Annotated in this window: 109 protein-coding genes and 2 pseudogenes (1 of these 111 running past the window's edge); 58 read left to right on the forward strand and 53 right to left on the reverse strand. The window is 50.5% G+C overall.

The genetic code is table 11. From position 1 onward, the window contains the following. Positions 1-116 precede the first annotated feature (116 nt). The 4 genes from dbpB (QEH52_RS05000) to QEH52_RS05015 are packed head-to-tail and all read right to left on the reverse strand — an operon-like array spanning position 117 to position 4,593. On the reverse strand, positions 117-1,256 hold the full coding sequence (gene dbpB / locus QEH52_RS05000; protein WP_308948982.1) for a DGQHR domain-containing protein DpdB: 1,140 nt from the start codon (positions 1,254-1,256) through the stop codon (positions 117-119). After that, the gene (gene dpdA / locus QEH52_RS05005) at positions 1,249-2,511 is read right to left on the reverse strand and encodes a tRNA-guanine transglycosylase DpdA (RefSeq protein WP_308948984.1); all 1,263 of its coding nucleotides are present in this window, start codon (positions 2,509-2,511) and stop codon (positions 1,249-1,251) included. The genes dbpB (QEH52_RS05000) and dpdA overlap by 8 nt, the downstream gene beginning before the upstream one ends. Continuing rightward, positions 2,508-3,656, reverse strand: a complete 1,149-nt coding sequence (dbpB, locus tag QEH52_RS05010) for a DGQHR domain-containing protein DpdB (RefSeq protein ID WP_308948985.1) — start codon at positions 3,654-3,656, stop codon at positions 2,508-2,510. Before dbpB (QEH52_RS05010) ends, dpdA begins: the two co-directional genes overlap by 4 nt. Then, positions 3,649-4,593, reverse strand: coding sequence for a hypothetical protein (locus tag QEH52_RS05015; RefSeq protein ID WP_308948987.1), 945 nt, complete (start codon positions 4,591-4,593; stop codon positions 3,649-3,651). The genes dbpB (QEH52_RS05010) and QEH52_RS05015 overlap by 8 nt, the downstream gene beginning before the upstream one ends. A gap of 319 nt (positions 4,594-4,912) precedes the next feature. Here QEH52_RS05015 and QEH52_RS05020 point away from each other — a divergent pair, with 319 nt between their 5' ends. After that, positions 4,913-6,688 carry an SUMF1/EgtB/PvdO family nonheme iron enzyme gene (locus QEH52_RS05020; protein ID WP_308948989.1) on the forward strand — a complete coding sequence of 592 codons (1,776 nt, stop codon included), beginning with the start codon at positions 4,913-4,915 and terminating at the stop codon, positions 6,686-6,688. 467 nt (positions 6,689-7,155) lie between these two features. On the opposite strand, the pseudogene QEH52_RS20510 reads toward QEH52_RS05020, so the two are convergent. The 3 genes and pseudogenes from QEH52_RS20510 to QEH52_RS05030 all read right to left on the reverse strand — a co-directional run. Next, positions 7,156-7,329: pseudogene (locus QEH52_RS20510) on the reverse strand (type I restriction endonuclease); the annotation flags it as partial. 148 nt (positions 7,330-7,477) lie between these two features. Further along, entirely contained in the window at positions 7,478-7,828 is a 351-nt protein-coding gene (locus QEH52_RS05025; protein WP_308948990.1) for a hypothetical protein, read from the reverse strand. Next, positions 7,794-8,063, reverse strand: a complete 270-nt coding sequence (locus QEH52_RS05030; RefSeq protein ID WP_308948991.1) for a hypothetical protein — start codon at positions 8,061-8,063, stop codon at positions 7,794-7,796. Before QEH52_RS05030 ends, QEH52_RS05025 begins: the two co-directional genes overlap by 35 nt. Before the next feature lie 493 nt (positions 8,064-8,556). On the opposite strand from QEH52_RS05030, the gene QEH52_RS05035 reads away from it, so the two are divergent. Then, positions 8,557-9,402, forward strand: coding sequence for a metallophosphoesterase family protein (locus QEH52_RS05035; protein ID WP_308948993.1), 846 nt, complete (start codon positions 8,557-8,559; stop codon positions 9,400-9,402). 158 nt (positions 9,403-9,560) lie between these two features. After that, entirely contained in the window at positions 9,561-10,340 is a 780-nt protein-coding gene (yaaA, locus tag QEH52_RS05040; RefSeq protein WP_308948995.1) for a peroxide stress protein YaaA, read from the forward strand. A 1-nt stretch (position 10,341) separates the two neighbouring features. Here yaaA and QEH52_RS05045 read toward each other — a convergent pair whose 3' ends face one another. The 4 genes from QEH52_RS05045 to serS form a co-directional block, all read right to left on the reverse strand. Further along, positions 10,342-11,706, reverse strand: coding sequence for a glutamate--tRNA ligase (locus tag QEH52_RS05045; RefSeq protein ID WP_308948996.1), 1,365 nt, complete (start codon positions 11,704-11,706; stop codon positions 10,342-10,344). A gap of 50 nt (positions 11,707-11,756) precedes the next feature. Then, positions 11,757-13,268 carry a proline--tRNA ligase gene (proS, locus tag QEH52_RS05050; protein WP_308948998.1) on the reverse strand — a complete coding sequence of 504 codons (1,512 nt, stop codon included), beginning with the start codon at positions 13,266-13,268 and terminating at the stop codon, positions 11,757-11,759. A 137-nt stretch (positions 13,269-13,405) separates the two neighbouring features. Continuing rightward, positions 13,406-13,645 (reverse strand): hypothetical protein, encoded by a 240-nt coding sequence (locus QEH52_RS05055; RefSeq protein WP_308948999.1) that lies wholly within the window; start codon positions 13,643-13,645, stop codon positions 13,406-13,408. 84 nt (positions 13,646-13,729) lie between these two features. After that, a complete protein-coding gene (gene serS, locus QEH52_RS05060; RefSeq protein WP_308949000.1) occupies positions 13,730-15,001 on the reverse strand; it encodes a serine--tRNA ligase in 1,272 nt (423 codons plus the stop codon). Positions 15,002-15,185: 184 nt separating this feature from the next. On the opposite strand from serS, the gene moaA reads away from it, so the two are divergent. Beyond that, on the forward strand, positions 15,186-16,190 hold the full coding sequence (moaA, locus tag QEH52_RS05065) for a GTP 3',8-cyclase MoaA (RefSeq protein WP_308949002.1): 1,005 nt from the start codon (positions 15,186-15,188) through the stop codon (positions 16,188-16,190). Positions 16,191-16,390: 200 nt separating this feature from the next. Here moaA and QEH52_RS05070 read toward each other — a convergent pair whose 3' ends face one another. After that, complete coding sequence (locus tag QEH52_RS05070; protein ID WP_308949003.1) at positions 16,391-16,702, reverse strand: hypothetical protein; 312 nt, start codon at positions 16,700-16,702, stop codon at positions 16,391-16,393. A gap of 240 nt (positions 16,703-16,942) precedes the next feature. Here QEH52_RS05070 and QEH52_RS20685 point away from each other — a divergent pair, with 240 nt between their 5' ends. Together QEH52_RS20685 and QEH52_RS20690 are read left to right on the forward strand one after the other, a co-directional pair. Beyond that, positions 16,943-17,167: a hypothetical protein gene (locus QEH52_RS20685; protein WP_425609277.1), complete on the forward strand. Its 225-nt coding sequence runs from the start codon at positions 16,943-16,945 to the stop codon at positions 17,165-17,167. Beyond that, positions 17,149-17,352: pseudogene (locus QEH52_RS20690) on the forward strand (hypothetical protein); the annotation flags it as partial. The gene QEH52_RS20685 and the pseudogene QEH52_RS20690, both read left to right, overlap by 19 nt. 163 nt (positions 17,353-17,515) lie before the next feature. Here QEH52_RS20690 and QEH52_RS05075 read toward each other — a convergent pair. The 5 genes from QEH52_RS05075 to QEH52_RS05095 form a co-directional block, all read right to left on the reverse strand. Next, positions 17,516-18,007 carry a hypothetical protein gene (locus QEH52_RS05075; RefSeq protein ID WP_308949004.1) on the reverse strand — a complete coding sequence of 164 codons (492 nt, stop codon included), beginning with the start codon at positions 18,005-18,007 and terminating at the stop codon, positions 17,516-17,518. A gap of 52 nt (positions 18,008-18,059) precedes the next feature. Then, entirely contained in the window at positions 18,060-18,584 is a 525-nt protein-coding gene (locus tag QEH52_RS05080) for a hypothetical protein (protein WP_308949005.1), read from the reverse strand. A gap of 21 nt (positions 18,585-18,605) precedes the next feature. Continuing rightward, positions 18,606-19,343: a hypothetical protein gene (locus QEH52_RS05085; RefSeq protein WP_308949006.1), complete on the reverse strand. Its 738-nt coding sequence runs from the start codon at positions 19,341-19,343 to the stop codon at positions 18,606-18,608. Between the two features lie 68 nt (positions 19,344-19,411). Next, positions 19,412-20,839, reverse strand: coding sequence for a BaiN/RdsA family NAD(P)/FAD-dependent oxidoreductase (locus QEH52_RS05090; protein WP_308949007.1), 1,428 nt, complete (start codon positions 20,837-20,839; stop codon positions 19,412-19,414). Between the two features lie 65 nt (positions 20,840-20,904). Continuing rightward, complete coding sequence (locus QEH52_RS05095; protein ID WP_308949008.1) at positions 20,905-21,609, reverse strand: cytidylate kinase-like family protein; 705 nt, start codon at positions 21,607-21,609, stop codon at positions 20,905-20,907. 180 nt (positions 21,610-21,789) lie between these two features. Between QEH52_RS05095 and QEH52_RS05100 the strand changes: the two genes are divergently transcribed. Together QEH52_RS05100 and QEH52_RS05105 are read left to right on the forward strand one after the other, a co-directional pair. Then, positions 21,790-23,691 carry a sensor histidine kinase gene (locus tag QEH52_RS05100; RefSeq protein WP_308949010.1) on the forward strand — a complete coding sequence of 634 codons (1,902 nt, stop codon included), beginning with the start codon at positions 21,790-21,792 and terminating at the stop codon, positions 23,689-23,691. Next, positions 23,682-24,107, forward strand: coding sequence for a response regulator (locus QEH52_RS05105; protein WP_308949011.1), 426 nt, complete (start codon positions 23,682-23,684; stop codon positions 24,105-24,107). Before QEH52_RS05100 ends, QEH52_RS05105 begins: the two co-directional genes overlap by 10 nt. A 28-nt stretch (positions 24,108-24,135) precedes the next feature. Here the strand turns inward: QEH52_RS05105 and QEH52_RS05110 are convergent, their stop codons facing one another. The 3 genes from QEH52_RS05110 to pyrF are packed head-to-tail and all read right to left on the reverse strand — an operon-like array spanning position 24,136 to position 27,520. Further along, positions 24,136-26,025 carry an ATP-binding cassette domain-containing protein gene (locus tag QEH52_RS05110; RefSeq protein WP_308949013.1) on the reverse strand — a complete coding sequence of 630 codons (1,890 nt, stop codon included), beginning with the start codon at positions 26,023-26,025 and terminating at the stop codon, positions 24,136-24,138. A gap of 28 nt (positions 26,026-26,053) precedes the next feature. Continuing rightward, the gene (ispD, locus tag QEH52_RS05115) at positions 26,054-26,758 is read right to left on the reverse strand and encodes a 2-C-methyl-D-erythritol 4-phosphate cytidylyltransferase (protein ID WP_308949014.1); all 705 of its coding nucleotides are present in this window, start codon (positions 26,756-26,758) and stop codon (positions 26,054-26,056) included. Positions 26,759-26,818: 60 nt separating this feature from the next. Further along, positions 26,819-27,520, reverse strand: coding sequence for an orotidine-5'-phosphate decarboxylase (gene pyrF / locus QEH52_RS05120; protein ID WP_308949015.1), 702 nt, complete (start codon positions 27,518-27,520; stop codon positions 26,819-26,821). 29 nt (positions 27,521-27,549) lie between these two features. Here pyrF and ispE point away from each other — a divergent pair, with 29 nt between their 5' ends. Further along, positions 27,550-28,497, forward strand: a complete 948-nt coding sequence (ispE, locus tag QEH52_RS05125; RefSeq protein WP_308949016.1) for a 4-(cytidine 5'-diphospho)-2-C-methyl-D-erythritol kinase — start codon at positions 27,550-27,552, stop codon at positions 28,495-28,497. 53 nt (positions 28,498-28,550) lie between these two features. Continuing rightward, positions 28,551-30,311: a phosphoenolpyruvate--protein phosphotransferase gene (ptsP, locus tag QEH52_RS05130; RefSeq protein WP_308949017.1), complete on the forward strand. Its 1,761-nt coding sequence runs from the start codon at positions 28,551-28,553 to the stop codon at positions 30,309-30,311. A 93-nt stretch (positions 30,312-30,404) separates the two neighbouring features. Here the strand turns inward: ptsP and QEH52_RS05135 are convergent, their stop codons facing one another. After that, positions 30,405-31,073 carry an exopolysaccharide biosynthesis protein gene (locus QEH52_RS05135; RefSeq protein ID WP_308949019.1) on the reverse strand — a complete coding sequence of 223 codons (669 nt, stop codon included), beginning with the start codon at positions 31,071-31,073 and terminating at the stop codon, positions 30,405-30,407. A 68-nt stretch (positions 31,074-31,141) separates the two neighbouring features. On the opposite strand from QEH52_RS05135, the gene nadD reads away from it, so the two are divergent. Genes nadD through QEH52_RS05155 form a run of 4 tightly spaced genes read left to right on the forward strand, consistent with a single transcriptional unit; the run spans position 31,142 to position 34,349 of the window. Further along, complete coding sequence (nadD, locus tag QEH52_RS05140) at positions 31,142-31,750, forward strand: nicotinate (nicotinamide) nucleotide adenylyltransferase (RefSeq protein ID WP_308949020.1); 609 nt, start codon at positions 31,142-31,144, stop codon at positions 31,748-31,750. Positions 31,751-31,768: 18 nt separating this feature from the next. Next, positions 31,769-32,134 carry a ribosome silencing factor gene (gene rsfS, locus QEH52_RS05145; RefSeq protein WP_308949021.1) on the forward strand — a complete coding sequence of 122 codons (366 nt, stop codon included), beginning with the start codon at positions 31,769-31,771 and terminating at the stop codon, positions 32,132-32,134. Positions 32,135-32,143: 9 nt separating this feature from the next. Continuing rightward, positions 32,144-33,397, forward strand: a complete 1,254-nt coding sequence (locus QEH52_RS05150) for a M48 family metallopeptidase (RefSeq protein WP_308949022.1) — start codon at positions 32,144-32,146, stop codon at positions 33,395-33,397. Positions 33,398-33,428: 31 nt separating this feature from the next. Next, positions 33,429-34,349 (forward strand): endonuclease/exonuclease/phosphatase family protein, encoded by a 921-nt coding sequence (locus QEH52_RS05155; RefSeq protein ID WP_308949023.1) that lies wholly within the window; start codon positions 33,429-33,431, stop codon positions 34,347-34,349. A gap of 11 nt (positions 34,350-34,360) precedes the next feature. On the opposite strand, the gene QEH52_RS05160 is transcribed toward QEH52_RS05155, so the two are convergent. After that, positions 34,361-35,173, reverse strand: a complete 813-nt coding sequence (locus QEH52_RS05160) for a TrmH family RNA methyltransferase (protein WP_308949024.1) — start codon at positions 35,171-35,173, stop codon at positions 34,361-34,363. A 61-nt stretch (positions 35,174-35,234) separates the two neighbouring features. On the opposite strand from QEH52_RS05160, the gene QEH52_RS05165 reads away from it, so the two are divergent. Both QEH52_RS05165 and QEH52_RS05170 read left to right on the forward strand, forming a co-directional pair. Further along, on the forward strand, positions 35,235-36,455 hold the full coding sequence (locus QEH52_RS05165; RefSeq protein WP_308949025.1) for a class I SAM-dependent RNA methyltransferase: 1,221 nt from the start codon (positions 35,235-35,237) through the stop codon (positions 36,453-36,455). A 57-nt stretch (positions 36,456-36,512) separates the two neighbouring features. Continuing rightward, a complete protein-coding gene (locus QEH52_RS05170) occupies positions 36,513-37,058 on the forward strand; it encodes a shikimate kinase (RefSeq protein ID WP_308949026.1) in 546 nt (181 codons plus the stop codon). A gap of 316 nt (positions 37,059-37,374) precedes the next feature. On the opposite strand, the gene QEH52_RS05175 is transcribed toward QEH52_RS05170, so the two are convergent. The 3 genes from QEH52_RS05175 to QEH52_RS05185 all read right to left on the reverse strand — a co-directional run bounded on the left by QEH52_RS05175 (position 37,375) and on the right by QEH52_RS05185 (position 39,209). After that, positions 37,375-37,779, reverse strand: coding sequence for an acyl-CoA thioesterase (locus tag QEH52_RS05175; protein ID WP_308949027.1), 405 nt, complete (start codon positions 37,777-37,779; stop codon positions 37,375-37,377). Positions 37,780-37,863: 84 nt separating this feature from the next. Further along, a complete protein-coding gene (locus QEH52_RS05180) occupies positions 37,864-38,541 on the reverse strand; it encodes an HAD family hydrolase (protein ID WP_308949028.1) in 678 nt (225 codons plus the stop codon). Further along, positions 38,541-39,209, reverse strand: coding sequence for an HAD family hydrolase (locus QEH52_RS05185; protein ID WP_308949029.1), 669 nt, complete (start codon positions 39,207-39,209; stop codon positions 38,541-38,543). Before QEH52_RS05185 ends, QEH52_RS05180 begins: the two co-directional genes overlap by 1 nt. Before the next feature lie 113 nt (positions 39,210-39,322). Here QEH52_RS05185 and QEH52_RS05190 point away from each other — a divergent pair, with 113 nt between their 5' ends. Genes QEH52_RS05190 through QEH52_RS05210 form a run of 5 tightly spaced genes read left to right on the forward strand, consistent with a single transcriptional unit; the run spans position 39,323 to position 44,109 of the window. Continuing rightward, entirely contained in the window at positions 39,323-40,450 is a 1,128-nt protein-coding gene (locus tag QEH52_RS05190; protein ID WP_308949030.1) for an MlaE family ABC transporter permease, read from the forward strand. A gap of 2 nt (positions 40,451-40,452) precedes the next feature. Continuing rightward, complete coding sequence (locus QEH52_RS05195) at positions 40,453-41,217, forward strand: ABC transporter ATP-binding protein (protein WP_425609279.1); 765 nt, start codon at positions 40,453-40,455, stop codon at positions 41,215-41,217. Between the two features lie 34 nt (positions 41,218-41,251). Next, positions 41,252-42,271: an MlaD family protein gene (locus QEH52_RS05200; protein ID WP_308949032.1), complete on the forward strand. Its 1,020-nt coding sequence runs from the start codon at positions 41,252-41,254 to the stop codon at positions 42,269-42,271. Positions 42,272-42,279: 8 nt separating this feature from the next. Then, positions 42,280-42,855, forward strand: a complete 576-nt coding sequence (locus QEH52_RS05205; RefSeq protein ID WP_308949033.1) for a PqiC family protein — start codon at positions 42,280-42,282, stop codon at positions 42,853-42,855. A gap of 6 nt (positions 42,856-42,861) precedes the next feature. Then, entirely contained in the window at positions 42,862-44,109 is a 1,248-nt protein-coding gene (locus tag QEH52_RS05210; RefSeq protein ID WP_308949034.1) for an Nramp family divalent metal transporter, read from the forward strand. Here QEH52_RS05210 and QEH52_RS05215 read toward each other — a convergent pair. From QEH52_RS05215 to hflX, 3 genes are all read right to left on the reverse strand, one after another. Next, positions 44,106-44,759, reverse strand: coding sequence for an ATPase (locus QEH52_RS05215; protein ID WP_308949035.1), 654 nt, complete (start codon positions 44,757-44,759; stop codon positions 44,106-44,108). The two genes, QEH52_RS05210 and QEH52_RS05215, sit on opposite strands and share 4 nt — an antisense overlap. A gap of 2 nt (positions 44,760-44,761) precedes the next feature. Further along, positions 44,762-45,112 carry a type II toxin-antitoxin system Phd/YefM family antitoxin gene (locus QEH52_RS05220; protein ID WP_308949036.1) on the reverse strand — a complete coding sequence of 117 codons (351 nt, stop codon included), beginning with the start codon at positions 45,110-45,112 and terminating at the stop codon, positions 44,762-44,764. A gap of 69 nt (positions 45,113-45,181) precedes the next feature. Then, entirely contained in the window at positions 45,182-46,480 is a 1,299-nt protein-coding gene (gene hflX, locus QEH52_RS05225; protein ID WP_308949037.1) for a GTPase HflX, read from the reverse strand. 176 nt (positions 46,481-46,656) lie between these two features. Between hflX and QEH52_RS05230 the strand changes: the two genes are divergently transcribed. From QEH52_RS05230 to QEH52_RS05370, 29 genes are all read left to right on the forward strand, one after another. After that, positions 46,657-47,352 carry an acyltransferase gene (locus QEH52_RS05230; RefSeq protein ID WP_308949038.1) on the forward strand — a complete coding sequence of 232 codons (696 nt, stop codon included), beginning with the start codon at positions 46,657-46,659 and terminating at the stop codon, positions 47,350-47,352. Between the two features lie 4 nt (positions 47,353-47,356). Further along, positions 47,357-48,028, forward strand: coding sequence for a 5-oxoprolinase subunit B family protein (locus QEH52_RS05235; RefSeq protein WP_308949039.1), 672 nt, complete (start codon positions 47,357-47,359; stop codon positions 48,026-48,028). Then, positions 48,025-48,873 carry a 5-oxoprolinase subunit C family protein gene (locus QEH52_RS05240; protein ID WP_308949040.1) on the forward strand — a complete coding sequence of 283 codons (849 nt, stop codon included), beginning with the start codon at positions 48,025-48,027 and terminating at the stop codon, positions 48,871-48,873. The genes QEH52_RS05235 and QEH52_RS05240 overlap by 4 nt, the downstream gene beginning before the upstream one ends. After that, positions 48,861-49,607, forward strand: coding sequence for a 5-oxoprolinase subunit PxpA (locus QEH52_RS05245; protein WP_308949041.1), 747 nt, complete (start codon positions 48,861-48,863; stop codon positions 49,605-49,607). The genes QEH52_RS05240 and QEH52_RS05245 overlap by 13 nt, the downstream gene beginning before the upstream one ends. Positions 49,608-49,641: 34 nt before the next feature. Further along, on the forward strand, positions 49,642-50,895 hold the full coding sequence (gene lepB, locus QEH52_RS05250; protein WP_308949042.1) for a signal peptidase I: 1,254 nt from the start codon (positions 49,642-49,644) through the stop codon (positions 50,893-50,895). A 397-nt stretch (positions 50,896-51,292) separates the two neighbouring features. After that, positions 51,293-51,682 (forward strand): hypothetical protein, encoded by a 390-nt coding sequence (locus QEH52_RS05255; RefSeq protein WP_308949043.1) that lies wholly within the window; start codon positions 51,293-51,295, stop codon positions 51,680-51,682. Positions 51,683-51,878: 196 nt separating this feature from the next. Beyond that, entirely contained in the window at positions 51,879-52,256 is a 378-nt protein-coding gene (locus tag QEH52_RS05260) for a helix-turn-helix domain-containing protein (RefSeq protein ID WP_308949044.1), read from the forward strand. A gap of 4 nt (positions 52,257-52,260) precedes the next feature. Next, positions 52,261-52,863 carry an ImmA/IrrE family metallo-endopeptidase gene (locus QEH52_RS05265; RefSeq protein WP_308949045.1) on the forward strand — a complete coding sequence of 201 codons (603 nt, stop codon included), beginning with the start codon at positions 52,261-52,263 and terminating at the stop codon, positions 52,861-52,863. A gap of 222 nt (positions 52,864-53,085) precedes the next feature. Continuing rightward, positions 53,086-54,000, forward strand: a complete 915-nt coding sequence (locus QEH52_RS05270; RefSeq protein WP_308949046.1) for a DUF488 domain-containing protein — start codon at positions 53,086-53,088, stop codon at positions 53,998-54,000. After that, a complete protein-coding gene (locus QEH52_RS05275) occupies positions 53,997-54,833 on the forward strand; it encodes a hypothetical protein (protein ID WP_308949047.1) in 837 nt (278 codons plus the stop codon). Before QEH52_RS05270 ends, QEH52_RS05275 begins: the two co-directional genes overlap by 4 nt. A gap of 188 nt (positions 54,834-55,021) precedes the next feature. Beyond that, the gene (locus QEH52_RS05280) at positions 55,022-55,576 is read left to right on the forward strand and encodes an AlbA family DNA-binding domain-containing protein (protein WP_308949048.1); all 555 of its coding nucleotides are present in this window, start codon (positions 55,022-55,024) and stop codon (positions 55,574-55,576) included. Then, positions 55,577-56,185: a Fic family protein gene (locus tag QEH52_RS05285; RefSeq protein WP_308949049.1), complete on the forward strand. Its 609-nt coding sequence runs from the start codon at positions 55,577-55,579 to the stop codon at positions 56,183-56,185. 213 nt (positions 56,186-56,398) lie between these two features. Next, positions 56,399-57,925 carry a 4-alpha-glucanotransferase gene (gene malQ, locus QEH52_RS05290; RefSeq protein ID WP_308949050.1) on the forward strand — a complete coding sequence of 509 codons (1,527 nt, stop codon included), beginning with the start codon at positions 56,399-56,401 and terminating at the stop codon, positions 57,923-57,925. Between the two features lie 192 nt (positions 57,926-58,117). Then, complete coding sequence (locus tag QEH52_RS05295) at positions 58,118-58,831, forward strand: sugar transferase (RefSeq protein WP_308949051.1); 714 nt, start codon at positions 58,118-58,120, stop codon at positions 58,829-58,831. A gap of 3 nt (positions 58,832-58,834) precedes the next feature. After that, entirely contained in the window at positions 58,835-60,010 is a 1,176-nt protein-coding gene (locus QEH52_RS05300; RefSeq protein ID WP_308949052.1) for a hypothetical protein, read from the forward strand. A 30-nt stretch (positions 60,011-60,040) separates the two neighbouring features. Then, positions 60,041-60,583 (forward strand): heme NO-binding domain-containing protein, encoded by a 543-nt coding sequence (locus QEH52_RS05305; protein WP_308949053.1) that lies wholly within the window; start codon positions 60,041-60,043, stop codon positions 60,581-60,583. Beyond that, complete coding sequence (locus QEH52_RS05310; protein ID WP_308949054.1) at positions 60,583-62,649, forward strand: ATP-binding protein; 2,067 nt, start codon at positions 60,583-60,585, stop codon at positions 62,647-62,649. Before QEH52_RS05305 ends, QEH52_RS05310 begins: the two co-directional genes overlap by 1 nt. Next, positions 62,642-63,754 (forward strand): ATP-binding response regulator, encoded by a 1,113-nt coding sequence (locus QEH52_RS05315; protein ID WP_308949055.1) that lies wholly within the window; start codon positions 62,642-62,644, stop codon positions 63,752-63,754. The genes QEH52_RS05310 and QEH52_RS05315 overlap by 8 nt, the downstream gene beginning before the upstream one ends. Then, positions 63,744-65,465: a SpoIIE family protein phosphatase gene (locus QEH52_RS05320; protein WP_308949056.1), complete on the forward strand. Its 1,722-nt coding sequence runs from the start codon at positions 63,744-63,746 to the stop codon at positions 65,463-65,465. The genes QEH52_RS05315 and QEH52_RS05320 overlap by 11 nt, the downstream gene beginning before the upstream one ends. A 1-nt stretch (position 65,466) precedes the next feature. Beyond that, positions 65,467-65,835 carry a response regulator gene (locus QEH52_RS05325; protein WP_308949057.1) on the forward strand — a complete coding sequence of 123 codons (369 nt, stop codon included), beginning with the start codon at positions 65,467-65,469 and terminating at the stop codon, positions 65,833-65,835. Then, complete coding sequence (locus tag QEH52_RS05330) at positions 65,832-66,983, forward strand: alkaline phosphatase family protein (protein ID WP_308949058.1); 1,152 nt, start codon at positions 65,832-65,834, stop codon at positions 66,981-66,983. Before QEH52_RS05325 ends, QEH52_RS05330 begins: the two co-directional genes overlap by 4 nt. Continuing rightward, positions 66,984-68,624, forward strand: coding sequence for a DHHA2 domain-containing protein (locus QEH52_RS05335; RefSeq protein WP_308949059.1), 1,641 nt, complete (start codon positions 66,984-66,986; stop codon positions 68,622-68,624). A gap of 9 nt (positions 68,625-68,633) precedes the next feature. After that, a complete protein-coding gene (locus tag QEH52_RS05340) occupies positions 68,634-69,893 on the forward strand; it encodes a glycosyltransferase family 4 protein (protein WP_308949060.1) in 1,260 nt (419 codons plus the stop codon). Next, a complete protein-coding gene (locus tag QEH52_RS05345; RefSeq protein ID WP_308949061.1) occupies positions 69,890-70,762 on the forward strand; it encodes a glycosyltransferase family 2 protein in 873 nt (290 codons plus the stop codon). Before QEH52_RS05340 ends, QEH52_RS05345 begins: the two co-directional genes overlap by 4 nt. Further along, positions 70,731-71,558 (forward strand): glycosyltransferase family 2 protein, encoded by an 828-nt coding sequence (locus tag QEH52_RS05350; RefSeq protein WP_308949062.1) that lies wholly within the window; start codon positions 70,731-70,733, stop codon positions 71,556-71,558. Before QEH52_RS05345 ends, QEH52_RS05350 begins: the two co-directional genes overlap by 32 nt. A gap of 9 nt (positions 71,559-71,567) precedes the next feature. Further along, positions 71,568-72,809 carry a glycosyltransferase family 4 protein gene (locus QEH52_RS05355; protein WP_308949063.1) on the forward strand — a complete coding sequence of 414 codons (1,242 nt, stop codon included), beginning with the start codon at positions 71,568-71,570 and terminating at the stop codon, positions 72,807-72,809. Further along, positions 72,802-74,181, forward strand: coding sequence for an O-antigen ligase family protein (locus QEH52_RS05360; RefSeq protein WP_308949064.1), 1,380 nt, complete (start codon positions 72,802-72,804; stop codon positions 74,179-74,181). The genes QEH52_RS05355 and QEH52_RS05360 overlap by 8 nt, the downstream gene beginning before the upstream one ends. Then, positions 74,178-74,792 carry a uridine kinase gene (gene udk / locus QEH52_RS05365; protein WP_308949065.1) on the forward strand — a complete coding sequence of 205 codons (615 nt, stop codon included), beginning with the start codon at positions 74,178-74,180 and terminating at the stop codon, positions 74,790-74,792. Before QEH52_RS05360 ends, udk begins: the two co-directional genes overlap by 4 nt. 230 nt (positions 74,793-75,022) lie before the next feature. Further along, positions 75,023-75,910, forward strand: coding sequence for a hypothetical protein (locus QEH52_RS05370; protein ID WP_308949066.1), 888 nt, complete (start codon positions 75,023-75,025; stop codon positions 75,908-75,910). Between the two features lie 31 nt (positions 75,911-75,941). Here QEH52_RS05370 and QEH52_RS05375 read toward each other — a convergent pair whose 3' ends face one another. From QEH52_RS05375 to QEH52_RS05450, 16 genes are all read right to left on the reverse strand, one after another. Continuing rightward, positions 75,942-77,087: a glycosyltransferase family 4 protein gene (locus tag QEH52_RS05375; RefSeq protein WP_308949067.1), complete on the reverse strand. Its 1,146-nt coding sequence runs from the start codon at positions 77,085-77,087 to the stop codon at positions 75,942-75,944. Then, a complete protein-coding gene (locus tag QEH52_RS05380; RefSeq protein ID WP_308949068.1) occupies positions 77,084-78,028 on the reverse strand; it encodes a sigma-54 interaction domain-containing protein in 945 nt (314 codons plus the stop codon). Before QEH52_RS05380 ends, QEH52_RS05375 begins: the two co-directional genes overlap by 4 nt. A 20-nt stretch (positions 78,029-78,048) precedes the next feature. After that, positions 78,049-78,666 (reverse strand): exosortase-associated EpsI family protein, encoded by a 618-nt coding sequence (locus QEH52_RS05385; protein WP_308949069.1) that lies wholly within the window; start codon positions 78,664-78,666, stop codon positions 78,049-78,051. Then, positions 78,635-79,105: a hypothetical protein gene (locus QEH52_RS05390; protein WP_308949070.1), complete on the reverse strand. Its 471-nt coding sequence runs from the start codon at positions 79,103-79,105 to the stop codon at positions 78,635-78,637. Before QEH52_RS05390 ends, QEH52_RS05385 begins: the two co-directional genes overlap by 32 nt. A 34-nt stretch (positions 79,106-79,139) precedes the next feature. Then, positions 79,140-79,955: an archaeosortase/exosortase family protein gene (locus QEH52_RS05395; RefSeq protein ID WP_308949071.1), complete on the reverse strand. Its 816-nt coding sequence runs from the start codon at positions 79,953-79,955 to the stop codon at positions 79,140-79,142. Continuing rightward, entirely contained in the window at positions 79,948-81,900 is a 1,953-nt protein-coding gene (locus QEH52_RS05400) for a tetratricopeptide repeat protein (protein ID WP_308949072.1), read from the reverse strand. Before QEH52_RS05400 ends, QEH52_RS05395 begins: the two co-directional genes overlap by 8 nt. Next, positions 81,894-82,748: a DUF4114 domain-containing protein gene (locus QEH52_RS05405; protein WP_308949073.1), complete on the reverse strand. Its 855-nt coding sequence runs from the start codon at positions 82,746-82,748 to the stop codon at positions 81,894-81,896. Before QEH52_RS05405 ends, QEH52_RS05400 begins: the two co-directional genes overlap by 7 nt. A gap of 145 nt (positions 82,749-82,893) precedes the next feature. Then, entirely contained in the window at positions 82,894-84,405 is a 1,512-nt protein-coding gene (locus tag QEH52_RS05410) for an oligosaccharide flippase family protein (RefSeq protein ID WP_308949074.1), read from the reverse strand. Next, the gene (locus QEH52_RS05415; RefSeq protein ID WP_308949075.1) at positions 84,402-85,478 is read right to left on the reverse strand and encodes a polysaccharide biosynthesis/export family protein; all 1,077 of its coding nucleotides are present in this window, start codon (positions 85,476-85,478) and stop codon (positions 84,402-84,404) included. The genes QEH52_RS05410 and QEH52_RS05415 overlap by 4 nt, the downstream gene beginning before the upstream one ends. Next, positions 85,475-86,485 carry a polysaccharide biosynthesis/export family protein gene (locus tag QEH52_RS05420; protein ID WP_308949076.1) on the reverse strand — a complete coding sequence of 337 codons (1,011 nt, stop codon included), beginning with the start codon at positions 86,483-86,485 and terminating at the stop codon, positions 85,475-85,477. Before QEH52_RS05420 ends, QEH52_RS05415 begins: the two co-directional genes overlap by 4 nt. Positions 86,486-86,490: 5 nt before the next feature. Further along, positions 86,491-88,482: a GumC family protein gene (locus tag QEH52_RS05425; protein WP_308949077.1), complete on the reverse strand. Its 1,992-nt coding sequence runs from the start codon at positions 88,480-88,482 to the stop codon at positions 86,491-86,493. A 28-nt stretch (positions 88,483-88,510) separates the two neighbouring features. After that, on the reverse strand, positions 88,511-89,668 hold the full coding sequence (locus QEH52_RS05430) for a glycosyltransferase family 4 protein (RefSeq protein WP_308949078.1): 1,158 nt from the start codon (positions 89,666-89,668) through the stop codon (positions 88,511-88,513). Beyond that, the gene (locus QEH52_RS05435) at positions 89,665-90,825 is read right to left on the reverse strand and encodes a WecB/TagA/CpsF family glycosyltransferase (protein WP_308949079.1); all 1,161 of its coding nucleotides are present in this window, start codon (positions 90,823-90,825) and stop codon (positions 89,665-89,667) included. The genes QEH52_RS05430 and QEH52_RS05435 overlap by 4 nt, the downstream gene beginning before the upstream one ends. After that, positions 90,822-92,027, reverse strand: a complete 1,206-nt coding sequence (locus QEH52_RS05440) for a glycosyltransferase family 4 protein (RefSeq protein WP_308949080.1) — start codon at positions 92,025-92,027, stop codon at positions 90,822-90,824. The genes QEH52_RS05435 and QEH52_RS05440 overlap by 4 nt, the downstream gene beginning before the upstream one ends. Before the next feature lie 15 nt (positions 92,028-92,042). Further along, entirely contained in the window at positions 92,043-93,140 is a 1,098-nt protein-coding gene (locus QEH52_RS05445) for a hypothetical protein (RefSeq protein WP_308949081.1), read from the reverse strand. Between the two features lie 37 nt (positions 93,141-93,177). Beyond that, complete coding sequence (locus QEH52_RS05450; protein WP_308949082.1) at positions 93,178-93,483, reverse strand: STAS domain-containing protein; 306 nt, start codon at positions 93,481-93,483, stop codon at positions 93,178-93,180. Between the two features lie 337 nt (positions 93,484-93,820). Here QEH52_RS05450 and QEH52_RS05455 point away from each other — a divergent pair, with 337 nt between their 5' ends. Genes QEH52_RS05455 through QEH52_RS05465 form a run of 3 tightly spaced genes read left to right on the forward strand, consistent with a single transcriptional unit; the run spans position 93,821 to position 98,176 of the window. Next, entirely contained in the window at positions 93,821-96,139 is a 2,319-nt protein-coding gene (locus tag QEH52_RS05455) for a hypothetical protein (RefSeq protein WP_308949083.1), read from the forward strand. Between the two features lie 9 nt (positions 96,140-96,148). Continuing rightward, positions 96,149-97,057 (forward strand): exosortase/archaeosortase family protein, encoded by a 909-nt coding sequence (locus tag QEH52_RS05460; RefSeq protein ID WP_308949084.1) that lies wholly within the window; start codon positions 96,149-96,151, stop codon positions 97,055-97,057. A 3-nt stretch (positions 97,058-97,060) separates the two neighbouring features. Beyond that, on the forward strand, positions 97,061-98,176 hold the full coding sequence (locus tag QEH52_RS05465; protein WP_308949085.1) for an exosortase-associated EpsI family protein: 1,116 nt from the start codon (positions 97,061-97,063) through the stop codon (positions 98,174-98,176). A 43-nt stretch (positions 98,177-98,219) separates the two neighbouring features. Here the strand turns inward: QEH52_RS05465 and QEH52_RS05470 are convergent, their stop codons facing one another. The 7 genes from QEH52_RS05470 to QEH52_RS05500 form a co-directional block, all read right to left on the reverse strand. Then, positions 98,220-99,644, reverse strand: a complete 1,425-nt coding sequence (locus tag QEH52_RS05470) for an NAD(P)H-binding protein (RefSeq protein WP_308949086.1) — start codon at positions 99,642-99,644, stop codon at positions 98,220-98,222. Between the two features lie 30 nt (positions 99,645-99,674). Beyond that, a complete protein-coding gene (locus QEH52_RS05475) occupies positions 99,675-100,157 on the reverse strand; it encodes a Dps family protein (RefSeq protein WP_308949087.1) in 483 nt (160 codons plus the stop codon). A gap of 51 nt (positions 100,158-100,208) precedes the next feature. Continuing rightward, positions 100,209-100,574, reverse strand: a complete 366-nt coding sequence (locus QEH52_RS05480; RefSeq protein ID WP_308949088.1) for a nucleotide pyrophosphohydrolase — start codon at positions 100,572-100,574, stop codon at positions 100,209-100,211. Positions 100,575-100,592: 18 nt separating this feature from the next. Further along, positions 100,593-102,131 (reverse strand): methionine--tRNA ligase, encoded by a 1,539-nt coding sequence (metG, locus tag QEH52_RS05485; RefSeq protein ID WP_308949089.1) that lies wholly within the window; start codon positions 102,129-102,131, stop codon positions 100,593-100,595. A gap of 72 nt (positions 102,132-102,203) precedes the next feature. Beyond that, the gene (locus QEH52_RS05490; RefSeq protein ID WP_308949090.1) at positions 102,204-103,769 is read right to left on the reverse strand and encodes an endonuclease/exonuclease/phosphatase family protein; all 1,566 of its coding nucleotides are present in this window, start codon (positions 103,767-103,769) and stop codon (positions 102,204-102,206) included. Continuing rightward, entirely contained in the window at positions 103,757-104,590 is an 834-nt protein-coding gene (menB, locus tag QEH52_RS05495; protein ID WP_308949091.1) for a 1,4-dihydroxy-2-naphthoyl-CoA synthase, read from the reverse strand. Before menB ends, QEH52_RS05490 begins: the two co-directional genes overlap by 13 nt. A 58-nt stretch (positions 104,591-104,648) precedes the next feature. After that, positions 104,649-104,864, reverse strand: a complete 216-nt coding sequence (locus tag QEH52_RS05500; protein ID WP_308949092.1) for a SlyX family protein — start codon at positions 104,862-104,864, stop codon at positions 104,649-104,651. A 149-nt stretch (positions 104,865-105,013) separates the two neighbouring features. On the opposite strand from QEH52_RS05500, the gene QEH52_RS05505 reads away from it, so the two are divergent. Together QEH52_RS05505 and QEH52_RS05510 are read left to right on the forward strand one after the other, a co-directional pair. Continuing rightward, entirely contained in the window at positions 105,014-106,405 is a 1,392-nt protein-coding gene (locus QEH52_RS05505) for a type IV pilus twitching motility protein PilT (RefSeq protein WP_308949093.1), read from the forward strand. Positions 106,406-106,412: 7 nt separating this feature from the next. Next, entirely contained in the window at positions 106,413-107,513 is a 1,101-nt protein-coding gene (locus tag QEH52_RS05510) for a type IV pilus twitching motility protein PilT (RefSeq protein ID WP_308949094.1), read from the forward strand. A gap of 38 nt (positions 107,514-107,551) precedes the next feature. Here QEH52_RS05510 and QEH52_RS05515 read toward each other — a convergent pair whose 3' ends face one another. Beyond that, positions 107,552-108,331 (reverse strand): response regulator, encoded by a 780-nt coding sequence (locus QEH52_RS05515; RefSeq protein ID WP_308949095.1) that lies wholly within the window; start codon positions 108,329-108,331, stop codon positions 107,552-107,554. A 140-nt stretch (positions 108,332-108,471) separates the two neighbouring features. After that, positions 108,472-110,679, reverse strand: coding sequence for a 1,4-alpha-glucan branching protein GlgB (gene glgB, locus QEH52_RS05520; RefSeq protein WP_425609278.1), 2,208 nt, complete (start codon positions 110,677-110,679; stop codon positions 108,472-108,474). Positions 110,680-110,880: 201 nt separating this feature from the next. On the opposite strand from glgB, the gene QEH52_RS05525 reads away from it, so the two are divergent. The 3 genes from QEH52_RS05525 to QEH52_RS05535 all read left to right on the forward strand — a co-directional run. Continuing rightward, a complete protein-coding gene (locus QEH52_RS05525) occupies positions 110,881-113,391 on the forward strand; it encodes a type I restriction-modification system subunit M (protein WP_308949097.1) in 2,511 nt (836 codons plus the stop codon). Between the two features lie 5 nt (positions 113,392-113,396). Continuing rightward, positions 113,397-114,548, forward strand: coding sequence for a PDDEXK nuclease domain-containing protein (locus tag QEH52_RS05530; protein ID WP_308949098.1), 1,152 nt, complete (start codon positions 113,397-113,399; stop codon positions 114,546-114,548). Between the two features lie 626 nt (positions 114,549-115,174). Beyond that, on the forward strand, positions 115,175-115,343 hold the beginning of the coding sequence (locus tag QEH52_RS05535; protein ID WP_308949099.1) for a restriction endonuclease subunit S. It continues 1,061 nt past the right edge of the window; the window shows 169 of its 1,230 coding nt (coding positions 1-169); the start codon lies at positions 115,175-115,177; its stop codon lies beyond the right edge, outside the window.

The raw sequence follows: 115,343 nt of genomic DNA on the forward strand, positions 1-115,343 counted from the left end.
CGAGCTTAAAACAGCTCAGCTTGCCAAAGTACAGATTCATCTGCAATTAACTGAATTCAACTCACAACATATTCCCCGCACTTTTAATCACACCCGCTTTCGACAGATGACTAACTTTATTTATTGCTGCTGACAGTGTGCTTGGACAAATATTCTTTTAGCAAATAATTCGCCAATGCCTCAATGTCCTTAGGCAGGTTCTGAATGTCATTCCAGGCTCTTGGGCCATCGCTGAAGTTCCACGAGCCTTCAATCCATTTGCATTGGCCCGAGATTCGCTCGATCTCGTCCCGGAATGCCGCCTTGCTCAAGTCAGCATGGTCATCTGCGCGTTCTGTTATCGCGTCCATCAGGAAGCCCATCGAAACCATGCCAGCACCATGGGTTAGGCGGGATTTTGTCGGAGGGAGTTTCCAGGCAGTCGGGAAAGTGTCTGCTACTGCGCCCCAATACTTATTCAGTATCGTAACGATTCCATCGACATCAGGTTCGCCCGACTCGGTGTAGGTATAGTGCATTAGCGTTCCGTCGCTGAGAGAGTGCTCTAGTAGCTTTAATACGGAGTTGTAGGAGATATTGGCATCGGGGTTCCGATTCGTGGGGGTCTTGATGCGGCCAGCGAAAGGAGAAGGCCCATCGCTATCGACGGGGTAGTTGAGACGTGTGACAATCTGTGCTGGCAGTTTGCGTTTTTCCAACGGGAGAGCGAGGCGAGTATTAGTCGAAGGTAGGAGTTCGTAGATGAGATCCTTCGGCAATGGCTTGGTCGAGTTCACCAATATGAACTGTTCACGTTGCTCTTCTTGGTTGGCAACAAATGCAACGACGGAAACCGGGAAGGACTCTACTGATGAGTCGCGAATCGCAGCTGTGCGTTGCTGTCCGTCTACGATCCAACCAATTTTCATGGCTGCGTCGTCTGAGCAGGGGAGGTTCAGCACGCCTGCCGATGATGCACTATTGTCGGCACCTTTCATTGTAAACTCGTCGAAGTCGACTGTCCGATCAAATGCGATCACGAGCGCATTTGGCATCAGTGGGTTTTCAGATTCAAGGTAGCGGCGAATTTCTTTGATGTGAGCAAAAACTTCTGGGCGCTGATAGCCAAAGAGTTCGTTCTGGTTTTCTTGATCTCGCCCGATACGCACGATGTTGGCAAACTTTGGAATTATTTTTCCATCGACGACGAACGAGTAGAGTTCGCGGTTGTTACCTTGGCTAAACTTGATTGCAGGAATTTGAATTGTTTCAGACATGATGTGTTGTTGCGGTGCGTTTTCCTTTTAAAATTGAGTAGTAGTTGTAAAGATTGTGAAAGCCGCGGCGCCGATTGCGTTCGGCTCCTCTGAATATGACTACGTGGATGCCGAGTTCTTTACAGATCGGACAATCGCAGTTCCTCCAAGGCTTTTCTTTCAGCGTGCGGACATAAAGTGGCCGATTTTTAATTTTGGGCTTCTGGGTGATGAGTGCTTCAAGTTGGCAGAGCGCCTCGGTCACTTCTTCGACGGAGGCTGTGCCTTGGTCGAATCCCTTTAATAACCGCATGCAATCAAGTTCCAATTTACGTGCTTCGTCTTGAGATATGGCACCAGAAAGAACTAATTTCTTCACTTTGTTGTTCTCTCCGACTTGTTGCACCCTCAGCGCGATGAAACTGTCTCCGTTCAGTTGAAAGTTGTCTCGGTCGCTTTTGAACGCCTGCAATAGTGGTGCTGTGCTATCTGCGCTGACGACTCCGAATTTTTCAAACTCTCTTAATTCGTCGATACGGGAGATGCCAAGTAGGTGAAACTTGGTGTCTTTTTTTCGGATTTTTTCGATCTTACGTAGGCAGCTTTCAATCTCATCGGTTTTTAGAGGAACCATGCCTCCGAGAGCAATATAATCGTAACCGATCTCCTGGAGCTTTTCGACCGCATCAGCATATGAACTCGGACTCCAACCTTGAGCAACGCCCAGAGGTTTGAATTTCACTTTTCGAGAGATACAGCTCTCTAAGAACTCTTTGGCTAGACGTAGGGTTGTATCTTGACGTCGCTTGAACTCAGCTAGTTCTTCTAGTTTTTTACTATCAGGATAGATTTTATATTCTGATTCGTCTTCATCCTCAAATCCGAGGATCACGTGGTCCAAGCTGATCCCGAGGTCGAAGCCTAGGTCATCATAGAAGTCGATGACTTCGTCCACGCTATAGGGGGGCTCTGGATCGTTTCGATAAGTGAAGGCTCCACAATCGCCAATGACCTTAATGTGCTCACGCTCCGGGGTATCTAGTCGTAAGAACTTTCGAATGCCCTGTCGCATCAGGCGCTGTCTCTGAGCCATTGAATAGCGAGTCTTGACGACTGCTTTAGAAATGAGCATTCCGTCATACGGTGGTTGTTCGTAGACTTCATGAGGGTAGGCCTCGGAGACGATACGCTTACGCTTGCGGTCATGCTCTTCTTCGTCGAAGCAATAACCGGGGTTGATTACGTCGACGCTGTCTGGGAAATAAAACTGGATCACTTGGTCTGCCTTTCCCGCACATATGTTCGTATTAGGAAGTTTGATAGTGCTTTTACATGGCGTGGCACATTTTGCACCTCGTTCCAGTCAATTCGAAGCTCTTCCCAAGTTCCTCCTGTCCATCTGCATACGTCCTTTACGTAAGCGAGTTCTTGGGCCACTGCTTTAGCTGCATTGGGATGGGAGATGTCAATGCGGGGGATAATTCGATCCATTAGCCGACCTGCAGCCCATAGCCCAGCGCCATGCATCAGTCGACTGCGGGTTGCTGGCAGTCCCCAAGCTTCGGGAAAAGTCATTTTGACGCCATTCCAGTATACGAGTAGCATCTTGCATATGGTGTCTGTCTCGGTCTCTCCTGTGGCAACATCTCGATAAGGGAATAAGCACCCGGATGGTTGCGTCAGGCTTTCTTTAATTACTTTGATTAATGGACCATCCGAAACAACTGCATTTCTCTTCTGTTCTACGGTCATCGAGGTGCGTTTTATCATCTCAAAGAAGGGGGACGTAGGTTCCTGATTTAGGTAGTTTACCAGTGATGACGGAATCTTGCTTGCCGCGAGTCGCGATGAAATAGACATCGAGACTTCCGGAAGCAGTTCCTCGACTAGTCCTTTGGGAAGCGGGCGTGAATTATTGATTCGCAGGAATTGGTCGCGCTGGGTTTCGATGTCATCCGTAATGAATGCGGAGACCGGAATTGGGACATCTTGATTCTTAGCTTTAGAGATCGCCATGAGGCGCTGCTGTCCGTCGACAACCCAGGCGGTTTTTCTGCCGCTAGTCCCGGTGTCGGTGGGGATTTGAAGTTCACCTGCATGAGAGACTCCATCAAACGATTTAGGGCCACGCTGCTTGACGAAGCGAACTCGGCTTGAGAATGCTAAAATGATCGGGTGGGGGAATAGGACCTTCCCCTCGTCGAGATATTTGACGATGTCCTGGACGTGTTTTCGGACTTCAGGTCTTTGATAACCGATTAGCTTACCAGAATTATCTCGGGATATTCGGGAAATGTCAGCAATATCGAGTAACTCTTTACCTGTTAAGCTGAACTGGTAGACAGCATTGTCTTTAGATTGAGACAACATTGTAGCCCGTCGCTTAATCACTGGCGTGGTCTTTTTCTTAGCTTTAGGCATGATTGGTTACCTCCTTAAATAGTCCTCGGAAGCGTTTCATCTCGCATGCAAAACCTGCATCACGAAAAGCGCGTAGGGTTGGTGAGTAGCTGGTTGCTCCGTTTTCTATCTCTTTTATTATGAATTTTTTAGCTTGATCGTCTGTGGCTGGTTTTCGGTCGAAAGTTATTTTTGAGCCGTGCTGTTGGCACCTCTTTTGGAAAAAAGATCGACAATCTGAAGTCGTAATCGATGCAGTCGAGCGTTTAGAGCGTAAATATTCTAATGCCATTCGAGCGCTTAAACTGACGCGACTCCCTCCGAGTTTTTGAAGTAGATCTGATTCTATCGGAATCCAGCCCTTTAAGTTCCGACGGGCGGGATCTTTATCGGTTGTGAAAATTAGGAATTGGATATCCGGTCGTAGTTTTTGGATCGATTGGATTTCTCCCTTTAGAGCCTCTAGGTAGAGGCTGGATAGGAGGCACACTACAGTGCGAGTTTCACTTGTGATTGCTTGGTTGAGGAAGGTTAAACGCTTTTTCGCTGATAAGTTTTGGTTTATCTGTTTCCACCAATTTCGAACAATGCCTCTACGTTTCAACGGGAGGGTTAAGGGCGAGCAGATGTCGTCGGTCGCACCAGATTGAAATGTGGCCGCGTAGTTAGGTATTTTGTCGTCGTGGGATAGTAAGCCCAAGCCAGCAGATGCTATTAATAATTGGTGTCTGGCCCCTTTTTGACCTAGTGCAATTATTATTTCTCTGATTACGCTCCAGTATTGGCCAAGATACATTTCATCTGCTGGAGTTTCCCAATCGCTACTTTGGACCAATTTCGTCCATGCATTGAGACGTCCCTCCCCAGTTGTAGCTTTAATTGTATGCATCATGACGCACTTCCCTTCGGTGCGTTTCTTCTGCTGGCTGCAGGATGCAATTATAACTATTTCAGACATGATGTGCAGTTAATGTGTTTCATTTGAAAAAATAACTGCAGTTATGGTGCTCAAATATTCAAGTGGAAACAACATTAAACTTGTTAAATTTGCGTCTGTCGGAGTGTGGGTGCGTTTATGTTGTCGGAGTTAGCGCAGGATGTCTTAAGAGGAATTATGTAAAAACAACTTGATTTTAATAATGTTCTTCTCATCTTGATAATTGGTTTTGATACGACCAGTGGATGCTTCCCCGCAAAGCATACAAACGGTATCGCAGCTTTGCTGTTTCCGATTGAAGTTCTGTCTATCAGTGCGGGGTTTATAACAGGACCTCATTATGCAACAATCTGACAAAGTATGTGTAGCTTCGCGCTACATTCCATTTAAGAAATATCACATCGCTGAGTTAAGCGATCTTTCACCGGAGGCGATTAAAAGCGCTGCACGGACGGCAAGAAAAAAGTATAACGATCGAGAGGAGTTGAAGCAGAGCACTGCACTCAATTTCATCTCCAAAAAACTTGGAGCGACGGGAGGCTTTGCTGGGTATTCGAAATTATACCAATCTGAGATTAAGCCATTCATGGATCAATACGGACTCAAACACCGTGAGGATCTCATCAAGCCGCGATGTGAATGGTGCCCTTCGGTTAACATCAGCCCTGCGCAAATCGCAGATCAGTTGTTTCTAGGGCATGGCAAACAGGTCACTCGTCTTTTTACTGGTTATGATGTCGATTGGGCTGGAATTGATGCTGCGTTTTATAAGAAACAACAGCGTTCATCATTCATGAACATCAGCAATCCGATTCATCGATTTGATCTTGTTGAGCAGTGTAACTCATTGATTCGTGAGCATCCTTTTGAAGAAGATTGGTATCCTGAGCATCCTGCAAACGAGGTTATCCAAATGATTCGAGTTCACCTCATCTCCGATTCTAGGTCGACCCTTGCTGGGACTTATTTTCCTGAGAATGAGTTCACCTCAGAGCGTGTGTTAGCTCTGTATTGCGATAATACTTATGCCCTTGAGCTTCACCGGGAAGATAGGGATAGGTTGCTGAGGAACCTGGAGGTCTTCCGGAAGTGGATGGCTGCGGTACCGATGGGATGGGTAGATGTGCTGCGCTTCAACGATAATCTGATCTTCTTACGTGGAGCGGATGGGGCTTATGATTTTCTTATTCGAAAGGCTAAGGATCGTCCGTTTGTCCATCAAGTGGGGGAGAACCTTAAACAAAAGCATACCCCGAAGTCCAATGATGCCTATCATTACAATCGATGGCTCTATTTCGAGTATGATGGCTGGAAGGAAATGGATGCGCATAAAGCAGAAGAGTTGCACTACGCGAAAGGTGGGACGGCTAAAGACTACCCTCAGGATGCGCTTAAACAGTATCTAATTGACCAAGGTGTGTATACTTCACCTGAGAAGACGGCAAGTCCATCGGATGCCTATCAGCAACCTACAGAAGACTTTCATCGGTTAACGTTGGGTGGTCGTGGAGTATATGTGTCCGACTTGATATCTATTGACCAGTTCTCGGAATTCATGAAGGACCCTCAGTGCGATTATCGTCTCGAACGAGAAGAGGTGAAAAACGTCGAATGCTGGAAGAGTCCAAATCAGAATTCATCTGATTTACCGGCTTCTGTTACGTGGTGTGATGCCAATGCATATGCTGCTTGGGTGAGTCAGAAGTGTGGCTTGCCAGTGCGATTATTGAAGGAATCTGAGTATTATGAAATGTATAAGCAGGCAGCGAATCCTTATCAATTTAAAGGGTGGTTGTATGCTCCTCACTGCGATATCGGTCCGGGGTTAGAGGGGTGGATTGCTGAGAATTCCCATTTGTCTGAATATGAGTTAACATGGAATTCCACATTTCGTTGTGAGCAGGTTCAGCATCCGGGCGGAGTGACTATCTGTCGAAATTACCGATTTGGTGAATGGATCAATGAGCGTGGTTGTGTGGTGAATACTGCCTTTCTTGGTTCATTGGTATATCCCGAACTGTCAGCACAGAGGGCTTATTGGAGTGAAACGCTGACTGGTGAGTATAAGCTCATGCGCATCGGCTTTAGGCTCTGTTACTTGGCTGACGCTGAGTAACCCTCCGCTTTTTCGTTTCCCGGGAAAACAAACTGAAAAGTCATCCTGAATATTAGGAAGGAGGTAAATATGAGTCAGGATAATCCAAACTATCCCAGCACTACGGGCAATCCGTCAGGTGGTGGTCGTGGAAATCAGTCGAAGTAATCAACCTTAGGAATAACAAGAGGCGTCCTTGATAGGGTCGCCTCTTTTTTATGGAATGTAGGTGTCCTAGTCGGACGTTTAGTGCTGATGTTTAAGCCAGAACGGGTAGGGCTTGGGTGAAGAACCGTGTGCTTGCTCTGCGGATGCGGTAGAGGGAGGGAGTTTGGTGGTGGGCATGCTCGGTGGCTGTGGAATGTCTCTAACTGTGGGGTCGGGACCTCCCTGCTCAACGGACTCGGGGGCAAAGGCACCATCGGTCGAAGGATTCGGGTATCTAAACTCTGCAGTCGGTAGGCTTGATTAATTGACGAGATTGTAGTAAAAGAGGAGGCATTGCCTTCGCCCCTCGCGCCGCGTTGCTCACTGTAGCGCAGCATCTGATCAATCGTTCCCGGGATGGCATCTTTCACCTTGGGCGACTTACATTCGATCAGCGCCACCGGTAGGCCATTTAGAAACAAGACCACATCCGGGATGATGTGATGCTCCGTCCCACGGAGGCACTGAGGCACGGAGAGTGCCCTGCGGGCTGAGTCTTGGAGTCGTGATTGGCGTTTTTGGTAGCGTTTCTGTTGGCGTCTTTAGGGTAGTTTTTGGGGTAGCGATCTGGGTAGTCTCTCTTGTATTTGTTCGTAGGCTTCTTCATTTTAACACCTCCCACTTGCCGTTCTTTTTGGGGCCTACGTGGCGGAGCTTGCCTTCTTTGACTAGCTTCGCTGTGGTTTTCTCAACGAGGCTAATTGATTTTTCGATTTCAACAGCAACTTGTCTAAGTGTGAATTTTGGGTTTTCCTCCAAGAGTCGAAGTATTTGAACAGGCGTTTCTACCTTACTTTCTACCTCATTTTCTACCTTAACCCTCTCCGACGTTTCTGGTAGCTTTTCTAGTGGCGTTTTCTCTGAACGACCCAGATCCACCCGGTCCGTCCCGGAGTTTTTCGCCACCTTGATCGAAGTGTTATTCGTATCCGCCAGCAGATAGGCCGGCCGCATAGTTGTAGGCTCCCTCTGCCGTCTTGAGCTCCAAGTTCGTGGCAAACTTCCCATTCAACGGACGCCCAATCGCTTCGTAATAAATCTTCAACTGCGCGAAACTCAGTTCCTGCCGGGGCGCAGTAATCCGCCCGATAGAGTTGCGGGTGCGCGTCGCGAACAGCTGCTTGATCATCCGCTCCGACATCGGCTCAGCCGCACTGCCGATCCGAATCAAACAGCCACGCGGACTCATTCCCTGCTTGCGCAAATAGTAAGGTTTCTCGGAGCCACTCTTTCAGTCTTCAACATTTAGTATAAGCAACGGTGTCGGATATAGTCAGCACTACGGGCTGAGATCCAGAAAAATACAGAGATAAAATGAGTAATTTGCGTTAGGACGAGTTTTGTAAGACCTTTTACTTAGGTCATTGTTGTGGTATTGATGCAATATGAATAAACCAGCAAGCTTGGGAGGTTAAAGAGTCACGCAGGTTGATCGGCTTTTTCATCGTTGAAGGTGACGACGATAAAGCGCTCACGGACCACTGGCGTAAAGAGTGGGCCAGGCATTTCAAATCGATTGAGAGGATATCAAGACGCTGACTGTGATGGAATCAGGTGAGGTTTGTCATTAGCCTTCGAAGTTTCGGAATAATTTGGACTGCTTGCGTGTCTACTTGCATACGCTCAATTATACGCTGCAACACACGCACTAGTTTTATTTAATAATGTCGGTCCATGAAATTATGAAGACGCTCGATCTTGGCAGGATTGAGGCGAATGCTTTGCTCGTTTTTGGTGGGCCCTACGGGAATTTGGAGGCGACTGAGGCGCTGCTGGCTCATGCGCAGGATTTGGGCATTCCTGCAGAACATATGATCTGCACTGGAGATCTGGCCGCTTATTGCGCAGACCCTGTGGCGACTTCCCACACGCTACGCCGCGCTGGGATCCCTGTGATTCAGGGGAATTGTGAGCAATCACTAGCTGCAGGTGCGGATGACTGTGGTTGTGGCTTCGATAGTGGAAGTCAATGCGCGGCACTTTCAAGGTCTTGGTTTGATTTCTGCCAACGGCAAATCGATTCGGATACTTTGTCATGGTTTAATGAATTGCCTCAGCAATTGAGTTTTCAGTTTGGTGGTCAGCGCTTTCTGGTTGTGCATGGCAGTCCGAATACGATGAGCCGCTTCGTCTTTGGCTCAAGCTCGGCGGATTATTTCAAGGCAGCGATCGAATCTGCCAAGGTTGATTGCGTGATTGGCGGGCATTCTGGTCTGCCGTTTACTCGAGTCTTCGACACTTGCTGTTGGCATAATTCGGGAGTGCTTGGCATGCCAGCCAATGATGGCACCGCACGTGTTTGGTACAGTCTGATCAAAACTGGTGACTCGGGAATTACTTTTGAGCACCGGGCGCTGCATTATGCTGCTGAGGTGGCTCAACAGAAAATGCATGCTGCAGGGCTGTCGGCTGAGTATGCAGAATCTTTGACTTCGGGATTGTGGCCGTCCTTGGATGTTCTCCCCGCGTATGAAGCGAGCCAGGCGGGGATTCGCCTACGGGAGCACCCAGTGCAATGGCCTTTGTAATATGTGTGCGAGGCATCACGGCAGGGCGGCAGGGCTTTAGATGCGCCGCAGTCAACATTCTAGCTCAGTTTACCGGTGAGCTGTGTGACCGCTCTAATTTTTGAGTTTTTCCGTTCACCTGGGTTGCAGCGGAGCATCGGATCGCTTTAGCTTTTGCGATGCTTACATTACTTTCGCCTGCGAAGTCTTTGGACTATGACTCTCCTTTACCGATTACACGTGCGACCCAGCCGCGCTTGAAAACGGAGACGGCTGCGTTGATTGAACAGTTGCAGCAGCTGTCTGCGCAGCAGATCGGGACGCTTATGAAGGTGAGCGATAAGCTGGCAAAGCTGAATTATGAGCGTTTTCAGGGCTTTGATGCTGCCTATACTAAAGACAATAGTCGCCCGGCGATTTTTGCCTTTGTGGGGGACGTGTACCAAGGCATGGCACTTTCGGATTGGTCGGCTGACGACTTCGCGATGGCGCAAGATAAGATCCGTATCTTGTCGGGGCTTTATGGGGTTTTGCGCCCGTTGGACCGCATGCAACCGTATCGGCTGGAGATGGGCACGCGCTTTGAAAATTCGCGTGGCAAGAACCTTTACCAGTTTTGGGGCGACCGCATTACTGAACTGTTAAACGCAGATCTAAAGAAGTCTGAATCAGATGTGGTTTTGAACTTAGCCTCGAATGAGTATTTCTCTGCGGTCAATCCTTCGAAGCTTCAGGGCAATTTGATCAGCCCGGTGTTTAAAGACGAAAAGAACGGGAAATATAAAATCATCTCGTTCTACGCGAAGAAAGCACGGGGCATGATGGCTGATTACGTCATTAAAAATGACGTCACACAGCTTGGCGATCTACTTGAATTCTCGTCTGCAGGCTACCGCTACGACGCAGAAAGCTCCACCGAGGCGAAGCCTGTCTTTCTGCGCGCAGAGGGAGCTCAATAGTTTATCCGATGAAGCGTTTGATGCGTGTCACGACACGCTCACGCCCCATTACGGCTAGCATCGGAAGTAGGTCGGGGCCGCCAGCTTGCCCGCTGGTTGCATAACGCAGCGCGGGGAAGTATGCGAAGACTTTCTTCCCTTGCGCTTCGGCCTGTGCCTCCAGGGCGCTCTTGAGGCTGTCGGCATCGAAAGGTTCCAGGGCTTCGAGGATGGGGAGCACTTCGGCCAGCAGTTCTTTGGGATCTGCTTTTTTGGCGATTTTGACGCCGGTCTTTTCATCCATGGCGTAGTCATCGAGGAAGAAGTAGCCGCAGAGCTCGGCGAGTGTGTCGAGTGAGCGTGCCTTCGGCTGACAGAGTGTGAGCACGGCCTGCAAATAGTCTTCGTCGACATCTTCGCTAACTGCACCGGCTTCGTTGAGGAGTGGGCGCGCGAGGAAGGTGAAGCTCTCGATATTGAGCTCACGTAAATACTCGGCGTTGAGCGCGGAGAGCTTCTTTTCGTCGAAGCGCGAGTTGCCCTTGTTGATGCCGGGGAAGTCGAACAGTTCGATGATTTCATCGATGTCCATTTTCTCGCGTTCATCTTTGGGATTCCAGCCGAGCAGGGAAATATAGTTGCGCACTGCGGACGCGAGGAAACCGCGTGACTCATACTCTTCGATCAGGGCGCCCTTGTCGCGCTTGCTCATCTTGCCGGAGCCTTCTTCTTTGAGGATCAGTGGGATGTGCGCGAACTTAGGAGGCTCGACGCCGAAGGCTTTGAAGAGTTCCACGTGCTTGCTGGTGTTGGACAGGTGATCTTCGCCGCGGATTACGTGCGTGATGCCCATCGCGATGTCGTCCACCACGTTGACGAAGTGGAAGACGGGGCTGCCATCTTTACGCACCAGCACGAAGTCTTTTTCTTCGCCGCGCTCGACACGGCCGCGCACGGCGTCGTCGATGATGACAGGCGCGGCTTTGACCTTTTCGATCTCGGCTTTCAGATAGTCGTCGTAGGCGGTGTAACGTTCGCCTTCGAGTTTAAACCAGATCGCGCCATCTTTCTCGTAGGTGCGGCCAGCATCTTGGAGCTTTTTGAGATACTCGTCGTAGATTGCCTGACGCTGGCTTTGGAAGTAGGGGCCGTAGGGGCCGCCGACATCGGGGCCTTCATCCCAGTCCATGCCCATCCACTTCATGCCGTCGAGTAGCACGCGCAGTGCTTCGTCGGTGTTGCGCTCTTTGTCGGTGTCTTCTATGCGCAGCACAAATGTGCCGCCGGTGTGGCGGGCATACAGCCAGTTGAAGAGGGCGGTGCGGGCACTGCCGATGTGGAAGAAGCCAGTTGGACTGGGAGCGAAACGAACGCGAACCTGGGACATGAGTGAAGTGGTGTTAATTGTATAAAATCGAGGTGAGCTCTAGGAGCAGCCTAGTAGCTTTTGGCGAAGATGACTCGTTTGCCTGGCTTGCCGGTAAAGACACAGGGCACGACTTCGTCGACTGTGGCATTGGGGATGCAGCGGACGGTCACTTTGTATTGCTTGGCAATCTTCTCTTCGAGTTCCGCATCGCAGCAGAAGCCCATCGAGGCGAAGCCGCCGTGAATCTCGTTTCCTTTGGGCGTGAAGAACTCGATGAAATCAGCCTCGGTGGTGATCTCGCGTGTGTGTGCCTTGCGGAAGGCTTTGGCCTTGGCCAGTAGGCCTGCTTGCATCTCGTCCAGCAGGTCGGCGACGCCGGCCACGAATTGATCGCGCGGGATGCTTTGCTTGTCCTTGGGCGCGCGGTCGCGGCGGCCGACAAATACATTGCCCGCTTCCATGTCGCGTGGGCCGACTTCGACGCGTAGAGGAATGCCCTTTTTAATCCAGCCCCAAGACTTTTCACCCCCGCGGATGTCGCGATCGTCGAACTCGACACGCACTGGCGCGCCCATGTAATTCTGCGCGATCAGTTGCTGCTTGAGTTCGTGGCAGTAGTCCAGCACTTGCTGGCGGGTCGCTTCCTTGGGCGTGACAGGAATGATCACGATGTGGGAGGGCGCAATGCGCGGAGGCAAGACCAGGCCATCATCGTCCGAATGAGTCATGATCAGGCCGCCCACCAAGCGAGTGGAGACGCCCCAGGAAGTCGTCCAAGCAAACTCCTCTTTGCCTTCGGCGCTGAGGTATTTAATGTTGCTGGACTTGGCAAAGTTCTGGCCGAGGAAGTGAGAGGTGCCCGCTTGCAATGCTTTGCGGTCCTGCATCATGGCTTCGATGGCAAAGGTCGCATCGGCACCGGGGAAGCGCTCGGCTTCGGTCTTTTCGCCGGTGATGACTGGCATGGCCATGAAGTTTTCGGCAAAGTCGGCATAGACTTCCAGCATTTGGCGTGTCTCTGCCATCGCCTCCTCTGAAGTGGCGTGCACGGTGTGGCCTTCTTGCCAGAGGAATTCTGCGGTGCGCAAAAACAGACGGGTGCGCATCTCCCAGCGAACCACGTTGGCCCACTGGTTAATCAGCAGTGGCAGGTCGCGATAGGATTGCACCCATTTGGAAAAGAGTTCTCCGATGATCGTTTCGGAGGTCGGGCGCACGATCAGAGGCTCTTCCAGCGGGCCCGCCGGCTGCAGTTTGCCATCCTCATCGGCTTCCAAGCGTGAATGGGTGACGACGGCGCATTCCTTGGCAAAGCCTTCCACGTGGTCGGCCTCTTTTTGCAAGAAGCTCATCGGGATGAAGAGCGGGAAGTAGGCGTTTTTATGGCCCGTCTCTTTGAAGCGACGGTCCAGATCTTGTTGAATATTTTCCCAAATGGCGTAGCCCCAGGGCTTAATCACCATGCAGCCGCGCACGGGAGAATTCTCCGCGAGATCGGCGGCCTTGACGACCTGTTGATACCATTCGGGATAGTCCTCGTTACGAGTAGGAGTGATTGCGGTTTGTGCCTGCTTTGCCATAAGGGGAGCTAGCAAATGCGCCTCGCGCTCGCCTGCAATGCCAAATTAGCAAGAAGATGCACTCTGCACTGCTTTTTTCAAAGTCGAGTGGGCTGTTTACCGCAGCATGGGGGCGACTTGCCACAGGCGCATGCGGCTTACCAAGTCTGATCTTCAGCGCTAGTGCCCAGCCAACCGCCTTGTATGAAATCAACCATAGGGCTCATTAGATTGGGAAATAATTTTGCCAGAATAAACACCACGGCCAGGCCGATTAGCAGCATCACCAGCCCCTTGCCAGCTGCCTTGAGTAGCTTAATGATGAGAAGCAGCAATACCACTAGGATCACCCAGACCACGATATTGCGTGATGCGATAGCTTCTTGTAGGAATTCCATGGGCTCTTAGGCTGACAGCACGGGCGAATTTGGCAAGTCTGCGAAATTCGCCCGTTACAATTCTAAATGGGCGAGTGGTGAGTCTTACTTGACTTCGCCGATGTATTCTTGGCCCATCCAATATTGCAGGCAGGCAGGAATTTTCACCCGACCATCAGGCTGGAGGTGGTTTTCCAAGATCGCAGCTAGCACGCGCGGCACTGCCAAGCCTGAGCCGTTGAGTGTGTGCGCGGTCACTGGCTTGCCATCGGCGCCACGATAGCGGATGCCAGCACGGCGCGCCTGGAAGTCTGTGAAGTTCGAGCAACTCGAAACTTCCAACCAGCGCTTTTGGCCCGCAGCGAACACTTCGAGGTCGTATTGTTTCGCATGTGGGAAGCCAATATCGCCAGTGCACATGCGCAGCACGCGGTAGGGCAGTTCCAACTTTTGTAGAGTCGATTCGACGTTTTCACGCAGCTTTTCCAGCTCTTCCATCGAGCTTTCTGCATCGGTCCACTTTACCAGCTCGACTTTGTCAAACTGATGCAGGCGGTTCAGCCCACGTACGTGCGCCCCCCAGCTGCCAGCCTCACGGCGGAAGCAGGGCGTATAAGCACAGCGTTGAATGGGCAATTGATCGCTATCCAAAATCTCGTCGCGATAGAAATTAGTCACTGGCACTTCAGCCGTCGGAATCAAATACAAGCCTTCTTTCTCGTCGACATACATCTGGCCTTCTTTGTCGGGCAACTGACCGGTGGCTGTCGCGCTTTCAGCATTCACCACGATCGGGGGCAAGACCTCTTCGTAGCCATTCAGGCGTGCCTCTTCCAGGAAGTAATTCACCAAGGCACGCACTAGACGTGCCATTTCCCCAACGTAGAAGGGGAAGCCCGCACCGGCGGTTTTGACTCCACGAGAGAAATCAATGCGCGACTCAAACCAAGGAATGTCAAAATGCGGCAGTGCGTGGGGGAACTCTGCCTCCGCATCGCCCCATGTGGAGGCGACTACATTCTCGTCTTCGCCCTTGCCGACGGGCACCGAAGGATCGGGCAAGTTGGGAATCGAGAGGAAGGCCTCCTGAAAAGCTTCATCGGCTGCCTTCGCTTCGGCTTCCAACTCCTTTGCGCGATTGGCGGTGGCTTTCATGCCTTTGACCGCCTCCATAAACTCAGGGGAGCCCTTGGCCAGCGCGGCCATCTCTTTGTTGGCTGCTTTTTGCGCCGCACGGGCTTGTTCCGCCTCGGTGATTTTACTGCGGCGGGCAGCATCGAGTTCAAGCACCGCGTCGATGTCGGTCTTGAATTTCTTGTTAGCAATGGCAGCGCGGACGAAGTCCGGTTGCTCGCGGAGTAGCTTAATGTCGATCATGAGAAAAGTTGTCTGAAAAAGCAGACAGGACTGCGCATACAGTCAAGCCAGCAAAACAGCGATTCTCAGAGCCGTAGCACTAAGAACCTTCTTAAATGTCTCTCTAAGTATAGGTCTTTCCCTGCAAAACCGCCATTTTGAGCTTTAAATGCACCGATTTCTAGCGCTTCGTCTACGCCACACCATGATTAAAGACCAACAAGGACGCGGGCTCACCGATTTACGTATATCACTGACGGATCGCTGCAATCTGCGCTGCACCTATTGCATGCCAAAAGAGGTCTTTGGGGCGGATTATGTATTTCTGCGTAAAAACGAATGGCTGCGTTTTTCAGAGCTCGACGAGCTCGTAGCGGCCTTCGTGCAGCTGGGTGTGCGCAAGATACGATTGACCGGTGGCGAACCCCTGCTGCGCCCCGGACTCGCAAAATACATTCATGGTCTGAAACATATACATAAAGTCGAAGACATTGCGATGACGACCAATGGGCTACGCCTCGCCGAGCGAGTGGGGGAGTTAAAAGAGGCTGGTCTTGATCGAGTGACCGTCAGTCTCGATGCCCTTGATCCGGAAATTGCTGGCAAAATGAATGGTCGAGGCGTCGCGCCCAGGGCCGTGTTGGCGGGCATCGCGGCGGCGCAGCACGAAGGCTTTCAAGTCAAAGTCAACATGGTGGTCGAGCGAGGCGTCAATGATGGCGAGATCTTGCCGATGGCGCGCTACTTTAAGCAACGCGGCATTAGTCTGCGCTTTATCGAGTTTATGGATGTCGGCAACCACAACGGTTGGAAAATGGAACGAGTTGTGAGCGGGCGCGAGATATTAGAAACGATTCAGCGCGAGTTTCCAGTAGAGCCCGTTGATATCAGCTCCAGCCAAGAGGTGGCCAAGCGCTATCGTTATCGTGATGGCTCCGCCGAGTTTGGCTTGATCACCTCCGTGACGCAGCCCTTCTGCGGCGGCTGCACACGCGCTCGCATTTCAGCCGATGGAAAACTTTACACCTGTCTATTTGCCAGCACCGGGCTTGATTTAAAGCAAATAATGCGCGCCCCCAACTACGACAAAGCGCAGCTTTACGATCAATTGGCAGGGCACTGGGGCGCGCGCAAAGACCGCTATTCAGAGCAGCGAACACAAGGCATCCAGTCCAAGGACAAAGTAGAGATGTCCTACATCGGTGGCTAATCAGTAATGATATGAGCCATAATGGAAGTCGGCTCTGTCTAGAGTGAGCAGCGCATCTGGTTTGCAGGCCAGTGCGCTGATCAAGACAGGGCGATCCTTAGCTTTTCATATTATCCGCAAAAGGCTTAAAATGTGCGTTTTTTGTCGAAAGTAGGCGCAAAAAAGCCCGTTGATGTTATCGCGGGGCTATGAAGCTTAAATTATTTTTCTTCTAATATAACTTCAATAACCTGTTCATCATCAGGATCGATGCTTACTAATATTTCACGATTCACATATGGAGGTGAGGTGATTTTAAAATAGATGCACGGCCTGCTGTCATATTGATCCTGAATTTCTGAAATAAGTTCTATTTCTAATCGCGTGAAATCTGTGCTTATTACTGGTTCATTAGGTTGCTTTACTGATCTAGCTTTAAAACCACTTACTTCTATGGATTTATATATATCCTGAATCATACCATTTCTTATTTTAAATAGATTTTGCTCTGCTTCTGTCAGTTGATAGCTCATATTTGTCCTTTCGATTGATTACTTTTACCCCGTTGTTGGGATGACTGCCTTTTGCCTGTGACATTCGGCATGAGCAAACGTTATTTAAATTATAATTGGATTTTTCGGATTTAAATTTAATTAAGAAAAGAAATCAGGGTTAATCGTTGAATATCAATGACTTGCGATATTAATGCTAAGAATCAGATATACTAATAAGTGAAAAGATTGAAAGATTAAATCCCGATCCCGATACTTGTTATGGGAGATTGCGGACATTGGGACATTACAAGAGTGGGGCAGTTTGATCCTACCGACTATGACGGCTTCATCTATCGCATTACAGATGCACAGGGCCGCCATTACATAGGCAAGAAGTCATTTACGAGTAATGTGACGCTACGCCACTTAAAGGCACGAAACGGAAGCGTAAGGTCACGAAGGAATCCAACTAGAGAGCGTATGCCAGTTCTAGCAAGGCGGTGAAGCAATTGGACCGATCAGGCCTTACCTTTGAAATTCTCAGCCTAGCTAAGACTAAGCGCGAACTCACTTACCTTGAGACCAAAGTGCTGCTTGTCGGTGATGTGCTACGAGATCCCCAAAGTTTGAATGATAATATCCCAGGGCGATTTTTCCGAGGGAATCTCGTTTCGAATAATTCCCAGTAAGAATTCGCAGCATTATTACCTTTGGGGCAATTAATAAGCAAGGGTAAGAAGTCTAGGATTTCTGATGCTGAAACTTGAGTTAGTTCGGTGATATTAGAGATGATTTGATCTTCATCTCTAAAATATATAATAGCTGGCTTCATACTCCTATTCTTTACTCTCGCTATAGTGAGTTTATTGCATCCTGTTTCTCATGAGTGTATACAATCGACAATTTCTTGTTATCAACTTGATCTAAGAATGCGATCCTGACGGTTCGAGGGGCATCATACCATTCTCTGGTATGTAGTTTGATGTTCACTAAATCTCTTATCGACACTGGTTTTCCGTATTTCAATCGAAGTAGCTTTTCTAAGGCAATAAAAGTGCTATTATTAGGTTTTTGGGGTTCTAATTTTACTAAGTAAAGCCCACGTAATCCGATAAAGAAATGAACTTCACATTCATGTATACCTACTTTCAAATCTGATATGATCACTATTCCATCATCTGAATTACTATTGTTGGGATTCATGGTGGCGTCGGGGAACGCCTCAAGGACTTGTTCGATTGTCATTCCGTAGTCTGACTTTCCCCATAATGCCTGATCATTACTGCTTGCGTGTCCTAGCACGCCCAACATTAGGCTAGTTAATACAATCGCAATGTATTTCATTTTTAGATTTATGTGCTGCTATTCCCCATGATTGGTAAAAAAAAAATCCGTTTTATCGCCCAGATTGCTTGTCGTATAATGCTTTTATTTCTTCTACCATAAATAAAGCTGTATCTTCAAGTATGTCAGGGTAAAGGCTTTTCTCGGAACTTCCATTCCCGTCTCTAGGGTAAGTATAGCGAAATTTTGTAAAGACGTTACCATTACAAATTAAATCATCACGTAGACTTCGGTTAAATTTTATTTCGTAGGCATTTGATAGGAATCGTTTCATCTTATCTGAGTGCCTATCGAAGATTTCATCCAATCTATGGCCATTAATATGGTTAATTTTTGAGCTGAGGGTCTCTTCTCTAGAATCGTCTATTTCAATGACGGAAGTGACATGGATACATTTTAGTAACAGCTCTATGCTGAAGGATAACATTACATAGTAAGGATATTTTTCATAATACATTGAGCTGTCGCCAATGCTATCCTTAATAACCTTGGCTGATTCATAAAAGCTAATCGCCTCCAGATACATTTGTATACTAACTGTTTGATGAAATTCTATTTTTCTCATTTCAATCTTCATTTGTAATTATCATTGTAGCATTTAGTCCAAAGGGTCTAAATCTTCGTCTGCGGGACGGTAATATTTATCGGCGATACCATCTAACAAGAGTTGCTCATATTTATTTATACACTCTAAAGAAAAATGCAGGAATCCTCCTTTAATTCCGTGAAACTCAATGTCTTTATACCCGTGTTGCTTTATCCAGTCCTGTTCAGCCTTGTTGAGGTTGTATGAATCACCTGTGTGTGCAATTTTGTGTCGAATGTGGAAGAGGTGATTAATATTTTGCCAACGTTCATCATTTGTTGATTTACCCGCGTTAATCCCAACAACTTTCTCTAAATATTTTGCAACCCTATCAGCGTACGACTTACCTTTGATGTCGCTCAAGCTAAGTTTTATTTCATCTTGGTCATGGCACTTGATCGAGTTACAGAGGTCATTTAGACGCTTTTCAAAACTTGCGATCAATATCACTAAACTTGAACCACGGGTAATTGTTGAAAAATGATCAATGTATAATGTCTGGATTGTTTCTCTCGGCAGAATCCAATCATTTATATTTTGATCAATATCATCAGTAAAACGATAAGCATCGTCAGGATCATGACTCCAATCTGACGGAAGCTCGCTTGGTTTAACTTTAACCGCGTTTGCCCAAATATGTTCGTGATGCTTCACTATAGACCGTTCAGTATTCGCTACATACTCCTCGTGCCATTCTAAAAATGTGATACGAAGTAAATCATCCAACTTATTAATTTTAGTGATGCTCATAGTATTATATTTTTTGGGGGCGATAAAATCATGATGACTTAGAGTCATGTTCTATAGTACATTAATTATTAGCCTTCAGCCATTGATTCCCCCGCAATCCGTCCAGTAGTCCAAGCAGCTTGGAAGTTGAAGCCGCCAGTGATGCCGTCGATATCGATGCATTCGCCAGCAAAGTGCAGGTTGGGGACAATCTTGCTTTCCATCGTCCTGAAGTCGATTTCCTTCCTGCAAATGCCCCCTGCTGTAACAAATTCAGCAGGCACCTCTTTTTTCATGCCTTTTGCTACAAGTGAATCCTTGACCTTAAGCTTGTTGGTGGTCTTGCCTTGGACGCTGAAGCGTCCGGCTATGAGCTCCTGGATGAGGGCGGTCTCTTTATCCTTGGGGAGTTGGGCCCATTTCTGCTCGTCGGCGATGCCGACGGTCTCGACCAGACGCTCCCAGAAGCGGCGGGGGATTTGTTCGAAGATTTTTGTTTTTACTTGGGTCTTGCCTTTGCGTAGGCGCTTGAATTGCTCGCGGACTTGGTTTTCGGTCATGTCGCCGAGCCAGTTGATTTCAATTTCAAAATGGTAGTTCTCCTCTTGCAAGACGCGGGCTTGCCAAGCGGAGAGGCGCAGGATGGCGGGGCCGCTGAGGCCGCGGTGGGTGATGAGGATGGGGCCGGTTTGAGGTGTGGGCTTTGCTGGGCGTGATTTGGAGGACGCGGGCTGGGAGGACGCTAGCTGGGAGGACGCTAGCTGGGACGACGCGGGCGTGACAAGTCGCGCCCCTACGTTTGTGAGTTTGGCGCGATTTGAAGCGTTTGGGACGTAGGTGACACGGGCGTTTTGCACGGCTAGGCCGGATAGGCCGTGGGTGCGCTTGTCAGCTAAATTAAAGGCGAAGAGTGACGGGGCTAGGGGAGCGATGCTGTGACCTAGACTTTCGAGGGCGCGTGTGAGTGGGGAGGCCTTGAGAGAACCGGTCGCGATGAGCACTCTTTCAGCTTCGATTGTTTCCCCGTTTTTTAGCTGTAAACTGAAAGAGTGAGTGGAGCGTGAAGCGTGGTGAGTCGAGAGTGACTTGACTGCGCATTCTTTGCGCAGTTTGACGCCTGCGGTTTGGGCGGCTTGGTGAAAGCAGTCGATGATGGTCTGTGAGTCATCGGTGGTGGGGAACATGCGTCCATCGGGCTCCGCTTTGAGTTGAACGCCGCGCTCGGAAAACCATTGAATGGTATCTTGTGGTTGCCAGCGGTGGAAGGCTCCGCGTAACTCGCGCGCCCCGCGCGGGTAACGGCTGGCGAGTTCTTTAGGATCGAAACAGTTATGGGTGACATTGCAACGCCCGCCACCGGAGATTTTAACCTTGGCGAGTGTGCGCTTGCTGGCTTCGTAGATGGTAACGTTGGCGGAGGGATTGAGCTCGGCTGCGGTAATGGCAGCGAAATAGCCAGCGGCGCCACCGCCGATGATGGCGATGTTAGGGGCGGAATTCTGCGCGTGTGATGTCATACTCGGCTGGTTTTGTCATGAATTGAACCGAGATGAAAGGCAGAATGTTTGACTTCATAGAGCTTTCATTGGCCTCGTTGCTCAACGCTTGCAATTAGCAGGCGGACGATGCTGTCGTCGTTAAGATGGTCGGTATTTATCACCAGATCGTAGCGGGTGGGCGCATCGATGTCGGCATCGAAATGTTGTTTGATATAGCGGCGACGCGCTGCGTCTTCTTCTTTTATATATTTTTGCGCAGCTGTGGCTGACATGCCGTGACCTTGTGTCATCTGACGCATACGTTGCTCCATCGAGCCAATTAGGCGTACCCGAATGACGTTCGGGAAGCCTCGTGTGATCTCATGACCACCGCGCCCGACGATGATGCAATGGCCCATGCGACTTAAGCGAGTAATGGTGCTAACTGATTTTTCAAATAGCGTCCAGAGTGAGGGGTGGCGACCGAGGAGTTCATTGATGGAACTTTGAAGTTCGCTGATCGCATCATCGGGCATAAATTTCTCTAAGTCAGCGGGCAGTTGATGGTCCTCAAGTACTTGCTGAACAAGATTGTCGTCGAAGAGCGTCCATGGGATAGGAGCTTTCGGGGCCATTGCACGAAGCTCATTTTGAAGTTTTAGTCCGATGGTGCGCCCCCGGGCACCGGCCTGACGAGAGATTGTGATTGCGGGCGGTCGCTCTGTTGCTTTGACAGGAAATTCAGGCTTATGATGTAAATGAGCGGCAATATAACCGCGACATTCTTGGTAACTGGGGTGTAGTTCCATGGGGTGCCTTGGGTTGAGTTAATAACGGTGTTATTTCTTGTTTCATAATAAGCCAGAACCGCCAGCTGGCAAGCATCTTCATTTAATTTCCCTTCCTTTTGAAACTAATGTTTGCATAGCTAGTATTATACGCTCTAGTATGGGGTGGATACCTTATTTTAGTCTTCTTTATTTTCCCGTATGCGTATATCGTCTCAGCTTCGTTGGTTTATTTTTGCGCTGGTCGTTTCAACCTCCTTCAGCATCGCGCTGGTAGGCTATTTGGGGCATTCGATCACTATATCAGACTTTCAAGCGGAAACTTTAAAAAAGCGTTCCCTGCTGGAGATGGACCGTTTGCAACTGGCATTCGAGGAACTCAACCATGACATTCGTTTTATTGCGAACCTACCTGCGGTACGAAAAATTGCAGATATTAAAGAGTATGCTGCGCAGAAGCAGACTGCACGTAAGGATTTAGGTGATATTTTTGAGCAGATGCTAAGGGCTAAGCCGACCTATTCGCAGATCAGATACATCAGTAGCGATGGTCAAGGCATGGAGTATGTGCGCGTAGATCGGCGTGATGGCAGGGTCTTGCAAGTTCTAGAGAAGCAATTACAAGCTAAGGCAAATCGTGATTATTTCATTGAAGCGAGTCAGAAGCGATCGGGGGAAATTTATTACTCGAAAATTAATTTGAATCGTGAAAATGGAGTGGTGGAATATCCCAGCCGTCCTGTTTTCCGGGTGGCAATGCCAATCTATGACAGTGATGCTGTGTTCGCGGGCATCGTCATAATTAATCTAAATTTCAAGTTATTCATCGAGCAAGTATTGCGCGGTGGCTTGGATCGTAGCCGATACGAATATTATCTGACGAATGAGGATGGTTATTTTCTACTACATTCAGACCCTAGTTATACATTTGGTTTTGATTTAGGAGTTGAGATGAAAGCTGAGCATGCTTTTCCAGAGCTTGCAGGGTTTCGGGAACAGGATGTGGATTCGTTGACATTTCGCACTGATTCTGAGCTTGGAGCTTCCAAGCGCTTAGTGCACTTTGCGAAATTTCGAGTATTCGATCCACCGCGACAATTGGCATTTGGAGTTGTGGGATCTTATGATGATATCGGGCGGGCGTCGATGTATACCAGCTCTGCAGTGATTGTAGCAATGTGCGTATTGACTGTGTTGGCGTCGCTATTGGCGATCGCGTTCTCCTCACGCCTGACTAAGCCGCTAGAGCGCATTACAGCGGTTGCGCGAAGCCTGTCCTTGAATGAATCGACTACTGTAATATTACCCACCGATCGAGCTGACGAAATTGGTATTTTAGCCAATACATTTTTAGAAATGAAGCAGTCGATTGAGCGTCATCAAGCTCGCTTGCAGCAGGCGAACCAACGTCTGTTTGAAATGAATCGCGACTTGGAGCATTTCGCTCGTGTGGCTTCGCATGATTTACGCGAGCCGATCCAGCGGATTGCTGGCTTGGCGAGCCTCTATCAGTCAGAGTGTGCGGATGGCACAGTCGAAGATGCCGAATCGATTCTCGAGCAATTACATTTGGAGTGTAAAAAAGCCTTGGGGCAGTTAGCTGATTTTCGAGAGTTTACAGACATTACTTGTGATAGTTCGCTAGTTCGCGAGGAGTGTTTACTAGAACACTTGGTTGCTGAGGTATTAGATGAATTTTCCACACCTTTGCAGGCACGCGGGGTTCAGGTGCAAATTGATTCCTTACCGCAAATGAGCATCTATGTAAGCTTAGTGCGCGTATTGTATCGCAACCTGCTAGATAACGCAGTCAAGCACGCGAAAAACGAGGGTTTTAAGCTACATTTTACGGCAGAGCATGACGAGAACGGAAACACGGTGCTGGGAGTGTTTAATTCCGGGTCGTCGATTGATGCGGATGAGGCCGCTAAGGTTTTCGATGTCTTTCGACAACTTGAAAATAATACAACTGGTCACGGTATGGGCTTGGCGATCTGCAAGCGAATCGTGAATTTCCATTCTGGTAGGATTTGGGTTGAATCGCCAGGGAATCACTTTCACATTAAATTTTATTTATTAGATCCCGTAACAGAATGCAATTAGTTCAAAATAAGTGTTTAAATGCCAACGACCCTGTGGTGGTCGTTGATGATAGCGTCATCGATCTAACGATTACAAAGCGTGTGTATGCTCGCTCCGAATTAAAGAATCCTTTACTCACATTTACCAGTGGAGGCGCATTTCTGAAGCATATGGAAGCGGTTCAGAACGGAGTAGAGCCTGTGCCTGCTCTAGTATTGATGGATATCAATATGCCTGAGTTAAACGGGTTTGAGACAATTCGTGAATTACGCAGCGTATCTGATTTTAGTAAAATCCCTGTGATCGTAATGCTGACAAACTCCGACAGTGACCAAGACTTGGAGCGATCCCTGGAGGTGGGTGCAAATGGCTTCCAGACTAAGGATTTCGATATAGCGCGCTATACAGAGTTTTTTAACTCATTGGCGGCTGAATAATCCTTCGATTGATTACTCGCTCACGCGCTCACTCGCTAAGAGATTCGAGTTGTTCGTAGGCCTCCAATATGTCGAGTTCCAGTTTTTCCAGGCGCTTTGCGTCATCAGCTAGCTGACTTGCGGGATCTTGGTAGTATTCTGGAGTCGCCATCAATTCGGCCAAAGCAGCGTGTTCGGCTTCGAGCTTTTCGATCTTCCCGGGTAATGTTTTGAGAGCTTCGCGCTCCTTATTGCTTAGTTTGCGCTGAGCAGGTTCAGGGCTGGCTGTCACTGCTGCTGCTGCTGCCGTGGTGACCTTGGGCTTTTTTGCGGCCGCTTTGTTGGCTTCTTGTTTTTGCAGCCATTCTTCACAGCCGCCGGTATATTCTTCGATCACACCATCGCCCTCGAGCGCAATGGTGCTAGTGACGACGTTATCTAAGAAGCTGCGGTCGTGACTGACGAGAAGTAGGGTGCCGGTGTATTCGAGTAGGCGCTCTTCGAGTAATTCGACTGTTTCGATGTCGAGGTCATTGGTAGGCTCATCCAATACCAGCACGTTGGCGGGTTGTACGAAAAGCTTGGCTAAGAGTAAGCGTGCGCGTTCACCCCCAGATAGCTTGGTAATGGGAGAGCGTGAGGTCTGCGGGGTGAAGAGGAAGTCCTGCAGATAGGAGAGGATGTGTCGTGGCTTGCCGTTAATATTGACCATTTCGCCCGCGGGATGGACGTTTTCCGCTACGCTGAGCTTGTTGTCGAGCTGATCTCGATGCTGGTCGAAGTAGGCGACTTCGAGCTTAGTGCCGTGCGTGACGCTGCCGCTGTTTGGTTCCAGCTTATTGAGTAGTAGATTGAGCAAAGTGGTTTTGCCGGAGCCGTTGAGTCCAACAATTCCAATCTTGTCGCCCCGCCAAATGGTAGTTGAGAAATTCTCAATCAATGGCACTTGATCCCATTTGTAGCTGATGTCGTCAACCGTGATCACCTTGCGGCCAGAAAGTTGTGCATCGCTCAAATCGAGCTTGGTTTTACCTTGGATGTTTCGTCGCTCAGCCCGTTCTTCCCGCATTTTTTTTAGCGATCGAACGCGGCCTTCGTTGCGAGTGCGACGGGCTTGAATACCTTTACGAATCCAGACCTCTTCTTCGGCTAACTTCTTATCGAAGACTGCTTGTTGCTTCGCCTCACCTGCGAGTAGTTCCGCTTTACGGGTCAAATAGGTGTCGTAGTCACACTCCCAGCGTGTGAGTTGTCCACGGTCGAGATCTAAAATCTTATTAGCGACACGCTGGATAAAGGCGCGGTCGTGCGAGACGAAGAGCAGGGCGATGTCGGCCTTACGCAGGAACTCTTCCAGCCAGCGAATGCCGGGTATGTCCAGGTGATTGGTGGGCTCATCCAGCAGCAGGATGTGTGGCTGCTTGATTAATGCGCGGGCCAACAGGGCGCGTCGCTTGTTGCCGCCCGAGAGTGAGGAAAACTCTTGATCCCCCTCGAGCTCGACGCGTTGAAGGATATTCTCGACTTTGTGTTCCAGCGCCCAGCCATCGGTTTGGTCGAGCTGATGCTGGATTTCATCAAGCTGCTCACCGATGCTCTCATCGTCAGGGTGCTCCCCAAGCTCGTGCAAGAGATGGTGATATTGGGCGATAGTCTGTGCAGCCTCACCCAGTCCTTGCGCCACGATTTCGAATACAGTGCCCTCTAGCGCCGCTGGCACTTCCTGATCCAGTTTACCAATCCGGAGCCCGGGGATGGCTTCAATTTCGCCGCGGTCTTGCTCGATTTCCGAATTGAGAATGCGCAGCAAGGTGGATTTGCCCTCGCCATTGCGCCCCAGCAGGCAGATGCGTTCGCGTTTGTCGATGGTAAGGCCTGCATTGTCTAGCAGCTTGGGTCCACCAAAGGAAACGGTTAGATTGCGGTAGCTTAAAAGCATAAAAATGACTCTTGGATTTAAAAGTGCCTCATCGTGAGTGTTTGAGTAAGAACTCAATGTATGCGATGTCGGCGGGTGTGGTGAGTTTCGGGTTCGGAGAAGTGTTGCTTACGAGCGTGGTGTGTAAGCCAATGCTTGCTGCTGCGGCAGTGTCGTCGGTGATGGCTCGCTTCTGTTTAATTACATTTTGGTAAGCTTTGAGTATGCTCTGAAAGTGAAAGGCTTGTGGTGTTTCCATCGCCCAGAGGCGATTTCGGTCGAGATCCTCGAGTTCGACTTGTTGCGTCTGATTGGCTTGCGGTATGCGTTTGATGGTGTCGACGACGGGATGCGCGAGGCAAGCCGCTTTATCGCTGACGACGGCTTGATGCAGCGATTGTATTGCGGAGGCAGTGATGCAAGGGCGAGCGCAATCGTGAATAAAGACAAATTCACAGCGCTCGTTGACGATGTTTAACGCATGGATCACCGAATCTTGTCGCTCTTGGCCACCAGGCGCGCCGCTAATTTTGAGCTCTTGCAGGCCATGATCCTGAACCAAGGCGCTCAACTGCGCTTTTTGAGCTTCATCGCGGTAGACCACAATATACTCGTCGACCAAGCTGGAGTCTACGAAGGCCTGCAAGCTGTAGATAAAGGCAGGTTTGCCATGCAAGGGGGTCAAGATCTTATCCCGGACCTGTCCTTGCATTCGATTGCCGCTGCCAGCGGCGAGAAGTATTGCTGTGACCATATCAGTATTGGCAGCCGGTGGCTGCGGTGGGGCATCGTAGAGCTAAGCCCCTGCTACGACTTAGCTCAAATCGGCTTGGATGCTGCGAGCAGCTGCAGCCGGATCGGCGGCTTTAAGGATCGGGCGCCCGACCACGATGTAACTGGAGCCCGCCGCGGCCGCGGCTGCAGGCGTCATTATGCGCTTTTGTTCGTCGGCCGCACTGCCTGCGGGACGTATGCCTGGAGTCACGATGATCGGCTCCTGACCGAAGCGTTCGCGCAGTGGGGCCAGTTCCAGTGAGGAGCATACGAGCCCCTGAACGCCCGATTTAAGTGTAATGTCTGCCAAATGGAGGACTTGCGCTTCCGGCGTGCTGGCAACGTTGAGTGAGCGCAGCTGCGCCTCGTTCATGGAAGTCAGCACAGTGACCGCGAGTAAATTTAGATTGGGTGCATAGTCTGCACGCGCTTTGTTCGCCCATTCTAGCATTTCACCCCCGCCGCAGGCATGTAGTGTGAGTAAATCCACTGGCAGTGTAGAGATGCTCTGCACTGCTTTGGCGACGGTATTAGGAATGTCGTGCAATTTGAGGTCGAGAAAGACCTTATAGCCACGGTCTGCAATTTCGCGCACGAAGTCGGGGCCATAGGCAGTGAACAGCTGAAGGCCGATCTTGACCCACTTGAGCGAATCACCGAGGCGATCGAGCATGGCGAGGGCTTCTTCGCGAGTTTCGAGATCAAGAGCTAAAATAAGTTGGCAAGGCGCTGATTTAGACATGCGTGCAGACTAGGGGACGAATTTCACGAATGGCAAAGTGCAAAAATAGAAATTTTCATGGCACTTGGCAGATCGACTGCTCTTACTGGCGCCGTAATATGAATTCCGTAAGTCTAGATTCGCCCGCGAAGATCAATCTAATGCTGTCCGTCCATGGACCGCGTGAGGATGGCTTTCATGCGCTCACATCGCTGGTGGTTGCGTTATCCTTTGGCGATCGCTTAGTGGTAACGCGCAACCAGCTTGAGCAGGATCGCTTGCAATGCCAGGATACTGCGGTCCCTACGGGCGAGGGGAATTTAATTATACGAGCTGCGGCGGCCTTTCGCGCGCATGTCGGGAAGGATGTCTTTTTTGATTTTGAACTGGATAAGCGCATACCGATGGGAGCGGGTTTGGGTGGGGGGAGTAGCAATGCCGCAGTCGCACTCACTGCGATGAATCAACTGCTCGGTTTACCCTTGAAGCGAGAGCGCTTACTGATCCTGGCCGCGAGCCTAGGCTCCGACTGTCCATTCTTTATCGATTCAGTGCCCACTGTGATGTCCGGGAGGGGAGAGGTATTAGAACCGCTGTCCACAGAGTTGGCTTCCAGCTTGCGGGGGCAACGCGTCCTATTATTCAAACCAGATTTCGGTGTTAACACCGCTTGGGCCTACCGTCAGCTGATTGAGGCGAGTCCCACCGCGTACGAACCCGAAGCTTTGGCGCATGCGCGCTTGGAGCGATTTGCGAGCACAGAGGCTATGGAACACTTGCTCATGAACAGCTTCGAAGCTCCAATTGGTGCTAAATACTTAGCGATCCAGTGCTTACTCGAAGAGCTGCGCGAGCGTGGCATTCGTTGCCTGATGAGCGGGAGCGGAAGTTGTTGCTTTGCATTGCCTAAGGACGACTCAGAGATGTCTACCGCTCAGAGTATTTGTCAAAATGCTTTAGGCTCAGGTGTATTTTTGATTGAAACTTCAATCCGCTGACTGGATGATGCTAGCAAAGCAACCCAAGCACTCATATTTGACACACTCTATTTGTGGCCGACCCTCATACTAAAGAAGAGATTATTCTCGAAGGCATTGCTGCGTCACCAGGCGTTGCGCATGGCCGTGCTGTCGTTTATCTGCAGAAGCAGTTAGATGTGCCGTGCTATGATATTACGGAAGAGAAAGTAGACTCAGAGCTCGAGCGCTTTGATAAAGCTATTTTAGAGACGCGCGCTGAGATTACTGAAGTGCGCGATCAAATTGCAGAATCCTTAGGGGAGGGCGAAGCACGTATCTTCGACGCCCACTTACTCGTGTTAGAGGACACTGCGCTACTGGATGAAGTAACGTCCGAGCTGCAAAACAGTCGTAAGAACATTGAGTTCTGCTATAATAATGTGGCGCAGCGTTACATCTCCTTCTTCCGATCGATGGAAGATGAATATTTACGTGAACGCGTTTCCGATATCGGCGATGTTTCGCGTCGACTACTGCACAACTTGATCGGGATGCAGAAGGTCAATCTGGGGCAACTGGCTGCCGAGAGCGTCATTGTTTCCGAGGATATTTCACCCTCGGACGCAGCAGACCTCGATCGTAATAAACTGTTAGGCTTCGTCACTGACGGGGGAGGCAAGACCAGCCACTCGGTAATCATGGCTCGTTCGCTGCGCATCCCCGCAGTCGTGGGCACGCATGATGCGACTAAGCGCATTGTGAGCGGCGATCATATTCTGGTCGATGGGCATGAGGGAGTGATTGTGATCAATCCCTCGGAAGATCGCCTTTACCGCTACGGGAAGCTGGCCTTTGAACGGCAAAAGCGCGACGACACCTTTAATTCTTTCATTGCAGAGCCTGCGGTGACGCTTGATGGCGCCTCGATCTCGTTGATGGCCAATGTTGAAGGGGCACAAGAGATGGACCAGGCCAATGCGATGCATGCCGAAGGTGTCGGACTCTTTCGCACTGAGGGCATCTTTTTAAGGCATCATGGTTACCCACCCGAGTCGGTGCAATATGATGCCTACCGAGCAGTGGTCGAGGCCGCTGGAGAAGAGCCTGTAATTATCCGCACACTGGATGTCGGTGGCGATAAGACCATAGGTGATGATAAAGTGAAGGATGATAATTCCTTTATGGGCTTTCGGGCGATTCGTTTTTGCTTAGGTAATGAGGCCATATTTAAAACTCAGCTTCGCGCCATCCTACGTGCCAGTGCGCATGGTAATGTAAAGATCATGTACCCCATGATCAGCGGAATCAGTGAGTTGCGGATGGCGAATCAACTGCTGAGCTCGACCAAGCAAGAGTTACGTGAATCAGGCGAAGCCTTTGATGAGAATATCCAGGTAGGCGCGATGGTCGAAGTCCCCAGCGCCGCCGTAATCATCGACCTCCTCGCAGCCGAAACAGATTTCTTAAGTATCGGCACCAACGATTTGATCCAGTATCTAATTGCGGTGGACCGACTTAATGATCAAGTCGCTCACCTCTATGACCCCGCACATCCTGCGGTTTTGCGCACGCTGAAAGCCATCATTGACGGCGCTAATGATGCGAAGACTCCGATCAGTGTTTGCGGTGAAATCGCTGGCGATCCTATTTACGCAGGGCTGTTATTAGGTATGGGGGCCGATTCCCTAAGCCTGACCTCAAGCTTGCTGCCAGAGGTCAAGTATTTCATCCGTCATATCAAAAAGTCAGATGCTCAGGAATTGGTGGCCGAAGTCATGCAATTGTCAGATTCTAACGAAATCATACAAAGACTCGAAGCCTTTCGGCGGGAAGCATTGGGAGATCTGGCTTAAATCAGCTCAGTTGACTCAACGGCGACAAGCTTGGCTCTACTTGTGCTCTCCAGATACTTGCGTTCGTAGCCTGTTTTCATCTAGAGCTAGACTTTATTTTGCATCGCCTAGGCCGATGAGCGATTTGATGCCCACTTTAATATGTTCGATCGCCTCCGGTCCCTGGGTGATCACCACATAGATGACGCCCAGGTAGAGCAATACAGCGCAACAACCGACTGCAAAGGCCGCCATGGCCAGCAAACCGTCTTCCTCCGCTAGACCAACGCCGATCATGAAGATCACCATGGCTGGAAAGGTATTAGTCAGTGGGATCGGTAGCATCATGAGGCAAGCCATGATAAAAATCACAATCGCCAGCCCACTTTGTCCTGCGCGACCACGGATCCATTTTTGACGGGGGCGTATAAAGCGCTCGATCATTTTTAGGAATTTCGAAGCGCTGCCTAGCATAGTATTCGCAAGCTTAGGTTGAATGCGTATGTCTGCGAGTTTCTGAGGTAACCACACGGCTTCGCGTCCGCTGATCATTTGCAGTGCCATTAAGGCAATTACGATCCCAAAGGGGGTGCTATAGCCCGGCGCTGGCACGGGGAGGGCGCTGGGCAGCGATAAGATGATCAGCACGAGTCCAAAGCCCTTTTCGGCGACGGCGCTAGTGATCTCGCTGATAGACAGACCGCGCGTATCGTCGGTGGCTAAAAGTTGGCTTAAAGTATCTCCTAGAGACAGGTGTGGCGGGACTTCGTCAGCTGTTTGCATTTGCGGTTGGTCAGATAGGTAAGAAACTGGATTGATTTTTAATGCCGACTTCCGATGACTGCGCAATCATGAAACAGACTGAATTATCGTCTCCCCGCAAATCTGTCGCCCTCTACGGGGGCAGTTTCGACCCAGTGCATTGTGCCCACCTGGCGGTGGCGCGTGTCACACAGGCGCAACTCGACTTAGACCAAGTGATCTTTATTCCGGCGGCACAATCTCCACTCAAGGCGCACACAACTATAGCCAGCGATGAAGCACGCATCGAAATGCTGCGCTTAGCGACCGCGGAGCAACCGCGCTTTGCGGTGGATTGCAGTGAGATCGAGCGTGGCGGCATCAGCTACACTGTTGACACCATTCAGGCCTTTCGCGCTAAAAATACTGCCAGCCAGCTCTATTGGATCATCGGCGCGGATCAGTTTGAGCGATTGCCCCAATGGCATCGCATCGAAGATATCGCTCGCTTAGTCACTTTTGCCGTATTACGCCGTCCGGGGCATACGATTGCAAAATCAGTCGTTCCAGGCTTGAAGTATGTCGGGATTGAGGCTCCCTTGATGTCGCACAGTTCGAGTGCTATCAGAGCCGCACTCGAACAGGGGCTCTCGGTGCAAGACTTGGTGCCCCCCTCAGTTGAGGCTTTCATTTCCTCTCATGGCCTCTATACCCAGTAGTATTTATCAACGATCCATATGACCAAAGACTCCAGTAAACAAGAAAACCGCACCCTCGAAGAGATCCGCTGCGCCGTCGCCGCGATCGAAGACAAGAAGGGCGAATCCATTCGCATACTTGATGTGCGGGGGAAATCCTCGATCACAGATTATATCATTATTGCCACAGGGACCTCAGATCCACACGTCAAAGCACTCAAGAGCGGGCTCGATATGGCCTTAAAAGGTGCAGGAGTGCAACTGCTGGGCCAAGATCGTGAGCTAGGTAGTGGCTGGTTGGTCGTGGATGCGTTTGATTTTATGATCCACTTGCAGACGACTGAGATGCGTGATTTTTATCGTCTCGACCAGCTGTGGAAAGATGCCAGCGAAGTGACTTTGTAAGAAATTACTATGAATACAGTTTTAGTTGTTTTCGTCGTACTGCTGGTCTTGAAACTGGGCACTGGGATTGTGCTCGACTTACTCAATCTTCGCTACGCTCAGGCACGAGCAGGCGAAGTGCCCGAAAGCTTCCGCGATTTCATCGACCTGCCAACCTATCAGAAGTCGATTGAATACACTGCCGCGAAGACGCGCTTCGGGATCGTCAGCGATCTTTACGATGCCGGCGTGCTCGCATTGGTCTTATTGCTAGGTATCTTGCCATGGTTTTACGAGCTGTTTAGTGGCTGGTTTGGCTATGGCGTCTGGGGCCAAGCTTTGGCGCTATTTCTGGTAGGCTTAGTGCTCGGAATTCCTTCGATGCCTTTTGATTATTGGAGCACCTTCAAACTTGAGGAGCGCTTCGGCTTTAATAAAAGCACCAAGAAGCTTTGGGCCATCGACAAAATCAAAGGTACACTCCTCGGCTTTGCGATCGGTTACCCACTATTGGCTTTATTGATCTATTTGGTGAGTAGCGCAGGTGCACTCTGGTGGGTATGGGGCTTCGCTGTATTCTTCCTATTCCAACTGGTGATGGTGGTGGCGTATCCCATGTTTATCATGCCGCTCTTCAATAAATTGGAACCAATGGAAGAGGGGGAATTGAAGACCCGCCTCTTTGCACTGGCAGACCGCACCGGGTTTAAGGCGCAGACGATTCTGGTATTGGATGGTAGCAAGCGCTCAGGGCACTCCAACGCGTTTTTCTCGGGCTTCGGACGCTTTCGCCGAATTGTTTTATACGACACCTTAATTGAGCAAATGGAGCCAGCAGAACTCGAAGCCGTCTTGGCGCACGAGATCGGACACTACAAGCTTGGGCACATTCCTAAAATGATGGCGATGGCGGCATTTTCCTCCTTGGGCATGTTTGCAGTGCTCGGATGGCTTGCGAATGCAGATTGGTTTGTGCAAGCCTTTCACTTCAGTGCACCTGTCGAAGGGCAAATTGGCATCGTGCCAGTATTGCTGCTATTTATGTTATTGAGTGGATTGGTCACTTTCTGGCTGTCGCCGCTCTCGAGTCGCTTGTCACGTAAACACGAGTATGAGGCCGACGCATTTGCTCGTGATGCGATGGGCAGTTACGCGCCACTCTCCAGCGCTTTGCGCAAACTGCATAAAGAGAATTTAAGTAATTTGACGCCCCATCCACTCTACAGCAGTTTTCACTATTCGCATCCCACCTTAGTCGAGCGCGAGGATTCCTTGCGCAGTTAATATCGTTCTTATATCACTTTTTCTCAATTCTATGCGCCCCCCCCTCCGCTTCTATGTTCTCGGCCTAGTCTTTTTAAGTCTCGGTTCGGTACTAGTGGCAGAGGATTTACGCATCGCGAGCTACAATCTAAGAAACTACTTAGTGATGGATCGTCATGTGGGCGCGCGGTGGCGGCCTTCGTATCCGAAACCAGAAAGTGAGAAGGCGATCGTGCGGGAGATCATCAAGGAGGTGTCAGCCGACATCTTGGTCGTGCAAGAAATGGGGCCACTTGATTTCTTGGAAGAGTTGCGTGCAGATCTAGCGCGTGAAGGCATGCATTACGATTATGCCGTGCACATGCAAGGCGCGGACCCCGATCGTCATGTTGCAGTGCTTTCGCGTGTCGCACCGCAGTCTGTAGTCAAACATCGGGATTTAGACTTTAAATACATCGAAAGCCGTGAACTCGTAAAACGCGGCATGCTGGAGCTCAGTTTTGATCTCGGCGATGGTGAGAGTTTCCAGCTCTTTGCAGTGCATTTAAAGAGTCGCTACACAGATGTAAAAGCAGATGAGAACTCTGAATTACGCCGAGTGCGCGAAGCGGAGGCTTGCCGCAACCGTGTGATCGAGCGGACGCATGAGCGAAATAAGCTCAACTATATGATCGTCGGGGATTTCAATGACCACCCAGCTAGCGCTCCGATGCGGCGTTTCTACCGCAGGGGGAACCTAGAGCTGGGCAGCCTCGTGCCCGCAGCTGACAGCCGCGGTGAGGAATGGACCTATTACTACGACAAGGAGGCACGTTATGAGTCCGTCGATGGCTTCATTGCCTCGCCGGATATGATGCCTCGTATCAAGGCCGGTCGCGCCCAAATCGTCGATAGCCCCGGAGCTCTCACCGGCAGTGATCATCGCATGGTGTATCTCGAGCTAGCGAAGCCATTCGCTGCCCCCGAAATGTGAGCTACGGTGGCTTAAGTCGCTCGTTCGCGCTGTCTGCGGGCTTCATAGAGGCAGACGGCTGCGGCGGCGGCTACGTTGAGCGAGTCGGCTTGGCCTGCCATGGGGATGCGGATCTTGTGGGCGGCTTTATCCAGCCAATAAGGCTGTAGGCCATCGCTTTCGCTGCCCATAAAGATGGCGATGCCTTGACGATAGTTAATATCCCAGTGCAATTCTTCGGTGTCGGGAGTGGTGGCACAACAAATTATCTGATTATCGTCGAGCCATTGCGCCAGCGACTCACGATTCGTCGAGACGATCGGCAAAGCGAAAAGCAGGCCTTGAGAGGAGCGAATGGCATTGGGATTGTAAAGGTCGAGTACGCAGTCGACCAAGACTACTGCATCCACGCCAGCGCCGTCTGCACTGCGTAGTATGGCTCCTAAGTTGCCAGGCTTCTCAATGCCCTCTAGCACTAGCAAAAGGGGCGGGGTGCTCATCTTAAAGTCCGATAGCACATTATTTTGCTGCACCGCAATTGCCATCAAACCATCGGGACCTTCGCGATGTGAGGCTTTGGTAAATGCATCCGGGCTCATGCCGATCAAAGGAAACCGGGCCGCGGCTTTTTGTTCGCTAATAAACGTGGCGTGTCCTTCGCTGGGAAAAAAGTCTGTGCAGTAGTAAAGGTGAGTGATTTCAAAGCCGGCAGTGAGCGCATGCCCGATCTCACGTAGGCCCTCGACCAAGAAGCGTGATTGGCGGTCTCGGTGCTTGCGCTCGCGTAATTTTACTAGGTTTTTGACCTGATCGTTCTGTCGACTTTGAATATATAAATCTTCCATGTATGTGATGTCCTGAAATTTTAGTATTGCAGGATGCCTAAGCATACGGGAGGGCATGTAGATGCAAGTGCCAAAAAATTTCGTCGCAGAGCCTTTTGAATATCACCAAGAACTTGAGTTTACGGTAGAAAGCCTGACCAACTTAGGGTCCGGAGTCGGTCGTGTGGACGGTTGGGTCGTGATGGTGCCCTTCGTGATCCCGGGCGAGCGGGTCAAAGTGCGCGTGTTTCGTAACTTCCAAAATTACTCCGACGCGGACTTAGTGGAGATCGTAGAAGCCTCCCCTGATCGCGTAGAGCCGAAGTGTCCGCTCTACACACGTTGTGGTGGCTGCCAGTATCAGCACATGACTTATGAGCGCCAGCTCCAGGAAAAGACCCAGCACGTAAAGGAACTGATGCTCAAGTTGGGAGAGATCGAGTATCCTGTCGATTTGGCGCATGGCTCTCCGCAGGTGTTTAATTATCGATCAAAAATCACACCTCACTACAATCGCCCCGAGCGTGATGGTTCGCAGCCGATCGGGTTTCTGCAATATGGCCGTCGCAATCAAATTATCGATGTGGAGCATTGCCCCATCGCGACGGAGGCAATTAATGCAGCCTTGCCCGAGGCTCGGGAAGAAGCACGCCGTTCGGGCGGCAAGAAACGCCGTCAGCGCGGCGGCACGCTGCTTATGCGCGATGTTTTGGAAGGCGTTGTCAACAACCCACAAGAGATCGTCTCAGAGCGCGTAGGTAAGGTCACCTTCCAGTTTAAAGCGGGCGAATTCTTCCAGAACAACCCGTTCATTCTGCCCGAACTGGTCGAATACGTGGCCACTGAGGCCTCAGCCGAAGGTGCGCGATACTTGGTGGACGCCTATTGTGGCGTCGGGCTCTTCGCGCTCTCTACGGCCAATTCCTTCGAGCAAGTCGCAGGGGTTGAAATCAGCGAGCCAGCGGTACGCTGGGCACAAGCGAACTGTAAAATCAGCAATATTAAGAACGCACGCTTCGTGATCGGTAAGGCAGAAGCGATCTTCAACGGCCTGAAATTCCCCGCCGATGAGACTGCAATGGTGATTGATCCACCGCGCAAGGGCTGCGATGAAAGCTTTCGCCAGCAGTTACTGCAGTATCGCCCGCAGCGCTTGGTCTACGTCTCCTGTGATCCTGCGACTCAGGCACGTGACTTGAAGGAGTTTATTGCAGGCGGCTATAAAATTACACGCATTCAGCCATTTGATTTATTTCCACACACACGCCATATAGAGAATGTCGTCTCCTTGAGTCTCGCTTAGACTTTGTCGCAATTATATGTTCGCAGCTTATGTATAATATTTGGCAAAATTTATAGTTTGAGTAGAAAAACACAGTATAAACCAAATCTTTATCTGGTTGGCTTCATGGGCGTGGGCAAATCGGCCATTGGTCGGCGAGTTGCGCGCGAGCTGGGCTTGCGCTTCATTGACTCCGACCATCAGATTGAAAAAGAGCAAGGAATGAAGATTCCTGAGATCTTTGCGAGTGCAGGGGAGTCCCGTTTTCGAGAATTAGAGCGTCAATTTATTGAAAGCGGACATCCCGAATCTGGCTGTGTAGTCTCCTGTGGTGGCGGTCTTGTTGTGCAACCTGGCATGAAAGAGATAATTAAGCAGAAGGGACTTGTGATCTGTCTTTTTGCCTCTGCCGAAAGCATCATAGAGCGCACGAGCCGCAATCAAGACCGACCTCTGCTCAATGTGCCAGATCCTGCCGCTAAGGTTCGCGAACTCTTGGCCGAACGTGAGCCCATTTATATGGATTGCGGCGCCTGTATCACCACCGAAGGCCGCACGATTCCGGAAGTTGTGCGCCATATGATTCGAACATACAAATCGATCTCCCGAAGCTACAAGAAGTAGGTATAGCCGTCACATCACTCTGCCGTGGAATGTAAGTAGCGTCCTTTGAAGCAATATAATTTACTGGATTTAGCTATAGAGTCGACTCGTTCGGTTTAATTAAACTGATTCGGCGGGATCTATTGTTGATTCTCAGTGGTTTTGTCGAGAAATGTAATTTCATTGGATTTCAAATGAATTGGTCGATTCTGCTGCATTTATCTATACCTAGGTATAGTAAATAATTCAAAATCGTTTCAATTGAACTGATTTTATCGGTTTTTAAAATCACCGTGTCCGCGGCGCATACATCTAAAAGAAATCTAGTTCTTACCCATTAAGCCGACCAGGCAGCTTCAATTTTTTTCAATAGATCCTCGGGTGGCCGTTGTGCTTGTCCATTGCCATCCATGAAACCGTGGCTGGATGTTCCAGTCACCAGCAGTTCTTCGCCGCGGCGAACTTCATACTCAAAGTGCATGCGTGCGCGTGGTTTCTTGCGCATGAAGAGGTGCACCTCGAGGTGATCGTCGAAGCGTGCGGGACGTTTGTAGGCGGCACTCACGGTCAGCACGGGCAAAAAGAGTCCGCGAGCTTCGATCTCGCGATAAGGAATCCCGATCTGATCGAGCATTTGTATGCGGGCGGTCTCAAACCACACCAAATAGTTGCTGTGATACACCACATCCATGCGGTCGGTTTCGGCATAGCGCACGCGAATCTTAGAAATACTGTGAATCATTAGAAATTGGGAATTACGAATTAGGAATTGGAGACGCTTTTAGATCAGTCTCGTTCTCTTAATTTAGATACTGAAAGATTATGATTAAGACTCTGGGATTGTGATCGATTCACCGAGTTCGGTTAAAGAATTGAAGGCGGCCTCCGCGCCGGCTGCTCGCAGCTCTGCGACAGAGTGCGCACCAGTGGCCACACAGTAGCACGTGAGGCCCGCGTTTTGAGCTACAGCGACATCGGTGGGAGAGTCGCCGATCATAATGGCGCCCTCGGACTTGGCCGAGATCTGCTCTAGCACGTGCTGAGTCAGCTCTTGTTGCGGCTTTTGCCACTGTGTATCCACACTGCCCACGCAGACGGGGATGTATTTCGCAAAGCCCGCATAGCGACTGACTTTTCGCGCCGTATCGCCGTGTTTATTAGTGAAGAGGGCTTGTGGGATGCGTGCTTGGTAGGCGCGTTCGATCAAGTCCATGCCCCCGGGTAAAATAATCAAGCCATCAAACATAATTTGCGGGAAGCGTGCGCGAAAGGCTTTGCCGGCTTCCTCCAAGCGATCTGAGGCTACAAAGAGGCTCATCGTCTCGGCCATCGTGCCGCCCAAGCTGCGGCGAATGGCATCATCGCCCGGAGCGGGATAGCCCATGTTCGTAATGACCTCGCCATAGCAACGAATGATCGCAGCCGTTTGATCAATCAGTGTGCCGTCCATATCCCAAAGTATGGCCGACGGGCAAGGGAGCGGTGTGGATGCGTTGTCTTCCATTATGCTGTGCAGGCTTCAGGCTCCAGTCCGAAGACCTTTTGGCCGAGCTCGTACAGGTCTTTATGCACATGTTCGGAGACAATGTATTCGGAGAGTTGTTCGGCGCTATGGCTGCCCGTGGCGACCAAATGGCATGTCAGGCAGCCGGCCTCGGCGGCGGCGAGGTCGTAGGGAGAGTCGCCGATCATGATGGCTTCTTCGGAGGCGCAGTCCATTTGCTCCAGTGCGTAAGCGGTGAAGAGCGGATCAGGCTTGCGGTAGGGGCAGTCTGGCTCACCGGTGCCGATAATGACGTCCAGCCACTGGTCGAGGCCGAGATGTGCTAGCACATCGCGCGTGTCGCCGGCATATTTATTGGTAAAGACGCCCAACTTGTCGCCGCGTGCCTTGAGGGCCTGCAAGAGCCATTCTGCGCCGGGTAGGGTAAAGACGTCGTCGAAAATAATTTCTGCGAAGTGTTTGCGAAATAAAGGCTCCGCAGCGGGCACATTGGCTTCGCCGCATAGTTTTGTGAGCGTGATCGGCACGGAGCCACCCACGGTCGCTCGCACGGTAGCGTAGTCACTCTCTGGTAGACCGAGCTCGCGCTGGGCGTAGGCCACGCTCTTATGAATCGTGGTAAAGTGGTCGATCAAAGTGCCGTCCAGGTCAAATAGGATGTATTGCATAATAAAATGTGCTTTATAAGAAAACGTATTCGCTACAGGCTAGGTGCTTTATGCATGGCTCGTTTGCTCTCTTTGGCAAGCGTGCTATGGGCACTTTTGCAAACATGAGCAATATGAAGCAGACCGCAGACTGGAGCACTCGTCGAAAAAAGGACGTCTTTATCGTCCATTTTTCGGGCGCTTGGGTGATGGAGCAGGTCCAGCCCAAGATGGAAAGCTTGCGCATGGATATCGAGTCTGAAGCGGGGCTGAGCACACTGCATTTAGAAGCCGACCACCTGACCGGCTGGGATAGCTCGCTGCTCGTTACCGTGCGTCAGATTTATGACTGGGCAGATTCACGAGGCTTGCAGATACAGCTGGATGGCATGCCTGAGGGCGTGCAAAATTTAGTAAAACTCTCCCGGGCAGTGCCGGAGAATAAGCAAGTCGAAGAGGATGCGAGTGATGATTTCTTTACCCGAGTGGGCGAGGGCAGTCTGGGCGCTTATCGTGGATTAAATGGATATTTTGATTTTTTGGGAAATTTATTCATACATGCCTGCGCGTTCCTGCGCGGCAAAGGGCGCATTCGAGCTAAAGATTTCATGTTAATCCTGCAGGCGACAGGAGCACAGGCAGTTCCGATCGTATCTCTGCTAAGTTTTCTGACCGGGCTGATCATCGCATTCATCGGCGTCATCCAGCTACAAAAATTTGCGGCTGATATATACGTGGCCGACTTGGTGGGACTTGCGACGACTCGCGAATTAGGAGCCGTCATGGCCGGTGTGATTATGGCAGGTCGAACCGGGGCCTCCTTTGCGGCACAAATTGGTAGCATGCAGGTGAATGAAGAGGTGGACGCGCTCACAAGTTTTGGTATCGAGCCGATGCAATTTCTAGTGCTGCCTCGGGTGGTCGCTCTGGTATTAATGATGCCCTTATTGTGTGCCTGTGCCGACTTCGTCGCGATGCTGGGGGGCATGGTAGTCGCGGTGATGATTTCCGAAGTCAGTATCGCACAATACTGTAATCAAATTCAAGCGGCAGTGGCGCTTACAGATCTTGGGGTGGGAATTTTTAAGAGCGCCGTGTTTGGCTTGATCATTGCGCTGGCAGGCTGTTATCGAGGCTTAAATTGCGGGCGCGATGCGAGCTCAGTCGGGCGAGCGGCGACCTCGGCTGTGGTGACTTCGATTACTTGGATCGTGGTCGCCGATGCGATCTTTGCTGTTATGTTTCACCTCTTAGGGATTTAATGATGCCGCACCAATCCACCGCGATCACAGTCAAGAATCTCACCATGGCCTATGGGGATTATATCGTCATGCGCTCGCTTAATTTCACTGCACAGCGCAGTGAAATTAAAGTGATCATCGGAGGCAGTGGATGCGGAAAAAGCACTTTGCTCAAGCATCTTGTGGGGCTGGAAAAAGCCGCAAGCGGAGAGATCTTTTACGGGGACCAGCGCTTTCTGCCCGACAGCGCCGAGGCGGCGCAGATTAGGCGTCAGTTTGGCGTGTCCTTTCAAAGTGGGGCCTTGTGGAGCTCCATGACATTGCAGGAAAATGTGGCCTTACCCCTGGAGCAATATACGCAGCTCTCTGCGTCAGAGATTCGAGATTTGGTCGAGTTTAAGCTTTCACTAGTAGGCCTCGCTGGCTTTGGCCACCGCTATCCCTCCGAGTTGAGTGGCGGCATGCAAAAACGCGCAGGCCTGGCGCGGGCGATCGCACTGGACCCTAAGATTTTATTCTTTGACGAACCCTCTGCGGGCTTGGACCCGCTGAGTTCACGACGGCTGGATGATTTAATATTAGAACTGCGCGACGCCCTTGGAGCGACGGTCATTGTCGTCACGCACGAGCTTGCGAGTATTTTTAGTATAGCAGATACCGCGCTCTTTTTGGATGCCGAGAGCAAGACTGCGCTCTGTGATGGCAACCCGAACGATCTAGTCGAAGATGCACAGACTGAGCCTAAAGTGCGTCGATTCTTGACACGTGGCGACAGTGATAACCATTGATCTAGCGCTAAAATTCACCCAAACCTAGCTAACAGTGAAACGAAACTCTCCAAATCCCAGAATGATCGGTGCTTTTGTCACGGTGATGCTCCTGCTCATCGTAGGGATGGTGATGTATTTTGGCTCGGCCAACTTTCTGAATCGTTCGACTCAATTCATTTTGTTTTTCGATCAATCCGTGAACGGATTATTAGTCGGCTCGCCCGTCAAATTCCGCGGCGTGCCGGTAGGGGAAGTCAAGCGTATCATGATTCGAGCGGAGGGGCAGCGCGAGGACTCGACGGCGATCCCCGTCGTTATAGAAATCAATCGTTCGCGCTTGGAAAACGACCTTGGGGTTTCGCGCACAGCCTTTGCGCCGGAATCGATTCATGAATCGCTTGAGCGCGGCCTGGTGGCGCAGCTCAACTTAGAAAGTGTTATCACCGGTCAACTCTTTGTCGAATTCAGCTTCGAACCCGCAAAAGCTTTTTCTGCAGAAACACATATCGATCATCTCAACGAAAGCATAGATATCGTTGAAATCCCGACTCTGAATTCTTCGCTAGACCAGATCACGGCCGACTTGGCGCAGATCATTGCCGATATCAAAGACCTCGACCTGCAGGAGTTGAGTCAGAATATTAATGCATTAATCATCAGCGCGACCACGCAGCTGCAAGGGCTCGATACCGCTGCGATCAGCACTTCCATCACCGGTACCGCCGATGAGATTCAGAATTTCATCGCTTCGGAGCAATTTAAGCAATCGGTTGACGCGATGCGTATCGCCTTCGATCAAGTGAGCGCCACTGCGCAGTCATTTAATATCGAAGAGGGCCCGCTGGCCGACACCATCGACACTTGGAGTGCGCAAATTACCAAAACGCTCAATAGTTTTGATCGTTTGAGTAACGAGGCCAGCGCACTCATAGAGCCGGGCTCTGACCTGCGTCACGAGTTCGAGTCGATGTTGCGTGAATTAGTGCGCACCGCTCGTTCGATTCGCTTGCTCTCCGAATATATAGAACGTAACCCCAACGCCATACTCACTGGACGTAGCCAGGAAGAGTAGTCTCGACAATGAAATGCATCCCCATAATCGCGCTCGCTCTGAGCATGCTGCTCAGCGGCTGTGTCAATCTTAAGCCCAAGCCAGACCGCACGCAGCTCTTTATGCTGGCATCAGAAGTTGCCGTAGTGAGCGAAGTCGCTGGCAAGCCGGAGTGCTATGTCGGGCGAGTTGAACTACCTGGCTATCTCGAAGGTAAGCGCATCTATTATCGCTCCCCTAATGGTGAACTCGACTCGGTGGCTGGTTCACGCTGGGCAGAGCCCTTGCGGCCCGCACTCCCCAGCGCGTTGGCCATGCACTTGCAAGCAACTGGTGCCGTAAATGTGCGTGCCTATTACCCTTGGCAAAACACTGTGCGTGAGGGGGCCACGGTATCGGTTCAATTTGAGCGCTTCAGCGCCAACGCGAATGGGCAAGTCGAAGTCATTGCACAATGGCAGATCACATTGCCCAACGGAAGTGTGGAGTCGGGGCGTTTTATAGCGCCTCACTCGAGTTGGGACCGTCAGAACGCAGCCGACTACGTGGCTAAGTTCGACGCCGCCTTAGCGGTGCTGGCGGAAAGCATCGCTCAAAAGCTCTAGATCGCTATGACAGATCGCAGCAATCTTTGGAAGGCCCTAGGGCCCGGTATACTCGTCGCCTGCGCCGCCGTCGGCGGCTCTCACTTAGTTTGGTCGACCCGAGCAGGCGCCGAATTCGGCTGGTCACTGCTCTGGCTGGTGCTCTTGGCCAATGCGCTCAAATTCCCCTTCTTTTTGTATGGGCAACGCTACACGGCTGCGACGGGCGAAAGCCTCTTGGCCGGATACAAACGGCAGGGAATCGGCTATGTTTGGGTCTTTCTCGCCGTCAATATCTTGACAGGCACCATCAACATCGCAGGCGTGGGCATGCTCAGCGGGGCCTTGCTGACTGGCTACGGCATCACAGGCATCTCGGTGCCCTTTATTACTGTCGGGGTGCTCTTCATCTGTGCCGCGCTATTGCTGGTGGGGCATTACAAATTGCTCGATTCCTTGGCCAAGGTCATTATCGCGCTACTCGGCATTAGCACCCTAGTGGCGGTTGCCCTGGCGATTCCCAACCGCCCCGAGCTGGCGGCTGATTTTGTGGCTCCCAGCCCATATCAGTGGGCCTCGTTTGCCTTTTTGATTAGCCTGCTAGGCTGGATGCCTGCGCCGATTGATTTGTCTGCCTGGTCTTCACTTTGGATGTTTAGTCGCGAGAAGCAGACCGGCCACTTTGCCACGGTCAAAGAGTCCGCGATCGACTTCTATGTGGGCTATTTCTCTGCCGTCGGTTTGGCCATTTTATTTGTTTCGCTGGGCGCGCTGGTGATGTTTGGCAGTTCCGAGAGCTTTGCGGCGGGGGGCGTCGGCTTTTCCCAGCAATTAGTCAGTCTGTATACCGACACGATCGGTGATTGGTCGCACCTTTTGATTTTGTCGGCTGCTTTCATTACTATGTTCAGCACCACCTTGACTTGCTTGGATGGCTATCCGCGCTCATTGGCGGCTTGCTGCGCGCTGATTAAAGACCTGCCTGCGGAGGCCTTTATGCGCATTCAAAAAGTCTGGATTTTAATTTCTGCGCTCTTGGCCAGTGTGGTGGTGCTTTGCTTTGTGCAAAATTTACTACAACTGCTCAGCTTCGCCGCCATCGTCTCCTTTATCACGTCGCCAGCCTTGGCCTATATCAACTACAGGGTGATGAATGGAGCCAATGTGCCCGAGGCCTATCGTCCAGGACTGGCGCTTAAAGCACTCAGCTGGGCGGGCCTGCTGTTCTTTACCGTGATGACTTCTGGCTATCTTTACGTGACCTTTGTTCGTTAGAAAGAGGGCGGGGCGTGAGGATAGAGTTTGAGCGCAGCAGCGATTATGGGCTTCGCCCATTCTGGCGCTGCCGAGAGCTCGCGGGGCCCCACGATTACGGCTGCACGTAGATCGAGAATGAGCTTTGGCATGGGGCACTGTCCTGCAGCTGGATCTGCGTGCTTTGAATTATCGAACAGGCGCAGGCTATCGATATGTGGCATCAAACGAATCAGATTGCGCCGGCTGCCGTTCCAGCGCTGACGGATTGCTGCTTCTGGTATGTCGTGTCCGTGTTGGCGGACCCGTTGTTGAACACGGGCAATGTTCAACTCGACCGATTCGAGTCCCGCATACCAGACTTTGAGCTTGAGGCCTTGAGCGGCCGCCTCGATCAAGCATTCCGTTATCGTTTGACCTCCCAGTGTGGTTTCAAATGCGAAGGTGCGCCTCGCTAGAGTCGCGGCTTCGAGCATTTCCTTGCCTAAGCTCCACGCATGCCCATTGGCGATGCTCTGCGTCATGTTGGGGTGGAGCGCTTTGAGCTTTTTAGCGGCTAGGTCGGGGTTGTAATAAACGTTGCCCTTCGACTCAATCATCGCGCCGCCGATGCTACTTTTCCCCGACCCATTGACCCCAGCGAGCACGTAAATCGTGGCTGCTGCTGCCATGTTTAATCCGCCTGATGGGCCTTCGCGGCATCGCCGAGTGCGGCGGGGGATGCACTGAAGGCATCTTCATACGCAGCGGCACTTACATCCGATTGCATGTCGGCAAAACGCGTTTCGTAGTCTTGCCGTAGCAGCTCCAACGGGTCCTTACTGGCCAATTCGTTGATGATTTGGTCGTAGAGATCCGCAGGCAGTAGGATCGCTTCGCGCTTGCGATTGCGAGTGATGCTGACAGGGCCTGACTGCGACATCTTTTGAAAAACGCTCTTAAACGCGTTCTTCAGTTCCGACGATGGAGACGCGGGCAGATCCTTGGATGGATGCAGGGCATGAATGTCATAGACCGTGGACATATGGCAAATATTGCCATATTTGCCATTTAGTCAAACTTTATCCAATTCAGGGTCCACAGTTCAGTGCTCTCAGCCGTCAGAGTCGTGCATGACATAGGGCTGTATGGTGGACAACATGCGCTCCGGAATCGAGGCGACCAGGTAGAAGCCATCATCGCGCGCTTCTTCCTTGCGCACGCCACCTTCGCGGTGGAGGCGGGCCACCAAATCGTAGCGCTCATGCGGAATTAATAGACGTAGCTGCGCAAAGTCGGCTTCGACGATGGCTTCCATTTTTTCCTGTAATGCTTCGATCCCTTCGCCAGTGTGGGCGCTGATAAAGAGAGCCTCAGGGTAGCGTAGCGCGAGGTCGTGCTTTGTTTCATCGTCCCAAAGCGCATCAATCTTATTGAAGACGGTGATGATCTTCTTGTCCTCCTTAGTGCCCAGTTCCTTTAGCACGGACATGGTGGTCTCGGCGTGCGAGTCCACTTCGGGGCTATTCACATCCAGCACATGGATCAAGAAGTTGGAGACAATGGCCTCTTCCAGCGTAGCCTTGAAGGCATCCACCAGGCGGTGGGGCAAATTGCGCACAAAGCCCACCGTATCTGTAATCACCAGTGGTTGGCCGGAGGGCAAGGGACAGCGACGCGAGGTCGGGTCGAGTGTGGCGAAGAGCTTATCTTCGGCTAAAATGTCGGAATTGGTCAACTTATTGAGCAAGGAAGATTTGCCCGCATTGGTATAACCGACAATCGCGCAGGTCGGCACCGGCACGGTCATCCGCTTTTTACGCTGCGTTTCGCGATGTTGAATCACGCTCTCCAGCTCGCGCTTCACGCGTGTGATCTGCGTGCGCACCATTCGTTGGTCCAGCTCGAGCTGGGTTTCACCCGCATCACGCTGCATCGAGCCACCGCCGCGTTGACGGCTTAAGTGAGTCCAGGCGCTCTTGAGGCGAGGTAGATTGTGCTCCAAGCGCGCGAGTTCGACCTGTAGCACGGCCTCCTTGGTCTGTGCACGATCACCGAAAATATCTAAAATCACTTCCTGCCGGTCGATCACTAGGATCTTGCCCTCAGCCAGGGCTTCCCAATTGCGCTGTTGGGCCGGTGTGAGTTCGTTATCAAAAATAATGACGTCGCAGTCGTAGGCTTTGGCCTCATCGACCAATTCCTGCGCCTTGCCAGAGCCGACCAGCAGCTTGGCCTGTGGCTTACGAATCGCCACCATGCGCTCATGCATGATACCGAATCCAACGGTATCCACTAGCTCGCGTAACTCATCGAGCAAGCTGCGGGTATTGGAACTGGTGTCGTCAGGGAGCGTCACGCCGATTAGCATGGCGCGCTCAACAACGGTGGGTCTTTCTTTAACGTCGTGCACAGTTTAGGTATTTCAAAAGCGGAAGAGCGGAACTTATGCGACTTTCTCAGTAAATCCACAACGAAATGACGATTTGTTGTGATCGACGCGTTACAGGCGCAATGAACGTAGTGGCGCGCATAAAACTGCTATATTTGGGATTGTCTCTACTTGTGTATCTAGCTTTTTCTCAATGCATGCTACGAGCCTCCGACCTATTTGATTTTCCAGAATCCTTGCCCTTTGCTAGCAGCTTTCGGCCCGAACTCGCACCTTGGGAGTGGTTACCTTTAATCAAGCAAGCTTTGTCTGGATTTGATTTTAAATCCGCGCCTGCACTAAAAGAGAGCTCGATCCCCGCGGGGCTGACGGTAAGTGGCGATGTGTACATTCATCCCAGTGTTCAATTGCCGCCCTTTGGCTCCATTCAAGGGCCCGCTTATATCGGCGAAGACTGTCAGTTGCGCCCCGGAGTGTATATACGTGGCAATGTCATCGCCGGCAAGGGCTGTGTGCTGGGGAATTCCTGCGAGTTTAAAAACTGCCTATTGCTCGATGGCGTGCAAGTGCCACACTTCAGCTATGTGGGCGACAGTATTTTGGGCAATGGCGCTCACCTTGGTGCCGGAGTGATTTGCTCCAATCTGCGACTCGATCAAGCTAATGTGCCGGTCACTTTGCCCAATGGCTCTCGCCACACCACAGAACTGCGCAAGTTGGGTGCATTGATCGCGGATCACGCGGAGGTGGGTTGCAATGCGGTTCTCAATCCCGGCTCCATTCTAGGCAAGCGGGCCTTAGTCATGCCAACAATGGCCTTTCGCGGCACAGTTGCAGAAAATACGATCGCCTACCAAAAGGAGTCGATTCTGAAGGCTCCTCGCATGGATTAATGATATGGATTTGAAGCCTTACGGAGACCGCGGGCTGTTATTGGCCGAGCTCAGCGATGCGCAGCGCACAGCTTGCCTCAATCGTTTAGCGCAAGCCCTGCCGGCTGGCTGTGAGGAATATGTGGTCGGCTACGATAGTATCTTACTGCTCGGGCCAAGCATTGCCTGTGACCAGCAATTCAAAGAAAGTATCCGCTCATTTGTGGCGTATCCACTCGCAGACGCTCCCGAACCGGATTCCCCACGCAGCCATTTCGCTCACTCGCGCAAGCACACTATTGAAGTCTACTACAACGGCGCCGATCTCGAATGGGTGGCTCAGGCCTGCAAATTAAGCATTGAGCAAGTGATCGAGTTGCACACTGCACCCGTATATACCGTGCGGATGATGGGCTTCAGTCCAGGTTTTCCGTATTTGGAAGGATTGGACCCGCGCTTGCAGCTCGAACGACGTGCGTCTCCGCGCAACCGTATCGCCCCTGGCGCAGTTGCAATCGGTGGCTCACATGCCGGCATTTACACCGTAGCCAGCCCGGGCGGTTGGCATCTGCTGGGCCATACCGACTTCCCCTTGTTTGATTTGGAAGCCGCCCGTCACGCTCATGCAAACGCACAGGAGGTCTTCGCGCTGTCCCCAAGCGATCAAGTTCGTTTTCAACCCAAGGAAATCCGTTGATCGAAATCCTCTCCATTGGCTCTGGCCTTTCGATACAAGATCGTGGGCGCGCGGGTTGGCGTCGTTTTGGCGTGCCTGCGGGTGGGGCGATGGACGCCCGTTCGATGGCCTTGGCCAATACACTGCTGTGTAATCCGAGCGATGCGCCGGTGCTGGAAGTGGCACAGCAAGGCGCCAAAATCCGTATTTTAGAAGACTGTTGGCTGGCTTTAGCAGGTGGGGATTTTTGTAGTCGCTTTGCTTCGGGCACGGGGATGCCGTTTGTTGCGGGACAGATACTAGAATTCGATCAAAAGGCTGCGGGTCTTTACGCATATCTAGCACTGCCAGGTGGATTTAAAACCGAGCGCTGGCTCGGCAGTGCTTCAATGGACTTACGCAATGGCATGGGGACTCCAATCCAGAATGGCAGTCGTTTGCCAGCGCAACAGTCGCAGCCAAACGCATCGATCCAATCAGTGGCCCGTCGAATCTCAAGTGTGCCCCAAGAGCACATACCCCATGGATACGCGCATTTCACGCTTCATCCCGGGCCACAATTCAAAAGCTTTAGTCGCGACACACAGCAGCAATTCATTGCCAGCAAATGGACCGTTTCCCCGCGTTCGGATCGGACCGGCTATCGACTGGAAGGTGCCACACTCGACGTCCCAGAATCCATCGCCAGCGAACCCGTGCTGCCAGGCAGTTTTCAAATCCCCGGCAATGGACAGCCCATCGTCACGCTACACGATGGTCCCACCGTGGGCGGTTACGCGAAAATTGCCGTGCTGGCTGCAAAGGATCTCGATCGCTTCGTGCAATGCGCTCCCGGCACCCAACTTACATTTTCATGGCTCAAATAATGCTCAATTGCGACCTCGGGGAAAACGAATCGCTGGAACAGACCGAACAACTGCTCGCGCAAATCGATGCTGCCAATATCGGCTGCGGCTATCATGCGGGAAGCCCCGATAAGACCCGCGCCAGCATTGAGCGGGCACTCAAATACGAGGTTCAAATCGGGGCACACCCCGGGCTGGCGCTGGATGGTGGACGTGGGCAAGCTCTGCCTACACCTACGGAATTTCGCGATTTACTGGAAGTGCAAATTGGCTCCTTTCAAAGCTCCGCTCAGGCGCTAGGCACCCGCACGAGCTATATCAAATTACACGGCAGTCTTTACCATGCCGTCGAAACACAGCCCACACTGGCCGCGGTTTATATCGAATTCCTGCAGCAACAAACGCCGGCCATCGCCACCTTCGCACTGGCCGCCGGTAAGTTTGCCCGAATGGCCAACCAAGCCGGACTGCGCGTGTTTCAAGAAGCCTTTGCCGACCGTGCCTATATGCCCGATGGCTCCTTGGTGCCGCGAGTAGAGCAGGGCGCTGTGCTCTCACATGCCGAGGCACAGTCTCGCTTGAAAAAATGGCTCCAAACAGGCCAATTTCCTACTCGTGGCGGGCAGCCGATCACACTCTCCGCGGATACCCTCTGCGTGCACGGCGACAGCCCAGGCGCACTCGAATTAATCCGCGACATCCAAGCAGCACTCAAAACCAACAAAATAGAGCGTTCCGCTTCGAGATTTAGCTAGCCTCACCGATCACACTCAGTATCAAGTTTAAGCCGTGAGTATCAAAAAACAGAAAAAGGCTGGTAAAGAACTGCTACAAGCAGCGAACAAGGTGTATCATTACCGGCGGGATGTCTTGTCAGAAGCGCGCTTAGTCGAGCTCGACAAAGCTGTGGCCGAATTAGATGCTATGCTGCGTGATCCCGCAGTCAGCGAGAGCCCGCTGGAAGCGTGTATGAACCGCCTCGATGCCTTACTACGCAAAATTGGTGGCAAAATTTACCCCAAAACCTTTTGGAGTGACAATTTAGAAGTCGCGCTGGTCGCTGCCATCATCGTGATCGGCATACGAACTTTCTTTTTCCAGCCCTTCATTATTCCCACCAACTCCATGTATCCCACTTACAGCGGCATGAATGCTGTGATGTATGAAGATAAGGACGACGCGCCCGCTGCACTGACTAAGACATTCCGTTTTCTGACGCTCGGGGCACGCCACAAAGCACTGATCGCACAAAATAGCGGCGACATTCAAATCCCCATGGCCGCCACTCAAGACGGCGGGATGCGTATCTATTTCAAACAAGTTAAAGGCAAAAAGTGGGGCTTTTTACCCACCGTATTGGCCGAATACACCGTCCTAGTCGGTGGCGTACCGCACAGCATACGCGTGCCCGCAGACTTCGACATGCAAGGCACACTATTAAAAAGCTTCCCCGGAGCCGAACCTGAGCTCATCCGCACCAACAATGGCACTGGCTACGCGCTGGATTTACATGCACAAGCACATCCAGGGGAGGCCGTTTTACGCTTCGATATCACTCTGGGCGACGCCTTATTTGTCGACCGCATCAGTTATCATTTTAAACGCCCCCAAGCCGGCGATCCTTTCGTATTTCGCACTCGTGACATACCAGGCATCGAAGGTGGCGCAAATAGCTACGTAGACAAATATTACATTAAGCGCATTGGCGGCGTCGGTGGCGAGACCCTAGAGATCAAAGACAGCGCCTTGCTCGTCGACGGTGAGCCACGCGACGAAGTCGAAGCCTTCGGTCGTAATGCCCGCAAAGAAGGTGAATATGGCGGCTATGTGTATCCCAATTCAAATTCCTCCTCGCCAGCCAAGCTGATGACCGGTCCCGGCGTGACCGCCGAAATACCTGAAGGCAAGTTTGTCGCGCTCGGAGACAACTCCGCCAACAGTCTCGACAGTCGCTATTGGGGCTACGTGCCCGAGAAAGCCGTCATCGGTAAAGCCATCTTCATTTATTATCCATTCACCAAGCGCTGGGGTCTGGCTGAATAATCCACACTGAAAGACTCAATCCGGGCTCCCCTCAATTAAGCTGATATATTACGCACAATATATATTATGTCTAATTTTCATTTTTAAGACTCAAAACTTACAGAATTTGTATATGAATTCTTGCTAGCCTACGGCACTCCCAATGCCTCGATTGCGCGCTTGAAATCTAGCCAGATGAATCTGGCTAGAGTCGAAAACCACGTGATGGAAATTTTGCAGCAACGGGAGAATCACTCCGATGTGTATATTCGACGGTTACAACAGCTTCCTTCATAGCATAGATATGACCGTCTTTGAGTTCAGCTCTCTTTTGATCGCCATACCAGTTGCGGTTATCACATGCGGTCAAATATTCACAACTAGAAAGCATAATAGACTGTCATGCAGTCCTAGGCTGGTGTCAGAGATCAATCGTGATCATTCAGACGATACCTATCTAATCACATTTACAGTTTTCAATCGGGGCCTAGGGCCTGCTGAAATAACAAGTATTCAGCTTTATCTCGATAACGAGCTATGCCCCGAAATCGAACACCCATGTCGTGAGCTTTGTGAACGTGTCTTTAGTAAATATGAGGACTTCATCAAAGTTAATTATGATGCTTGGTTTAGCGCTGGTTACCTCATCGCTGAAAAAGAAAGCTACAAATTCGTTCAACTTAAGTTCAAAGGCGGACAACAGATCCCACTCGCCGAAATCCAAAAAGATTTAGAACGCTTTCGAATCAAAATCGAATATGCATCTTTATACGGCGAAAAACACTCCTTCGACAGCGACAAGAATTAACTCCTATGACCACCCACCACCTCCCCATTTCCATCCCCGACATACTCCACGGCAAGTCTGTGTAGTGGGAGCGTTTGGAGTTCAAGCAGGGCTGAAATTCCGGGGGATTTGCAATACAGCTAGAAATCCCAACTTGACACTTGTTATCCCCTGATCTTGTGGTAAGTTTTTACCACAAACTAAAAAGGAGAGAAACATGTTCAACGAAACCGTAAAGAAGCTACGCATTGAGAAACGACTGACCTTGCGCGATTTTTGTGCAGCGGTTGGTCTCGATCCTAGCAACTGGAGTAAGGTCGAGCGTGGGATCAATCCGCCTCCGGGGGATATCAAAACGCTGGAGAAGCTTGCAGTGTTCTTCGAATTGGAGGGAGCCGCTAAACTCAATTTTATCGATGAAGCGGCGCTACAGCGAAACGAAATTCCTGCGGATATTGCGGGAAACTCAGTGTTACAGAGCGCCCTCCCCGCTTTCTTTCGTGCAGCCCGCGGGCACGAGTTGACTCCGGAAGAGTTGGAAAAGCTTTCTGAGGACATCAAGAAACTGCACACGCCGGATTCTCTGACCCAATAGTAAAATGGAGCACGTCTGGCAGAAAATCGATGAACTCAGGCAATCTTATCCGATCCTAGGCGAGTCCAGCACTCCAATCGACGTATTCAGTTTCTTCGAACTGGACTTGGGTCTTGATGCGATCCCGTTCGACGATTTGGATCGCAATTACAGAGCGGAAGCGGCGATTACTGCAGATTTCACGGGGCTCTACATTGATGCGGAACAATACAACATACTGGAGACAGCTCCTGTCTGGAAACTGAATCGGCTGAGGTTTACAATTGCCCATGAATTAGGGCATTACTTTTTACATCGGGATTTACCACAGGCGGAAGATTTTAAAAGCCTAGAGAACTTTGCCAAATGGACCGCCAGTTACAAGGGACGCAAATATACAGTTGAACAAGAAGCCAATGAGTTTGCGGGCCGCTTGTTAGTCCCACTTCTTCGAATTCAAGAAATGTATGATACCTTTGCGGAGCAAGCTCGGAAACTGGTCATTAACTTCGATAGAAACGAACAACTACGCACTCAGTTTGCCGACCAAATCGCTCCCAAATTTGGAGTGAACACACTAGTCATCACCGCAAGATTAGACCGCGATGGCATCTGGCCATCCGCTTAGAATCCTTGCAGCTATCGACATAGGCATTGACTACACAGGACCTGCGACCATTTTTGTTTATTACATCTCTCCAGTTAGTTTCGACAACTGGACGCGGGACGGTTTTCTTAGGAAGTCGTCCCTGCATTTTTTTATCAGCTAGACTAAGCGAGAAGGTAATGGAGTTGGCATCCATCAGATTCGCGATTGCCTTCGACCGAATTTGATTTGAATTTCTGGAAAATGACAACTGCCACCAAGTTAAAAGCACCGACCTACATGCGTCAGCGACTGCTGCTGTTCTTTTTGGACGCTGCGGGCGACGCGCTTTCAAAAATGGATCTGCAAAAGCTGCTCTTTCTCTACCATGAGGACACAGAGGCAGCGCATTACGCCTTTGTGCCATATCGCTTTGGTAGTTACTCTTTTCTGGCGGCAGATGACCTTGATTTAATGGAAAAACGTGGCTGGGTGGAATCAGAAGGCAAAGAACTCACCTTGGGCGCAAGTATTGAAAAGGAAAGCTGGGCGCGTAACAATGCAGAGCGACGAGCTGTCAAACGCTGGATGTATCGAAATACGCACCGTGGTGATCGCTTGGTAGCTGAAACCTACCGTCGCTTCCCCTACTACGCGATTAACAGCGAAATGCGTGAACGACTCTTAAGCAGTGCTGAGATGGCAGCAGTAAAAAGCGCCTTGCCTCATCCAGAGGAAACGACAGATCCGCTCGTCTTCACAATAGGATACGAAGGCATTCATTTTGAAGAATACATCAACAAGCTGATCCGTCATCAAGTGGCAGTGCTCTGCGATGTGCGACGAAATCCGCTCAGCCGTAAGTTCGGCTTTTCTTCGAAAATGCTGGCACGTGTCCTTCCAAGCTTAGGAATCGAGTATATTCACTTGCCCGAGCTAGGAATCGAATCCGACAAGCGCAAGGAACTTAATTCGATGGCGGACTATGAAAGTTTATTCGCTGGCTATCGTGTGGAACTTCCAAATCGGACAAAGGGCTTAGATCGCTTAAAATCGATCATTGATCAACATAAACGCGTTGCCTTAACATGCTTTGAAGCGGAACCACATTGCTGTCATCGACACTGTATTAGCGATTTACTTGAAGCGCAGGCTGGCTATAAAGTAACGCATCTATGATCGAGAGAATTCTGATTACTGTTAAAACCTACCCCACTCTATCAAGTAAATATGCTGAATTGGTCTGCACGGCAGGCGTGAATGACCATGGTGATTGGCGGCGCATTTATCCTGTCTGCTTCAGGCAATTACAGGATGACAGCCAGTATCAGAAATATCAGTGGATCGAAGCGGACATTGAGAAGTCGACGACGGACAGACGCCCAGAAAGCTTCAAAATCGTCAATCCTAATAGCCTACGGTTGATTGGTAATCCATTATCAACTGCCCATAAATGGGATGCACGAAAAGACGTCTTTCAGAGTAAAGTTGCTCTTGAACTGGACTTAGCGAAGCTCTTCGCTCGAGCACACGCAAATGAACAATCGTTGGCTCACTTTCAACCGACAAAGTGGCTAGGTTTTGTTGTTGAACAGGTTGAACGAGAATGGGATGCAAAGAAGCTAGCTCTACTTGAAGCTGAGCGAAAGCAACAGGACTTATTCAAAGACGAGAAAACCTTGGAGGAAGAGTTGAAATTGGTTAAAAAGTTGCCCTATAAGTTTTCGTATCGAATCAGAGATGCGAAAGGCAAAGAGTCCAAAATGATGATCGAAGACTGGGAAATTGGTGCACTCTACTGGAATTGCCTTAAGCGTGCTCATGGCGATGAAGACGTTGCCGTACAAAAAGTCCGTGAAAAATATTGGGATTCTTTCGTTAAAAGTGGGAGATACGACCTCAGCATTGTTCTAGGTACAACACTTCAACATCATAATAAGCGAGCACCCAATCCTTACGTGATCATCAGCGTCGTGCCGACACCACATGAACCGCAAATGTCGCTATTGTGAAATCGTTTGCTAGCAGGCCAAGGCACTAAGTAGTAAAGGACGCTAGTGATTCACTAATAAATAGATAAGACAACGTAGGAGAGTAAAACAAACCAACAGGCACCAAGTAGAGGCACCAAGTGGAAGAACATGCACAAGAAGCCGCATTCAGCAGAAAAACAGACATTCTAAAGGCAAACCAGTCCCCCATGACCACCCACCACCTCCCCATTTCGATCCCCGACATACTCCACGGTAAGACTGTGGAATGGGAACGTTTGGAATTTAAGCAGGGCTGGAATCCCGAGGCGGTGCTGCATACCATCTGTGCCTTTGCGAATGACTTTCATAATTTGGGCGGTGGTTACATCGTGGTGGGCGTTGCGGAGGCGAATGGTCGGCCGGTCTTGCCGCCGGTGGGATTGGATGCGGATACAATCGATGCGATTCAAAAGGAGTTGCTGAACCTTGGGCATGCGGCGATTCAGCCGCAGTATCATCCGCGCACCGTGCCATACGAGATCGACGGTAAGACCATTCTCATCATCTGGGTACCGGGTGGTGAAACACGCCCGTATAAAGCAAAGCTCAGCCTCTCCGAAAAGAAGGCGGCCGACTGGGGCTACTACATTCGCAAGCAATCGAGCACCAATCCCGATCGCGCCGAGGCCGAGCGCACTTGGAATTTCCCCTATGCCGCGATTGAGGAAGCACTGGTCAATGCCGTGTATCACCGCTCCTACGAGATTCGAGAGCCCGTGTAGGTGCGGATCACACGTGAGGAACTAGTCATCCTTAGCTTTCCTGGTCCTGACCGTTCGATCAAGATGGATGCCCTGCGACAAGGTAAAGCTGTGAGTCGCCGCTACCGCAATCGTCGCATTGGCGAATTTTTGAAAGAACTGGAACTCACTGAGGGCCGCTCGACGGGCATCCCGAAGATGCTGCGTGTGATGGCCAGCAACGGTTCACCAACTCCAGAGTTCGAGACAGATGAAGACCGCACCCACTATTTGGTGCGCTTGCCCGTGCATCCAAATGCAGACTGGCAGGATTTGACGGCGGACAAGTCGACCGGACAAGTCGACAGACAAGTAGAAGCTACGCGGGGACCAAGTAAGGCACCAGTAAAGGCACCAGTAAGTGAGAAAATACCCCAAATCTTAAGACATCTGAATCAGCATGGCGCGACTGGAATTACCGAGTTACTCGAACTCCTTGAATTGAAGAATAAACGACGACTACGAGAGAACCATCTCACCCCAACTATTGATCAGGGTTATATCGAATGGACCGAACCGAATTCCCCCAATAGCCCGGCGCAAAAATACCGCCTGACTGCTAAAGGACGGGAACTTTTAAAAACACTCTAATGCCCAACCTCATCGAAGTTAACATCAATTTAGGTATGACGACGAAAGTTGGCTCATTGTCGCGGCTTAAAAGGCTCTGAATATTGATTGCAATCGAGTGTCCGAAGGCGCAAAACTTAGGCGGGGTTGGGGGCGTTCATTCTAAAGAGTTCACTGCCCCAGCTATTTCACTCTATTGTCAGCCTTTGACATACTGATCTCTACATTCTCCTTATGCGCCAAGCACCTCTTTATAACTGGTTAAACGAACGCACTGCAGGTGCACTCTTACATGTCAGCTCGCTGCCCTCGGATACGGGGATCGGTAACTTGGGCGAAGGTGCTTACCGCTACATCGATTTCTTGCACAACTCGGGCTTATCGGTATGGCAAATCTGTCCGCTGGGCCCGACGGGCTTTGGAGATTCCCCCTATCAATGTTTTTCGGCCTTTGCCGGGAATCCATATTTCATCGATCTAAAGCCGCTTCTTGCGGAGGGATTGATCACGGATGAAGAGTATGAAAGCTTGGCAGCGCTGCCCCGGGAACATGTCGATTATGGAGCACTTTATCATGCGATTTGGCCTGTATTAGGTGCCGCCTATCAGCGTTTTAAAGCCTCTAAAAAGAAGCAATTTCTAGATTACGGCTCGATTACTAAATTTCGCAAGGCGCAGGCAGCTTGGCTAGAGGACTACGCCCTCTTCCTCGCCTTAAAGCAGGACTTTGGCGGTGGTTGCTGGCTGGACTGGCCCGCCGCTTATCGCAGCGCAGCCAGTGCACGAACTCAAGAAATCTCGGACTCAGTCCGTGAGGCCGCGGATGCGCATGTGTTTTATCAATATCTGTTCTATGCGCAGTTGGCACAATTACGTGCCTATGCGGGCCGCCAAGGCGTTGAAATTATGGGCGACGCGCCGATCTTTGTGGCGCTTGATAGTGCGGATGTCTGGGCCAACCCTGAACTCTTTCAACTCGATAAAGACGGTCACCCTAAAGCGGTGGCTGGGGTGCCGCCTGATTATTTTGCCGCTGATGGACAGCTCTGGGGGAACCCTCTCTATGATTGGAAGGCACACCTGAAGACGGACTTCGCATGGTGGATACAGCGCATCCAATCGAACTTAGAGTTTTACGATATCGTGCGTCTCGATCACTTCCGTGGTTTTGAGTCCTATTGGTCGGTGCCGGCAGGTGAAAAGACTGCGCGCAATGGCACGTGGACCCCCTGCCCCGGCCTGGAATTGTTTCAAGCCATCCGCGCGGCTTGCCCGGAGGCAAAGCTTGTGGCGGAAGATCTCGGCATCATCACCGATGAAGTCAATGCCTTGCGCCAAGCGACTGGCCTTCCCGGCATGGCTGTTCTGCAGTTTGCTTTTGGTGGCGAAGCGGACAACGCGTATTTGCCCCACAACTACGAGCGGAATTGCGTCGTCTACTCAGGCACACATGACAACGACACGACCATCGGCTGGTATCAAGGACTAGACGAGGTCACGCAAGACCACATTCGTCGATACATCGGCGTCTCGGGAGATGAGATTGCTTGGGATTTTATTCGACTGGCGATTAAATCCAGTGCGCATTTGGCGGTCTTCCCCTTGCAGGACCTCATGAGTCTTGGCAGTGAAGCTCGCTTGAATACGCCCGGCGCGCCGACAGGCAATTGGCAATGGCGTTACTTGCCGCATCAACTCGATGCGCTGGAAACGCAAAGTGCAGATTATCTGCGCGACTTACTGCAGCTTTACGGTCGATAGGTAGCAGCATTTTTTAATCACAAGGTGCTTTTTACGAGCTTTTTACGAGCGCTTACATTCACTGGATGCAGACCACGAATAATGCGTCCACTACGTTCTTTTTATTTGCGTGCAATGGTCTTGCACGCACTTTTATATGAGGCAAATACCATCGACATTTAACTTCACCTAATAGTGGCTAAATCCTCAAATATGCATAAAGAATCTAACTTCTGGGCACAAGAAATCCTGTCAGGTGATGTCGAAAAATGGCACCGGCGCTCAGCCTTAAAGCGCCTGCGTTGGCGCGTGATTATTCGTGCAACTCTAGGGTTGAAACGTTTGGTAGATATCGTGGGAGCCTTGGCAGCGATCGTAGTGAGTTCCCCCATTTTTATACTGACGGCATTGGCGATCAAATTGGATGATGGTGGTCCCGTGCTTTTTAAGCAGATTCGAGTGGGCGCAGGCGGTGAGTTGTTCGAAATTTGGAAGTTTCGCTCGATGGTTCTCAATGCCGACCAGATAAAAGATGAGATCTTAGAGCAAAATGAGCATGGGGATAGCGGTGTAACCTTTAAGATGAAAGACGACCCACGTATTACCAAGCCAGGCAAGTGGATTCGCAAGTTGTCGATCGATGAATTTCCTCAATTTTTCAATGTATTGATCGGCAATATGTCTCTGGTGGGACCAAGACCGCCAGTGCCACGTGAAGTCGCGCTTTATGGGGCGCGCCACTTGCGTCGACTTCGTGCGAAGCCAGGAATCACCTGTTTATGGCAAATTGGAGGGCGTGCGGACATTGATTTCGAAGGTCAGGTGCGCTTGGATTTACAATATATACACTCGCAAGGCTTTTGGTCCGACTTGGTCATTTTGATTAAGACAGTGCCTGCAGTATTACTAGGAAAGGGGGCTTACTAAGATATGAGCGAAATCCCTGAATTGAATCGAACTGGCCCCATTGAATGGCGGCTCGCCCTGCCCGACTGGGGACGACTGGACACTGTTTGGGAGCGTCGTCTGCCCTTCGCACTCTGGCATGTCGGCGAGCAAGCTTTGCTCTTTCATTGGTTAGATGCAGCGGTGGATCAAGGCTCGGAAAAAGTGGTGCTCTACATTTCTGACCGCCCAAGTGATGTCCGCAAAGCAGTGGAAAAAGCGACTCTCTGGCCCATTGAAATTGAGATCGTGACAGTGCCCAGTATTCAAGGCTTAGATTGGGATGATTGCATCAATCACTTACCGAGGACCCCTGCCCTCACAACAGAGCCCGAGGCAGGATGGGGCCTGATTAAATATTGGCATCAGTTAGAACAGGACTGGCTCACCACATTTACGGAAGAAACCAAAAGCTACGGTATTTATGCGGCCATTGGGCGCAGTTGCGAAATCGCCTCCGATGCGAAATTGAATCCCCCTTTCTGGCTGGGAAATCACGTGTCGATCGGGCCTGGCTCTGTGATCGGCCCCGGTGCTGTGGTTGAAGATGGTTGCATCGTTGCCGGCATGAGTCGACTCGAACGCGCTCACTTAGCGGCACATACTTACTTGGGGCCCGAAACGGACTTAGTGGACAGCATCATCCATCGCAACAATTTGCTAAACATGAGGCATGGGGCCTATGTTCGGGGCTTAGAGGGCTTTGTTGCCTCTAGCTTGCAATCATCCGGTGGCAAGCCTCACCAACAAAAACACGCGTCAATACGGGATCGATTACGTGCCTTACGTCTACTCTGGCGCTGGCGCAATCATTCTAAGGCTGAGGGCCATTTTCAGGGAGTTGATGGTAAGCAATGGCCCTGCTTAAACAGTCGTTCGATAGAAGACCGCGGCCCCTGGCTAGGCCTTGTCATGAAAGGTAAATTAGCGCTATTCGGCATTACGCCCCGTGAAGCGTCTACGCTAGACGAACTACCCGAGGAGTGGCAGTCGATCTTACGCAAGGCACCCTTGGGGGCCTTTAGCTATGCGGATGTAATGGGCGCGCATGAACCTGGTGATATGGATGAAGCGCTCCACTGCGTATATCATGCCACTACGGACGAGGCGCTTTGCCGCCAACTCTTTGATAATTGGCTGATGGATATTCTAGGGAATTAACAATATAAGAAAGGTGACGACATGAAAGGTATGGTATTTACAAATTTCCTCGAAATGGTCGAGGAGCGCTACGGCATCGACATGGTGGACACGATTATTGATGCATCGGATTTGCCATCCAATGGTGCCTATACAGCCGTCGGCACTTACCCGCATACTGAAATGGTCAGTTTGCTCATTTCGCTGGAAAAAGAAACCGGCGTCACTGTCTCTGAGCTTTTAGTGCTCTATGGCACGTATCTTTTTGGTAAACTCGCGCAAGGCTACCCTGTGATGCTAACGGATTGCAATTGTAGCCGTGATCTATTGATTCGCCTCGACGGCGTCGTGCATGTGGAAGTCGCTAAGCTTTATCCGGACGCGGAACTTCCTCGATTTAAAACAGTGGAGCTGCCCAATGGTGATCTGGAGATGACCTACCTCTCTGATCGGCATCTTGAAGACTTAGCCGAAGGGTTGCTACGTGGCAGTCTCGTGCATTTCAAAGATCAAGCCACGATTACGAGGCACCCTCAAGCGGACGGCAGCGGCGTCGTCTTTAAAGTGTGCTATGCAGCCAACACGGACCGTTAATGGACGAAACTCAGAAGTGGGAACGCCGACTGCTACGTGAGCGCACTGCGCGACGTGAAGCGGAGCGTTTGCTCGAAGTTAAGAGCTTCGATCTATACAAAAAAACCTGTGAGCTCGATGATTTAGTCGCGCAGCAGCAGGTCACAATTGAAGAGAGGACGCACGACTTAGCACAAGCGAGTGCGCAGGCAGTCATGCTCTTCGACGCGGTCAGCCACACGGATAATGGGGTCCTCATTACAGGCCCTGATAATACTGTGATTTGGGCGAATAAAGCGACGCAGCGCATTTCAGGCTATAGCCCTGATGAGTTGATTGGTCACAAACCTGGCGACTTACTCCAAGGAGAAGAATCCTCAGAAGAAACGCGACAATACATGCGCGAAAAAATCGCTGCGAGAGAGCCCTTTGAAGTCGAGATTTTAAATTACTCGAAAAATACGAAGAAGGCTTATTGGGCGCACATACAAGCGACCCCAGTTTTCGACGAGAAGAAGTCGTTTAAGTATTTTATCGCGATTCAATCGGATATAACTGAAGCACGTAAAACTCAGCAACGGCTCGCTCAAGAGAGCTCGCGTGCGAACCAATTGGCTGAGAAAGCTGAAGAGGCAAATCTAGCAAAAACACGCTTTTTAGCGACCATGAGTCACGAACTAAGGACGCCACTCAATGGTATTATTGGCTATTCGCAGGTTTTGGAAAATGAGCGCAGCTTGGATTCGAAGCAAATTAAGCAAATCCGGATCATACGACGCAGCGGCGAACACTTACTGGCATTGATTAATGATCTGCTGGACGTCTCTAAAATCGAACAAGGCGGCCATCGCCTAAGTCCGACGCGCTTCGATTTAGAAGGCATGCTTAATAGCGTGATTGACATTGTTCAGTCAAAAGCAGACGAGAAGAATTTACAGCTGCGAAAGCTCTATCGCACGCAAGACCTCCTCGATTCTCAGGATAAAATTTACCTCATTGCCGATTCGCGCTCACTTCGGCAGGTCTTATTAAATCTGCTCGGTAATGCGATTAAGTTTACGGAGGAAGGCTCGATCTCTTTGAATGTCGAGCTGTTATCCTTAAAGTCAGATCGGGGCCGAATTCGTTTCGAAGTCACGGATACTGGGCGCGGCATTCCGCCTGATAAGCGTGAGGCATTATTTAAACCTTTTCGCCAAGTGGATGAAGCGCGCGATGTGGTCAACGGCACAGGTCTGGGCTTATATATTGCGCAAAAGTTTGTCATGTTGATGGGAGGTGAAATCCTAATCGAAAGCACAGTGCTAGAAGGTAGCTGCTTCTACTTCGAGCTCGAGTTCCCCGTGGAGATCTCCCAGGAGCCGACGGCTACGAATGGAGATTCGAACGAATACAAGGGCGATGGATTCCCAGTCGCTTACTCAGGACCGCCGAAAAAGATCTTAATCGTAGATGACGTGAAGGATAATCGTTTGCTGCTAAATGATTTATTAGAACCCGTAGGCTTTGATCTTGATGTGGCCGAAAACGGACATGAAGCGCTACGCTTGATTCGACAGAATTCATATGATTTAGTGCTCAGCGATGTAATCATGCCTTTCATGAGTGGCTACGAGCTCGTCGAGGCAGTTCGAGCCGATCCCAAGATTGCGAAAACCCCCATATTTGCGATATCAGCCAGTTTAATGCAACTGTCTACGATGGAGAAACAGCGCATGCGAAAGTTCGATAGCTTTATCGCAAAACCAGTGAATGCGAATGATTTATTTGATGCGATCCGTGCTCCGCTTAAAGTGGATTGGCTTTACTCGAATAGCGCGCGTCCTCCAAAAACAAAAACTCCTGATAATCATTCTCGAGCTAGTGAAGGGCCAAATTATTTGCAAAACCCAATTGCTGAGTTGATACAAGAACTCCTGATATTAGCGCGTGTTGGAGACGTAAAAGCCCTGCAGCAAAGTTTGCCGCAATTGCGTGAAACCGATCAGGACACAGCGATCAAAGTGGAAAACTATTTAAATAACTACAAAATGGATCAAATCATCACTGAACTCGAATCCTCACTCGGAAGGATATCACATGCATAAAACTAAACGCACGATACTATTGGTTGATGATAGTGTTCCAAATGTTGATTTACTGTTGGACCTGCTCGATGGCCTGGGGCATCGTGTACTAGTCGCTGAGAATGGCGAATCCGTGCTTCAACGGTGCCGCTTAGCGAAGCCAGATGTTATTTTCATGAATACTATTCTGCCAGGGATTGACGGGGTTGAGTGTTGTCGTCGAATCAAAGCTGAAGCAGAATTTAGACAAATCCCCGTGGTCATTATGTCAGACGACAGCGACGACGGGGAATTGCGTAGTCGTTGTTTTAAATCGGGTGCATGTGCCTTTATCACGAAACCAGTCATACGGGATGAAGTGGTTGCAATTTTAAATAATCAATTAGAGCTAATTGAATTGCGCGAGCAGGTCAAAACTTCGAACGGAGCCGAAGCACGTTCATTGGAAGAGTTTGATCTCCTCGTGGACTTTATCGCGCATGACATGAAAAGTCCAATCGTATGCATTACTGGCTTTGCAGAAGAGCTAGCGGAGCAGTTTTCAGAAGTTGAAGTCGATGCGGAATGGCATGAGTTTCTAGGCTATATACATCATTCGGCAAATGATGTTGATATTATATTAGAGGCACTGGTGCTGCTCAAAAATTTAAGGACACTAGAATGGCGAGAACCAGAACTGGTGAAACTAGAAAGCTTGTTTCAAGGGGTGCTGTCTCGCTATGAGCAGTTTGAATCTTACAAGCCGCTAGAAATGAACGCGAGCTGTAACGATTACTCTGTGATTTCTCAGCCTACCCTGCTGGAAGAACTCGTCTTTATCCTAATTCGTAATTTTGGCAATCTGATAGAGCCTGGAGAGACTTTACAATTGAACGTAGAAATCGAGAGCTCCAATAATGGGCAAATCTTGCTGCGTTTAAATGCAAATACGAGAGCAATGACCGATGTGGAATTGTCTCATATTTTAGAACCTCTACAGGGTAAAAAGCGTAAACGAGTAAAAGATGTTAGCATTCAGATGTTATGCGCTCAGAAAATCATTTCATACCTAGCGATTAATGCATGGGCAGAACATGGTCCCAAAGATTCGTTAACGGTATGCCTGAACCTAGAAAATGGAGGATGAAGTAATGATTCAAGAGTCCTCACTACATATCACTGAGTTTGCCCTCACAAATGATGTAAGCAAGGTTTCATCGATTCGCGATCGATTTGTCAATTTCCTCAGTTCGCTTGGGCTGAACGAAAGAGAGAAAGACGCTTGGAAACTGGTGTTCACTGAGCTCATTAATAATGCCATTGAACACGGCAGTGGTGCACAAGCTACTCAAAAAATTTACGCAAGGTGGTGGTCTGTAAATAATTCAGTTTGGCTGGAGACCGAAGACTCTGGTGAAGGGCCACCTCGCAAATTGATTCGCAACCCGACCCTGCCCACGGACCCTCTAGCTGAAGGTGGCCGTGGTCTCTACATCATTCAAGAGTTTGCGGATCACTTCAACCATTGGTATAGCTCATCAGGCTACATGGCTAAAGTTTGCATAGGGTATAATCGCTTAAATAACGTGCTCCCTCTTAATCCGGAAATGGATGCCATTTTGGACGAGCTTTCCGACTGCTACGAGAGCCTGTCGCTTTTTGACCGAATGGCTGCGAATCTGTTACAGGATGAGAGAATTGATCGCTTTGTGCAGTCTGCACTCAATATGTTTATGGATGCGCGAGATTATTCGGCAATCCACCTCGAACTGTATCAAGCTGAAAAAAATTCGATCTATCAATGGATCAGTTCTATCGACGCATATGGTGTATTTGGGCAAATTAACTCTGATGCGTCTGAACTCTTGCGCTTGAATGATTCCATCAATTGGTCGACCAAACGTAGTAACCACCCCTTTAGTAGTGCAGAGAAATATCCGGTCGGATGTTGTGCTCCCTTGTATGTCGGAGATGAAATTGTCGGTTTAATCGCAGTCGGATGTGAAGCGAATGACCAAATCATCTTGTCTAATGACGTACGCAATTTACGCGCCTTAGCCGATATTATCGGAGTTTCTGTCAGTCGTGCTCTTTTAGACATTGAGAAAGACGAACGGAAGCGTCTCGCAACTGAGATGCATATCGCGACTGAATTACAGCAGCAACTATTACCCATTGATAAAGAGATTTCTGAGATCCCAGGTTATGAGCTTTTTTACAGTAGCATTAGTGCGCTTGAAGTGGCAGGTGATTTTGTAGAAGTCCGTCAGAATGATGCGGGCGAATATTTAGGCTGTGTAATTGATGTGATGGGCAAAGGCGTCTCTGCAGCCATTTTAGCGGGCATTTTTCGCAGCCAATTTATCGCCTACTCTTTTCGCGGAGGCTCCCTGTCGACTTTCATTGAAGGCGTCAATCAATCGCTAGAAAGCCAACTCGGAGGTGCGACTATGTTTATCACCGCCTTTATTTTTAAGATCAACCCCGAGTCACATGAGATCACCTATGCAGCAGCAGGACATCCTCCCGCCCTACTCTTTCGTGGCGATGGTGCACTCCAGGAGCTCGTCTCTACCGGCCCTCCAATGGGACTATTTCCAGAGATCGAGTATGGGCAAACTCAGATCCAAATGTCAGCGGGCGATCGACTCATCGCCGTCACCGACGGGCTCTATGAGTGGACTGAGGGGGAAGATATCTTTGGCTGGGAAGCTATGGTTAAGTGGTTTACAGACAATCAACATTTGGACTCCAAAACACTCTGGAGTCAGCTGCAAAGTAAGATGCTGCAAGCGCGCGTCTCTCAGTCCATTGAGCAAGAGGATGATGAAACACTCTTAATTTTAACACGCAAATAATATGAAAAAGGTTTTAGTAGTCGATGATGACATCGTAATGTTCCGTCTCTTCCAGGTGCAGGTAAAGCGAGCGGGCTGTGATGGTTATTTCTTTTGCGACGCTCAATCGGCTTTGGAACAGTTGCAAGATATACAGCCGGATTTAGCTGTACTAGATTACAATCTACCAGATCTAGACGGTGCGGAACTCTACAAACGCATTCGCAGCACTGCCGGATTGGAGAGTATTCCCATTGTTTTCGTGACTGGTTCGGTGCAGGATGAGGACTTAAAAGCCATCGAATCACTGGGAGCCGACGCTGTGCTTTCAAAGCCTTTCAGCCCAAGGATCCTACAAAATCTGATTAAGAAGTTACTCAACATTGGATGAAGAAAAAGACGCTCCACCTCTTTATATTTGCAGATGCACTCGGCTGGGAGCTAGTGCAGCACTATGGCATCCTCAAGAAAGTGACTCCCCAGCAGAAGAAATGCGAAACACTGTTCGGATATTCCGCAACATGCGACCCGACCATTCTCACTGGTGCTTCGCCCCGTGAGCACGGGCATTTTTCTTTTTTTGTTAAGTGTGATCCAAAGCGCTCTCCCTTTAAGTTGATGCGCTTTTTTAAGTGGATTCCTGACCGAATCGGAGGTTATCATAAAATTCGCAATCGGCTCAGTCGTTACTTCTCTAAGTCAAAAGGCTACACTGGCTACTTTCAGCTCTACAGCGTGCCTTTTCGCTTTTTGCCTTGGCTGGACTACACCGAAAAGCAGGACATCTATGAACCAGGCGGTATTATCGGTGGGCAGCCTACCATTTTTGAAACCTGGAAACAGTCAGGCAAAGTCTGGCACCGTTCGAACTGGCGCAATGGCGACGCGGCCAACTATGCCGAAATGGAGGCACTGATTCGCAAGGGCGAAGTTGAGCTCGCCTACCTTTTTACCGCAGGCCTGGATGCGGCCATGCACCGCTATGGGCCTTGGTCTCCGCAGGCCAAAGCTGCCTTTTTAGAATTTGAGCAAAAAGTTGAATCACTGGAAGCCTTGGCCAAGGAGCATTACGATGAAGTCCGGATCGCGATCTTCAGTGACCACGGTATGACAGAGGTCACGCAGAACTCTGATTTACGTCGTCGCTGCGAAGCACTACCGCTCAAGTATGGTGTAGATTATATCGCCGTCTGGGACTCCACAATGGCTCGTTTTTGGTTTTCGACCGATGTCGCACGCGAACAAATTACCGCACTGCTGCAGCAGGCCAATGAAGGTGCCATCGTCAGCGATGAGCAACTCGCAGATTGGCGCTGCGACTTTGCCGACCAGCGCTATGGTGAACTATTTTATTTACTGAAGCCGGGCATCCTATTTGTGCCCTCCTTTCTAAACATGAGCCATGTGCCTGGAATGCACGGCTACTCTCCCGATGATAAAGATAGTGCGGCCTCTTGGCTCGCTAACTTCGAAAGCAAACACCCCGTCAACCGCCTAGAGGATATCTATGCGGTGATGCAAGCCGCCGCGCTCGATTAAATGCCTAAGCCCGCACCTCATTACATTGCAGGTCATAAAAAACCTGATACCGATTCGGCTGTGGCCGCCGAGGTATTGGCTTGGTTATATCGTGCCAATGCTGCAGAGTTTAAAAATGCGATTCCCGTCTGCCTAGGTCCCCTCAATCGCCAAACACGCTGGCTCTTCAAACAAGCTGGAATCAAGCCTCCCGAAAAGCGTGATAGTTGTCTCTACACCGCCGAGGAAATTGCCCGCCCCGTGCCTTGTATCTTTCAAGATGCCCCACTGCGCGAAGCCTTAGAGACCATGCAGCGTAGCTTTAGTGACTTTGTGGTAGTCGTCGATGAGTCAAAGCAGCCTTTGGGCATTGTGAGTGATCGTACACCGCGCACGAATTATCTATTGCAGTGTAATATTGAAGACCTCATCGGCACTCTACTTGACTTTGAGCACATCATCAAAGGCTTATCGCTCGCGAGGTTAAACGCTGTTGAGTTACTTGAAGTGCAACGCTTGGAGGTCCCCTTGCATCGACATAGTATTACTGGTAATTGGGACCCACATACAGCCATTGTAATCGGTGATCGAGATCTATTATTAGAGGATATCGCAAAGAACCCGCCTGCCGCGGTGATCCTGACTGGCGTCTCCGACGAGCGGGCTAAAGCGATCACTCAGCGACTCTCCTGTCCGGTCTTCCTCTATCGTGGCTCAGTCATCAGCATGATGACGCGCCTACCAGGCTGCTTTCCCTGTTCTGAGGCGATGATCGAAGATTTCGCATCCGTCGATAGCCAGATGCGAGAGGACGAGATTTCGAGAGCAATCAAAAACGCTTCTGCGGGCCTATTGGTAATCGATTCTAAAAATCGCGTAATCGGCAGCATCGCCCCCATCGACTTGCTAAAGCTCAAACGTCCTAAGTTAAGCTTAGTCGATCACAGTGAGCGTGGGCAGGCGATTCACGGGCTGGCCGATGCAGAGATTGTAGAAATCATCGACCACCACCGACTCGGTGATGTGGAAACCATTTCTCCCCTCAGTATCGATGTCCGCCCGCTGGGATCCACTGCTTCGATCTTATATGAACGAATTAAAGAGGCTGGACATGAGATTCCACAAGAGATTGCAAAACTCCTGCTGGGGGCACTCATCGCCGATACACTCTTGCTGACTTCACCGACGTGCACCGTGTCCGATAAAGCGCGCGCGGCGGATCTCGCGAGCTTGGCCAGTGTGGATCTAGAAAACTTCGGAATCGAAGTGCTGCGCCAAAACGATGAACTAGCCGATGCCAGCGCCGAGTCGCTGGTCAGTCGCGATTGCAAGCCTTTCAATTACGAAGGCGTGCATTTTCTTGCGGCACAAGTTGAGACCGTTGACATAGCGATTTTGACTAGGGAACGCGCAGCAGAGCTTAGCCAAGCCTTCGAAACCAGAGTCAAACTGGAGGGCGCAGCCTTTGGTGCGTTGATGGTGACCGATGTCTTGCAGAGCCGGAGCCGCATCATTATAGTGAGCGAAGATGTGCGTTGGCTAGATGCCCATCTACCATCAGAACTGCGTCAAAGTGGCCAAGATTGGTTCATCGAAAATTTCGTCTCACGAAAAAAACAACTCATCCCTCTCCTCTTAACCAATATCCGACACGCGCAGTAAGCCATCACTATGTCCGCACAGCCAAACAACCGTATATTACATATACCTCGTCGCTTCAGTCAGGACGAATGGGGCGGCACCGAAGCCGTGATTACGAATCTATGCACAGCGCAATTGGAAATCGGGATGCGCCCTGAAATCCATACCTCCCTTGCTTTATCCGATACAACACAGGAAGACTTCAGGGGCTTTCCGATATATCGTTACAATTACTGCTACCCCTTTTGGGGGCTGAGTGCTGATGAAAAACATCAACTCGACAAAAAAGGGGGCAACCTACTCTCATGGCCACTCTACCGGGCGCTGCGCCGTGCATCTGATGTGCGCATCTTTCATGCACACGTAACCAAGCGCACCGGCGCCTCAGTACTGAAGGCGGCCAAACTGGCTAGACGACCTTGTGTGGTCACACTGCATGGCAACATGTTTGACGTACCTAAGGCAGAAGCCGAGGAGCTCGTCGCTTCACAGCAAGGGCACTTCGAATGGGGCCGCATCTTCGGAGCCTACTTCGGAAGTCGCGCCATGCTAGATGAGGTCGATGCAATTCTCTGTGTCGGTTACTCCGAATATGAAAAAGTAAAGCAGGCGCTTGGCGAGGACCGTGTATATTTTCTGCCCAATGGAGTGCACCCTGAGCGCTTTGAAGCTAACGACACTGAGCGGTCACAAGCTCGTGCAGAACTGGGCTTTGAGCCAGATAGCTTTATCTACGGTTGCATCTCACGCCTAGACCCTCAAAAGAATCAATTGCTTTTAATCGAAGCCTTTGCTGCGCTCGCAAAACAAAATCCCAAGGCTGGATTATTGATATGCGGCCCCATGACAAATGCTGCGTACGCTGCGAAACTTGAGGCCGCTGCCAAAGCCTCTGGCGTTGCTGAGCGGATACGTATTTTGCCACCTGTGACTCCAGACACTGATGAACATCGTTTGCGCTTTGCGGCCTTAGACTGCTTTGTGCTTCCTTCGCGTCATGAGCCCTTCGGTATTGTAGTCCTCGAGGCCTGGGCAGCAGGAAAGCCAGTGATCGCTGCCGATGTCGGTGGACTGGGACGCTTAGTGGCACACAAAGAGACTGGTTTGAAATTCGAAAGCGGCGACGTCGAAGCTTTGACGACTTACATGCAGCAAATCTCCACGGAGCCTGAATGCCGCCATGCGCTTACTCAGGCCGCACAGGCTGAAGTCAGGCGCAGCTACACGTGGCCGCAAATTGCACAGCAACTCGAAACGATTTATCAACAAGTCGAAGCCAAATACCAATGAAGCCCATTCCCGATAGCATTACTCTAGTCATGCGCTCCTACAACGAGGCATGGGCCATTGAAGATACCTTAAAGGCGGTCTTCTCGCAAGATTACGCGGGCGAAATCGAACTCATCGTAATCGATAGTGGATCTACGGATGGCTCACACGAAATCATTCAATCCTATCAGCCTAAAGAATTCATTATCTTAGAGCCTGGCAGCTATGTGCCAGGCAAAGTGCTCAATCAAGGTTTTCAACTGGCCAGTCATGAATGGGTGGTCTTTCTCAACTCTGATGCCACACCGAAGGATGATCAATGGCTCCAGCAATTGCTACAGGCAGCGGTCAATACGCCCAAACTCGGAGCGGCTTTCAGTCGGCAAGTCGCGCGCGACGATTGTGAGGCTGTCTTTGCGCATGATTATGATCGCTGCTTTGGTCCGAAACGTGAATCCGACCAATGGGAGCATTTCTTTAGTATGGTCAGTTGTGTCGCTCAAAAATCAGTCTGGCAGCAATATCCTCTACGCGAGGATCTGCAATATGCAGAAGACGATGAGTGGACCCGTCGTATGAAGGAAGCGGGCTACGCCACGCGATTAGTGGTAGAATCAGTCGTCATACACTCGCATAATTATACGCCTGAGCAATCCTACAAACGCGCCAAGGGGGATGCTATTGCAGTCGCCCAAGCGGGTAATGTGCCCTCGATGAGTCTGACATGGTTTGCCGGAGTCTTCCTACCTACGCTTAAAGATAGTATAAAAGACTTTCAATATTGCCTCCAGCGGCATCGCTTGCGTGAAGTGCCACACGCCTTTCGTGTGCGCTATCAGCAACGCAGAGGCCGTATTGATGGCTATAAGGAAGGTCTACGAAATGGATGAGATCACTGCAGTCATTCGCTACAAAGATTCAGCCAGCACACTGCCCGAAGTGCTCGACAGTTTGAAGCGGCAAACACGCCCCGTCGATCGTATCGTAGCGGTGGATACCGGCAGTCGCGACGATTCTACACGTATACTTACTGAAGCTGGCGCAAAAATTATAAAATGGGAGCAGCCCTACCATCACTCAAGGGTCACAAATTTCGGAATTTCCCATTGCGATACGCCTTATGTGCTTTGCTTGAGCTCCCATACCGCGATGAATGAGCCGGACATTGTTGCTAATTTACTTGAATCGATGTCAGATCCGCGGGTGGCAGCTTCCAGCATATGTTGGGACGATGACAGCTTCTATACAAATAAGATAGACCATCATGAGATCTTACAAAAAGGCCTCAAATTAGGCTCCATTTATACGAATAGCCTCGGACTCCTCCGTAAGACTCTGTGGGAACAGCACGCTTTTGATGAGTCCATCAACGGGGTCGAAGACTACGAATGGGCGATCCACCAACTACAGGCCGGCTATAAAATACATCGTCTACAAGCCAAAATCAGTTATCAACGCAAGGGCCACAATCGCATCATGCGGGGCACCGCACGCGTCTTTTGTATCGCTCATCGCTATCAACTAAAAGTCACTTGGCTGGGCTACAAAGCAACCGCACAAGCACTCATAAAGCACTTGCCTGGTAAGCTAAAAGGTCAGGACGAGGCAGTCGAAAGATTTGATTATCATGCCCGCCGCCTGATGGGCTCGCTATTCTGGCGCTTTATTGATTTAAACATTAACTAGTCCCTGCTTATGAATATCCTAGTTATCTCCAATCTCTATCCGCCTCATGGTATTGGCGGCTATGAAGAGCGCTGTATGCAAACTGTCAACGCACTCCGCTCACGCGGGCATACGGTTCATGTATTAACCTCAGACCACTCCGTGGAGGGGCGTGATGCCAGCGGTGAGAAGGCTATTTTTCGCCGTTTAAAGGTGCATGGTTTTTATGGGCACCCTTGGTTGCCGATCCATCAGCTCTACCCTCTGGAGCAGGCCAACCAAAAAGCCATGCAGGCATTGATTGAGGAGCTACAGCCCGATGTCGTGCATGTTTGGAATATGGGAGGCATTAGTAAATCTCTATTGCACACATTGGAGCAAGCGAAGCGTCCGGTAGTTTATGACATCTCCGACCACTGGATCGCACGTAGTTTAAAAGCCGATGTATGGCTTTCCTGGTGGAACGATTCAGGCTCAATCATGCGTAAAACTTTGCGCAGCGTTGCTACAATCACTGGATTACGTAAGGCTATAAGTGCTAAAGTACCCACGGCTTCGGTACGCTCCTTGCAGTTTAAACACATATACTTCTGTAGTCGCTACATGCGCGACACCACCGCCCAACAAGGCTACCCAGTCTCGCATGGAAAAATCGCCTATTGCGGTGTCGAAGCCGAGCGCTTTCTTCGTAAGACTGAATACACGCCTGCACGCAAATTCCTCTGGGTTGGGCGATTAGCAGAGGACAAAGATCCAATGACTGCCCTAAAGGGCTTCTTACGCGCACGGCAAAGCTGTGATGAAGCACTCACGCTCGATATCTACGGTCGGGGGGAAGCGGAATTTGTCGCTAGCTTAAAGCACGAGATTACCAAAGCAAAGGCGGAGGAATTTGTAAAATTGAAGTCGGCCACGCATGACGAAATGCGCGGTCTGTACGCTCAGTACGATGCCTATATTTTTTCCAGCAACTGGGGGGAGCCCTTCGCATTGACACCACTGGAAGCAATGTCAGCAGGCCTCCCGGTCATCATGTGCCCCGACGGGGGCGACGCAGAACTCTTACACGACGGTGATAATGCTCTGAAATTTTCGGCCGCCTCGCCAAGCTCACTTGCAGGAGCCATCATGCGCCTCTTAGAATTGCCTGATAACGGAAAAAACATGAGCCGCATTGCACTGCAACTAGTCGAAGAACGTTTCACAGTAGAAGTCATGACAGATACGATCGAGGGCATACTAAAGCGTGCCGTTGAGCTAAGACATGATTGACATCATAAAAGCAGTCATCCTTTTCGGAGGCTACTTCATCGTGGCTCCTCTGGCCGGCTTAATACTGTCAAAAGCACGTCGTTTAGAGGATTTCGCGATGTATGTGCTGCTCTTCTTATTGGGGCTAAAAATCGACACTACGGTGCTCATGCTAGGCTCGATAGAATGGTATCGTGGCGTAACTAAAGGCTATGAGTTTACGATGATGGAGGTCGTTGCCATTAGCTTGATCTTCTCGAGTTTATTTAATTCCAAACGTAAGTTCATCTGGCTCCCGACGGGCACTATACTGTGGTTTCTATATGTGGGCGCCAGTAGCCTCTCCATTTTTAGCGCTCTGGAGATCAACTATGTCTGTATGAGTTTACTGAAGCATATCAAGGTTTGGTTGATCGTGTATGCACTCGCTAACTACGTGCGCAGCCGACGCGAAGCACATGTTGTGCTCTCAGGCATTACTGTGATGCTAATGTATCAGTTTGTGATCGTGGCCAAGATGAAATGGATCGATGGATTTTATCAAGTCAGGGGCCTGTTCGAGCACCAAAATCCCCTCGCAATGTTTACCTACATGGCGGCGCTTCCACTTCTGGCTGCATCTATGTCACCTGCAGTCAGTAAGGCCCGAGGCCTCTTTTATTTCACCGCCTATGCCTGCTCTAGCATCATTGTAATCGCCTCGCTCTCACGTGCCGCACTCGCTTTTTTTGCCATGGGGTCTATTGCTATTGTTGCAGTCGGTTTCTTTGATCGAATTTCGGTACGCCGCATGCTGACTGTAAGTATGATGGCTTTGGGAGGCAGTCTGGTGTTAGCCATGACAGCAGATACAATTATCGCGCGCTTTAACGATGAGGGCAATGACACCAGTGGTGAGACGCGCGACATGATGAACCTCGCATCGAAAGCCATGGTGACCGATAAGCCTTTCGGCGTCGGTTGGAATAATTTTGGCAAAGCAATTAACCACCCCTACCCGTATGGGGATGTGATAGACGATTGGAATCGCGACCGCGGGCAAAAGGTCGACTACGACTATGCTAAAGGCGTAGTCGAGAGTCACTATTGGCTATTAAAAGCGGAAACAGGATGGTTGAGCTACCTGACATATATGCTGTTTATCATTGTAGTGACTGGGCGAGCGATTCCCTTGATCATCTTCAGACGTGGTAGTTTAGAGGCAGCCATCGCGGTTGGAATTTTAGTTGGTTTTGGTATCACTTATGTTCACAGCAGCTTAGAACGAGTGTTGACCCAAACCAAGAACTTGGCGCTCTGGATGACCTACATCGGACTACTCGGTGCGATACTCCGATTTCCCAAGGCGAATACTATCAAATCTCAAAATTCTCCTTCCAAGAAAACTGAATGAAATCGCAGCTCATCCTTATTTCTGGTCCGTCCAGTTCTGGTAAATCAACACTCGCGCAGGCAGTCTACCACTCGCTTGACAAAAAGCGAACCCGCTTACTGGCCCTCGACAATTACTACCGCGACCTACGACACCTAAGTCCAGCTGAACGGGCACAACGTAACTTCGATGAGCCTAATGCTTGGGAAAGTGAGCGTCTACTCCGAGAGATGCAACACCTCATCGCGGGGCATCACATTCACATGCCACGATATGATTTTAACACACATTTACGCGTAGATTCGACGCAGATCATTGAACCGGCTCCTCTTATTATCGCTGAAGGCATTTTTGCACTCTGCTACCCTGCCCTCAATGAGATTGCGACACTACGGATTTTCGTAGATATAGATGATGAGCTCGCACTTCAGCGGCGACTCGAACGCGACATCAGTGCGCGGGGACGTACTCAAGAGTGTATTACCCAGCAGTTCAACGCAACCGTGCGCCCCGCGAATAGAAAGCACATTCGCCCCTGCTGCCGAAACGCACATCTGGTATTAAATGGCTGTGAATCAACTGTAAGCCAATTGAAATTGATACAAGAATACTTGCACCAGATCCGAACATAAATCAGCAAACATCCACTGATTTCTAACGATTTCCGTCTATTTTTTTTACTTGTCGTTAACAAATAGAGAAATATTGATCTTTACTATTAGACTCACTTTCAGTCAGTGCGGTCGTCAATTCATACTGGTCGCTCAGGAGGGCGATGACTCCGATGAGAATAAGTCTTCTAAACATCATACGCATAACGTCTCTAATTTGTCTAGTAGCCGGCTTCATTCTCACTCCTAAATTGGCAGCGTCCTTACTCTCCAGCGACGGGGTCTTAGAATCTCACACCGTGACCGAAATTCAGGTTTGGCGCTTCTTAGCTGTAGTGTGTGGGCTGACACTTCTATTCGCTTCTCTTGTTTGGAACTGGATGCGTCAATCGGAGCTACGATTGGCGATTGAGTCTGATTATGCAAACTGGAGTGATCCTTTAAAGCAGCTGAATTCTCAAGATCGAAAATGGATGCGTGCAGCAACGCTTGCACTTTGGGCAGCTGTCGGCCTGGTGTTACTCACCATATATATTAGTTTCCACTATGCAGACACGAGCTGGTTTTCAATACTGGCGTGGGAGAATGGCGTCATCGAAAGCATTCAAGCAGGCTGCTTGTTAGTCGCAGGTGTCCTACTGATGCCCATGGCGTTAAGGGATTGGCGTAGAGACGGTAAGTTTTTTAGTGCGATTGGTTTGTTTTTTGGCTTTTTACTGATTGTCGCAGCCGGTGAGGAGATTAGCTGGGGGCAGCATTGGATCGGCTTCGAGACTCCAGAGGCACTGATGGAAACCAATGTTCAAGGAGAATTCAATTTTCACAATATCGGCAGCTATTGGATCAATAATTTACTGACACTGTTTTTCTTAGCTTATTTTGGCATTCGTCCGGTTTTCGAGCACTTTTACCCTCAGCTACGATACGTACTGGATCGCATGTCGATGCCAGCCGCCCCTTTACTACTGGTGCCCGTCGCTTTTGTGAGTGTCTTACTCGATGACAATGATGTTATTATGGGCTTTTGGCAGCATCCTGCATGGCGCTTGAGCGAGGGGCGCGAACTCTTATTTGGAGTCAGTATGCTCGTGGTCACTTTACTGATGCGTCGTTACCGCAGTCACCAAGCAAGCAGCTAATTCGTTATGAATTAAGAGTGCTCCAAACCAACTAAAGCCACTCAAGCAGGGCCTGGTTAAAATTCTGCTGAAAGTCGGCCACACTGTGCCTCTGCCAAATACGCGCTTTAAGTGATTCCAGCTCGATCTCGTCTGCATGGCGCACCGCCTGCATCGCATTGATTCCGCCAGCAAGATCGCGATAAGCGAAACGCCATGCTGCTGGTAACCAATCGCACATACCATCGCGATCGGTCGCCACTACAGGCACAAAATTCGCCAGTGCCTCAAGCATTGCCAGTGGCACCCCTTCATAGCGTGAGGGCATAAGCAGTGCATCTATGGCAGCGTAGAGCGAAGCGGGCTCATTCGTCCAAGGCAGACAATGGACGTTTGGATAGGGGGCGGTCAGTTCTCTTAGTGCGCTTTCGTCGGGGCCACTGCCAAGAAAAACTAAATGCTCGTCAACGTGTTCTTGCTTACGTTTCAGAAACAAATCTAGAGCACAGTCCTGCCCTTTCTGTTTGAATTCAATACGCCCAATCTGTCCCCAAATAAAGGCGTCGATTGGTAATTCGAATTGTCGGCGAGCTTCGGACTTGGTTGGCAGGTTCAAAAATGGCTCCAGCGGTATGCCATTTTCTACAATTTGAATACGTCCTTGTGCCCCATAGGCAACTAGCATGTCGCCTAAGGTTTTAGAGATAGTAATAAACCCGTCGGGTACCGAATATAGACTACGACAGCTCCAGTCCCGCAGATGCCCTAGCTTAGCCCCCATTTCAGCGTGACGATGCGGCACTGGAATATAACTGAGCAGTGGACATGGTAATTTACCTTGTAAGCGAAATATTGAACAGCACTGCTCAATATTCCCTTGGATGACAAGAATGAGGTCTGGTTTAAAGGACGAAATTTGTTGAGCCAATCCGCGCAAAGCCGCCCCTTCGGCATAGCGTCGCAATGCTTGAAACTTACGACTCCGTGTGTGCGCAAGCGCAATGTCGAAAAGCGCATTTTGATACTTGCTTTGGATCGATTCAAGCCGTTCGCGGTTCTTATGATTGTCGGGATGCAGTAAGCTCAGGACCTCCCATTGTTCTGAAGCAACGATACCTTCCATCGCATAGGCGGCCATCACTTGATGCCCACCAAAGTCAGGGTTATCGTCAATCACCAATAAGCGTGGTAAACTCATGCTTCTATTTGATAGCGTTTAATTAAATTATAGATCGTTTTTTCACTGACACCTAATTGCAAGGCAGTGGCTGCACGCTTGCCATCGTTATCAATTAAAGCGAGGCGCACGGCCTCCCGCTCAATTTCTGCGAGCGTGCGCCCTGACCAGGGATTTTCGCGCACATGACTGTCTTGGGGCGTCTCAGCGCTCGCAAATAAAGGTAAGTGTTCCGGCAATACAGTCTCTTCGGGGTCCACTAAGGCCGCAACACGCAGCATCACATTACGCAGTTCTCGAATATTGCCCGGCCAGTCATATTTCAGTAATTGATCGAGCGCGACATCTGAAAATTGGGGCAAGGCTTCTTCACCCATTGCATCGGCCAAAAACTTAACAGCGAGCACTGGGATCATTTCGCGACGATCACACAGAGCCGGTAATTCAATTTCAAATACATTAATTCTAAAATACAAATCTTGCCGGAACTGCTTTGCCAACATCGCCTCTTTTAACTCTTGATTCGTCGCTGACATCAAGCGGACATTCACTTTAACAGACTCCGTGCTACCGACCGGGAAGAAACTCTGGTTTTGTAAAAAAAGCAATAGTTTGGGTTGTAACTCCATCGGCATTTCTCCGATCTCATCTAGAAACAAAGTGCCGCCGTCCGCCATTTCGAACAATCCTTTTTTATCTTTGAAAGCACCCGAAAAGGCACCTTTGCGATAGCCAAAGAGTTCCGACTCCAAGAGTGGAGCTGGAATACTAGCACAACTAATTTCAACAAAGGCAGCCTCACTACGTCCGCTGCACTCGTGCATACATTTTGCTAAACGGCTTTTGCCTGTCCCCGAAGGGCCAGTCAATAAGAGTGAATGCTCACTCGCAGCGATGCGTACTAACTGCTTGCGCAATTTAGCAAAGCGAGCACCGGGCAGCTCTTGTTCGAAGCGTTGCATAGAAATATCTTCATTTGGACTCATGGCATCGGAAGCATCGGAAGGAATTCGTGAATGGCTGGTAAAATGCCAACACCCGCATCAAGAGGCTGGATCATGATCAAAACAGGTTCGTCCCCGCCATAAGTCCGTAGCCATCGTCTCAATGTGGCCCGCAACCAATACTCCAACGGTGCATCAAAAACAAGTTCGCCATTTGAATAAAAAAACAAGGCTTCACTGCGGACCTCACGACTGTCTTGCAGCATGTTTTTTGCCGCGGGCTTTTTCAAACTGAGCTTACGTGCGCTACCACCAGCCAGTGAAATCACTTCATCCGTCTCGATTTGCCAACCAGCCCCACGAAAACAGTAGCGAGGATCATGAACTGCTTGTCGATTATGCGTTCCATCGAGAATGGTGATCGCGTAGCGCAGCCCCTTCCAAGTATAAATCCACTTATATCCGGAGGCTTCCCCGAGCATATCAGACTCAAAGTCAGTCAAAGCGACACTGCGCGCCGTAAAACCAGGTCCAGTTTGCGGAAACAGTGCGATTCGCTTTGAAGCATCTTCTAATTCCAATGTGCGCATATAGCCTGCTGCAAGTATCAGCAAGAGCAGCGCGCTAAGTAGAACTATGACTTGGTTTTGACGCATAATGAATAATTGCTACTGACAAGCTGTAGATAAATAAAATGACCGCAATCGAGAGTGTAAGCCATGGAAACCAATTAGCTAAGTATGGATAGAGCAACCATGCCAAAGCTGGCATCCAAAGACTAGACATAAAAATAAAACATAAAATCTTAGAGCGCGAACCGTAAATCGGCAAGGAGAGTAAGATGGCTCCAGCCAAATAAATCATCGCCTGTAGCTCCCCGGCAATGCCCAAACATAGCGAGATACTCGCTAAAATGACTAAACTCATCTTGTATTTCGGCCATACCGATGGGAATCTCCGCCACTGTAAACCAACTGCTAAGATCCATAACAGAAATGAAACGCCACCACAGCGTAGACTCGGATCATGCATCCAAGCCAATACAATAGGACGACTGAGTGCGACCGCCGTCATGGTAATGACGGCCCAGAGCATACTACTTGGGCTCACTAACGAATACGTATGCTTGTTAGCGATCATGTATCTCGCCTTCCACTTTGAAACTTGCCTCTAATGCGAGGCTGAGTGCGTGATACAAAGTCAGCAAGATACCGAGCACTAAAAGCGCACCCCAAGTATGAAATGCACCTGCAGCTCTTTCAGCTCCAAAGGCTAATCCCCACGCCGAAATCAAAATAATACGAGCTGTGTTTGCGGTCCAAGCCAGCAAGGGTAATAGCGCTAGCATTCCCCAAAATAGCGTGCGTTGCGGGTAACGCATGAGCGTGAGCGCCACTCCCCCGCTCATGAGCACCTGTAGTAATTGCATTCCGCCGCAGGCAGCTTCGATTGAAATGGGTAAGCCATCAATCTCTAGCAGCGTACCGTGAACCACGACATCCTTACCCAGAGCATGGAATAATTGGCCAGTCAGCGCAGCACCACTCAGGCGAAACCACCAGCTCAAGGGAGTCAAATCAAGTAAGACCCATGGAAATGCGCCGACACACATGATCCATAAGCGTACCTTTGGAATCAAACTACTAGGGAAGCAAAAAAGCACAGCCAGTCCGGCCCAACCACTCGCCATCAAAAACATTTGGTTCAATAATACTCCGCAAACTAAACTCACTACGGATGCATAGACCCAAGGCATGCGAACTGGAGTGATCTGAGCTGAGCGCATGCTCTGCCGCGCGAGATGCCAAGCCAAGGGAATTAAAGCGACAATAATGACGACATCTGGCGACAAATGCCACCAAGTTAAATCAAGCCACCAGATCGCAGGCAGCATCAAGCCGAGTAAGTAGGTGGCCCATGGGGGACGGTTACGAGACTCAGCCATCACGCGTATTTAACTCCTTGAGCCATTCGCGAAAGATTGGTTCATTTGGCGCCAGGTCTAATAAAATACCGAGCACTGCACGCGCTGCATCATAATCTTCACGTTCTATTGCCGTACGATATCTAAAAACACAGCCTTCCACCGAGTCAGTGCCCAAGCTATCGTAGATGCGTTGTGCATCAGCAATTTCCCCTTTTGCCAGGGCTGCGCGTGCCAGTAATTCCTTACCCGAAGTTGAATTCGCGAGATCTTTCCGCTGCGAGAAAATGTGCTCCAAGCGTGACCAATCTTTTTGTTCTAAAGCAGCCATAGAGACTAAGTAAGCAGCTCGATAGCCAACGGGGCCCACAGTTTCAATGACCTGTGTCAATTCCTCAATCCCCGCAGCTGATTGACCATCTACGAGTAATAATTCACCCCGAAGTCCTTTCACCGCCGGCTCATCAGAATAGGCGCGACTACGGGCCAAGCCAGCAGCACTACCGTGTAACACAGCTTGAGCTTTCGTATCCGCATAGGGGAGCCAATTAAGCGACGGAATCTCTGCATAGAGAGCATTTGGAACCGAGCCTGGCAGTATTCGATCCGCGGCTGCCAGCCATCCATTCGCAAGTAGAATAGAACTAATCGCATAGTCTGACGCTAAAAATGCCTCCATTCGACCCAATGGTTCTTCAGAATTCGGGGGCATTGTCGGGCGATAGTTCTGAAGAAAGCGCAGCCAACGGTGCACGCGCGGGTTATCATTAAATATCACGCCTCTGGGCCAGGCCCCTTCGACCCGCCATTCCAGCAAGGCTAATAAGCACGCTTTCATCTCTGCTGCGATCTCAAAGTTACCCTGAGGCATCTCACGTAATACAGATAAGGCCGCAGCCTCATTTTGTGTGCGAATAAGCTCTAAACTCCACAACCAATAATAGGCTTCACTATTGGAGAGTATCGCTGGTGAACGAAGGTTTTTCTCTAAAAAATCAGCCGATAAAAATGCCTCTGCGGGAGTTTCTTCAAGCATCTGAGTCATTCCACCCCACCACTCGGCAACCTCTGCTTTGAGCGGTTCACCTCGCGGGCGCGTGACTCGTTCCCAGAACCAGACCTGCCACCACGCTCGCTGATCTCCACTGGCTTCATAGCTGTCTCTCCAAGTCTGAATCGCTTGTGGTAATGCGGCAGTCCTTAAATAAAACTGCGCTAAAAGGTGTCCATAAAGTGGGTTCTTCGCATCCAGCAAAAAGGCTGCAATGTAACTGCGGCGAGCCTGTGGGATACGCCCCATCTGCTCTAGGAACTCTCCACTAATTGCTCGAACTTCCGGCGAGCGAGGGGCCGCGGTGTAGGCCGCTTGCAGTGCGGAGATAATCGCGCTATTGTCTGTTTCCGAGAGTAAGGCAATGCGTAGCTGCCGATTAACCTCATCATTGCCCTGCCCTTGCCATGCCCGCAATTCATCGAGCGCACGTTCTGCTTCACCTGCACGCATCAACTCGTCGGCCCTAAGTAAGCGCCATCGCATGGCTTGCTGACGTCGTTCAACAGGCCACTGTTCTTTCAGTTTGGCTGCCAGTTCTGGCGCATTCAGGTGCATTTGAGCCCGAATCCACCATAGTGCTGCCGATTCATTTTCCAATAATACAGCTGGATACTTGGCAACAAGCGACTCCAGTTGCAAATAAGCATGACTCTCAATCGCAGCTTGCACCATTAGAGCCGGCCATTTCTGCTGAGCGGAGCCGCCTTGCTTTGGGTTGAAATTACTATTGAGTAGCTCTAGAGCCTGCGTAGCTTGTCCCTGCTCTAGCAGTTCAGAGGCATTCTTATAAATGAGATCCCAAGCCTTGGAGCGAGCATTTGCATCCCATTTGAGATACGCATATACGCCAAACGCGCTGCCCCCTATCAGGACAAACGCGAGGCAAAGGGATGGAAGAATTCGCTTCAGCATAAATTCGATAGTATTTCGCCACTGCGTCTACGCTGCGTAACAAATCCCGCAAGGCAAAGTACCGCCATCATCATCCAAAACGCAGGCTCTGGGTTGGCTAGGTATGCCACGTTCATCGATCCGATATCGACCGCAAAGACGATGTCATTGTAGTCTTTATCTCCACCATTATAAAGGTCCTCAAATCCAATCAAAAGGTAAGGACTATCTTCAATCGCAAAGGCGACGACGTGTTGCAGCAAATCCGGGTTTGTCGTGGCATCGGCAGTATAAGTATGACTGCCACCGTTGGCTCCATTAGCGATTAAGAAGAAATCCACCATCGAGCCGGCATCAAAGATACCTAAATCTACGAAGTCACCTGAGACGAGCGGTGTATCGTTGCTACGAGTGATGCTGTTTGAACCGGTATTGTTGATAAATGCAGGGTTCATGAATGAATCTTGCGAAGAGGCATCGGGAAAGATCAGAAGTTTTGAAGAAGCACTACCTGTGGCATCTTCGACCGTGTAGCCTAGGGTATTTCGGTAGCCAGCACCTTCGGCTAGGAAATAAACGCGAACAGCTGCCTCATTTTGTAAATAGAGTGATTCAGGGTCCAGTGAGATCGCCGCAATATCTGTTAATACCTGAGTTTCACTCAGATTTTCCCTCGCAAAATCTAATAACCCCGGCAAGTCCTCAGATTGAAAAGTCGCAGACGCTTCGTCAGATTCTGCTTCCATTACAGGACCTACGATATCCAGACCAAAGGGACGTGCACTGTCTTGAAAGCTCGACTCAGTTTGCGCTATAGCAAATTGGTGAATGAGGCTACTTGCGAGAATGAGTTTAAAAATGTTTTTCATAATGAAATGTTATTAGCTAAGGGCATGCCAACTTTTGACCGAAAGTCGCAAGCCATTGCCAAGCAGCAGATTAAATAAAAATAAGACATTCATTTTGAAGTTACCCTACGCTCTAGAGTAATATTTACGGGCTACCATGCAAAAATTACATCAGTTTGCGAACTTTTAATGCAATCCAAGCAAAGGCAGGAATCGAAGATAGCCCCCCCCGCAGGGCAAGTGCAACAAAGCCCCCTTCAGCAGGCATGGGGATAAAGTAAATCGTAGCGCATAAACAAGGAACAAAGAGCAAGAGTGGCGTGGCCCCGCTAAGTATGAATTTGGTGTATTTCAAGACTCCCAAATCGAGATATCTGAGTGCCATGGGAAGCACCAATAACCAACCGACTAAAAGTGTGGGGATCAATGTGCCGATCGCGACGCCCACGATACCGAAGCTCAATGCCAGCACGATACTGATGCACAAATTGGACAAGCCATCCAGCAAGGAGAGGCCGAGCAGCTTCTTTTCATAGCCACACATCATCAATATCCGCTTCGCACAGCTATTAGTCAGTTGCGAAGAAAAGACAGCGAAAAGTAGAATCTGCCCCACTAGGAAGGTGTCGCGCTCGATCTGATCAAGTCCAGTTAGCAATTGAATCAGCGGCTCTAGATACACAGCACAGAGTACATACAAAGGCGTGGTAATAAGGAAAGTCAGCTTCGAGGTCTTTAGTAGCAGTTCGCGCAGCCCAGCATTATCACCTGAGGCATTCATCTGAGCTGCTGCGGGACTGAGCGCATCTTGCAATTGACGCGTGAACAGGTTCAACATTTCAGCAACCTTATAGCCCGCCTGGTAGGCCGCAATCACGCCCACTCCCATGGTGAAACCTAGCACCGCTTGGTCACTCTTAGCCATCAACAGATTGCTGAAGGTAATCAAATACGCTGCGATGGAGAAGCCCAACTGCGACTTCACGACCCGCCATTCAAACAAGCGAGGCGAGAGCGAGACTTCGGGCAAACGCCGCATCGCGACAAAAAGCGCTCCCACGTTAGGCAACAAAGTGGTGACCACACTCACTAATACAATGACCGGAAAGCTTGCTTCGAAATAAAGCGCGAGTGAGATGCCGATAAAATTAAGCACGACCGAGCCAGTATTCAACCAATTGGCGATGTCGATCCGCTGTAGCCCTCTCAAGACCTCAGGAAATAATCCAAAAGGGAAAGTCAGCGCTAGCCCCGCAAAGAAGATGAAGTAGGACAGGCTATACATGCTATATTCCGCATCTGGTACTTCAACTGCCCCAAGAAACAGCCCACGGATAGCCAAAAAAAACAGCCCAAGCAAGGTGGCGAGTCCCACGAAGGTCCAAAGCATAGTGCTGAGCAGACGGCTTAACTCTTCCCATTCTCCTGTCGCGCTTTTTTCTGCAACCGCTTTTTGAGCGGTAAAACCAAACCCAAAGTCGAGCAAAATACCGTAGCCAAACAATGACCACAGCAAAGACCAAAATCCAAACTCCGCCTCTGATAGACCACTAAATAAGACACGAAATAGAATCACACCCAGCAGTAAGCGTGTGATGGTGCGTATATAATTACTCGCAGTATTGCGCCAAAAATACCGCTTCCAAATTGGTGTTTCGACTGGATTGATTACACTCATTGGCCAATAGGAAAAGAAATACCAGGGCTGACTCCATCGATCGTTTCGACAGAGTTAGAACCTTCACGCACCGCAATCGTCGTTGCCGCAGAGTTAAATGCCACCCAGAAGTAACGTTCTAATATTTTAAAAGGTCGATCCGGGACCCAAACAATGTCAAATGGTTTAAGTTCAACATTGGTTGCCTTACCAGCGAGTATTGCTTTAAAATCTACAACTGCAACCTTGGGCGCAGAGTGAGAGCCGCGTATGATCAATACCTTATCCAAATTAGCATCCCGGCTGGGGCCCATTGCCTTGGCCATCGCTGCGACGAGATTTAAATTGTCTTTATAGCCAATCGCCTGTGGTTGCATCACTGCCCCGAGCACATGCACATTCTGTGATAACGAAGAAGGTAGATAAACATAATCACCATCTTTCAGATAGATGTTCTGGCTCATGTCGCCCTCTTTGATCAGAGCCATCAAATCAATCGGTAGAACTTCTCCGTTACGTAGTACAAAACTATTTCCGAGATCAGCCAACTCCTCTGTAGAGCCACTCTGACGCGAAGAAAACAAGCCGCCTGCTAATGAAATACCTTCTAAGACTGTGGTGGGCTGGCTCAAAGGATATAGACCAGGCTTGTTTAAGCGTCCAAGCAACCACGCGCGGCGACTGCGCACTTCGCGTAGTGTTACATTTACGCTTGGGCTGGTATAATCACGCCGTAAGGCTTGTTCCAAGGCATGTCCCAACTCCTGAACTGTCAATCCATCGGCCTGAATCCCACCAGCGAGATCGTAATAAAGTCGCCCGTCCGGCATCACAAAAGTGCGTGAACGAGTGCCTGCGATACCTGTAATCTCAATTTCCAACCAATCGCCCACCCCGATTCTGTAAGGCTCAACACTCGGCTGTAATTCAGCCGCGGTGAGTGTTCGAGGCTTTTGCACGGATTGAAATATCTCCTCCTGCGTCATTTGATCTGCAGGTTCACGCGGATCAAAGGTATCAATCGGTTGGGTGTGTCGGCAGGCGGAAACACAGAAACTTAAAAAACAAAGTAAAATGCTTGCGATACGAATCATTCGGAATCCCTCCATCCGGTACGATCAAGCCAAGGGTTGGCAATCGCATCAGGCACATTTGCATCCACCCAAGTTGAGGTCGCGCTACTCAGGAAGTTTTGCATCGCGGTGTCTAAAATTTGCTCTGCTTTGTACCAAGGGCGATCATTGACATACACAATATCGCCAGGTGCTAAGGGGAAATCGGCTTCCAGTCCGGCCAAGATGGACTTCACATCAACTATGAAAAGCTCGGGATCGCTCATACTGCCACGGATCACTAGCACACGATTTAACCAAGCGCCTTCTGTAAAACCTTTACGACGAGTAATCGCAGAAACTAGCGTCGCTCGGTTCGTGATTCCTTGCGCACCCGGCGTAGAGACCGAACCGAAAACATAGTATTCACTGGATAAATTGGAGGCTAGGTAAATATAATCGCGAGGCTCCAGGTATACATTCTGCGATAGATCCCCCTCAAAATACAGCTTTGCAAAATCTACATCCAGGCGTTCGCCGTTGCGAATAATGAAAGATCGATCCATATCCGCGATTTCCACTGTAGATTGCTCAAAGAGGCCTGTTTCAATGCCTCGACTGCGAGCAATCGCTTCGAGCAAGGTAATGGGGCGATCCAGTGTGAATACCCCCTTATCCATGATTTTCCCAAGGATGACGTAGCGCTTACTATTTAACTCTCCTGGCGTAATAATTAAGCGTGGATCGCGATGAAACTTACGTAAATTTTGCTCCAACTTACTGCGTAATTCATCAATGGATAGACCATCGACATATAAGCTGTTTACTTGCAAGTAACTCAGGGTGCCATCTGGGGCGATGCGCAATCCGGCACGGTCTAAGGCACTGCTCCCGTAAAAACGGATGTCGACTACATCGCCCGGTCCGAGCGTGTAGCGCTCACGCCAGGACACTGGGGCGGTGGTTGTAGAAACCTCGCTTTGGGCATAGGCGCCCGTGAGCCAGGCCCATAGTGCCAAGCTGCTAATAATGACGAAAATCGATCGCATGCGAATCATGATTCCTCTTTCGACGGCAAGCGGTTGGCCCATTGATTGAGCACAGTAAGTTCGATCCACTTTATAATACGAGAAAGCGTGCGATCTGCAGCCGCATCCAAGATCAGCATACCATTTGCAGCACCAAGCAATTTTCGCATTAAATCACTCTTATTTCGAGTGATTTCACGCCCAGAAATGCTCGGCGAGTTTAATAAGTAATATGCATCCATTTGACGTAAAATACGCACATCCTGCACTGTTGGCGAGTCGACCAAGCGAACAAAGATTAAACATTCCTCATCCTCATGTTCAGTAACTGTATCCAAGGTGCGCGTCCAATGCTTGACTGCAGGATGTGTCCGCAAGGACTCAATTCCATCGCTGGGCGCATGGTCGATGTTGAAGAAGGCTACCGACTGCCCTTCAGCATGTAAGAGGTCCAATAAGGCGCTCCAAAATACATGCTCATTGGAGTCGACTTCAGTGTGGGCAAAGAGAAAGCGCTTGCGCTCCGCACCCTCGCCCGAAATGGCATGCGAGACCCAGAAGTCCTTCAGTGCATGTTCATTATAATCGAGTTCACTCCGAGGAAATAATCGACGCATCCACCATGTTGTCTTCGGGCAGTCTTCTGTAACATAATTAAAGATCGGGAGTGTCGAAGTCGCGATGGCGACCTCCAAGGGCGTGCGTGAGGTCGCTTGCAAGAGTTCCCCAATAATTGCGAGCATGAGTGCCAACATCAGACCTACTACAAATCCAATGAAAGCTAATAGAAAGGCTTTAACATACTGAGAGCTCACCGACACCTCAGCCAGACTCGGAGTTTGAAAAATCCGCCAATAGCCGGGCGCCTTGCTTTCGTAAAACGCAGCTTCTTTGTGGCGACTCTCCAACAAGCCTTGCGCGTCGATGAGTAAATTGCGGCGACTCTTGAGTTCGGATAGTCGCAATGCCTTCTCTGGCAAGTCGGCCACTTCTGCCTCTCGCTGTGTGAGACGAAGCGAAAGATCCTCAACTAAATTTTCTAACTCTGTGCGTTCATTTTGGAGTGCAAGAATTTCGAGGTATAAATTATCGCCCAAATCACTCCCGGTAAAATTCTTAAGATCTTCGACATTTGCGGTGTCGACCGAACTGAGCTGCTTAGTGATATATTCAATTTCGTAGAGCTTCTCCTTTACCATCGGGTTTTCGTCGGTATAGCGCCCCCGTAGGTATGTGAGCTCTTCGCGCTTTTTCTTCAAATCTGCCTCTAATGGGCTTTGTGCGCGTAACTCTTGTCGATAACGAGCGATTTGCACCTCTTTGGTTCGGAGCGAAATTTGTGCATTTGCCAAACCACTACGAGTCTGCTCCAAAGCTGCCAGGCTGGTTTGTGTCTGTTGGTCTACATCCACAAAATTATTTTTGCGCGCAAATTCTAGAATTTGCCGGTTCACTTGCTGTAATTGTAACTCAATGGAGTCCAACTGATCGGAAATAAAAGTTTCCATCTGACGCGCCTCTTCGCGCTGCAATTGGTTGGTGAAGCGTATAATTTCGTCGGCCCAAATATTCACCGTATTCACCGCATCTTCCGCACTAATACGTGAATGGGCGGTCAAGTAGAACAAGGAGGTATTCTTCTGTTTTACAATTTCAACCATCGACTTCACTTCCCCAGCAGTACGCTCAGGTGAGAGTCGCATCGCAGTTCCATTGAGGACAGCGGTCGAATATGTAGTCGACAGTAGTGTATCGTCACTCAAATCACGCGGTTTAAAGGCCTGGCCCGACAGACTCGTTTGCACTGTATTGGCCACTTCTGACTTGATCAGCTGCAAAGACACAGAATAGCGATTCTCGGCTTCAAAGCTGCCGACCACCCAGCCCAAGATGCTAAGCACGATTGAAAAGACAAAAAACCATAACCAGCGCTGGCGAATACCGTAAAGTAGGCGCAGCGGATCAATCGGGATCGGAAATCGAAAGGTGGCTGTAGTGACTCGCGACGGTAGACTCATTTAGTAGGTAAACTCAATCAAGCTATGATTATGCTGGATTTTTCACTTTAAGCGTATCCCGATAGCGCTGGCAAGTTAGCTTTGCAGCTATATCCCAATCAAATAAGCTAGCATGTTTGAGTCCACGTTCAATGCGCTGCTGTATCTGCTCTGAGCTTTCTGAATACAGCATTTCCAGAGCACCTGTCATCCCCGACACCGACTCAGGATCAAAATAGATCGCAGCCTCACCGCCCACTTCCGGCAAGCTACCACTGTCAGAACTAACGACACGTACCCCGCAGGCTAATGCCTCCACCACGGGCAAACCAAAGCCTTCGATTAAACTAGGGAAAACCAAGGCCTCTGCTCCTGCATACCAGAGCGGCAACTCGGCCTCTTCCATAAAACCCGGCAAAAGAATATCCTTCGCGTAAGGTGAATCCGCGACGCGTTTTTGGATCACCTCGGCGCCATGCCAAGGGGCGCCTCCCAATACTAATTGAATCGCTTGCTCTGTATTATCACGAAAGTCTTCATACGCTTCGATCAGACGTACGTGGTTTTTACCCGGATGCTCCAAGCGTGACACATAGATCAAATAAGGCTGCTCCAGACCGTGCTTGGCACGAAAAGTCCGTAAGTCCTCTATTTGCTGTGGACAGTATACGTCGCGACTCAAGCCATTATGGACGACTTCTATCTGCTCACTGGGCAGTTTATAAAATTTCACTAAGTCTTGCTTCGTAAAATGGCTGACTGAAATCACAGCATTGCAGCGACGCGCCAGCCACGGAGAGAGCTGCCGTCCGAATAAGCCACGCAGCAGGCCGTATTTGTCACGCAAACGAAAAGGCGCACAATCGTGAATGGTCACTAACTGCGGAATCTTAGGACAAGCCACGATACGACGATAGCTTGGAATGTGTAACAGATCATAGCCATGCTGCCGCAACAGCCGGGGTAACTTAACTTGGTGCCAGAGCACATTTTTGACTCCCGAAGTAGCCGATGCCGGAATGGATAACCAATGCGCATCGTCGAAATCAGGAAAAAGAGCGCGATCAGCGTCAAAACCAGCGATGTGTAAGTCAATCGTATCGAAACTTCGCATACGATTCGCGAGTTCGACCACGTAGCGCCCCACTCCAGATAAGCCGCTCTGGATCATACCTGCCGATAATAGTATTTTAATACGCTGACTCATGTGCTCACTTTTGAATGTTTGCGGCTTGACGCACGCCTCTCTCGCAAAGCGGCGAGTGCTGCGTCTGTATCCGGGTAGCTCGGGAATTGAGCTGATAAATGCATCGCATCAATAATTTTCACAACCACACTAGAGGGTTGTATAATTCCAAAGGCAACATCTGCTTGGCGCGCATCCCGTGCTAATTTAGCTAAAAGACCGATCGCAGAGCTATCCATGAAGCTGACTCTCGATAGGTCCAGAAAGACCGCTTGAGAGCGCTCTTTAGGCATGGCCATAGACTCGATTACGCTACGTTCAACGGCTCCAGACCAACTTAGCCATTGAGCATCAGCAGCCGTCACTTCGTGGCTTACGACCCGATCGGCAAGCTCACGGGTCTTATTCGAACTTGATGGACGAGTGATCTTGCGCTGACGATTTGCCAGCACGATCAAGTAATAAAAGTCTTTGGCGTAGCGTTTCGCTAAGCGCTTCGGATCGCTCAACATGCGCCAACACCACTCCATGCCGGTCTTTTGCACCCATTTGGGTGCGCGCACTTGGGTGCCACAAATAAAGTCCAGCGAAGCTCCAATACCAATCGAGAGTGGCACGCCCGATTCTCTGTAATGCTGCGAGATCCAATACTCTTGCTTCGGGCAACCTACAGCCACCAGTAATAAGTCCGGCTGTGTTTTTTTGATATCAGCCATAATGTCCTCATTTGGCCAGGAATCTACGCTGCCAAAGGGCGGCGAAAATGTGCCCACGACTTCCATTTTTGGGTAGCGCTCGGCTAGTATAGCCTTTGAGCGAGTTAAAGTCGCGGTATCGGAGCCCAGGAAATATACTTTCCAGCTACGTTGATCCGCTTGCTCGAACAAGTGAAATACCATGTCGGAGCCAGCCACACGCTCTGGTAAGACCGGATGAAAATAGCGCGAGAGCCAAACTAACGGCATACCATCGCACACGACTCGATCTGCATGAAAAAGTATATCTTTTAGTGGCTCATTGTCGTATGCCTGCGCGATGAAATCGACATTGGCGGTAATATAATAGCTAGGTTCCTCCGCCTCGACTGTCTGGACGGCATCCTCAATCGTCTCCTCCATGGTGATGACGTGAAAAGGTAAGCCCAAGAGAAAGGCAACTTTGCGTTCTGTTTGGCTCATAGCGCTTTCAAATAAGTGGTTAATTTAAGACCGAGCTGTTCCCAGCGGTAGTTCTCCTGAACAACCTTCAAACCATTGCTCTCCAAACTCTGCCTAAGCTCGCAATCTTGTAGCACCCGTATGAGAGCATCTGCAAATGCTTGCGGCTCATCAGCCAGTAAGATCGATTCTTCAGGGGGTAAATCCAGACCTTGCGCCCCCAGTGTCGTCGACACAACCGGGCAACGCATGCCCAATGATTCAACAATTTTGAGTCGTGTGCCTCCACCAATGCGCAAGGGCACTACTTGCGCCCAGCTCGATTGATAGTATGGCCGCACATCGGGCACCTCCCCCACTAAATCGACACCTTCCAAGCGCGCCCAAGCCTCGGAGCGCGCGTCAGGCGACTTGCCGATGATACGCCAGATCGCTTCGGGCATGGCGGCGTGCACTAAGGGCCAAATAGCCTCTGCAAACCAATTGATCGCATCCACATTCGGCGAATAATCTAATGCACCACAAAAGAGAAAGCTCGGGGCCGGCGTGAGTTGACGCGGGTGCGCGTCTGCATCGAAGAAGACTTCATTAAAGCCATTCGCGAGTACAAAAATCTTTTCAGATTCACCCAAATGCTTTTGCAAAAAATCTCGATCATCCCAGCCACAAACAATCATGCCCGCGATGGCAGCATAGGCCTCGCGCTCAAGGCGGGCGATTTTACGCAGATTCTCCTTGCGCAGCAAGCGATCACGCAAGCCCAGCGGCAAGGTATTCAGCTCCTCGGTTTGAAAGAGCCAATCCACGCGACTGCGGTCCATCACTATATGTGGATGTTGGGGGAAGAGCTCTTTGATGTATGGCCACAATACCAAATCGATGAAAATTACGCGCTCATAGTCTTCGTCAGCCACGAATTCTTGCAGTGCCTGCAGGACTCCATCTACCTGCCAATGCTGCACCGTCGTAGGCAATGGATTCAGCAAGCGCTCTGGAAATAGTTTTTGCCAAGGTGCATTCTGAAAAGGTATCGCTAAACGTCGGCGCGTATGTGCCACAAAGGGGGCCATGTCACGTTCCGGATCCTCTTGCAAGCAAGCGAGGTCCACATCGTAGGCCTTTGACAGCTCGACAAATAAATGATAGACGCGCTGATACGTGCCCCGGTCCACCGGGAACGGAATGTAGGGCATGAATAAAAATGCGCGTGGCTTGTCGGACATATTGAGTGAAGTGTGTTAGCTGTAAAAGCTCCACCAACGCGTATATTGCTGAGCGGCGGTAGAGAGATCTTTCAAAGAAATACGCATAAACTTACTAGCAGCGTGAAAATCCGTCGGTTCGGACAACAAACTTAATAATGCACGCTGCAATGCGCCGCGTGGATAATCATAACTGGGCGCGAGATGCCCGCCACGCTTCAACTGATCACGCAGTGCGAGTAATAGATTTCGGCCCATATTTGTTTCTGGAAACAGTTGACCACGATATTGAGTGTAGTCCGTGGGCTTGTGAAAAGTCTGCCCGAGTCGCTTGCTCTCCACCTCGAGGAAACAAGCCCGCCAGATCTCCGTAAGCAGGCCTTGTGTCGTTTGCAGCTCTTCCAAGTGTGGCGTAGAGGTCGGCTTTAACTTAAAGGCAGTGCCCTCCTGGTGCAGCGCAATGATGCGCGGGTCGATCCCTACTTCCGATTGCAGTTGCTGTTGCCGTTCCCTTACATAGGGACGGTATTTGCCTCGAATCGTCAGCAAGGCATCGCCCAAGGCGAGCTTAGCCTTGGCCTGATTACGATGCACAATACTAAGATTCTTGCCCGCGGCCAAGTCTGCCTTGGCAAAGAACAAACCAGAGCCACGATTCCAAAGCAGACGAGTCGCCTCAATGGTCGCTATCTGGTCCGCCTGCGCTAAAGGCAAATAAGGCTCAAGATAGTGCTCTCGTCCCATGACCTGTGTATGCGCGCTCACCAAGTCATAAAACATCATGGAGCCTGGCGTTGCGTCCAAGTCGGATTGCGGCAGGCACTTGCCCTCAACATCAATGCCTAGAATTGCACTTTCATCACGCTCCCAGCGATGCACGGCCTCATTCAGACTGGGGTCGTTTGGCTTTGAGGTGAAAATAAAATAGTCGAGATCATTAAAAAAGGCGGGCGCACCCTGAGCATCCGTCGCAATGCCGCCTTCCCCCCGTCCATAGCCGCCGCCCAGTATGATTGCCTCAGGGCTCGCTGTGCCTAGTTTAGAAAAAAAATCCCGCGTACGCTCAAAATGCGCCTGCAATGCAGCATTCAGAGAGTCAGGGAGTGGCACCGCTGTTGAATGGGCAGTGGGCATGTGTTTAAGCGAGTCTATATAAGGGCATTGAAATCATTCAGGCTGACTCAGGCTCGATCTCTAGAATTCGATGTAATCGCAGCAACTCCAAGACGCTCAATACCGTTGGGGTGGGTCGACGTAAAGTCAGCTTTTGATCGACTTGCTTATAGAAAAACAGCAAGGCACCGATGCCAGAACTATCGATGAAGTTTACCTGTGAAATGTCGACTACAACTCGCTCTCGCCCCTCTAAACTGAGCCCTTGCAAGGCTGTCTTAACTTCGGTGGCATTAGATGCATCCAAGGCGTCCACCGACAAGGTGACCTCAAGTATTTCATCGGTAAATACGGTACTAATCATAGCTATGTAAAATAATTGGCGACAGGTTAATTTGTGCGATGTTAAGTGCAACTTAAAATGAATTCTACGAGTGTCGTCGATGGGAAAATGATTGATACCCATTAGACTGTCGGCAGTATAATGACGTAGGCAGGTGCTTTTATTTTTTATTTACATCCAAGAGATGCTCTTGGTGTTCAACACCCGCACCCGATGTCAAATCAGCAGTCAACGACTGCCCCCCCTCAGAAGAAGGAACACCACCTCAATCCATGCTATGGTAACATTCTGATTGATTAGTGATGGAAGAAGCAATTACTTAACAAATCCACTAGGGACGGACCCACAGGAAATATTTATGCTAGCAGAACAAAAGAAAGGGATCATCGGAGCAAAAATGCTATTACTGGTAGTATTACTGCTGCTAGTTATAAGTGCAATGGGGGCGGTCATCTATTTCGTCACTAAAAACTACCGACAGTTAGAAGACTTTAACGATGCCATCACTGCATATGAAAGTGAAAACTGGGAACTGGCTAGTAAACGACTTCAAGCTGCGATTGTGGCGGACCCTAATAATGAGGACGTGGTCGCCAAATTAGCAACGGTCAATGAGAAACTCGGATACTGGACAGCAGCTGGATTTCTATGGTCGCGTGCAGCTGAGTTAAATGCATTTAAACCCGAGTATTTCGAGCACGCGCTCAGCGCGCACCTACGGGCAGGCAATTTTGAGCTCCTCCGCGAGGAACTCGCGACCGCTCAGCCATTTAAGACTGATCGACATCGCTTACTCATGGCATTGGTGCATGCAAATGCAGGAGAACTTGAAGATGCGAAGCTCATGATGAGCGAATTATCACAAGCTGACGCGCAAGACACCCCATTGCTCAAACTGGTCGAGCTCATGCTGGAAGATACAGCAGCAATGACACCTGAGCAAGTTTCTGGCTTCGAAGCGCTCGCAAATTCTGAAGATGCCGCCATCGCTCTCATCGCACTTTACAACTTAGCTAATGACGCGATTGGCCGTGGCGAAATGTCACGCGCCCAAGATTACCTTGAGCGCCGCAGTTTGCTCAGTCCCAAGCAAGGAACTATCAGCCTCGCCAATTTCTACTACATTCAAGGTAAATCCAAAGAAGCCGCCGATCTTTACCGGGAACTCGTCGATGAATTGATACCAATTGAATCAATTCGCTATGCTGAATCGCTAGTCGCGATCAAACAAATAGATGAGCTACAGGAGCTCGCGAAACGCTATCGCATCGGAGCGCGAGTGGATGTCCTGACGGGGTATTATATTGATGCATTGCTCGCCTATGAGGCAAATGATGCTGCGACTGTGTCGGCGAAACTTCAAGCGATGGGGGATGAAATGCCTGTAACTTTGATTGCGCAAATGCTGACTTTTTATGATGCAGTTCAACGCAAAGATATCAAAGCGATCTCGACCCTCTTGTCTGAGTTTCCCTACGATGCGCATGAGCGCTTAGCAAAATTCGTCCCCATGATTCAAGAACTGGTGATGGAGCTAATTACTGAGAATAATTTGACCGAGGCGGCACATCTTTCGGAGCTTCTAAACATACGAGACTTTCAAGATGTGGCATTTACGCTCGCACAGGTCGGAGATGCCGCGCAGAAGCAGGTTTTGTCACGCATGGATCTCGACCAAGCACTTGAAGCGTACCCGCGCGAGCCCAGGCTCTGGTCCATCGCCACTGATTATCATCTGAGAAATCGTAACTTCTCCGAGGCTCAAGCCGCTGCAGAGAAGCTACTGGAACTGATCCCGGGCAATGTTTCCGCACAGCTCCAACGTATCGCGGCCTTGGAATCGATGCCCGAGCTCGCAAAAGCCACGCAGGCCTTCGAAGCACTCTATCAGGAAAACCCAAGTGATCGTAGAGTATTGATTCAGTATCTTGCCTTTTGCTCGCGCAATCAACTCTCAGCCAACTTATCTGCACTCTTAACATCACTGCAAGCGCAAGCAGACACTGCTTTAATAGGTCTCGCGGTCCTCGCCGAAGCAGAACTCGCACAAATTGCGAACGATCGTGAAAAAATATACACGCTCCTGCAGCCTCTTGCACAGGGCGCAAGTTGGGCCGCCAATTCGGAAAATGCGGCGATACTTTACCGCGCGGCGAATATGCTCGCGACCAGTGACTACGAGGCCCCAGCGATTAAAATTTATCGCAAATTGTTGGCACTCGCGCCCAATTCAGTGCCCGTTCTAGTTAACCTAGCCGAACTCTACGCTGCATTGGCTGAAAAAGAATCCGATCAAGACGCACAACAAACAGCACTCGAACTCGCGAAACAGGCCTACACAGCAGTGCCACAATCTGCCATCGCTCGTGAGTGCTATGCGCTACGCCTCAACGAAACGGGCTCACACGATGAAGCACAAAAATTGCTGCTCAATCTAATGCAACAAGAGACGGGCTCCCCACGAGTACGCCTCGCGTGGAAGGACTCAATGGAGCATTTGATCGAAGCGTTGGCGAAAAAAGATGAAATCTACAATCGCACAAACCTCTGTCAGTCATTGCTCAATGAGTTTCCGCAAAACGAAATCGCGACGCAAAATTTGCAAAGCATCCAAGAGGAATTACAACGACGAGCCGCCGAAACTGAGGCAAAACGTGAAGAGGAGACATCAAAATAAATCCTCCGCATGCATGATATCTCCAGCAGTCTCAGTGAGTTTTGGTGGCGTATGCGTCGCTGGACGCATGAATTTCCCTTAACATGTTTATTGCTCACTGGTGTGCTGCTATACGCACTCGCGCAAATTATATTTTTTACCACAGCTAGAGAGAATGCGGTTCCGCTTTGGATACTAGCACTGGTCTTAGCATGGCGCGCAATGGAACAGCTCGAGCCCAGAGATCTGTTTGACCTGCGTTCGCAAATCGCCGCTTGGTTATTCATCGCACTGATTCCATTTGCCTTGCAGTTACCTGGGGCAAGCGAGCTACGTCTCGGAGTCAGATGTGCCATGATGCTACTTGCAGTTTCGGTGATCGCCTACAACAACGCATTACATGGGACACTGCGCTTGATGCCGGTTATGATTTTGAGCTTGGTGATTATACCCGTGCAAGAACAGCTGTTTCTCGCGATTAGCTACCCCCTCAGATTGATCTCCACCATGCTCACAGTCGAGGCTCTGCAACTCTTCGGACGCGACATATCCTACCATTTTACGACAATTCATCTGGGCGATTACCAGCTAGCGATTACAGATGCATGTAGCGGAATTTCGCAGTTAGCGGTCCTGCTGCTGATCGGCTATGTGGTAGTGATCATGAAGCAACATCGTAATTTTGGATTTGCCACGCTCCACTACTTTACTCTTTTGCCCGTCGTGATCTTTGCGAATGCGATTCGCTTGGTCATCACCATCATTCTCTTCGACGTAATTGGAGAAACTGCCTTCGACAATAGCTATCACGCCACATTGGGCTATGTATTTGTGATGATGGCGACCTATTTTTTCTACGCAATAGGAGGCGCCTTCCCAAACGTTGATGATGCGAACGAATCGTCTAAACCAAACGAACCTTTTTCAGTAAAAGATTAAGCCATGCCACGCTACTTAAGGTTCACTTTACTCTTCATTGGCTTCATCCCATTCGGGGCGAAATTGCCCTATATGTATCGGGCATGGCGCGACTCACCACAAGATCGCTTCGATTGGATATTTGTCACGCTGTTCGCGATCCTATTCCCACTGGTCTGGATCAAGACTCGTAAGCGCGAAGAAGTTGCCACGGTGGATTACACCGTTCTGATCGTATTGATCCCCTCTCTTTTAGGCTATGCAGCCGCGATGCATATGGCGATCAATGCGCTGCAGATCATTTGCGGAATTTGCACGGCTTTTTCAGTGTTTTGGTTGATCTATGGCGGACAAAATGCGTATCGAGTTTTACCAACCTTTGGTTTGCTCTTCTTGGGAGTGACGAGCACCACCTATTGGGTGAACTACTACGTGGGCGACCCGGGGATGATGTCTGGGCACATTATTAAGTTTGCTGCCGCTCTCATATTGCTAGCTTGGCAGACAATAAACATACTATGGGAAAAGAAAGTTCAGACACGTAGTCTGCTCTATTCAGGCGCAGTTCTGCTAGCGATGCTCTATATTTGGCAAAGTGAAGAATCCTCTTCGGAGCAAGGAGCCCCCATGGTGCTGTCACTAACACCAGGCAAGGTCGGCACATATTTAGGACAGGCCCAAGAAGTCACCGAAAATGATATACGCTTCTTTGGAGAAGATAGTGAGATTGAAAAGTTCTACTATATTGGCGATGACCAAGGTATTTATATTCTAGCGCTCACCTGCGGCAGCAAGATCAACTCAATCCATCCAGCGAGTCATTGCTTGCGCACTTCAGGTTGGGTCATCCATTCAGAAGAGATTCTGACCGCGAACCTGCATGAAGAGCCCGTTTATATCACTGAAATCGTAGCCGAGTCTCAGAATGCAGCCTATTTGTTCTGGGTCTGGTACTCTAATCCTGATTATTCCACTGGTAGCTTTGTGCATTTTCGTAAAGAATGGCAACGCGATGTGACATGGCACACCTATCAACTAATGATCCCCCTAACCAATAAAGATGACGCGAGTGGCTTGATTCAAGCTCGCAAAGAATTGCGTGCGTTATTGGAGACGGTCGCCACCAGTTCGACGCAGTAAACCTGCAATAGATGCCCCAAACAGAGTTGAGAGCATGATCGCGCTATAACCTTGCCAAGTGCCGGCTAAATGCATGCATCACCCATGCGTGTAGGGGTGCCTGCGTCAAGGCGTAGAGATACCAAGGCAGTTTGGGGGCGAAACCGTGAATCGACGCAATAATGCACTGGTTGGACGGAAACAGTCGAAACTCGAAACGTCCAGGCGGCTCCACATCTGCTGCTAAATAACCTCCAGAAATGTAGTAAGCACAGCGGCGCTGATTACCGACAGTCCAAGGCGTCGGCGTAAGTTGAAGTAGCTTTAAGCGCTTAAAAAATGCATAGAAACGCACCACCCCCAGCTGGTCCGTTTCAGCATGGATCAGATTAGCAAATCGTCGACTCAGCCAGCGGTCGTATTCTTGTGAGATTTGCTGCGCATCCAGCCCTGCAGGTAGCGGCATTCGTTGCACCGAGCGCACCCGCTTATCACGGCGTATTTGCTGAGCATCGACAGCCTGAGTCTGTTTGCGTGGATTCGCGCGTGGCTCGCCGCTGGGGTCAACAGCTTTAGCGAGGGAGTCTTCCAGACTGATCATACCGCTGGAAAGTCGATCCAACAATGGGTTTGGACGCGCGCGTAAATCGTGACGCAAGCTCTCTTGCAAGGGCCCCACCAGTGCGGCTGGCACTTTACCAAAATACGCCACCCAATGCCGTGACAAAGCCAAGAGGTGCCACGGGATGTTGAAGGTGCGCACCGACTTGCCTAAGGCTGCAGCCGTTTTCAGGATCAAGTCCCGATAGCTCATCGGCTCATGCCCGCCCAAATCGTAAACCTCACCTGAGGCAAATTGAGCATCGCTCAGGCAGAGCTCGAAGGCCTCGCAAACATTTTGGATGTCGATCGAATGCGTCATTGAGCGCACCCAAGCTGGCAGCAGCATGATTGGCAGTGCATTAACCAGATTGATCAACATCGAAAAAGAAGATCCCCCTGGGCCAAAAATGAGCCCTGCACGCAGGACCGTCACTTTTACGGAACGACTTTTGAGCACGCGCTCCACTTCCAAGCGACTGCGTAAGTGTGGACTCAGGGACTCGTCGCCCGCAGGCATTAGGCCGCTCAGGTAAATGACATGCTTCAGACCGGCACTTTCGGCTGCACGGATGAAATTGTCCGCCAATAGCAAGTCAGTATCCTCAAAAGAGCCCTGCATTAAACGCGACGATGGTGCCATCGAATGCACTAAGTAAAGTCCCAGTTCACAGCCCTGCAAAGCTTCGGTAACCTGTGGTAATGAATATAAATCACAATGCCTCCATTCAGTGGCATGCGCCGCGTTACCTTGTGCAACGATGTTGGGGCTACGTGTCAGTGCCCGAAAACGAAACACCTCAGACAGATGCCGTCTGAGGTGTGAACCAACAAAACCACTCGCGCCAGCTACGGCGATTAAGGGCTTGTCGGAATTGCGTTCGCTCAAGGAAGCTAGGGTTGATGGCCCGGAGGAAGCTTAGGCGAGATAACTGTTGAGCATCCAGATCGTCTTTTCATGCACTTGAATGCGTGCAATCATCAGATCCTCGGTTTGATCGTCGCCGGCATCGCCTGCGGCGTCGCGCGTCGCTTTCATATCGTCCACCAATTTTTGATTCACCGTTAACAGGTGCTTCACCATATCATCGGCATTCGAATCTTCGGCAATTTCAGGAGTGCCTGCGAGTTTCGCCAAATTGCCTAAGCCACCGGGCGCGAGGGCTCCCAAAGCACGGATGCGCTCTGCAACTTCATCGATCGCGGCAAACAGCTCAGTGTATTGCTCCTCAAAAGCGGCATGCAATGCAAAGAATGAAGGGCCACGAACGTTCCAGTGGCAAATATGGGTTTGAGCCAATAGCGCATAACTATCGGCTACAACCAGGCGCAAACCTTCAACCACGCGGCTTGAAGTTTCAGCAGTTTTTACAGATCGGGATTTTGATTTCTTTTTAGCCATGCACACAGGCTAGCAAAACTAAGAGATAAATCAAACGTGCACGAAACTTTGTTAGAGTTCTGTATACTTCAGACTCTTACCCTTGGATTTTTCGATGGGATATTTTTCGCCATTTCGCTGCATCTTTTTCTCAATGATCTCGGCGATGTCGATGCCGGCGACATTGGCGAATTCGATGGCGTAGATAAAGACGTCGGCCAGTTCTTCTTCGACCTTGTCGCGTAGCTTGTCGGAGTTGACATCACTACGCGAAGCCTCGCTGCCTTGCCAAAGGAAGTGCTCCATCAGCTCGGCAGCTTCGGCTGCGATTGCCATCGATAGGTTCTTAGGCGAGTGAAATTGCTGCCAATCCCGCTCACTCGCAAAAGCGAGCACACGGTCTTTGATTGCTTGCAACTGAGTCTCGCTGTCGTTCATCGAATGCTTTTAGTACGCCTAAGCTTTACGCTCAGGACGAGGGAATAGGATGGTCTTTTCGCCAAGAGCTTGGCCTTGGAGGCGATTGCCCCACTCCAGCTGACCTTCGAGGCGATCAAAGCTCTCAGCCCCCACGAGCGCACGAATCTTATCAGAAATCTCTGGCATGACAGGCGTGAGCATGACTACGGCCAAGCGCAGGGCTTCCGCCATGGTCGCAAGCGAGGTGCGCAGTGCGGCTTGGTCGGCTGCGTCGTCAGACTTGGCGAGCTTCCAAGGCGCACGCGTCTCGGCGTATTTGTTAATGCCAGAGACGAAAGTGAAGATACGGTCGAGTGCTTTGTGAAACTGGAAATCCTCGAAGAGATTCACGAGTTCGCTCTCTGTCTTCGCCCAGAGTGCTTTAAGCTCTTTTTCTGGGGCATCTTCGACTTCAGCGGCAGGCACTTTACCCTCGGTGTAACGCCCCCCCATATTGAGCAGGCGACTAACAAGATTACCTAAGTCGTTGGCGAGGTCGCTATTGTAGCGGCTCATGAAAAGCTCCAGTGAGAACTCGGAGTCTTGCCCTACGTTCATTTCGCGGGTCACAAAGTAGCGGAAGGCGTCGGCGCCGAATTGCTCAATCAGGTCGAGCGGGTTGACGACATCGCCGGTGCTCTTGGACATCTTGGCTCCAGAACTGAGCCACCAACCGTGTACCAAGAAGTGCTTAGGCTGCTCGATGCCAAGCGCCTTGAGCATGATTGGCCAATAAACTGCGTGTGGCGGCACCAGAATGTCTTTACCAATCACGTGATAGTCGGCAGGCCAGTGCTGTTCAAACTCGTCGGTGCCGTAACCAGCTGCTGTGATATAGTTAGTCAGTGCGTCGAACCAAACATAAGTAACAAAGTCGGCATCGAAGGGGAGTTCAATCCCCCACTCCAAGCGCTCTTTCGGGCGGGAGATGCAGAGGTCGTTGAGCGGCTCTTTAAGAAATTGCAGCACATCGGCAGCACGAAAACGCGGGTAGATCAGCTCTTCGTTGTTCTTGATCAGATCTACCAGCCAGTCTTGATATTGAGCGAGCTTGAAAAAGTAGTTAGTTTCGATGATTTCTTCGACTTCGCCGAAAATCTCAGGCCATTCGCCATCAACCTTTTCCTTCTCGGTAACAAACTGCTCTTGGCGCTTGCTGTAATAACCAGAGTATTCTGCTTTATAGATCTCCCCCTTGTCGTAGAGCTTTTGTAGAATCTCTTGCACGACCTTTTTATGACGCGCTTCGGTGGTGCGAATATAATCGTCGTTGGAAATATGCAGACGGCCGCAGACGCCCTGGAATTCAACTGCTAAGCGGTCGCAGCGTTCTTGCGGCGTAATGCCCTCTTGCTGAGCCGACATTTGGACCTTTTGCCCGTGTTCATCGAGACCGGTGAGAAACTTGACTTCGTCGCCCATCAAGCGTCGAAAGCGTGCGACGATGTCAGTCAGCACTTTTTCGTAGGCATGCCCGAGGTGTGGGGAACCATTTGCGTAGTCGATTGCGGTAGTGATGTAGAACTTTTTGCTCATAAGAAACCGTGGAACTTGGGAGATTTCCCAGAGGGGCGCAAGCGCGGGATTTGGTAAATGTAAGTTGAGCGCTTACCACTCGCCTAAAATGTCTTCGACGATCAGCTGACTGCGACCGTAATAAAAGTTGGGCTGTACAATCAGACGCACCTTACCGGCGTTGTTTTTCTGATAACTAGGCAAGCCTTCCTCGGCAATAATACTGCGGTCTGCATAGTAGGCCCGCCAGACGCGTTCGCCAACTTGAATGCGGAAGGGCTTGATGCTCTTGACCACCGCATTGACGCTATACAGGTGTGCCACATGCTCGGCTAACTGAGTGTCGTCCAAATCGCTGAGAAAACCACCGTCCTGCAGATCGAGTGTGCCCAAATACTCCGAAACGTTCAATTTGCGCTCGTAGTCTGGTGCGTCGTCGCCACGGCTCAATTCGCCAGTCGCGCTAAAGGGGCCGAGCTTGAAGCGAGCGAGCAGGGGCAAGTGATCGGAAAAACCACTGCCAGTTTCGCCACCGGGGTTCCATTTAATGGGGCGACCGATCGCATCAGTATTGAGACCGGGCACAATTAGCTTTTCGAAACTGCCATCAATATAGCTTATGCCCGCGCCATCATACAGCCCCCGCGTGAGGATCAAGTGCATGAGGGTGCCGCGGTGTCCGCGCCAGACCTCGGAGAAGCGTAGTTCGGAAGGCAGTTCAAACCAAAGATTGTAAAGGTCATTTTGCTGGAAACGCTCGTCCCCATCGGAGCCAAGTATATCATTGATGCCGGTTTCCATCTCAGGGTAGAGCAGCGAATGATTATAGTGCGAGTTGAGATCGCCTGCAATAATTACGTCGGCCTGCGGGTCGGCGGCCAAGCGTGCATCAATCAAGCGACGCAACACGCTGGCGTTATCGACACGGATGTACTCGCGCTCAGGGTTGGATGCACCGGACTTCCAGTGGTTTACATACACGTAAAGCGGCTGGCCGTGCACATCCAGTTCCGCTTCGAGAATATCGCGCGCTTGCTGTAGGGGATGGCGCTCTACGCTCTGAATCGGGAATTTGGAAAAAACTGCGTTGGTATGCGCGATGCCAGAGTCCATCCCGCGCGAAGGTGCAGTCACCACCTCATAGCCCGTCATGCCGGCATCCGCAAGCGACTTGAGCAACCACGCCGATGCCGGATAGCCGGCGTAATCCTCAGACCACTCCGCCCCCAGCATCGAGGCGATCGTCTGATGCTGGTGCGCACGCAGGAAGGATTCGTAGTCTGCAACTGTGGACTCGGGTGTGAAGTCTGCTTCCAGCTCTGCAAAAAGTATCACTTCAGGGCCAGCACCGTCATTGACGTTTTGGAGCACCTGTGCGACGCCCTCTAATTTGGTCTGAAACTTACGGCGGGTGTAACCTGAACTGCCCTTCTCGGGGTCCATTTTATAGTCGTTGAACAAGGCGATGCCATCGACATCGAAGAGATTTTCGACGTTGTAGGTAACCACCGCAAAGTCCTTAGACGACGGCACACCCTCCTGTGACACGACGGCACTCGTAACCGGCGTTTGCGTGTTTTCCTGCGCCGTGCACGCGGCAGAAGCCAGTGACAACGCGGCGAGAACAGGAAGAAAGATAGTATGTTTTAAGGCAGCCATGGATACTTTTTGTAATTGGGAGCACGCTTTTCGTTCCAAGCTTTTCGCCCTTCTTCGCCCTCCTCGGTCAAATAATACAGCAAGGTGGCGTTGCCCGCGAGTTCTTGCAAGCCTTGCTGCCCGTCCACATCGGCATTAAAGGCAGCCTTGAGGCAGCGAATGGAGAGCGGACTGTGCTGCAAGATATCTTGCGCCCATTGCACACCTTCGTCTTCGAGTTGTTCGTAGGGCACGATCTTATTGACCAACCCCATATCCAAAGCTTCTTGCGCATTGTATTGGCGGCATAGATACCAAATTTCGCGTGCTTTTTTGTGGCCCACAATACGTGCCAAGTAGCTAGAGCCAAAGCCTCCATCAAAACTACCCACTTTGGGCCCGGTTTGTCCGAATATAGCGTTGTCTGCCGCGATCGTCAGGTCACACACAACATGCAGCACATGCCCGCCGCCAATGGCATAACCCGCGACGAGTGCGATCACCACCTTAGGCATCGAGCGAATCAGTTTTTGCAGATCTAATACATTGAGGCGTGGCACCCCATCCTTGCCCACATAGCCGCCCGCTTGGTGACCACGAATCTTTTGATCGCCCCCCGCACAAAAGGCAAATTTGCCATCAGTCTGCGGGTTGAAGCCTGTGAGTAACACCACGCCAATGGAAGTGTCATCCTTGGCATCGCTAAACGCTGCAATTAATTCAGCGACCGTATCGGGCGTGAAGGCATTGCGCCGATGCGGACGATTGATTGTGACCTTAGCGACACCATCACATTTCTCGTAGATGATATCTTCAAATTCGCGGACTTTTTTCCAGTTCATGCAGACATGCTAGAACGGAAAAATGCTCGATGACAACAGTCTTGCACGCTCTTTCGCATTAATAATGCGGAGGCTTTTCGTCGGCAGGCATGTCACCCGCATTCTGAGAGTTGAGTTCCGCCACTGCAGCCAACTGTGCTTTCTGCTCCTTAGCGACCTTCACTAGCGTATCAATGCGCTGCGTCAGGCGATAAATCTCCGCGTCTTGCTCGACCACGTGCTTTTCAAGAAACGCCAGCCGGGTCTCTAAAGATTGTAGTGATTCTGAACTCATATAAATATAGTTAACGCCCTAACGGGAATGATAAAGATTGAATGCCTTTGTGTTTGTACTCTACACTGCAAGAATTGAAAAAGGAGATACAGTGGTTAGTGCTTCTGGGATTAGAGCGAAAGCTTTTTTCTCTGCAACCCTGTTTAACGGTGGCACAGTCGCTGGGCGAAGACGCAGAGATCGTGCCCTTTGCTGAGGAGCTCTTAAGAGAACGAGCCTGTGTCGATTTTGACGCGCTGCAAGACTTAGTCGAATTTGCCTATGCGCGCTCACTAGAAGCAGAACCTGCGAGTAATCCGTTTCAGCCTGTAGAGTCTCCCAGCAGCGCGGCCACAGCGTCCATAGCGTCCACTCCTCCCCCTGCCCCACAGCAAGTTCGCTTCGAATTACCGGAGTCCATGCCTGACTTGAGCGAGCTTAACTCGATTTCAGACGAAACGACTGCCGCCGAATACATGCGGCAAATTCTGGCTGCCTTACAAGAGTTGGGCAGCAGCGATTTGCACCTCTGCGCAGGCGCGCGTCCCTTCGTCAGACACAACGGCGCGCTGCGCTACTTAGATGAAGCCCCGCTGGCTACGGACGCGTCGAAGGTGTTAAACTCGGCATTATTAAACTCGGCCCAACGTGAAGAATTCGAATCCACTCACGACCTGGATTTCGCCCTCACCTTAGGCCTTCGCAGGCGCTATCGCGTGAACCTGATGCAACATAAAGAAGGCATGGCAGGCACTTATCGCTTAGTCCCAAGTAAGATACCGAGATTGAAAGATCTTGGCTTCGAAGATCTAGACCCCATTCGCCAGTTGCTCACTTACCCGAACGGACTCATTTTAGTCGCGGGCCCCATCTGCTCAGGCAAGAGTGTCACCCTGGCTGCGATGATCGATGACATTAACTGCACACGTGAAGAGCACTTGATCGCTGTAGAGGAACCGATTGAGATTGTGCAAAGCTCCAAGTCCTGCCAAATTACTCAGCGAGAAGTGGGCGTCCATACTCATAGCTTTGCAGGTGCCCTGAAGAGTGCGCTGCGACAAGACCCGGACATCATCGTAATTGGTGAATTACGAGACCTGGAAACGATTGAAATGGCGATCACTGCCTCCGAAACCGGGCACTTGGTGATCGGGACACTCCACACCAGTGATGCCGCCAACACTTTGAACCGTGTGTTAGACGTCTTCCCGGCCTCTCAACAAACACATATTCGAGTGATGCTCTCGCACGCATTGCGTGGCATAATCTGCCAAAGATTAGTCCCCTCTACGGACGGGCATATGGCTCTCGCATATGAGTTGCTACTCAATAATACCGCAGTTCGCACATTGATTCATGAGAATAAGCCCGAAGGCCTCGTGAATGTGATGGAAACCGGCTCCGCTGAAGGGATGCGACTCATGGATAAATCGATCTTATCATTATGGGAAAGCGACCGAATTAGCGATGAAGTCGCTCTTAAAAATTTAAAGAGTGAAATGAAACGTGCGCAACTACGAGAGTTGATCATGCTTCAAAAACCGACTTATCAAACTACATAAGGTCGCCATGCCAATCATCGATAAATACCTCAATCAATTACTGGAAACAGAGGGGTCCGACTTGCACCTGTCGGTCGGCACACCAGTACGTGCGCGCATCGCGGGCTCGATCAAAGATTTAAGTGAAACACCACTCACAGAGGAAGTTCTCAACTCAATGCTAAAAGAATTGTGCGACGAGGCGAAGTGGGCAGAATATGAAAGTTCTAAAGAGCTCGACTTCGCTTATGGCATCGAAACCGGCGACCGCTTTCGCGCCAATTATTTTTATAATCACTGGGGCACTGCAGCCGTGCTGCGCCTGATCCCCGCCGACATTAAATCTTTTCAGTCACTTCATCTACCTGAGGTGCTACAAACACTCTGCTTTGCACGCGCGGGGCTGGTTTTTGTGACCGGGCCCACGGGTAGTGGCAAGTCCACTACATTAGCGGCCATGATCGATCTGATCAATGAGCAATCCTGCAAGCATATCATCACGATCGAAGACCCGGTAGAGTTCGTGCACCGCAACAAGCAAAGCGTGATCGCGCATCGCGAAGTAGGCGAACACAGTCAGTCCTTCGCCGCCGCACTACGCGGAGCCATGCGCGCGGACCCTGACATCTTGCTGGTCGGCGAAATGCGTGACGTCCAAACCATTCGCTTGGCATTGAATTGTGCCTCGATGGGCATGTTGGTATTTGGGACATTGCACACCAATAATGCGCCCATGACGATTGATCGCGTAATCGACGCTTTTCCCGCTGACGAGCAGAACCAAGTGCGAACCATGCTAGGCTCCAGTTTGAACGGGGTCGTTTCGCAGCTACTATGCAAAAAAATAGGTGGTGGCCGCGTAGCAGCTCACGAAATATTACTAAAACATGATGCCTTGGCGACCTGTATTCGCAGTGGCAAAATTAGCCGCATACGTCAGATCATCGAAAGCAGCATGCAAGAAGGAATGATCACCATGGATGCATCCCTTGAGAGGCTCCTGCAGTCCAAGCAAATAAGCGCGGAAGAAGCTTATATGAAGGCAAGTAACAAGGCCACTTTCGAGAAATACATACTAGCACGTGAGGCGCAGCAGCCTGGGAATTTCCCGCAGGGCTATGAGGTCTAATGGCACGTCAATCCCCCACTTTACCGAGCGCTAGGTAGCTAGCGTAGGTAAGTCTTTACGAGTTGCTCGACTCGTCCCAAGCGTAAGGGCTTCGAGACAAATTCCGTCATACCCACGCGCAAACAGCGACTCTTAATATCTTTGGCCACATTTGCAGTGACCGCGACTATTGGTGTGTTCTTATTCAAAGAACTACTTGTCACAATCTCTCGTGTCGTATCGAAGCCATCCATATTGGGCATACTTAGATCCATTAGAATCAAATCGAATTTCTGCTTTTGGCAGGCAGCAATTCCATTTAAACCATCGTCTGCGGTATGAACGACGACACCGAAGCGTTGCATCATTTTGAGTATGGTCAACTGATTGATTTTGTTGTCCTCTACGATCAACACATGCGGCGCATCTCCTTCAGGGGCCACTGCATCAAGATCATGATGCGCATCACTGGCACGCTCCGATTCTAAATGATCCATTTCTTGCATCCCCACCGTGACCCCTAATTGTTGTAGCGCAGGCGTCAGCATGTAAGCCGCATTTTTGACAAACTGTTGCTCATCGTGACTCAGCCGATCCACTGGGTCACGCGACTCCAAGCAAAGCACACCTATCAGACGATAATGTGAAAATATATTCTCGCGCTGTAAGCTAAACATCCCGCGATTCTGCCCAAAATACTCTTCCAAGCTAGATACATAATCCATTCGAATCGTGTCTTCGGGCATCGGGTCCAATTGCTCAATCTGCCATTGAGCAATCGTGCGAATACTTAACTTAGATTCCTGCCATAAGCTCAAATAGGCTCGATCTGCATTCACGCAAAGCGCAACGTGTTTCAGAGCCCGCTGCAATTGTCGCTCGCGATCATATTCAGAGTCTGAAAGCAAACGACTAAGTTGAAACGTCGCTTTGATAGGGTCAAGTGGCTGAAACACGTATAATTTTCTCAGTTAAAGGATTAGCCTTGGTAGCGAAATAAGCTCATTGACTGCGGGGGGAGGTCCAGCTTGATCGAATATGGACGTCCATCCCATTCAACAGGCTCAGCCTGCACGCCACCGTTGTTGCCAAAGCCGAGGCCGCCATACTCTTTGGCATCGGTATTCAAGATCTCTTTCCAGAAACCAGCGTGCGGCACACCCACTCGGAAGCCTTCGCGCAGGACAGGCGTAAAGTTCCCCACCGCTGCTATATCGTCGGTCGTCTCACTGCCCTTACGCAAGAAAGTCAAAATGCTATTTTCCGCATCGGTGCAATTGATCCATTCAAAGCCTTCCGCGGCGTTATCGCCCTGCGCCAAACCGGGAATCTCACGATAGATTTTATTCAGGTCACGCACCACCATTTGAATACCTTGGTGATCAGGATACTGCAGCAGGTGCCAATCGAGGCACTTGTTGTAATTCCACTCAGCAGACTGACCAAAGTCAGAGCCCATAAAGAGTGTCTTCTTGCCCGGCCAGATCCACATCAGACCGTAGAGCAGGCGTAATTGATGTGCCTTATTCGAAATCGGCTCGCCAGGCATCTTGAGCAGCATAGAGCCTTTACCATGCACCACCTCGTCATGCGAGAATACCTGCGTAAAGTTCTCCGAATATTGATAGAGCATACCAAAGGACAGCTGATGGTGCTCATACTTACGGTAAATCGGATCCTTCTGGAAGTATTCCAGAGTGTCGTGCATCCAGCCCATATTCCACTTAATGTCGAAACCGAGCCCATCTTCCGCAGTCGGCTTAGTCACGCCGGGGAATGATGTCGACTCCTCTGCAATCATAAGTGTGCCAGGGTAATATTTGTGTACCAGGTCATTGGTTTGACGCAAGAAATCGATCGCTTCGAGATTCTCACGGCCCCCATATTTGTTGGGAATCCACTGCCCTTCTTCACGGGAATAATCGAGGTATAGCATCGAGGCCACCGCATCCACGCGCAAGCCATCGATGTGGTAGCGCTCACACCAAGCCAATGCGGTGGCAATCAGGAAGCCGCGCACCTCGTTGCGACCATAATTAAAGATGAGAGTGCCCCAGTCTTGGTGGAAACCTTGACGCGGATCTGCGTGTTCGTAGAGCGCCGTGCCATCAAACTGAGCCAGTGCAAAGCTGTCTGTCGGGAAGTGCGCGGGCACCCAGTCCATAATCACGCCGATCCCATTTTGGTGCAAGGTGTCTACCAAATACATGAAATCCTCGGGAGTGCCAAAACGATAGGTCGGCGCAAAGAAGCCCGTCACCTGATAGCCCCAAGAGCCATCGAAGGGGTGCTCCGATAGAGGCATGAACTCGACGTGCGTATAATGCATGTCTTTGAGATAGCCGACCAACTCATGAGCGAGCTCTCGATACCCGAGAGGACGCGCCGCATCTTCTACTACCGCCTTCCATGAGCCCACGTGCATTTCGTAGACAGAGATTGGCTGATCTTTCCATACGGTGTTGGCGCGGCGCTCGATCCAGTCCGCATCCTTCCATTCGTAGCGGTCCACATCGCAAATGATCGAGGCATTGTAAGGAGGTGCCTCGAACGCGGTGCCGTAAGGGTCCGTCTTTAGCAGCGGGAAGCCCTGGCGTGCGCCAATTTCGTATTTGTATTTCATGCCCGGCTCGAGTCCGGGGATGAATAACTCCCAGACGCCAGAAGCCCCGAGGCTTCGCATCATGTGATAGCGTCCATCCCAGTGATTAAAGTCGCCGACTACAGAGACGCGCTCCGCATTCGGCGCCCACACGGCAAAAGATACACCGAGCACGCCGTCGTGGGTGCGCACTTGTGCACCCATCTTGCGGTGCACGAAGTGATCATTGCCCTCACTGAAGAGATACACATCATCTTCCGAGAGTGTCGGAAGAAAGCTATAGGGGTCGTAAAACTGACGAATTTCGCCGTTATAACGCTCAATTCGCAGACGGTATTTAAAGAACTCGCTGCGATCCGCGATGACACCCTCGAAGAGGCCATCTTTAGTCAAACGCTTGAGCTCGTAGCGCACACTTTCGTCCGCCACATCGACCACTTCGCAGCTCTTGGCATCGTCCAAATAAGCACGAACAATCAAACAATTCTTTTTCCCCTTTTGGTGGGGATGCATTCCCAATACCCCGTGAGGTTGGGCACATTTAACAGTAGTAATGGATTCGATCTCTTTCTGGGATATATTCACGCCCCACAGTCAATGTAATCTACTGCAACATGCAAGTCTCTTAGATGGCTTCGCGGAAGCAAAATTTGTTCACTATTTCTGAGCAACTGAACTTTCTGCTTTCAGTCCACATATTATCTCAATAACAAAGAAGCACTGACTTACGCCCACGAAAACCGCAAAAGAACCCCGAATACTCGTAGCTCCGCATATTTATAATCAATGGCCATTAAGAAATCTGAACTCTACTCCTCGCTGTGGGCGAGCTGCGATGAACTCCGGGGCGGCATGGATGCCTCTCAGTATAAGGACTACGTACTCGTCTTCCTCTTCCTGAAATACATCTCCGATAAATACGCGGGCCAGCCTTTCGCGCCGATCACCATCCCCGCAGGTGCGAGCTTTGCCGACATGGCCGCGCTCAAGGGCAGCAAGGACATCGGCGACCAGATCAACAAGGCCATCATCGCGCCTCTAGTCGAAGCCAATCAACAGCTCTCCCTCTCCGACTTCCCTGACTTCAACGACCCCAATAAGCTGGGCTCAAACAAGGAAATGGTCGACCGCCTGACCAACCTGATCGGCATCTTCGAAGAGCCCGCGCTGGACTTCTCTAAGAACCGCGCCGAGGGCGACGACATCCTGGGCGACGCCTACGAATATCTGATGCGCCACTTCGCCACCGAGAGCGGCAAGAGCAAGGGCCAGTTCTACACTCCTTCCGAGGTCTCCCGCATCATGGCCAAGGTGCTCGACATCGGCTCTGCGCAGACCAGCGCTTCCACCACCGTTTACGATCCCACCTGCGGCTCTGGCTCGCTGTTGCTGAAGGTCGCCGACGAAGCCAGCTCTGAGCTCACGCTCTACGGACAGGAAAAGGACGCCACTACCTCCGGCCTCGCCCGGATGAATATGATCCTGCACAACAACCCCACCGCAGAGATCGCCCAAGGCAACACCCTCGCCGACCCGAAATTCCTCGAAGGTGCCAGCCTTAAACAATTCGACTACGTCGTCGCCAATCCCCCTTTCAGTGACAAGCGCTGGAGCACAGGCGTCCACACCACCGACGACCCACACGAGCGCTTCAAGCACTTCGGCACCCCACCCGACAAGCAAGGCGACTACGCCTACCTGCTCCACATCCTCCGCTCCCTCAAGAGCACTGGCAAGGGAGCCTGTATTCTCCCGCATGGCGTCCTCTTTCGTGGCAACGCCGAGGCCGAGATCCGCAAGAAGCTCATCCGCAAGGGCTACCTCAAGGCCATCATCGGCCTACCTGCCAATCTCTTCTACGGCACCGGCATTCCCGCCTGCATCCTCGTGCTCGACAAGTCCGAGGCCCACGCCCGCAAAGGTATCTTCATGGTCGACGCCTCCAACGGCTTCATCAAAGACGGCAACAAGAACCGCCTCCGCTCCCGCGACATCCATCAGATCGTCGATGCCTACAGTAAAGGCGTGGAAGTCAAAGGCTACGCCCGCTCCGTCGGCTTCGAAGAGATCGAGAAAAACGATTTCAACCTCAACCTACCGCGCTACATCGACAACCGCGCCGCCGAAGACCTGCAAGACATCGAAGCCCACCTGCAAGGCGGCATCCCCGCACGCGACGTCGACGCTTTGGAGAAATACTGGGCGGTTTGTCCGAATTTACGCGCCAGTTTATTCCAGCCGCTTCGTGACGGCTACGTCGCGCTGAATAACGAAGCACGAATGGCGGATGGCAAATCATCCGCGTCGTCGTCCTCCGCCATCAGTCATTCGCAATTACAAGCGCACCCAGATCTCGTGTCCTTTAGGGAGCGCCTCGAAAATCACTTTCAAGCCTGGGCTGACAAACAACGCACCGAACTTCGTGCGCTTGCCCAAGGCTTCAATCCCAAGACCTTCATCCACGACTTCTCGGAAGACCTACTCGCCCACTACCAAGGCCAGCCACTCATCGACCCCTACGCCGTCTATCAACACCTAATGGACTACTGGAGCGAAGTCCTGCAAGACGACACCTACCTGATCGCGATTGATGGTTGGCAGGCGAAGACCTACCGGATCACCGAGACCAACAAAAAGACCGGCAAAACAAAGGACAAAGGCTGGGCCTGCGACCTCGTGCCCAAGGAGCTGATCGTCGCCCGCTACTTTGCCGCCGAGCAAGCCCGAATCGAGAGCCAACAAGCCGAGCTCGAAGCCCTCGAAGCCCAACGCGCCGAACTCGAAGAAGAGCACAGCGCCGAAGACGGAGCCTTCGCCGAACTAGACAAGATCAACAAGGCCGAAGTCAGCAAACGCCTAAAAGAGCTCAAAGCCAAAGGCCCCGGGATCGCGAATCTCCGCATTCGCACCACGTCAGAAAAGGCCGATCAGGAGATCAGCGCTCCCAGCCTCACCGAGTCCGAAGTGCTCCAGCGCTGGCTCGACCTCAACAAAGGCGAAGCCGCCCTCAAGAAAGCGATCAAAGACGCCGAACTCGCCCTCGACGTCCTCGCCTACGAAAAATACCCAAAGCTTACGGAAGCCGAGATCCAGACGCTCGCCGTCGACGACAAATGGCTCGCGACTTTGCAACAACGCACCCACAGCGAACTCGACCGCATCACGCAGGCGCTCACTCAACGAGTAAAACAACTCGCCGAACGCTACGAGGCACCGCTGAGCGCGTTGACCGAACGAACCGCCGATTTGGAAGCGAAAGTCAGCGCTCACCTCAAACAGATGGGATTCAACGCATGAAGGATATGGAACATCTAGTCAGCCTATTCCAAAGCACTCAGCAAGTGCTTCAAAAGCAAGCAGTCCGCGCCGTCGACTCCTCCCTCGTCGTTCGCAACTGGCTCTTTGGTTGGTATCTCGTCGAATTTGAAAATGCAGATGCCGAACGCTCAGAGCTTTACGGAAAACATCTAATTGACGACCTATCTAAACGTCTCAATCAAACTGGTCTAAAAGGGATATCTCCCACCAACCTCCGTAGATTTCGAGAATTTTTCTTAAGCTATCAAAAGATTCAACAGACACTGTCTGTTGAATCTTTAAAACCAGTAGACATAGCAGCATCTGAACCATCAAACGCACTCCCTTCAGAGATAAGCCAGACGCTGTCTGACCAATCTTTACGCAAACTACCACAGAACGCACTGCGACAGATTGCCGCTCGTTTCCCGCTCTCCTGGTCACACTACGTCGCCCTGCTCTCCGTCTCCAATCCCGATGAGCGTAGCTTCTACGAAATCGAGTCCACCGCCAACGACTGGAGCCTGCGCGAACTCAAGCGTCAGATCAACAGCAGCCTCTTTGAGCGCCTGGCCCTTAGTCGCGACAAGGATCAACTCAAAGCACTCGCCCAACAAGGGCAGATCGTCGAGCAAGCTGCCGACCTCGTCAAAAATCCCTACGTGCTAGAGTTCCTCGGGCTCGACGAACGCACCGCCTATTCAGAGAACGAGCTCGAAACCGCCATCATCGACAAACTAGAGCACTTTCTCTTAGAACTCGGCAAAGGCTTCCTATTCGAAGCCCGTCAGAAACGCTTCACCTTCGACGAAGACCACTACTTCATCGACCTCGTCTTCTACAACCGCCTGCTGCGGTGCTACGCATTGATCGACCTCAAGATCGGCGAGATCACCCATCAAGACCTCGGGCAGATGCAGATGTATGTGAACTACTACGACCGCCACGTAAAGACCGACGCCGAAGCCCCCACCATCGGCATCGTCCTGTGCAAACGTAAAAAAGACGCACTCGTCGAAATCACCCTCCCAAAAGATAGCAACATCCACGCCTCCGAATACAAACTGTATTTGCCCAGCAAGGACGAACTGATCGCTCAAATCGATAGCGTGTCGGCGCAAATTGAGGATGGAGGATCGATAATTGATAATGGATAAGGGAAAATTGATAATGAGTGCCTACACGCCAGACATTCGTCCGACAGCGTCGGACGAATCTACCCGTCGCACAAAATCCGAGACACCGTCGCGAAATTTCGGCCAAGCCACAATTAAAAGTCAAGCGGGCTTAAACAGCGATCAGTTCAAAAGGTTTGGAGTCCCGCCTTTAGGCGGCAGCGGCGTAAAGGTCAGCGACACGCAACCGCCTAAAGGCGGAACTCCGAACCTAATAACATGCCAGATATTAAACCAGAAACCAAAAGGCCAGACAGCGTCTGACCTTTCCAAACGAGAGCCACTGAGTTTTAGCCACAAAAAAGCACAAAAATCGACAATCGTAGCGCGGCGCTTTCATGCCCGCCGTAGCTTGCAAAGCGTAGGAGGGAGCCAGCGTCCCCGTCTCATTGAGTCCCTAACACGCTTCGTTTCAAAAGATGGCAGCAAGCAACCCAGCTTCACAAAGAAACCGCAGACACCGTCTGCGAAATTGAACAGTCAAAGAACGCATCCCCAAATCATTGCTCCGCCGCATCATCCAATCATTCTCAATTATCCATTTTCAATTTATCACCCTCCACTTCCAATTATCAATTTACCGCGTCAGCGGAACAGATGGGATTCGTATGCAACTAACAGAAGGCTACAAGCAAACTGAGGTCGGAGTGATTCCAGAGGACTGGAACGTATCAACCGTAGGCCAAGAGTTTCACATTAAACTGGGGAAGATGCTGGACTCCGAAAAGAATGTGGGAGTTGAAAAGCCATACCTAGGGAATAGCTCAGTTCAATGGG

The organism is Thalassobacterium maritimum (assembly GCF_031127805.1).
Classification (GTDB): Bacteria; Verrucomicrobiota; Verrucomicrobiia; order Opitutales; family Coraliomargaritaceae; genus Thalassobacterium; species Thalassobacterium maritimum.

Bases quoted from the DNA above. Each gene is read 5' to 3' on its own strand.
- QEH52_RS05195 (WP_425609279.1), top strand. From the start codon at position 40,453: ATGCCGCACCAATCCACCGCGATCACAGTCAAGAATCTCACCATGGCC.
- QEH52_RS05150 (WP_308949022.1), top strand. From the start codon at position 32,144: ATGAATACAGTTTTAGTTGTTTTCGTCGTACTGCTGGTCTTGAAACTG.
- QEH52_RS05280 (WP_308949048.1), top strand. From the start codon at position 55,022: ATGACCACCCACCACCTCCCCATTTCGATCCCCGACATACTCCACGGT.
- QEH52_RS05030 (WP_308948991.1), bottom strand. From the start codon at position 8,063: ATGAGTCCGCGTGGCTGTTTGATTCGGATCGGCAGTGCGGCTGAGCCG.
- QEH52_RS05020 (WP_308948989.1), top strand. From the start codon at position 4,913: ATGCAACAATCTGACAAAGTATGTGTAGCTTCGCGCTACATTCCATTT.
- QEH52_RS05265 (WP_308949045.1), top strand. From the start codon at position 52,261: ATGGAGCACGTCTGGCAGAAAATCGATGAACTCAGGCAATCTTATCCG.
- QEH52_RS05165 (WP_308949025.1), top strand. From the start codon at position 35,235: ATGCAAGTGCCAAAAAATTTCGTCGCAGAGCCTTTTGAATATCACCAA.
- QEH52_RS05245 (WP_308949041.1), top strand. From the start codon at position 48,861: ATGGCTCAAATAATGCTCAATTGCGACCTCGGGGAAAACGAATCGCTG.
- QEH52_RS05215 (WP_308949035.1), bottom strand. From the start codon at position 44,759: ATGGCAGCAGCAGCCACGATTTACGTGCTCGCTGGGGTCAATGGGTCG.
- QEH52_RS05085 (WP_308949006.1), bottom strand. From the start codon at position 19,343: ATGAGCATCACTAAAATTAATAAGTTGGATGATTTACTTCGTATCACA.
- QEH52_RS05525 (WP_308949097.1), top strand. From the start codon at position 110,881: ATGGCCATTAAGAAATCTGAACTCTACTCCTCGCTGTGGGCGAGCTGC.
- QEH52_RS05100 (WP_308949010.1), top strand. From the start codon at position 21,790: ATGCGTATATCGTCTCAGCTTCGTTGGTTTATTTTTGCGCTGGTCGTT.
- QEH52_RS05220 (WP_308949036.1), bottom strand. From the start codon at position 45,112: ATGTCCACGGTCTATGACATTCATGCCCTGCATCCATCCAAGGATCTG.
- QEH52_RS05110 (WP_308949013.1), bottom strand. From the start codon at position 26,025: ATGCTTTTAAGCTACCGCAATCTAACCGTTTCCTTTGGTGGACCCAAG.
- QEH52_RS05295 (WP_308949051.1), top strand. From the start codon at position 58,118: ATGCATAAAGAATCTAACTTCTGGGCACAAGAAATCCTGTCAGGTGAT.
- QEH52_RS05345 (WP_308949061.1), top strand. From the start codon at position 69,890: ATGAAGCCCATTCCCGATAGCATTACTCTAGTCATGCGCTCCTACAAC.
- QEH52_RS05155 (WP_308949023.1), top strand. From the start codon at position 33,429: ATGCGCCCCCCCCTCCGCTTCTATGTTCTCGGCCTAGTCTTTTTAAGT.
- QEH52_RS05435 (WP_308949079.1), bottom strand. From the start codon at position 90,825: ATGAGCCAAACAGAACGCAAAGTTGCCTTTCTCTTGGGCTTACCTTTT.
- QEH52_RS05095 (WP_308949008.1), bottom strand. From the start codon at position 21,609: ATGGAACTACACCCCAGTTACCAAGAATGTCGCGGTTATATTGCCGCT.
- QEH52_RS05425 (WP_308949077.1), bottom strand. From the start codon at position 88,482: ATGAGTCTACCGTCGCGAGTCACTACAGCCACCTTTCGATTTCCGATC.
- menB (WP_308949091.1), bottom strand. From the start codon at position 104,590: ATGAACTGGAAAAAAGTCCGCGAATTTGAAGATATCATCTACGAGAAA.
- QEH52_RS05335 (WP_308949059.1), top strand. From the start codon at position 66,984: ATGCCTAAGCCCGCACCTCATTACATTGCAGGTCATAAAAAACCTGAT.
- ispD (WP_308949014.1), bottom strand. From the start codon at position 26,758: ATGGTCACAGCAATACTTCTCGCCGCTGGCAGCGGCAATCGAATGCAA.
- dbpB (WP_308948985.1), bottom strand. From the start codon at position 3,656: ATGCCTAAAGCTAAGAAAAAGACCACGCCAGTGATTAAGCGACGGGCT.
- QEH52_RS05090 (WP_308949007.1), bottom strand. From the start codon at position 20,839: ATGACATCACACGCGCAGAATTCCGCCCCTAACATCGCCATCATCGGC.
- yaaA (WP_308948995.1), top strand. From the start codon at position 9,561: ATGCTTACATTACTTTCGCCTGCGAAGTCTTTGGACTATGACTCTCCT.
- ispE (WP_308949016.1), top strand. From the start codon at position 27,550: ATGGCAAAGTGCAAAAATAGAAATTTTCATGGCACTTGGCAGATCGAC.
- QEH52_RS05320 (WP_308949056.1), top strand. From the start codon at position 63,744: ATGGAGGATGAAGTAATGATTCAAGAGTCCTCACTACATATCACTGAG.
- QEH52_RS05315 (WP_308949055.1), top strand. From the start codon at position 62,642: ATGCATAAAACTAAACGCACGATACTATTGGTTGATGATAGTGTTCCA.
- QEH52_RS05325 (WP_308949057.1), top strand. From the start codon at position 65,467: ATGAAAAAGGTTTTAGTAGTCGATGATGACATCGTAATGTTCCGTCTC.
- QEH52_RS05235 (WP_308949039.1), top strand. From the start codon at position 47,357: ATGGATTTGAAGCCTTACGGAGACCGCGGGCTGTTATTGGCCGAGCTC.
- QEH52_RS05465 (WP_308949085.1), top strand. From the start codon at position 97,061: ATGCCACGCTACTTAAGGTTCACTTTACTCTTCATTGGCTTCATCCCA.
- QEH52_RS05395 (WP_308949071.1), bottom strand. From the start codon at position 79,955: ATGGCTGAGTCTCGTAACCGTCCCCCATGGGCCACCTACTTACTCGGC.
- QEH52_RS05430 (WP_308949078.1), bottom strand. From the start codon at position 89,668: ATGAGTCAGCGTATTAAAATACTATTATCGGCAGGTATGATCCAGAGC.
- QEH52_RS05015 (WP_308948987.1), bottom strand. From the start codon at position 4,593: ATGTCTGAAATAGTTATAATTGCATCCTGCAGCCAGCAGAAGAAACGC.
- QEH52_RS05185 (WP_308949029.1), bottom strand. From the start codon at position 39,209: ATGCAATACATCCTATTTGACCTGGACGGCACTTTGATCGACCACTTT.
- QEH52_RS05260 (WP_308949044.1), top strand. From the start codon at position 51,879: ATGTTCAACGAAACCGTAAAGAAGCTACGCATTGAGAAACGACTGACC.
- QEH52_RS05455 (WP_308949083.1), top strand. From the start codon at position 93,821: ATGCTAGCAGAACAAAAGAAAGGGATCATCGGAGCAAAAATGCTATTA.
- QEH52_RS05405 (WP_308949073.1), bottom strand. From the start codon at position 82,748: ATGAAAAACATTTTTAAACTCATTCTCGCAAGTAGCCTCATTCACCAA.
- udk (WP_308949065.1), top strand. From the start codon at position 74,178: ATGAAATCGCAGCTCATCCTTATTTCTGGTCCGTCCAGTTCTGGTAAA.
- QEH52_RS20685 (WP_425609277.1), top strand. From the start codon at position 16,943: ATGGGAGATTGCGGACATTGGGACATTACAAGAGTGGGGCAGTTTGAT.
- QEH52_RS05385 (WP_308949069.1), bottom strand. From the start codon at position 78,666: ATGCGTCAAAACCAAGTCATAGTTCTACTTAGCGCGCTGCTCTTGCTG.
- QEH52_RS05135 (WP_308949019.1), bottom strand. From the start codon at position 31,073: ATGCAAACAGCTGACGAAGTCCCGCCACACCTGTCTCTAGGAGATACT.
- QEH52_RS05440 (WP_308949080.1), bottom strand. From the start codon at position 92,027: ATGTCCGACAAGCCACGCGCATTTTTATTCATGCCCTACATTCCGTTC.
- proS (WP_308948998.1), bottom strand. From the start codon at position 13,268: ATGGCAAAGCAGGCACAAACCGCAATCACTCCTACTCGTAACGAGGAC.
- QEH52_RS05205 (WP_308949033.1), top strand. From the start codon at position 42,280: ATGAAATGCATCCCCATAATCGCGCTCGCTCTGAGCATGCTGCTCAGC.
- QEH52_RS05270 (WP_308949046.1), top strand. From the start codon at position 53,086: ATGACAACTGCCACCAAGTTAAAAGCACCGACCTACATGCGTCAGCGA.
- QEH52_RS05475 (WP_308949087.1), bottom strand. From the start codon at position 100,157: ATGGCTAAAAAGAAATCAAAATCCCGATCTGTAAAAACTGCTGAAACT.
- QEH52_RS05210 (WP_308949034.1), top strand. From the start codon at position 42,862: ATGACAGATCGCAGCAATCTTTGGAAGGCCCTAGGGCCCGGTATACTC.
- metG (WP_308949089.1), bottom strand. From the start codon at position 102,131: ATGAGCAAAAAGTTCTACATCACTACCGCAATCGACTACGCAAATGGT.
- QEH52_RS05390 (WP_308949070.1), bottom strand. From the start codon at position 79,105: ATGCTCTGGGCCGTCATTACCATGACGGCGGTCGCACTCAGTCGTCCT.
- QEH52_RS05175 (WP_308949027.1), bottom strand. From the start codon at position 37,779: ATGATTCACAGTATTTCTAAGATTCGCGTGCGCTATGCCGAAACCGAC.
- QEH52_RS05500 (WP_308949092.1), bottom strand. From the start codon at position 104,864: ATGAGTTCAGAATCACTACAATCTTTAGAGACCCGGCTGGCGTTTCTT.
- dbpB (WP_308948982.1), bottom strand. From the start codon at position 1,256: ATGTCTGAAACAATTCAAATTCCTGCAATCAAGTTTAGCCAAGGTAAC.
- QEH52_RS05105 (WP_308949011.1), top strand. From the start codon at position 23,682: ATGCAATTAGTTCAAAATAAGTGTTTAAATGCCAACGACCCTGTGGTG.
- QEH52_RS05355 (WP_308949063.1), top strand. From the start codon at position 71,568: ATGAATATCCTAGTTATCTCCAATCTCTATCCGCCTCATGGTATTGGC.
- QEH52_RS05310 (WP_308949054.1), top strand. From the start codon at position 60,583: ATGGACGAAACTCAGAAGTGGGAACGCCGACTGCTACGTGAGCGCACT.
- QEH52_RS05180 (WP_308949028.1), bottom strand. From the start codon at position 38,541: ATGGAAGACAACGCATCCACACCGCTCCCTTGCCCGTCGGCCATACTT.
- QEH52_RS05410 (WP_308949074.1), bottom strand. From the start codon at position 84,405: ATGAGTGTAATCAATCCAGTCGAAACACCAATTTGGAAGCGGTATTTT.
- QEH52_RS05375 (WP_308949067.1), bottom strand. From the start codon at position 77,087: ATGAGTTTACCACGCTTATTGGTGATTGACGATAACCCTGACTTTGGT.
- QEH52_RS05340 (WP_308949060.1), top strand. From the start codon at position 68,634: ATGTCCGCACAGCCAAACAACCGTATATTACATATACCTCGTCGCTTC.
- QEH52_RS05160 (WP_308949024.1), bottom strand. From the start codon at position 35,173: ATGGAAGATTTATATATTCAAAGTCGACAGAACGATCAGGTCAAAAAC.
- QEH52_RS05330 (WP_308949058.1), top strand. From the start codon at position 65,832: ATGAAGAAAAAGACGCTCCACCTCTTTATATTTGCAGATGCACTCGGC.
- pyrF (WP_308949015.1), bottom strand. From the start codon at position 27,520: ATGTCTAAATCAGCGCCTTGCCAACTTATTTTAGCTCTTGATCTCGAA.
- QEH52_RS05360 (WP_308949064.1), top strand. From the start codon at position 72,802: ATGATTGACATCATAAAAGCAGTCATCCTTTTCGGAGGCTACTTCATC.
- QEH52_RS05445 (WP_308949081.1), bottom strand. From the start codon at position 93,140: ATGCCCACTGCCCATTCAACAGCGGTGCCACTCCCTGACTCTCTGAAT.
- QEH52_RS05530 (WP_308949098.1), top strand. From the start codon at position 113,397: ATGGAACATCTAGTCAGCCTATTCCAAAGCACTCAGCAAGTGCTTCAA.
- QEH52_RS05035 (WP_308948993.1), top strand. From the start codon at position 8,557: ATGAAGACGCTCGATCTTGGCAGGATTGAGGCGAATGCTTTGCTCGTT.
- QEH52_RS05275 (WP_308949047.1), top strand. From the start codon at position 53,997: ATGATCGAGAGAATTCTGATTACTGTTAAAACCTACCCCACTCTATCA.
- rsfS (WP_308949021.1), top strand. From the start codon at position 31,769: ATGACCAAAGACTCCAGTAAACAAGAAAACCGCACCCTCGAAGAGATC.
- malQ (WP_308949050.1), top strand. From the start codon at position 56,399: ATGCGCCAAGCACCTCTTTATAACTGGTTAAACGAACGCACTGCAGGT.
- QEH52_RS05055 (WP_308948999.1), bottom strand. From the start codon at position 13,645: ATGGAATTCCTACAAGAAGCTATCGCATCACGCAATATCGTGGTCTGG.
- QEH52_RS05420 (WP_308949076.1), bottom strand. From the start codon at position 86,485: ATGCGATCGATTTTCGTCATTATTAGCAGCTTGGCACTATGGGCCTGG.
- QEH52_RS05350 (WP_308949062.1), top strand. From the start codon at position 70,731: ATGGCTATAAGGAAGGTCTACGAAATGGATGAGATCACTGCAGTCATT.
- QEH52_RS05190 (WP_308949030.1), top strand. From the start codon at position 39,323: ATGAAGCAGACCGCAGACTGGAGCACTCGTCGAAAAAAGGACGTCTTT.
- QEH52_RS05025 (WP_308948990.1), bottom strand. From the start codon at position 7,828: ATGCGGCCGGCCTATCTGCTGGCGGATACGAATAACACTTCGATCAAG.
- QEH52_RS05080 (WP_308949005.1), bottom strand. From the start codon at position 18,584: ATGAAGATTGAAATGAGAAAAATAGAATTTCATCAAACAGTTAGTATA.
- QEH52_RS05460 (WP_308949084.1), top strand. From the start codon at position 96,149: ATGCATGATATCTCCAGCAGTCTCAGTGAGTTTTGGTGGCGTATGCGT.
- QEH52_RS05380 (WP_308949068.1), bottom strand. From the start codon at position 78,028: ATGCAACGCTTCGAACAAGAGCTGCCCGGTGCTCGCTTTGCTAAATTG.
- QEH52_RS05510 (WP_308949094.1), top strand. From the start codon at position 106,413: ATGCCAATCATCGATAAATACCTCAATCAATTACTGGAAACAGAGGGG.
- QEH52_RS05070 (WP_308949003.1), bottom strand. From the start codon at position 16,702: ATGAGCTATCAACTGACAGAAGCAGAGCAAAATCTATTTAAAATAAGA.
- moaA (WP_308949002.1), top strand. From the start codon at position 15,186: ATGATTAAAGACCAACAAGGACGCGGGCTCACCGATTTACGTATATCA.
- QEH52_RS05075 (WP_308949004.1), bottom strand. From the start codon at position 18,007: ATGAAATACATTGCGATTGTATTAACTAGCCTAATGTTGGGCGTGCTA.
- QEH52_RS05415 (WP_308949075.1), bottom strand. From the start codon at position 85,478: ATGATTCGTATCGCAAGCATTTTACTTTGTTTTTTAAGTTTCTGTGTT.
- QEH52_RS05045 (WP_308948996.1), bottom strand. From the start codon at position 11,706: ATGTCCCAGGTTCGCGTTCGTTTCGCTCCCAGTCCAACTGGCTTCTTC.
- QEH52_RS05450 (WP_308949082.1), bottom strand. From the start codon at position 93,483: ATGATTAGTACCGTATTTACCGATGAAATACTTGAGGTCACCTTGTCG.
- QEH52_RS05400 (WP_308949072.1), bottom strand. From the start codon at position 81,900: ATGCTGAAGCGAATTCTTCCATCCCTTTGCCTCGCGTTTGTCCTGATA.
- QEH52_RS05480 (WP_308949088.1), bottom strand. From the start codon at position 100,574: ATGAACGACAGCGAGACTCAGTTGCAAGCAATCAAAGACCGTGTGCTC.
- serS (WP_308949000.1), bottom strand. From the start codon at position 15,001: ATGATCGACATTAAGCTACTCCGCGAGCAACCGGACTTCGTCCGCGCT.
- QEH52_RS05300 (WP_308949052.1), top strand. From the start codon at position 58,835: ATGAGCGAAATCCCTGAATTGAATCGAACTGGCCCCATTGAATGGCGG.
- QEH52_RS05230 (WP_308949038.1), top strand. From the start codon at position 46,657: ATGCTACGAGCCTCCGACCTATTTGATTTTCCAGAATCCTTGCCCTTT.
- QEH52_RS05490 (WP_308949090.1), bottom strand. From the start codon at position 103,769: ATGGCTGCCTTAAAACATACTATCTTTCTTCCTGTTCTCGCCGCGTTG.
- QEH52_RS05305 (WP_308949053.1), top strand. From the start codon at position 60,041: ATGGTATTTACAAATTTCCTCGAAATGGTCGAGGAGCGCTACGGCATC.
- nadD (WP_308949020.1), top strand. From the start codon at position 31,142: ATGAAACAGACTGAATTATCGTCTCCCCGCAAATCTGTCGCCCTCTAC.